The following is a 111406-nucleotide window of genomic DNA, read 5'->3' on the forward strand; positions in this document are numbered from 1 at the left end:
GCCGCGCCGAGGAACAGGCCGCCGCCACGCAGAAGATCGACCGCAGCGACCTCAAGCCCGGCGACCTGGTCTTTTTCAAGACCATGAAGCGCGCCTTCAGCCACGTCGGCATCTACGTCGGCGAAGGCAAGTTCATCCATGCGCCGAAGCCCGGCGCAGAGGTCCGGGTCGAGGACATGAGCGGCAGCTACTGGCAACGCCGCTTCAGTGGCGCCCGCCGGGTCGCAGCGGCCCAGGACGATCTGGTCAAGGTCTCGGGCGACTGACCCACGAGGTCACGGGCCGCTTCGCCGGCAGCCCGACACATGAAAAATCCCGCACTCGGCGGGATTTTTCATTGGGGCGCCGCCCGGGCGCTCAGCGCTTGACCGGCGGCAGGTCGGTGCAATGCCCGTGCACCGCCTCGGCCGCGAGGCCGATGCTCTCGCCGAGCGTCGGATGCGGATGGATGGTCTTGCCGATGTCGTAGGCATCCGCGCCCATTTCGATCGCCAGCGCGATCTCGCCGATCATGTCGCCGGCATGGGTGCCGACGATGCCACCGCCCACGATGCGATGCGACTCGGCATCGAACAGCAGCTTGGTGAAGCCCTCGTCACGGCCGTTGGCGATCGCCCGACCCGAGGCGGTCCACGGGAACAGGCCCTTCTCTACCTTCACGCCCTCGGCCTTCGCCTGATCCTCGGTGAGGCCGACCCAGGCCACTTCGGGATCGGTGTACGCCACGCTCGGGATCACGCGCGCATTGAAGGCCGCGCTCGCGAGTTCGCGGTCGCCCTTCTGCTCGCCCGCGATCACCTCGGCCGCCACGTGGGCCTCGTGCACCGCCTTGTGCTCGAGCATCGGCTGGCCGACGATGTCGCCGACCGCGAAGATGTGCGGCACGTTGGTGCGCATCTGGATGTCGACCGGGATGAAGCCGCGGTCGCTGACCGCGATGCCGGCCTTCTCGGCGCCGATCTTCTTGCCGTTGGGGCTGCGCCCCACCGCCTGCAGCACCAGGTCGTACAGCTGAGGCTCCTTGGGCGCCTGCTCGCCTTCGAAGCTCACGCGTATGCCTTCCTTGGTGGCCTCGGCGCCGACCGTCTTCGTCTTCAGCATGATGTTGTCGAAGCGCGGCGCGTTGAGCTTCTGCCAGACCTTGACCAGGTCGCGGTCGGCGCCCTGCATCAGGCCGTCGAGCATCTCGACCACGTCGAGCCGGGCGCCCAGCGTCGAATACACCGAGCCCATCTCGAGGCCGATGATGCCGCCGCCGAGGATCAGCATGCGCTTGGGCTCGATGCCGAGCTCGAGCGCGCCGGTGGAGTCGACCACGCGCGGATCGTCCTTGGGCATGAACGGCAGGTGCACGGCCTGCGAGCCCGCGGCGATCACGCAGTGGCGGAACTTGACGGTCTGCGCCTTGCCGGTGGTCGCCTGGCCGCTGCCGCTCGTTTCCTGCACCTTCACGTGGAAGGCGTCGATGAATTCGCCGACGCCGCGCACGGTCGTGACCTTGCGCATCTTGGCCATCGCGGCCAGGCCGCCGGTGAGCTTGGAGACCACCTTGTTCTTGCGGCCCAGCAGCTTGGCGCGGTCGATCGCCGGCGCCCCGTAGCTGACGCCGAGGTCGGCGAAGTGCTTGACCTCGTCGATCACGGCCGCCACGTGCAGCAGCGCCTTCGACGGGATGCAGCCGACGTTGAGGCAGACGCCGCCGAGCGTCGCGTAGCGCTCGACCAGGATCACCTTGAGGCCCAGGTCGGCAGCCCGGAACGCGGCCGAGTAGCCGCCCGGGCCGGCACCGAGCACCAGCAGGTCGCAGTCGAAGTCGACCGCGCCGGTGTAGCTGGAAGCCGCCGCAGGCGCGCTGACGGGTGCGGCGGCTGCGGATACTGGCTTGGCGGAAGGTGCTGCCGCCGCAGGAGCTGCAGCGGCGGGCGATGCCGCAGCCGGAGCCGGCGCAGGCGCCGCAGCGGCACCCTCGGCGGCGTCGAGCGTCAGCACGACCGAGCCTTCCTTGACCTTGTCTCCGACCTTGACCGCGAGCGACTTCACGACGCCCGCATGCGACGACGGGATTTCCATCGAGGCCTTGTCCGACTCCACCGTGATCAGCGACTGCTCGGCCTTCACCGTGTCGCCGACCTTGACCAGCACCTCGATCACCGCGACTTCGTCGAAATCGCCGATGTCCGGCACCTTGATTTGTAGTTCGCTCATTTGGACACCTTGAGTTTGAGTGAGAGTGTCTCGACCGGACCGGCCGAGTTGCGATCGAATTCGCAGGCCGCGGCCACGCCGGCCTCGGCCACCTCGCGCGCCGAGCGCGCCTTGTCATACACCGCATGCATGGCACCGAGCGCGAAGCTGCGTCCCGAGCCGATGCTCCAGAACTGCTTGAACTCGAACACCTCGCGGTAGCTGTAGATGCCGTAGATGCCGCTCGAATTGGCCAGCAGCATCGTGAACTGGCTCGACTCGTAGGGCTCGTGCTCGTCTTCCTTTGGCTGCAGGAAGAACGAATCCTTGAGCACCGGATGCAGCAGCGTGAAGGTGCGGAAGATCTCGTCCTTGCTGCCGAAGCGCAGCGCTTCCGCCGGCTGTGCCGCGAGCGCGTGCTGAAGCACCAGGAAGTGCGCCGCCGCGCCGGCCAGCGCGAAGATGCTCTGGCCCGCCGCGTCGTTCACCATGAACAGCTTCCTGTTCGCCTCGGCGCGGTGCGAGAGCCGCGTATCGCCGAAGGTCACGAGGGAGTCAGCCGACATCACGACCTGGCCGCCCTTGCGGACGGCCACGACAGTTGTCATAGGGGCTCGCGCCGGGCCGCCCCAGGCGAGCCGCCCCCTCGAGGGGCAAGCGCCGCAGGTGCTCCGGGGGTGTTCATAGCAGCACGCGTCGGAAGTCCGCGAGCACCTGGCCCAGGTAGGCGTTGAATCGCGCCGCCGAGGCGCCGTCGATCACGCGGTGGTCGTAGGACAGCGACAGCGGCAGCGTGAGGCGCGGCACGAACTGCTTGCCATCCCACACCGGCTTCATCTGCCCCTTCGAGAGGCCGAGGATCGCGACCTCGGGCGCGTTGATGATCGGCGTGAAGTGCGTGCCGCCGATGCCGCCCAGCGAGCTGATCGAGATGCAGCCGCCCTGCATGTCGGCCGAGCCGAGCTTGCCGTCGCGCGCCTTCTTGGCGAGCTCGCCCATCTCCTGGCTGATCTGCAGCACGCCCTTCTTGTCGGCGTCCTTGAGCACGGGCACCACCAGCCCGTTGGGCGTGTCCGCCGCGAAGCCGATGTTGTAGTAGTTCTTGTAGACCAGCTGGTCGCCGTCGAGGCTGGTGTTGAAGTCGGGGAACTTCTTGAGCGCCGAGACCATCGCCTTGATCACGAAGGCCAGCATCGTCACCTTGACGCCCGACTTCTCGTTCTCCTTGTTGGTGGAGACGCGGAAGGCCTCGAGCTCGGTGATGTCGGCCTCGTCGTTGTTGGTGACGTGCGGAATCATCACCCAGTTGCGGTGCAGGTTGGCACCACTGAGCTTCTTGATGCGCGACAGATCCTTGCGCTCGACGCTGCCGAACTTCGTGAAGTCGACCTTGGGCCATGGGATCAGGCCCAGCGCCTCTCCGCCACCGCCGCCGGCCGGCGCCGTGGCGCCCGCGGCCTTGGTGCTAGCGGCGCCGCTCATCACGGCCTTGGTGAAGGCCTGAACGTCTTCCTGGGTGATGCGGCCCTTGAGGCCGCTGCCCTTGACCTCCTCGAGCGGCACGCCGAGCTCGCGCGCGAACTTGCGCACCGAGGGCGAGGCGTGCGGCATCTTGCCGCTGGGCGCCACCGTCGGGTCGTGCGCCGGTGCCGCCGCAGCGGGTGCCGAGGCCGCAGCAGCAGGCGCCGGGGCGCTCGCCGATGCCGGCGCAGCAGCCGATGCAGCCGCGGCCGCCGGGGCAGGCGCCGGGGCCGGCGCCGCTGCGCCGCCACCGCTGCCTTCGACGATCGCGATCAGGTCGCCGATGTTGACCGTGTCGCCGACCTTGACCTTGAGCTCCTTGAGCACGCCCGCGGCCGAGGACGGAATTTCCATCGAGGCCTTGTCCGACTCGACCGTGATCAGCGACTGCTCGACCTTGATCGTGTCGCCGGGCTTGACCAGGACCTCGATCACCGCGACGTCCTTGAAGTCGCCGATGTCGGGCACCTTGACCTCGATCGGGCCGGCTGCAGCAGCCGGAGCCGCCGCAGCGGCAGCCGCCGGCGCGGGCGCAGCCGCCTGGGGTGCGGCCGCAGAAGCCGTGGCCGTGGCCGGGGCCGGCGCCGGGGCGGCGGTTGCGCCCGCGGCCTCGCCTTCGAGCACCAGCACCACCGAGCCCTCCTTGACCTTGCTGCCCACCTCGACCTTGAGCTCCTTGACCACGCCGGCCTGGCTCGACGGAATCTCCATCGAGGCCTTGTCCGACTCCACCGTGATCAGCGACTGCTCGGCCTTCACCGTGTCGCCGACCTTGACCAGCACCTCGATCACCGCGACCTCGTCGAAGTCGCCGATGTCCGGCACCTTGATTTCCACTGTTGCCATATCGTGTCTCCCGCCTTGCCGGCGCCGTTGATTGCTTTTATGCGTAGAGCGGGTTGATCTTCTCGGCGTCGATGCCGTACTTCTTGATCGCGTCTGCCACCTTCTGCGCCGGCAGCACGCCGTCCTCGGCCAGCGCCTTGAGCGCCGCCACGACGATGTAGTGGCGATTGATCTCGAAATGCTCGCGCAGCTTGGCGCGGAAATCGCTGCGGCCGAAGCCGTCGGTGCCGAGCACCTTGTAGTTGCGGCCCTTCGGGATGAAGGGACGGATCTGCTCGGCGTAGGCCTTCATGTAGTCGGTCGAAGCGACCACCGGGCCGCTGCTTGCGCCCAGCTGCTGGGACACGAAGGGCACGCGCGGCGTATCGGTCGGGTGCAGCAGGTTCCAGCGGTCGGCCTCCTGGCCGTCGCGCGTGAGCTCGTTGAAGCTGGGGCAGCTCCAGACCGAGGCGCTCACGCCCCAGTCCTTCTCGAGCAGCGCCTGGGCCTCGAAGCTCTCGCGCAGGATGGTGCCGCTGCCGAGCAGCTGCACGGTGGGCGCCTTGGCCTTGAGCGCCGGGCCCTGCTTGGCCAGGTACATGCCCTTGATGATCTGTTCCTCGGTGCCGGGCTGCAGGCCGGGCATCGGGTAGTTCTCGTTGAGCAGCGTGATGTAGTAGTAGACGTTGTCCTGGCGCTCGACCATCCGCTTCAGGCCGTGGTGCAGGATCACGCCGACCTCGTGCGAGAAGGTCGGGTCGTAGCTCACGCAGTTGGGAATGGTGTTGGCCAGGATGTGGCTGTGGCCGTCCTCGTGCTGCAGGCCTTCGCCGTTCAGCGTGGTGCGCCCGGAGGTGCCGCCGAGCAGGAAGCCGCGTGCCTGCATGTCGCCCGCCGCCCAGGCCAGATCGCCGATGCGCTGGAAGCCGAACATCGAGTAGTACACGTAGAACGGCACCATGATGCGGTTGTTGGTGCTGTAGGAGGTGGCCGCCGCGATCCAGCTCGACATGCCGCCGGCCTCGTTGATGCCTTCCTGCAGGATCTGGCCGGCCTTGTCCTCGCGGTAGTACATGACCTGGTCCTTGTCGACCGGCGTGTACTGCTGCCCCGCGGGGTTGTAGATGCCGATCTGGCGGAACAGGCCTTCCATGCCGAAGGTGCGCGCCTCGTCGACCAGGATCGGAACCACGCGCGGGCCCAGTGCCTGGTCGCGCAGCAGCTGCGTGAGAAAGCGCACGTAGGCCTGGGTGGTCGAGATCTCGCGTCCCTCGGCGGTCGGCTCGAGCACCGCCTTGAAGGTCTCGAGCGCCGGCACCGTGAAGCTCTCGTCGGCCTTGACGCGGCGATGCGGCAGGTAGCCGCCGAGGGCCTTGCGGCGCTCGTGCAGATACTTCATCTCGGGCGTGTCGTCGGCCGGCTTGTAGAACGGGAGGTCGGCGATCTGGCTGTCCGGAATCGGGATGTTGAAGCGGTCGCGGAAGGCGCGGATGTCGTCGTCGCCGAGCTTCTTGGTCTGGTGGACCGTGTTCTTGCCTTCACCGATCTTGCCCATGCCGAAGCCCTTGACGGTCTTCACGAGCAGCACCGTGGGCTGGCCCTTGTGCTTGACAGCGGCATCGAACGCGGCATAGACCTTCTGCGAGTCGTGGCCACCACGGCGCAGGTTCCAGATCTCGTCGTCGCTCATCTTGGCAACCATCTCGAGCGTGCGCGGATCGCGGCCGAAGAAGTGCTTGCGCACGTAGGCGCCGTCGTTGGCCTTGAACGACTGGTAATCGCCGTCATTGGTCTCCATCATGATCTTGCGCAGCGCACCGTCCTTGTCGCGCGCGAGCAGCGGATCCCAGCTGCTGCCCCAGATCAGCTTGATGACGTTCCAGCCGGAGCCGCGGAATTCGCCTTCGAGCTCCTGGATGATCTTGCCGTTGCCCCGCACCGGGCCGTCGAGGCGTTGCAGGTTGCAGTTGATCACGAACACCAGGTTGTCGAGGTTCTCGCGCGCCGCCAGGCTGATCGCGCCCAGCGATTCGACCTCGTCCATCTCGCCGTCGCCGCAGAAGACCCAGACCTTGCGGTTCTCGGTGTTGGCAATGCCGCGCGCATGCAGGTACTTGAGGAACCGCGCCTGGTAGATCGCCATCAGGGGGCCCAGGCCCATCGATACGGTCGGGAACTGCCAGAACTCGGGCATCAGCTTCGGATGCGGGTAGCTCGACAGGCCCTTGCCGTCGACTTCCTGGCGGAAGTTGAGCAGCTGCTCTTCGGTCAGGCGGCCCTCGAGATACGCGCGGGCATAGATGCCGGGCGAGACGTGGCCCTGGATGTAGAGGCAGTCGCCGCCGTGGTTCTCGCTCTCCGCGTGCCAGAAGTGGTTGAAGCCGGCGCCGAACATGCTGGCGAGCGACGCGAAGGAACCGATGTGGCCGCCGAGGTCGCCGCCTTCGGGCGGATGGTGGCGGTTGGCCTTGACCACCATCGCCATCGCGTTCCAGCGCATGTAGGAACGCAGGCGCTCCTCGATCTCGGCATTGCCCGGAGAACGCTCTTCCTGGTTGGTCTCGATGGTGTTGACGTAGGCCGTGTTGGCCGAGAACGGCTTGTCGATGCTGTTCTGGCGGGCATGTTCGAGCAATTGCTCGAGCAGGAAGTGGGCACGCTCCGGCCCCTCGCTCTCGATGACCGCCGACAGGGCGTCCATCCATTCACGCGTTTCCTGCGCGTCCAGGTCGTTCGCGGCGGCGCCGAACTGGTTCTCGGGAATTGCCGACATGCTTGTCTCCTTTTTTGAGGCGTTGTGGCAGTAATTTAGTGCCGGAAGTGGCAGCGCGCGGCAGTTTCTCACAGAATTCTGCCGATTTCAAATCGTGCTTGTTGATTTCTCTATATGAAATTCAAATGAAACCGGTTTGATCCCGCAGGCGGGGGAGTCATCGCGTCGCACCCGGCCCTGAGGCGGCACGGGGCACGTGTGCCTCCCTTCGCCCGGGCCCGTTCACCTAAACTTCGAGGATGCCCCTTTCCTCCCCGATCGCCGTTGCCCGCAACGCCGCGTCGCCGCTGTCCTGGCTGCGCCGCTGGTGGCGGCGCCAGACGCCGATGCTGCAGGATGCCGTCGCCATGCTGGCTCCGCTGGCGGCCGTGATGCTGTTCCTGGCGGCGATCGTCTCGGCCTTCTGGTACCTGCGCGCCGAGGAAGTGGAGCGCGTCCAGGAATCGGTCAAGCGCGACGTCGAATACGCCCAGCAGCGCGTGCGGCTGCGCCTGCTCGAGCGCCAGGAGCAGCTCATGCGCCTGGCGCGCGACGCCTCCAACCGGGAGATCGACGGCGCCGAGTTCAGCAGCCGCGCCGAATCGCTGGTGAGCCAGTTCCCCGAGCTGCAGTCGGTCAGCTGGATCGACGACCGCCGCCGCTTCAAGGCGAGCTATGCAGCGCCGAGCGTGCATCCGGCGCAGCAGCACGCGGTCGGCGAGGTGCTGCGGCCCGGCGAGATCGAGAGCAACTACGCGCTGGCGCGCGAGCTGCGCCAGCCGGTGTTCTCGCAGCCGCTGGCCGGTGGCGATCCGCCGCCGATGCTCCAGCTCTACATCCCGCTGTTCGACCAGGGCCTGTTCGCGGGCATGCTGCTCGGCGAATTCTCGATCGACGGCCTGCTGCGCTACGGCATGCCGTCCGAGGTCTCGGCGCGCTACGCGGTCTCGCTGCTCGATGCCAAGGGCGGACTGATCGCGGGCAACACCGTCGCCAGCCCGCGCACCCCGGCCAACCGGCTGCAGCCCTGGACCGCGCGAACCAACGAATACGAGGTGCCGGTGTCGCCCGTCGGCAATGCGCTGGTGCTGCGGGCCCAGGCCTACCGCACGTCGCAGGGCGTGGTCGGCAACGGACTGTTCTGGCTGGTCGGCGCGCTCAGCGTGCTCACGAGCTGGATGCTGATCGGCACTTGGCGCCACACGCGCCGGCGCCTGCAGGCGCAGCAGGCCCTGGTGGCCGAGACCAATTTCCGCCGCGCGATGGAGAACTCCATGCTCACCGGCATGCGGGTGCTCGACCTCGAAGGCCGCATCACCTACGTCAACGCGGCCTTCTGCGCCATGACCGGCTGGAGCGAGAACGAACTCGTCGGCCAGACGCCGCCCTTCCCCTACTGGCTCGAGTCCGACCGCGAGGTCATGAACGAGCGGCTCGAGGAGGAACTGCACGGCCGCGCCCTGCCCGGCGGCTTCCAGGTGCGCGTCAAGCGCCGCAACGGCAGCGTCTTCAACGCGCGCCTGTACGTCTCGCCCCTGATCGACGCCCGCGGCCACCAGACCGGCTGGATGACCTCGATGACGGACATCACCGAGCCGACGCGCATCCGCGAGCAGCTGTCCGCTTCGTACGAGCGCTTCACCACCGTGCTCGAGGCGCTCGATGCCTCGGTGTCGGTGGCCCCGCTCGGCAGCGAGGAGCTGCTGTTCGCCAACAAGCTCTACCGGCTCTGGTTCGGCTCGGACACGGTCGGCCATCTCGGCATGGTGGCGCAGGCCGGCGTGCCGGCCACCCAGGCGCGCGACGAGGAGCTCGACGACGTCGACTCCTTCGCCGGCCTGCCGATCGACCAGCTGACGACGGCCCAGCCGGCCAACAACGAGATCTTCGTGCCCGAGCTCGGCAAGTGGCTCGAGGTGCGCTCGCGCTATCTCACCTGGGTCGACGGCCGGCTCGCGCAGCTGGTGATCGCGACCGACATCACGCCGCGGCGCGATGCCGAGGATCTGGCGGCGGCCCAGGCCGACCGGGCCCATGCCGCCAGCCGGCTGATCACGATGGGCGAGATGGCGTCGAGCGTGGCACACGAGCTCAACCAGCCGCTGACCGCGATCACCAACTACTGCAACGGCATGGTCTCGCGCATCAAGGGCCAGAACATCGACACCGAAGCGCTGCTCTCTGCGCTCGAGAAGACCTCCAAGCAGGCGCAGCGCGCGGGCCAGATCATCCAGCGCATCCGCTCCTTCGTGAAGCGCAGCGAGCCGAACCGCACGCCGGCCGAGGTCTCGACCATGGTCGGCGAGGCGGTCGAGCTGGCCGGCATCGAGCTGCGGCGCCGCAACGTGCGGCTCAACCACTACGTGGCGGCGCGGCTGCCGGTGCTGCGGGTCGACCCGATCCTCATCGAGCAGGTGATGGTCAACCTGCTCAAGAACGCGGCCGAGTCGATCGACCTCGCCAACCGCCCGCTGGCGCGTCGGAGCGTCGAGCTGCGCGTGCTGCCCAAGCTGATCGACGGCCAGCCGGCGGTCGAGTTCTCGGTGCAGGACACCGGCATGGGCCTGGCGCCCGAAGTCATGGACCGGCTCTATGAAGCCTTCTTCTCGACCAAGCCCGAAGGCATGGGAATCGGGCTCAACCTGTGCCGCACCATCGTCGAGTCGCACCGGGGCCGGATGCAGGCGGAGAACATCTACAATGGCCCCGATATCGTCGGCTGCCGTTTCTCCTTCTGGATACCGGTGTTGGACGCTATTGATTCCATAGCAAGCAACGAGGCGAAAGTACCTGCATGAGTTTGATTCCCAAGAAGGGCACGGTCTACGTCGTCGACGACGACGAAGCGGTCCGCGATTCGTTGCAATGGCTGCTCGAAGGCAAGGACTACCGCGTCCGCTGCTTCGATTCGGCCGAGTCCTTCCTGTCGCGCTACGACCCGCGCGAGGTGGCCTGCCTGATCGTCGACATCCGCATGGGCGGCATGTCCGGCATCGAACTGCAGGACCGCCTGATCGAGCGCCGCTCGCCGCTGCCGATCGTGGTCATCACGGGCCACGGCGACGTGCCGATGGCGGTCGACTCGATGAAGAAGGGCGCGATGGATTTCATCCAGAAGCCCTTCAACGACGAAGCCCTCGTGACCCTGGTCGAGCGCATGCTCGAACACGCGCGCGGCGCCTTCGCCCAGCACCAGCAGTCGGCCAGCCGCGACGCGCTGCTGTCCAAGCTCACGGGCCGCGAGGCCCAGGTGCTCGAGCGAATCGTCGCCGGCCGCCTCAACAAGCAGATCGCCGACGACCTCGGCATCAGCATCAAGACGGTGGAGGCGCACCGCGCCAACATCATGGAAAAGCTCAACGCCAACACCGTGGCCGACCTGCTCAAGATCGCACTCGGACAGGCAGCGGCGGCAGCCAAGGCCTGATTGCCGGCCCTGCGGCTTCGCACCGGCCAGATTCAATCCACGCCTGCTGCCAAGCGGGCGTTTCCATTTCTGAAGATCCAAAACCCATGACAGCTCAACTGATAGACGGCAATGCGCTCTCCGCCCGGCTGCGCGCCGACGTCGCCTCGCGCGCCGCAGCGCTGAAGGCGCGCGGCGTGGTGCCGGGCCTGGCCGTGGTGCTGGTCGGCGAGAACCCGGCCAGCCAGGTCTACGTGCGCAACAAGGTCAAGGCCTGCAACGACAACGGACTGCATTCGGTGCTCGAGAAGCATCCGGCCGAGCTCAGCGAGGCCGCGCTGCTGGCGCGCGTCGAGGCGCTCAACGCCGATCCCGCCATCCACGGCATCCTGGTGCAGCTGCCGCTGCCGGCTCACATCGACGCCCAGAAGGTGATCGAGGCGATCGCGCCGGCCAAGGACGTCGACGGCTTCCACGTCGCCAGCGCCGGCGCCCTGATGACCGGCTCGTCGGGCTTCTGGCCCTGCACGCCCTACGGCTGCATGAAGATGCTCGAGTCGATCGGCTACGACCTGCGCGGCAAGCACGCGGTGGTCATCGGCCGCAGCAACATCGTCGGCAAGCCGATGGCGCTGATGCTGCTGGCCAAGAACGCCACGGTCACGATCTGCCACAGCGCCACGCCCGACCTCGGCGCCTTCACGCGCCAGGCCGACGTGGTGGTGGCCGCGGTCGGCAAGCGCAATGTGCTCACGGCCGACATGGTCAAGCCCGGCGCGGTGGTGATCGACGTCGGAATGAACCGCAACGACGAGGGCAAGCTCTGCGGCGACGTCGATTTCGCCGGCGTGCGAGAGGTCGCGGGCTGGATCACGCCGGTGCCCGGCGGCGTCGGCCCGATGACCATCACGATGCTGCTGGTCAACACCCTCGAGGCCGCCGAACGCGCGGCCGCCGCCAGCGCCACTTGAACTCGCGCTCCTTGTCCGCCATCTGAACCAGACCATGACCAATCCGCTCCTCGACTTCAACGACCTCCCGCTGTTCGACCAGATCAAGCCGGAGCATGTCGCGCCCGCGGTCGACGCCCTGCTGGCCGGTGCCGAAACCGCGCTGCAGCAGGTCACTGCGCCCGAATTCCCGGCCGACTGGACCGCAATCGCCCGGGTGCTGGACGTGGCCTCCGAGCGCTTCAGTCGCGCCTGGGGCGCGGTCGGCCACCTCAATGCCGTGGCGGACACACCCGAACTGCGCGCCGCCTACAACGAGGCCATGCCGCGCGTGACGGCCTTCTGGACCCGCCTGGGCTCCGACGAGCGGCTCTATGCCAAGTACAAGGCAATCGACCCCGCGGTGCTCAACCCCGAACAGCGCCAGGCACACCGCAATGCGATCCGCAACTTCGTGCTCGGTGGCGCCGAACTGCAGGGCGCGGCCAAGGCCCGCTTCGCCGAGATCCAGGAGCGCCAGGCCGAACTGAGCCAGAAGTTCAGCGAGAACGCGCTCGACGCCACCGACGCGTTTGCCTGGTTCGCGGTGCGCGATGACCTCGACGGCGTGCCGGAAGACGTCATCGGTGCCGCCCGCGCAGCCGCCGAGGCCGAGGGCAAGGAAGGCTACAAGCTCACGCTCAAGATGCCCTGCTACCTGCCGGTGATGCAGTTCGCCAGGAGCAGCGCGCTGCGCGAGCGGCTCTACCGCGCCTACGTCACGCGCGCCAGCGAGTTCGGCGATCCGGCCTTCGACAACACGGGCCTGATCCGCGAGATCCTCGCGCTGCGCCAGGAAGAGGCCAAGCTGCTCGGCTACCCCAACTTCGGCGAGCTCTCGATCGTGCCGAAGATGGCCGAATCGGCCGACCAGGTCATCAAGTTCCTGCGCGACCTCGCGTCCAAGGCCAGGCCCTACGGCCAGCGCGACCTGGCCGACCTGCGCGCCTTCGCGGCCGAGCACCTGGGCCTGGCCGATCCGCAGCCCTGGGACTGGACCTACGTCGGCGAGAAGCTCAAGGAAGCACGCTACGCCTTCAGCGAGCAGGAGGTGAAGCAGTACTTCACGGCACCCAAGGTGATGGCCGGCCTGTTCAAGATCGTCGAGACCCTGTTCGAGGTGCAGATCCGCCGCGACAGCGCGCCCGTGTGGCATCCGAGCGTCGAGTTCTACCGCATCGAGCGCGCCGGCCAGAAGGTCGGCCAGTTCTACCTCGACCCCTCGGCGCGCGCGGCCAAGCGAGGCGGCGCCTGGATGGACGACGTGCGTGCGCGCTGGCTGCGCCCCGACACCGGCACGCTGCAGACGCCGATCGCGCAACTGGTCTGCAACTTCGCCGACGGCGTCGATGGCAAGCCGCCGCTGCTCACGCACGACGATGTGACGACGCTGTTCCACGAATTCGGCCACGGGCTGCATCACATGCTCACGCGCGTCGACGAGCGCGATGTCTCGGGCATCAGCGGCGTCGAATGGGACGCGGTCGAGCTGCCGAGCCAGTTCATGGAGAACTTCTGCTGGGAGTGGGACGTGCTGGCCCACATGACCTCGCATGTCGACACCGGCGCGCCGCTGCCGCGCCCGCTGTTCGACAAGATGACCGCGGCCAAGAACTTCCAGAGCGGCCTGCAGACGCTGCGCCAGATCGAGTTCTCGCTGTTCGACATGCTGCTGCACACCGGCTACGACGCCGCCACGGCAGCGCCCCACGAGGTCATGGCCCTGCTCGCCAAGGTGCGCGAAGAGGTCGCCGTGATGCCCTCCCCGGCCTTCAGCCGCACGCCGAACACCTTCAGCCACATCTTCTCCGGCGGCTATGCGGCCGGCTACTACAGCTACAAGTGGGCCGAGGTGCTGAGCGCCGACGCCTACGCAGCCTTCGAGGAAACGGCAGGCGCCAACGGCGAGCCGAGCGTCGAGACCGGCCGCAAGTACCGCGAGGCCATCCTCGAGGCCGGCGGCAGCCGCAGCGCGATGGAGTCCTTCAAGGCCTTCCGCGGCCGCGAACCGGAGCTCGATGCCTTGCTGAGGCACCAGGGCATGTCGGAGGCGCAGCCGGCCTGAGCAGGTGCCGAGGCGCGACTTTCGCCGGCACCTTGAGTGATACTCCGCTGCATCCGATCTCTGGAAATCCAACGATGAAGCTGCACTCCGCCCTTCCGGTCCTCACCCTGCTGCTGGTCGCCGGGTCGGCGCTCGCGCAGCCGGTCTATCGCAACGTCGACAAGACCGGCAAGGTCACCTTCTCGGACCAGCCACCGAGCGCCAACGCACCGGCTGCACCGGCGCGCGATGCCGGCGGCGGCAGCACGGGGGTGGGCGGCGCCGCACTGCCTTTCGAACTGCGGCAGGTGGTGCAGCGCTATCCGGTGACGATCTACACCGGCGACGAGTGCGGCCCGTGCAACGCCGGCCGCTCTCTGCTGATCACGCGCGGCGTGCCCTTCGACGAACGCAGTGTCAAGACCGACGCCGACGTCGCGGCGCTGGAACGCCTGAGCAGCCAGAAATCGGTGCCGATGCTCAAGATCGGCAGCCACCAGATCAGCGGCTTCTCGGACGCCGAATGGTCGCAATACCTCGATGCCGCCGGCTATCCCAAGAGCACGCAGCTGCCGCCCGGCTATCGCAACGGGCCGGCCCAGCCGCTGGTGGCGCTGCAGCCTGCGGCAGCGGCCTCACCCGCGGCCGCTGCGCCTTCGGCGCCGGCGCCGGCCGCCGACGTGCCGCCTCCCAGCGGGCCGACGCCGAGCAATCCCGCAGGCATCAAGTTCTAGGCCCTGCCGATCGCAGCGCCCCCCGCGCGCGGTTCAGTCGAAGTTCATCGTCCGCACGCCCGACGAGGTCGCGAGCAGGCAGACATTCGCGCGCTGGTGCGCGAAGACGCCCACCGTGACCACGCCGGGCCACTGGTTGACCTCGTTCTCGAAGTCGAGCGGATCGGTGATGCGCAGGCCGGTCACGTCGACGATGTGCTGGCCGTTGTCCGTCACCAGCGGCAGGCCGTCCTTCTCGCGCACCTGCGCCAGGCCGCCAAGCCGCGCAAACTGGCGCATGACGCGCCGCGCTGCCATCGGCACCACCTCGACCGGCAGCGGGAAGGCGCCCAGGGTGTTGACGAGCTTGGAGGCATCGGCGATGCAGACGAAGCGCCGCGACTGCGCCGCGACGATCTTCTCGCGCGTGAGCGCCGCGCCACCGCCCTTGATCATGTAGCCCCGGCCGTCGATCTCGTCGGCACCGTCGATGTAGACCGCCAGCTCGTCGACCGCATTGCTGTCGAAGACCTCGATGCCGGCCGCGCGCAGCCGTTCGGTGGATGCCACCGAGCTCGATACGGCACCGCGGATGCGCGCCTTGACGCCGGCCAGCGCCTCGATGAACTTGTTCACCGTCGAACCGGTGCCGACGCCGATGATCTCGCCGTCCACGATGTAGTCGAGCGCAGCGCGGCCGACCTGGGCCTTGAGTTCGTCCTGGGTGAAGGCGGCAGCGGGAGCGGGGGAAGTCATCGGGGAGAATCCTGGGCTGATTAGAAGTCTGAAGTCGAGAATTATCCGATGCTCCTGCCGCTGCCCTCCTCCCTCTACGGGCTTGCCCGCACGTTCCTGTTCGGCGTCGACGCCGAACGCGCCCACGAGCTGACCCTCGACGCCCTCGCGCGGACCCAGAACACACCGCTGGCCTGCGCCTATGCCGCGCCGCGCGTGGCCGACCGCTCCACCATCGCCGGCCTCTCGTTCCCGAACCGCATCGGCCTGGCCGCCGGGCTCGACAAGAATGCGCGCTGCATCGACGCCTTCGGCGCCATGGGCTTCGGCTTCGTCGAGGTCGGCACCGTCACGCCGAAGCCGCAGCCAGGCAATGCCAAGCCGCGAATCTTCCGGTTGCCGCAGCGCGACGCCCTCATCAATCGCCTGGGCTTCAACAACGAGGGGCTCGACGCCTTCATCGCCAACGTGCAGCGCGCGCGCTTTCGACGCGACACCGGCCGGCCGCCCATGCTGCTGGGCCTCAACATCGGCAAGAACGCAGCGACTCCGATCGAGCGCGCGGTCGACGACTACCTGATCTGCCTCGACGGCGTCTACCCCCACGCCGACTACGTGACGATCAACATCTCGAGCCCCAACACCGCGAACCTGCGCTCGCTGCAGAGCGACGAGGCGCTGGACGCCCTGCTCGGTGCCGTGGCCGACAAGCGCGAGACGCTGGCCGCGCGCCAGGGCAAGCGGGTGCCGCTGTTCGTCAAGATCGCGCCCGACCTCGACCAGGCGCAGGTCGGGGTGATCGCCGCCACGCTGCTGCGCCACCGCATGGACGGCGTCATCGCGACCAACACCACGCTGGCGCGCGAGGCCGTGGCCGGATTGCCGCACGCCGAGGAGGCCGGCGGGCTCTCGGGCGCACCGGTGCGCGAAGCCAGCAACCGCGTGATCGGCCAGCTGCGCGCCGCGCTCGGGCCCGACTATCCGATCATCGGCGTAGGTGGTGTGCTGAGCGCGGCCGACGCCGAGGCCAAGATCGACGCCGGTGCCAACCTGGTCCAGATCTACACCGGCCTGATCTACCGCGGGCCGGCGCTGGTGCGCCAGGCGGCGCAGGCGCTGCGCGACCGCAAGGGCTGAGGCGCGCGAAGGCTGCTTCGGACCGGCGACAGCCCGACCCCGGCCGCCCGGCCGCCCGGCCGCCGGGTTACCGGGGTGGGTCGAGTGTCAGCCGCGCAGGCGCCAGATGATCGGCGCGATGATGGTCGCCCAGCGCGTCACGCGGCGCGGCCCGACGACCGCGATCACGGCGGCAGTCACGACGCCGGTGGCGATCGGGTGCTCGCGCGCGAGCCGCAGGCCGGTGTCGGAGATGCTTTCCTTCGGCAACGGCGCCTCGCCCTCACCGCTGGCCGCAGCCTGCAGCGTGTCGATGCGTTGACGCTGGCGATCGATGCGGGCGATCAGTTCGTCGGTGCCGAGCTGCGCCGGGGTCGGCAGCGGTGCGCCCTCTTCGTCGACGGGACCGAAGCGCGCGCGGAACCAGGCCAGGTCACGCTCGAAGGTCTGGCGAGCCGCCGCGAACCCGGAGGTCTTGTGCAGGGTACCCAGGAGCATCGTCACCGCGACGGCCCACAGGGCGGTCCAGACCAGCGCCAGCACCCAGGCCGCCGTCACGCGGTGCGGCGTGTCCCAGAAATGCACGATGACCGCGACCGAGAGCAGCGCGATCGCCACCGTGGTGAGGCCGACCACGGCAGTGCCGAGGGCCAGCATGCGGCGCAGGCGATGCTTCTCGTCCTCCCAGGCCAGCTTGAGCAGCAGCGCGCGATCTTCGGCCGCGAGCGCGCCTTCTCCGGCGAGGATGCGCACACGGCGCCAGCGGGTCTTGAGCCCGAAGATGGACGACAGCTTCATGCGCCGGCCTCCTGCCGACCACCGGGCTGGGCGTCAGCGACGGCCAAGCAGCAGGCCCACCAGCACGCCCACGGCCAGTGCCGCTCCGGCGATCTGCCACGGCTCGTCGTGCGCATAGGCGTTGGCCGTGCTGGCCGCTTCCTTGGCCTTCTTGGTGGCAATGCGGCTCTTCTCGGCCGCCAGCTCGCGCGCGATCGCGAGCTTGCTGTCGATGCGCTGGCGCAGGGCCTTGATGTGGGGGACGGAGTCGAGGTCCTTGCTGGCGAGCACGCCGCGAACGTCGCTTGCGATGTCTTCCGCCACGGCGTTGGCTGCGGCTTCGAGGTTGGTGGTTGCTGTCATTGAATCGGATCCTCCTCAGTCACTCGCCGGCACCGCGCCGGCGACATTCGATGGTACATGCCTGCGCAGCTCTATGACAGGAGTTCGACGGTCCGTCGAGCAATCGCAAGGCTGCTCGTGAGGCCCGGCGACTCGATGCCGAACAGGTTGACCAGCCCCGCGACGCCATGCGTCTCCGGACCCGCGATCAGGAAATCGGCCGCGGGCTCGCCCGGTCCGGAGACCTTCGGCCGCATGCCCGCATAACCCGGCAGCAGCGCGCCGTCGGGCAGCGCCGGCCAGTACTTGCGCACCTCGGCGTAGAAGGCGTCGCCGCGCGAGGGCTCGACGACGAGGTCGTCGGCCGAATCGACCCACTGGACGTCGGGGCCGAACTTGGCCTGGCCGCCGAGGTCGAGCGTCAGATGCACGCCGAGGCCCGCGGCCTCGGGCACCGGGTAGATCAGGCGCTCGAACGGCGCGCGTCCGGCCAGCGTGAAGTAGCTGCCCTTGGCGTAGCTGGCCTGCGGCACCGAGGCCGCAGGAAGCCCGTCGAAGCGGCGCGCCAGCAGCGGTGCGGCGAGGCCGGCCGAATTCACCACGCTGCGGCAGCGCAGCGCCGTGCCGTCCTCGGAATGCAGGACGATGCCCCCACTGCCGCACTCGGCGCCCGTCACCGCAGACCTGAGCGCGACCACGCCGCCGGCATTCTCGAGGTCGCCCTGAAGGGCCAGCATCAGCGCATGGCTGTCGACGATGCCGGTGCTCGGCGAATGCAGGGCGGCCAGGCATTCGAGCTGCGGCTCCATGGCGAGGGCCTGATCACGCGTCAGCAGCACCAGGTCGTCGACGCCGTTGGCGCGCGCCTTGGCGGCGATGGCTTCGAGCTGGGCCAGCTGCGCCGCACTGGTGGCGACGATCAGCTTGCCGCAGCGCCGATGCGCGACGCCGCGCTCCGCGGCATAGGCATAGAGCAGCGCCTTGCCCTCGACGCACAGGCGCGCCTTCAGCGAACCCGCGGGATAGTAGATGCCGGCATGGATCACCTCGCTGTTGCGCGAGCTGGTGCCGGTGCCGATCGCCCCCTCCGACTCCAGCACGATCACCTCGCGGCCTTGCAGTGCGAGCGCGCGCGCCACTGCCAGCCCGACCACTCCGGCGCCGATGACGGCGCAATCGAATTCTTCCATGGCACAAGCTTATCGTGCCGCGCGGGTGACCGAATGGACCGGGTTGGGGCTATGCGTGCCGGAAGACACCGAAGGCGAGGCCCGTGACCACGGTCGCCGCGACGACGACATCGACGGCGGCAGAGCCGGGAGCCAGGCGCCGGCGAAGCGCGAAGAACATGAGGCCGGCAATCAGGCCGGCTGCGAGGAAGGGGCAAAGCTGCGCGATCTGCATCGCTCGATTCTGCCGCACGCATGGCCGTTGGCGCAGCCGTGCGCCCGCCGCGGTGAACCGTCGATGGGGCTCGGAGGGTCCCTGGAATGCATTGCGCCGGGGACTGCACAGAACGTGACCGGCGAGGGGTGGCGGGGGAGGCGCCGGAGGAGCGACAGGCGCAAAAGGCCTCTAACCGAATGGTGGGCGGTGGAGGCTTCGAACCTCCGACCCCAGCAGTGTGAATGCTGTGCTCTACCCCTGAGCTAACCGCCCTCGTGCCGTACGGCGCGAAGCCTCGGATTATGCCACAGCTTTTTCGGCCATCGCGCGAAAGAGCGTGCGGCCGTTGCTGGACTTGTCGAGCTGAACCAGCACTTCCTCGTGGGCGTCGAGTTCGTGCTGCGTCGCGACCAGCACCGGCAGATCGAAGCTGCGCAGATCAATCACCACGACCTCGCCATGCGAAGGCTCGTTCGACGCGATGTCGATCAGCAGCGCATCCTGGCCGCGCGTGAGGTTGATGTAGACGTCGGCCAGCAACTGGGCATCGAGCTTGGCGCCGTGGAAGGTGCGGTTCGAGCGGTCGATGCCGAAGCGGTCGCACAGGGCATCGAGCGAATTGCGCTTGCCCGGATAGACCGCCTTCGCCATCGCGAGCGTGTCGGTCACGTCAGCCACGAAACTGCGCAGCGGCGGCAGGCCTGCGAGCTCGAGCTCGCGGTTGAGGAAGCCGACGTCGAAGGCCGCGTTGTGGATGATCAGTTCGGCATCGCGAAGGTAGTCGACGACGTCCTGCGCCAGGGTCGCGAACTTGGGCTTGTCGCGCAGGAAGTCGGTGGTCAGGCCGTGCACCTTGAGCGCGTCCTCGTGGCTCTCGCGCTCGGGGTTGAAGTAGATGTGCAGGTCGTTGCCCGTGAGCTTGCGGTTGTACAGCTCCACGCAGCCGAGCTCGATGACGCGGTCGCCGTTCTCGGCCGACAGGCCGGTGGTTTCGGTGTCGAGGACGATCAGTCTGGACATCAGTGGTTTTCTTTGGCGTGGTTGATCGTGTACTTGGGAATCTCGATCGTGAGATCGGCCTGGGCCAGTATCGCCTGACAGCTGAGCCGCGATTGCGGCTCCAGGCCCCAGGCCCGGTCGAGCAGGTCTTCCTCGCCCTCCTCGGCCTCGTTGAGCGACTCGATGCCGCGACGCACCACCACGTGGCAGGTGGTGCAGGCGCAGCTCATCTCGCAGGCATGCTCGATGTTGATGTGGTTCTCGAGCAGGGCCTCGCAGATGGAGGTACCGGCCGGCGCAGAGATCTCGGTGCCCTGCGGGCAGTACTCGGGATGGGGAAGGATCTTGATCGTGGGCATTGTTCTAGAGGGATTCGATCTGCCGGCCCGACAGCGCACGCGCGATGCCGGCGTTCATGCGCTCGGCCGCGAAGGCTTCGGTACCGTCGGCCAGCGCCTTGGTGGCGGCCTCGACGATCGCGGCATCCTCGGCCGCGCGGGCATCGCCCAGGGCCGCCATCAGCGCCTCGATCGCGGCGCGCTCGTCCTCCGACAGCAGCGCGGCGTCGGCATCGAGCGCGCTTCGGGTCGCCAGCAGCATGCGATCGGCGTCGACGCGGGCCTCGACCAGCGCGCGCGCCTGCATGTCCTGCTGCGCGGTGGAGAAACTGTCCTGCAGCATGGCGGCGATCTGGTCGTCCGACAGGCCGTAGGAGGGCTTGACCGTGACGCTGGCCTCGACGCCGCTGCCCTGCTCCCTGGCGCTCACGCTGAGCAGGCCGTCGGCATCGACCGTGAAGGTGACGCGGATGCGCGCCGCGCCCGCAGTCATCGGCGGGATGCCTCGCAGCTCGAAGCGCGCGAGGCTGCGGCAGTCGGCAACCAGGTCGCGCTCGCCCTGAACCACGTGCAGCGCCAACGCGGTCTGGCCGTCCTTGTAGGTGGTGAAGTCCTGCGCCATCGCGGTCGGGATGGTCTGGTTGCGCGGCACGATGCGCTCGACCAGCCCGCCCATGGTCTCCAGGCCCAGCGAGAGCGGAATCACGTCGAGCAGCAGCAGGTCGTCGGCACCACCGTTGCCGGCCAGCTGGTTGGCCTGGATCGCGGCGCCGAGCGCGACGACCTGGTCGGGATCGAGATTGACCAGCGGCTCGCGGCCGAAGCATTCGGCCACCGCGCGCCGGATCTGCGGCATGCGCGTGGCACCGCCGACCAGCACGATGCCCTGCAGTTCGCCGGTGGGCAGGCGCGCGTCGCGCAGCGCCCGGCGCACCGCGGCGATGGTGCGCGACGTCAGATGCGCCGTGGCGGCCTCGAACTGGTCGCGCGTGACGGGACGGCCGAAGTCGCGGCCCGCGAGGGTCGCGGCAAAGGTCGTGGTGTCGTCGTCCGACAGCGCTTCCTTCGCGGTCCGTGCCGCCCCAAGCAGCGCCGCGCGATCGGCATCGCTCTGCGCCTCGAGCCCCTGCTGCGCCAGCACCAGCGCGGCCAGCGCATGGTCGTAGTCGTCGCCGCCCAGGGCCGAGTCGCCGCCGGTCGCGATGACCTCGAACACGCCCTGCGTGAGCCGCAGGATCGATATGTCGAAGGTGCCACCGCCCAGGTCGTAGACCGCGTAGACGCCTTCGCTCGCGTTGTCGAGCCCATAGGCGATGGCGGCAGCGGTCGGCTCGCTGATGAGGCGCAGCACGTTGATGCCGGCGAGCTGTGCCGCATCCTTGGTGGCCTGGCGCTGGCCTTCGTCGAAGTAGGCCGGCACCGTGATCACGGCACCGTAGAGGTCGTCGTCGAAGGTGTCCTCGGCGCGATAGCGCAGGGTCGCGAGGATCTCGGCGCTGACCTCGATCGGCGACTTCTCGCCGGCCGCGGTCTGCACCTTCACCATGCCGCCTTCGCCGGCGAGCTTGTAGGCCATGGCGTCGCGGTTCGCGATGTCAGCCAGGCCACGGCCCATCAGCCGCTTGACCGAGGTGATGACGTTGGAGGGGTCGGTCGTGCGCGCCGCCAGCGCTTCATGGCCGATCTGGCGGCGCTCGGCGTCGATGTAGCGCACGGCCGAGGGCAGCAGCACGCGCCCCTCGGCATCCGGCAGGCATTCGGCCACGCCGTTGCGGACCGCTGCCACGAGCGAATGGGTGGTGCCGAGGTCGATGCCGACCGCGATGCGACGCTGATGCGGATCGGGGGCCTGGCCGGGTTCTGAGATCTGGAGCAATGCCATGGCTCTATTGTCCCTGCGCATCCAGCCGCGCCTCGACGTCGTCGGCAAAGCGCTCGATGAACATGAGGGCTCTCACCTGCCGTGCGGCCTCGGCGAAGTCGCCCTTCTCGTCGATCAGCCAGTCGAGCGAGGACAGCGCCTTCGCGCGGCCAGCGGCCACTTCGGCGTGCAGGCGCTCGATGGCGTCGGCATCGCCGGCATCGTCCAGCGCCTCGCGCCATTCCATCTGCTGCACCAGGAAGGCGGGCGGCATCGCGGTGTTGGTCTCGGCGTCGATCGGCGCGCCGTTGAGCTCGCACAGATAGGTGGCGCGACGGATCGGGTCCTTGAGCCGCTGATAGGCCTCGTTGATGCGCACCGACCACTGCATCGCGACGCGCTGCGCCGAAGCGCCCTGGGCCGCGAAGCGGTCGGGATGCGCCTCCCGCTGCAGTTCCTTCCAGCGTGCGTCGAGCGTCGCGCGGTCCTGGGCGAAGGTGGCCGGGACGGCAAAGAGCGCGAAGTCGGTGTCGTTGAGATTCATGGCATCAAAAAGCCGCCAGCACGTGACATGTTGGCGGCTCGGGAGAAAGGCCGAACGGGCTCAGATGCGAAAGCTCTCGCCGCAACCGCAACGGTCGCGCTCGTTCGGATTGATGAACTTGAAGCCCTCGTTGAGGCCTTCGCGCACGAAGTCGAGCTGCGTGCCGTCGATGTAGGCCAGGCTCTTGGGGTCGACCAGCACCTTCACGCCATGGTCTTCGAAGATCACGTCCTCGGGCGCGAACTCGTCGACGTACTCGAGCTTGTAGGCCAGGCCCGAGCAGCCCGTGGTCTTGACGCCCAGGCGCACACCCACGCCCTTGCCTCGCTTGCCGAGGTAGCGCGTCACGTGGCGCGCGGCCGATTCGGTCAGCGTAACGGCCATGTCAGTGCGCAGCTTCCGTCGCGGCAGCCACGCCGTGCTTGGCCTTGTAGTCGCTGACCGCAGCCTTGATCGCGTCCTCGGCCAGGATCGAGCAGTGGATCTTGACCGGCGGCAGCGCCAGTTCCTCGGCGATCTGCGCGTTCTTCAGCGCAGCGGCCTCGTCGAGCGTCTTGCCCTTGACCCATTCGGTCACGAGCGACGACGAGGCGATCGCCGAGCCGCAGCCGTAGGTCTTGAAGCGCGCGTCTTCGATCACGCCGGTTTCCGGGTTGACCTTGATCTGCAGCTTCATGACGTCGCCGCAGGCCGGGGCGCCGACCATGCCGGTGCCTACCGAATCGTCGCCCTTTTCGAAGGAGCCGACGTTGCGCGGGTTTTCGTAGTGGTCGATGACCTTGGATGAGTAAGCCATGGGGTACCTCTTTGAATTGGTTTCAGTGGGCCGACCACTGGATCGTGCTGATGTCGATGCCGTCCTGGAACATCTCCCACAGGGGGCTGAGTTCGCGCAGCTTGGCGACGTTGTGCTTGATGGTCGAGATTGCGTAGTCGATCTCTTCCTCGGTCGTGAATCGGCCGATGGTCATGCGAAGGCTGCTGTGGGCCAGCTCGTCGCTGCGGCCGAGCGCGCGCAGCACGTAGCTGGGCTCGAGGCTGGCCGAGGTGCAGGCCGAGCCACTGGACACCGCCAGACCCTTGATGCCCATGATCAGCGACTCGCCTTCGACGTAGTTGAAGCTGATGTTCAGGTTGTGCGGCACACGCTGTTCGAGGTCGCCGTTGATGAAGACCTGCTCGACATCCTTGAGGCCGTCGAGCAGCCGCTTCTGCAACGCCGCGGCCTTGGCGATGTCTTCCTTCATCTCGAGCCCGGCGATGCGGAAGGCTTCGCCCATGCCGACGATCTGGTGCGTGGGCAGCGTGCCCGAACGCATGCCGCGTTCGTGGCCACCGCCGTGCATCTGGGCCTCGAGCCGCACACGGGGCTTGCGGCGCACGTAAAGCGCGCCGATACCCTTGGGGCCGTAGGTCTTGTGCGATGCCAGGCTCATGAGGTCGATCGGCAGCGTCTTGACGTCGATCTCGACCTTGCCCGTGGCCTGCGCCGCGTCGACATGGAAGATCACGCCCTTCTCGCGGCAGATGTTGCCGAGTGCGACCACGTCCTGGATGACGCCGATCTCGTTGTTCACGAACATGACGCTCGCAAGGATTGTGTCGGGGCGGATCGCGGCCTTGAACGCTTCGAGATCGAGCAGGCCGTTCTCCTGCACGTCGAGATAAGTCACCTCGAAGCCCTGGCGTTCCAGCTCACGCATGGTGTCGAGCACGGCCTTGTGCTCGGTCTTGACCGTGATCAGATGCTTGCCCTTGCCCTTGTAGAACTGGGCCGCACCCTTGAGCGCGAGATTGTTCGACTCGGTGGCCCCGGAGGTCCAGACGATCTCGCGCGGATCGGCGCCGATCAGGTCGGCCACCTGGGTGCGCGCCTTCTCGACCGCTTCCTCGGCTTCCCAGCCCCAGGCGTGGCTGCGCGAAGCCGGGTTGCCGAAATGCTCGCGCAACCAGGGAATCATCGCGTCGACGACGCGCGGATCGACCGGCGTCGTGGCGCCGTAGTCGAGGTAGATCGGGAAATGGGGAGTGACGTCCATGGCTTGCTGCTCGGCTGGCGTGGGGTTGATCTTTTTCTGTGTTTCAGTAGACCGGGCGCCGCTCGGGGCGCCGCGGGCATCAGGACTTGGCGAAGACGTTGCCCAGTGCGAACACCGAGTTGGGTGCATTCACGCGGATCGGCTTGACCACCGGCTGGGCCGAGATGGCGCGCTTGACCGCCGGCTTGTTCTCGATCTGGACGCCCTTGGCGATCTGGTCGTCGACCAGCTTCTGCAAGGTCACGGAATCGAGGAACTCGACCATGCGCTGGTTCAGCGAGGCCCAGAGTTCGTGCGTCATGCAACGGCCGGCTTCGCCCAGGCAGTTTTCCTTGCCACCGCATTGGGTGGCATCGATCGGTTCGTCGACCGACACGATGATGTCGGCGACCGTGATGTCGGCCGCCTTGCGACCGAGCGAGTAACCGCCGCCGGGCCCGCGCGTCGACTCGACCAGCTCGTGGCGGCGCAACTTGCCGAACAGCTGCTCGAGGTAGGACAACGAGATCTGCTGCCGTTGGCTGATCGCGGCCAGCGTGACAGGACCGGTGTTCTGGCGCAGTGCCAGATCGATCATGGCCGTCACTGCAAATCGGCCTTTGGTAGTGAGACGCATCGCAAGCTCCTTGAGTGCTTACCGTTGAAATGACACCGTGTCCGGGGACCGCGGTGACGTCGTCTCCGCCCTGCCCGACCCCTGTTCCACTGGTGTACCAGCAGGTTGGAGTCGGCCCTTCATCGCGAAGTTCTTTGTTCTTGAGTATTTCGCTCAAGTATAGCAGAAGACCCTCGGTCTTGCTGGGGTAAACCCGATTGCGCAGCCCAAGGCCACGCCGCCCCAGGGGTCAGACGACGATGTTGTCGTGGCCCGAGCCGCCGAATGCCTGCTCGCGCAGTTCCGCGAGCTGGTCCCGCACGCGGGCCGCCTTCTCGAATTCGAGGTTGCGGGCGTGCTCGAGCATGAGCTTCTCGAGCCGCTTGATCTCTCGCGCGACGTCCTTCTCGGACATGTCCTCGACCTTGGCCCGCTCGAGCTCGCGCTTGGCGGCCTCCTTGCCGGACTTCTCGCTGTAGACGCCGTCGATCAGGTCGCGCACCTCCTTGAGGATGCTGCGCGGCGTGATGCCATGGGCCTCGTTGTGCGCGATCTGCCGCGCGCGCCGGCGTTCGGTCTCGTCGATCGCCTTCTTCATCGAGTCGGTCATGCGGTCGGCGTAGAGGATCGCCTTGCCGTTGAGGTTGCGCGCGGCGCGGCCGATGGTCTGGATCAGCGAGCGCTCGGCGCGCAGGAAGCCTTCCTTGTCGGCGTCGAGGATCGCCACCAGCGACACTTCGGGAATATCCAGGCCTTCGCGCAGCAGGTTGATGCCGACCAGCACGTCGAAGCTGCCCAGGCGCAGATCGCGCAGGATCTCGACCCGCTCCACGGTGTCGATGTCGCTGTGCAGGTAGCGCACCTTGACGCCGTTGTCGCTCAGGTAGTCGGTGAGCTGCTCGGCCATGCGCTTGGTCAGCGTGGTGATCAGCACGCGCTCGTTCTTGTCGACGCGCAGGCGGATCTCGCCCAGCACGTCGTCGACCTGGTGCGTGGCCGGTCGGATCTCGACCTCGGGGTCGATCAGCCCGGTCGGGCGCACCAACTGCTCGACCACGTTGCCGGCGTTGTCCTTCTCGTACTGCGCCGGCGTGGCCGAGACGAAGATGCACTGGCGCATGCGCGTCTCGAACTCCTCGAACTTGAGTGGCCGGTTGTCGAGCGCCGAAGGCAGGCGGAAGCCGTATTCGACCAGCGTGGTCTTGCGGGCCCGGTCGCCGCTGTACATGCCGTTGAGCTGGCCGATCATCTGGTGGCTCTCGTCGAGGAACATCAGCGCGTCCTTCGGCAGGTAGTCGGTCAGGGTGGCCGGCGGCTGGCCCGGGGCAGCGCCCGACAGGTGGCGCGTGTAGTTCTCGATGCCCTTGCAGTGGCCGATCTCGGCCAGCATCTCGAGGTCGAAGCGGGTGCGCTGCTCGATGCGCTGGGCTTCCACCAGCTTGCCTTCGCCGACGAAGAACTTGAGCCGCTCGTCGAGTTCGAGCTTGATGGTCTCGACGGCATTCAGCACCTTGTCGCGCGGCGTCACGTAGTGGCTCGACGGGTAGACGGTGAAGCGCGGGATCTTCTGCCGGATGCGGCCCGTGAGCGGGTCGAACAGCTGCAGCGTCTCGATCTCGTCGTCGAACAGCTCGATGCGGATCGCCAGCTCGCTGTGTTCCGCCGGGAAGACGTCGATGGTGTCGCCGCGCACGCGGAAGGTGCCGCGAGAGAAATCCTGCTCGTTGCGCGTGTACTGCATGCGGATCAGCCGGCCGATCACGTCGCGCTGCCCGATCTTGTCGCCCTGCCGCATGATGAAGCGCATCTGCGTGTAGTCCTCGGGCGTGCCGATGCCGTAGATGGCGCTCACCGTGGCGACGATGACCGTGTCGCGCCGCTCGAGCACGCTCTTGGTGGCCGACAGCCGCATCTGCTCGATGTGCTCGTTGATCGAGCTGTCCTTCTCGATGAACAGGTCACGCTGCGGCACGTAGGCTTCGGGCTGGTAGTAGTCGTAGTAGCTGACGAAATACTCGACCGCGTTCTTCGGGAAGAACTCGCGGAATTCGCTGTAGAGCTGCGCCGCGAGGGTCTTGTTGGGCGCAAAGACGATCGCGGGCCGGCCGAGCCGCGCGATCACGTTGGCCATGGTGAAGGTCTTGCCGGAGCCCGTGACGCCGAGCAGGGTCTGGAATACCTCGCCGTCCTGCACGCCCTCGACCAGGCCGTCGATCGCCTTGGGCTGGTCGCCGGCCGGCGGATAGGGCTGGAACAGCTCGAACGGCGACCCGGCAAACGTGACGAATTCACCCGCCTTGTGCGGGCCCACCGCGTCGGCGTGTTGCGGTTCCGGAATGACTTCTGAGATTTCTGGCATGGCGTGGACTCGGGCAGGTGACGGCGCGGCCGGTAAAATTCAAGCAACCGGGCAGCGTAACGCAGGACCCGGCTTCACGTGAACCGATCATCCAAAGGACTTTCCATGTCAATGTTCACCGCCGTCGAGATGGCGCCTCGCGATCCCATCCTGGGTCTCAACGAGCAATATGCCGCCGACGGCAACCCGAAAAAGGTCAACCTCGGCGTCGGCGTCTACTACGACGACAACGGCAAGCTGCCGCTGCTGAAGTGCGTGCAGGCGGCCGAGGCGGACATGATGAAGGCGCCCAGCGCGCGCGGCTACCTGCCGATCGACGGCATCGCGGCCTATGACGCCGCAGTCAAGGGCCTGGTGTTCGGCGCCGACAGCGAACCCGTCAAGTCGGGCCGCGTCGCCACCATCCAGGCCATCGGCGGCACTGGCGGCCTCAAGGTCGGCGCCGACTTCCTCAAGAAGCTGAGCCCCGGCGCCAAGGTGCTGATCAGCGACCCGAGCTGGGAAAACCACCGCGCGCTGTTCACCAATGCCGGCTTCCCGGTGGAAAGCTACCCCTATTACGACGCCGCCAAGCGCGGCATCGACTTCGCCGGAATGCTCGGCGCGCTCGAGTCGGCCGCCGCCGGCACCATCGTCGTGCTGCACGCCTGCTGCCACAACCCGACCGGCTACGACATCACGGCGGCCCAGTGGGACCAGGTCATCGCCACGGTCAAGAGCCGCAAGCTCACGCCCTTCCTCGACATGGCCTACCAGGGCTTCGGCCACGGCATCAAGGAAGACGGCGCCGTCATCGGCAAGTTCGTCGAAGCCGGTCTGACCTTCTTCGTCTCGACCTCGTTCTCGAAGAGCTTCAGCCTCTACGGCGAGCGCGTCGGCGCCCTGTCGGTGCTGTGCCAGGACAAGGACGAGGCGGCGCGCGTGCTGTCGCAGCTCAAGATCGCGATCCGCACCAACTACAGCAACCCGCCGATACACGGCGGCGCGGTGGTCGCGGCAGTGCTCAACGATCCGGCCCGTCGCGCGGTCTGGGAAGAAGAGCTGGCCGAGATGCGGGTGCGCATCAAGGCCATGCGGCAGAAGCTGGTCGACGGCCTCAAGGCGGCCGGCGTGAAGCAGGACATGAGCTTCATCACCTCGCAGATCGGCATGTTCAGCTACTCGGGCCTCACCAAGGACCAGATGGTGCGCCTGCGCGACGAATTCGGCGTCTACGGCACCGACACCGGCCGCATGTGCGTGGCCGCGCTCAACAGCAAGAACATCGACCACGTCTGCCAGAGCATCGCCAAGGTCCTTTGACCCCGGCTGGCGGGCTGCGCGAGCGCTTCGTCGCGGACGCGCTCGCCAACATGCACAACCGGGCCATCCTCGCGGGCCTGCCCGCGCTGGACCTGCCGGATGCCTGGCTGGTCGCCGGCTGCATGTTCCAGAGTCTGGAACCTGCGCTGCGGCCGGCCGGCCGAGGCCGGCATCCGCGACTACGACCTCTTCTACTTCGACGCCTCCGACCTCTCGGCCGAGGCCGAGCAGCGTGTCGACGACCGCGTGCAGCGGCATTTCGCGAACCTGCCGGTGCGCATCGAGACCAAGAACCAGGCCCGCGTCCACACCTGGTACGAAGGCTGGTTCGGCGCCAGCTATGCAGCTTCGACCTGCTCGCGCGACGGCATCGACCGCTTCCTCGTCGAGTGCACCTGCGTGGGGCTCCAGGCGCGCGCCGGGGCGCCTGTTCTGTACGCGCCCTTCGGGCTGGATGACCTGTATGGCGGGCTGCTGGTCCCCAACGCGCGCTGCCCGGCGCCCTTGCTCTATGCAGCGAAAGCTGCGGACTACCAGCATCGGTGGCCGTGGCTCACCGTGCTCAACAGGGTCTCGGTGCCAGCCTGAGCCAGCGCTGGGGCGAAATGTCACGCTGGCGTCTCGCGAATGGGGCGCATCCTCTACTGCCGCGCGAATCTCGCTGATATATTGCATTGCAACAACTTTTATCGGCCCCCGATGCTCTACCAACTCTACGAAGCGCAGCGTTCCCTGATGGAGCCCTTCGCCGACTTCGCCCAGGCCGCCTCCAAGCTCTACGGCCAGGGCGCAGCCCTCGGACAGACGCCGATGGCCCAGCGCATGGCCGCTGGCTACGACCTGCTCTATCGGCTCGGCAAGGACTACGAAAAGCCCGAGTTCGGCATCAAGACGGTCAAGGTCGATGGCCGCGAGGTCGTGATCCACGAGAGCGTCGAGATCGCGAAACCCTTCTGCCAGTTGCGCCGCTTCAAGCGCTTCACGGACGAGCCCGAGATCCTGCAGACGCTCAAGTCGCAACCGGTGGTGCTGATCGTCGCGCCGCTCTCGGGCCACTACGCGACGCTGCTGCGCGACACCGTGCGCACCATGCTGCAGGGCCACAAGGTCTACATCACGGACTGGACCAACGCCCGGCTGGTGCCGCTATCGGAAGGCAAGTTCACGCTCGACGATTACGTCAACTATGTCGAAGACTTCATCCGCCACCTGCAGGCCGAGTACGGCAACTGCCATGTGATCAGCGTCTGCCAGCCCACGGTGCCGGTGCTGGCGGCGGTGTCGCTGATGGCCAGCCGCGGCGAGCAGCTCCCGCTGTCGATGACCATGATGGGCGGACCGATCGATGCCCGCAAGTCGCCGACCGCGGTCAACAACCTGGCGATGAACAAGAGCTACGAGTGGTTCGAGAACAACGTGATCTACCGCGTCCCCGACAGCTTCCCGGGCGCCGGCCGCCGTGTGTACCCCGGCTTCCTGCAGCACACCGGGTTCGTCGCGATGAATCCCGAGAATCACGCCAGCAGCCACTACGACTACTTCAAGAACCTGATCAAGGGCGATGACGCCAGCACCGAGGCGCATCGCAAGTTCTACGATGAGTACAACGCCGTGCTCGACATGGACGCCGACTACTACCTCGACACCATCCGCACCGTGTTCCAGCAGTTCGATCTGGTGAACGGCACCTGGACGGTGAAGAACGCCGAAGGCGAACGCGAGCTCGTGCGTCCGCAGGACATCCACTCGATCGGCCTGCTGACCGTCGAAGGCGAACTGGACGACATCTCCGGCTCGGGCCAGACCCGCGCGGCCCACGCGCTGTGCACCGGCATCGTCGACAGCGAACAGCGGCACTACGAGGTCAAGGGCGCGGGCCACTACGGCATCTTCAGCGGCCGCCGCTGGCGCGAACTGGTCTATCCGGAAGTGCGTGATTTCATCGCCGCGCACGACAAGCCGCAAAAGCGTGCCGAACGCGCCGTGCTCGCCCAGGAAGACGCCAGACCGGCCGCATCGACCCGCAGCAGGAAGGCTGCGCCCGTTGCTGCGCGCAAGGCGGCCCCGGCGGCGACACGCAAAGCAGCGCCTGCGACGACCCGCAAGGCTGCACCGGCTCCGAAGGCGGCCGCAACGCCGCGCGGCAGCGCACGGCGCAAGGCTGCCTGAACGAGCACGAGAGGCGCGTGAACGCGACCGCCGCCAGCCTGCTGGACGCACTGCCCCAGACGCAGTGCACGCGCTGCGGCTACCCCGACTGCGAAGGCTATGCGCGGGCCATGGCCGCGCATGAGGCCGACATCAACCAGTGCCCGCCGGGCGGCGCCGAAGGGGTCCGGCGCCTGGCCGCCCTCACGGGCCGGCCGGTACGGGCGATCGATCCGCGCTTCGGCACCGAGGGCCCGCGCGCGCTCGCGGTGATCGACGAAGCCTGGTGCATCGGCTGCACGCTGTGCCTCGATGCGTGCCCCACCGATGCCATCGTCGGCATCCACAAGCGCATGCATACCGTGATCGATGACCATTGCACGGGTTGCGAGCTGTGCATTCCGGTCTGCCCGGTCGACTGCATCTCGCTCGAGGAAGTGACGCCAGGCCGCAGTGGCTGGCAGGCCTGGTCACAGGTGCAGGCCGACCATGCGCGCGCGCGCTTTCGGGTGCATGCCGAACGAAAGACGCACCGCGGGCCGGTCGAGGCTGTCGCACCCGCAACGCAGTCGGATGCGCCTGCCGCGTCGGACCGCAAGCGCGCAACCATCGAGGCCGTGCTCGCGCGGGCCCGCGCAGCGGCAGCGGCCAGGGATGCGGGCCCATGATGAGCCTCGAGACGCTCCTGCTCTTCGTGCTGGCGTCGATCGCGCTGGCCGTCACGCCCGGCCCCACCATGCTGCTCGCGCTGTCGAACGGCATCTCGGGCGGCATGCGCGCGGCGGCCTGGGGCATTGCGGGCGCGTCGATCGGCAGCAGCGTGGTGATCGCCACGGTGGCGCTCGGGCTGGGTTCGCTGCTCGCGGCTTCGGAGTGGCTGTTCGATGCGATCCGCGTGGTCGGCGTGCTGTACCTCGTATGGCTCGGCATCAAGCTGTGGCGCACGCCGCCGGCCGACATCGGCGCCGCGCTCGCGGCCGGTTCAGGCCAGCCGTTGCGCGGCCGGCTTGCACTGCTGCGCAGCCTGGCAGTCGCGCTGTCGAATCCCAAGTCGCTGCTGTTCTTCGCCGCCTTCCTGCCGCAGTTCGTCGTGACCTCGCAGCCGCAGGGACCGCAATACCTGGTGCTCGGCGCGATCTTCGTGGGCATCGACACGCTGGTGATGCTCGGCTACGCCACTGCCGGCACGCAGGCGGTGCGCTGGCTGTCGCGGCGCAGCCTGCGCGCGATCAATCGCGGCTGTGCGGCCGGCATGTGGCTGCTGGCCGCGACCCTCGCCTTCTGGCGCCGCCCTGGGGCCTGACGCTCCTCCGGCCGGTCAGGTGCCCGCCAAGGCGGCGAACGCCTTCACCACCTCGGGTGGCGCCTGCACCATCTCGACCAGCACGCCCTCGCCCGCGATCGGGAATTCGTCGCTCGCCTTGGGATGCAGGAAGCAGATGTCGAAGCCGGCCGCGCCCTTGCGGATGCCGCCCGGCGCGAAGCGCACGCCCTGGGCCGTGAGCCATTCGACCGCGCGGGGCAGGTCATCGATCCACAGGCCGACGTGATTGAGCGGCGTGGTGTGCACCGCGGGCTTCCTGTCCGGATCGAGCGGCTGCATCAGGTCGACCTCGACCTTGAAGGGACCGCTGCCGATGGCGCAGATGTCCTCGTCGACGTTCTCGCGCTCGCTCCTGAAGGTGCCCGTGACCTCGAGGCCGAGCATGTCGACCCACAGCTTCTGCAGCCGCGTCTTGTCGGGGCCGCCGATGGCGATCTGCTGGATGCCCAGCACCTTGAATGGACGCGTCATGCACATGCTCCTTGTTCGGAAGTCGAACGACCCCTGAGGCCCAGCCTGCGCAACAGGCTCACGTCGGCCTCGACGTCGGGATTGCCCGTGACCAGCAGCTTGTCGCCGTAGAAGATCGAATTGGCGCCGGCCAGGAAGCACAGCGCCTGCACCGCGTCGCCGAGCTGCTGGCGGCCGGCCGACAGGCGCACGCGCGCCTTCGGCATCGTGATGCGCGCGACCGCGATCATGCGCACGAAGTCCAGCGGATCGATCGGCTCCGAATCGGCCAGCGGCGTGCCCGGTACGCGCACCAGGCTGTTGATCGGCACCGACTCGGGATAGGGGTCGAGGTTGGCCAGTTGCGCGATCAGCCCCGCGCGATGCACCGGTGCCTCGCCCATGCCCACGATGCCGCCACAGCACACGCTGATGCCGGCGGCACGCACGTGGGCCAGCGTGTCGAGCCGGTCCTGGTAGCTGCGCGTGTCGACGATGTCGGTGTAGTACTCGGGCGCGGTGTCGAGGTTGTGGTTGTAGTAGTCGAGGCCCGCCGCCTTCAGTTGCACCGCGTGCTGCGGCTCGAGCATGCCGAGCGTGGCGCAGGTCTGAAGACCGAGGCCCTTGACTGCCTCGACCAGCACCGCGACCTTCTCGACGTCGCGATCCTTCGGTGCCCGCCAGGCGGCACCCATGCAGAAGCGCGTCGCACCGGCGTCCTTGGCGGCCTGCGCGGCGCGCACCACCTCGTCGACCTCCATCAGCTTCTGCGCCTTGACGCCGGTATCGAACTCGGCCGACTGCGGGCAGTAGCCACAGTTCTCGGGGCAGCCGCCGGTCTTGACCGACAGCAGCGTAGCGAGCTCGATGTCGCCGTCGGGGAAGTGCGCGCGATGCACCGTCTGCGCCTGGAACAGAAGATCGTTGAAGGGCTTGTCGAGCAGCGTCTGCACCGCCTCGACCGACCAGGGGCCGCGCGACACGGGGGGTGTCGCCGGACGATGCAGCGTGACGGGTCGGCTCGGCGCCGCGCCGAGATCGTTGGCGCCCACCTATGCGAACTCCATGATGATCTGGTCGACCGCGAGCGACTCACCCTTGCCGGCGGCGATGCGAGCGACCACGCCGTCCTGCGTCGCGAACAGCACGTTCTCCATCTTCATGGCCTCGATCACCGCGAGCTTCTCCCCGGCCTGCACCTGCTGGCCCGGCTGCACGGCCACCTCGACCAGAAGGCCCGGCATCGGCGACATCAGGAACTTACTGAGATCTGGTGGGGCCTTGAAGGGCATGAGTTCGAGCAGCTCCGCGCCGAGCGGCGACAGCACCACGGCCTCGATCTGCGTGCCGTCGTGCGCGACGCGCAGTGCGAGCGGGTTCTTGCCCGCGCCGCGCTCGACCTGGGCCGTGAAGACGCGGCCGTTGACGGTGCCGTCGACCCGGATGCTGCCCAGCGCCGACCTGCTGTCGATCTTGTAGTTGTTGCTGCCGACCGCGACCGCGCTGGATCCGCTCTGGCCATGGAAGTCGGTGACCGACACCGGCCTGTGCACGTGCTCGCCCTTGTCGTCGAGAACCACCACCACGAAGCGTTCGCCGACCTTCACGCCATGTCCCGTGAGCTGCCCGCTGATGCCCGAGGCGCGCGCGCGGTAGCGGCGGTGCATGTAGGCGGCCAGCGCGACCAGGAAGTCCGGATCGTCGTGCGGCACGTCCTCGGCATGGAAGCCGCGGCCGTAGTGCTCGGCGATGAAGCCGGTGTTGAACTCGCCGCTGACGAACTTCGGATGCGCCAGCAGCGCAGCCTGGAACGGGATGTTGCTGCTGATGCCGCGGATCACGAAGGCGTTGAGGGCCTCGCGCATCATCGCGATCGCATGGGCACGGTCGCGGCCGTGCACGATCAGCTTGGCGATCATCGAGTCGTAGAACATCGGGATCTCGCCGCCGTCATAGACGCCTGTGTCCACGCGCACGCCGTACAGGTGCGCGGTGTCGGCCGAGAACATGCTTTCCTTCGGCGGCTGGAAGCGCACCAGCCGGCCGGTCGACGGCAGGAAGTTGCGGAACGGGTCCTCGGCGTTGATGCGGCACTCGATCGCCCAGCCCTCGCGCTTCACTTCCGCTTGCGTCAACGGCAGCTTCTCGCCGGCCGCGACGCGGATCATGAGCTCGACCAGGTCGAGCCCGGTGATCGCCTCGGTCACGGGATGCTCGACCTGCAACCGCGTGTTCATCTCGAGGAAATAGAAGCCCTGGTCCTTGCCGACCACGAACTCGACCGTGCCGGCGCTCTGGTAGTTCACGGCCTTCGCCAGTTGCACCGCCTGTTCGCCCATGGCCTTGCGCGTGGCCTCGCTGATGAAGGGCGACGGCGCTTCCTCGATGACCTTCTGGTGGCGTCGCTGGATCGAGCATTCGCGCTCGTTGAGATAGATCACGTTGCCGTGCGCGTCGCCGAGCACCTGAATCTCGATATGGCGCGGCTCCTCGACGAACTTCTCGATGAAGACCCGGTCGTCGCCGAAGCTGTTGCGCGCCTCGTTGCGGCAGGAGGTGAAGCCCTCGAAGGCTTCCTTGTCGTCGAAGGCCACGCGCAGGCCCTTGCCGCCGCCGCCGGCCGAGGCCTTGATCATCACCGGATAGCCGACCTCGCGCGCGATCTCGACCGCGCGCTCGGCCGTCTCGATGGCGTCGTTCCAGCCCGGAATGGTGTTGACCCGGGCTTCGTTGGCAAGCTTCTTGGAGGCGATCTTGTCGCCCATCGCTGCGATCGAGGCGTGCTTGGGGCCGATGAAGACGATGCCCTCTTCCTCGACCTTGCGCGCGAAGGCCTCGTTCTCGGACAGGAAGCCGTAGCCCGGATGCACCGCCTCGGCGTCGGTCTTCTTGCAAGCCGCGATGATGCGGTCGGCCTGCAGATAGCTCTCACGGCTGGGGGAGCCGCCGATGTGCACCGCCTCGTCGGCGAGCTCCACGTGGCGGGCGTCCTTGTCGGCATCGGAGTAGACGGCGACCGTCTGGATGCCCATCTTCTTCGCGGTCTTGATCACTCGGCAAGCGATCTCCCCGCGATTCGCAATCAGGATCTTCTTGAACATGTTCTTCTTCCCGCTCTCACAGAGGAATGTTGCCGTGCTTGCGCCACGGGTTGTCGAGCTTCTTGTCGCGCAGCATGACCAGCGACCGGCAGATGCGCTTGCGCGTCTCGCTCGGCAGGATCACGTCGTCGATGTAGCCGCGGCTGCTGGCCACGTAGGGATTGGCGAAGCGGGCCTTGTATTCGGCCTCCCGCGCGGCGAGCTTCTCGGGGTCGTTCTTGTCTTCCCGGAAGATGATCTCGACCGCGCCCTTGGCGCCCATCACCGCGATCTCGGCGCGCGGCCAGGCGAGGTTGACGTCGCCGCGCAGGTGCTTGGAGGCCATCACGTCGTAGGCGCCGCCGTAGGCCTTGCGCGTGATCACCGTGATCTTGGGCACGGTGCACTCGGCATAGGCGTAGAGCAGCTTGGCGCCGTGCTTGATGATGCCGCCGTATTCCTGGCTGGTGCCGGGCATGAAGCCGGGCACGTCGACGAAGGTCACCACGGGAATGTTGAAGGCATCGCAGAAGCGCACGAAGCGCGCCGCCTTGATCGACGACTTGATGTCCAGGCAGCCGGCCAGCACCAGCGGCTGGTTGGCGACGATGCCCACGCTCTGGCCTTCCATTCGAGCGAAGCCGATCACGATGTTCTTCGCGTAGTCGGGCTGCAGCTCGAAGAAGTCGCCGTCGTCGACCACCTTCGAGATCAGCTCCTTCATGTCGTAGGGCTTGTTCGGGTTGTCGGGCACCAGCGTGTCGAGCGACAGGTCGGCGCGATCGGCCGGGTCGCCGCTGGGCCGCGCGGGCGGCTTCTCGCGGTTGTTGAGCGGCAGGTAGTTGTAGAGCCGGCGCAACATCATGAGCGCCTCGACGTCGTTCTCGAACGCCATGTCGGCGACGCCGCTCTTGGTCGTGTGGGTGGACGCGCCGCCCAGTTCCTCGGCCGTGACGTCTTCGTGCGTGACGGTCTTCACCACCTCGGGGCCGGTCACGAACATGTAGGAGCTGTCGCGGACCATGAAGATGAAATCGGTCATGGCCGGCGAATAAACGGCGCCGCCCGCGCACGGGCCCATGATCATGCTGATCTGCGGCACCACGCCCGAGGCCATCACGTTGCGCTGGAACACGTCGGCATAGCCGCCGAGCGAGGCCACGCCCTCCTGGATGCGCGCACCGCCGGAATCGTTGAGGCCGATCACCGGCGCCCCGACCTTCATCGCCTGGTCCATCACCTTGCAGATCTTCTCGGCGTGGGCTTCGCTGAGCGCGCCGCCGAAGACCGTGAAGTCCTGGCTGAAGACGAACACCAGCCGGCCGTTGATCATGCCGTAGCCGGTGACCACGCCATCGCCCGGGATCTTCTGCTCGGCCATGCCGAAGTCGCTCGAGCGGTGCTCGACGAACATGTCCCACTCCTCGAAGGTGTTGTCGTCGAGCAGCAGCGCGATGCGCTCGCGCGCGGTCAGCTTGCCCTTCTTGTGCTGGGCGTCGATGCGCTTCTGCCCACCGCCGAGGCGCGCCTGGGCGCGGCGTTTTTCGAGTTGTTCGAGGATTTCTTTCATGACGTTCCGTCGGAAGAGTTGATCTTGTTGAAAGTTTCGGTCGTGAGGCTACGCCGCTGCGGCCTGCGCTGCCAGCAATTGACGCGCCGCGGTCGATGCAGGCAGCGTGCCGGCCGCGACCTGTGCCAGCGCCTGCGGCAGCAGCTCGCGCACCTGCGGATGCGCGCGAAAGGCCTGCTTGAGGCCGGCGTCGACGCGCTCCCACATCCAGGCCAGCGCCTGCTTCTCGCGCCGCGCCTGAAAGCGTCCGTTGCCCGCCTGCAGCGCCTTGAACTGCAGCACCGAGGCCCAGAAGGCATCGACGCCGGTGCCCAGCAGCGCGCTGAGCTGCATCACGCGCGGCAGCCAGAAGCGCACTTCGGCCTCGGGCGTGCCGGGCGTTGCGTGGGCCGCCTGCATGGCCTGTGCATGGGCCGGATTGCCGTGGTGCCCGAAGAGCCGCAACGCAGAAGTGATCTGGGCCTGGGCCCGGGTGGCGGCGTCGGGGTCGATGTCGGCCTTGTTGATCACCACCAGGTCGGCCAGCTCCATCACGCCCTTCTTGATCGCCTGCAGGTCGTCGCCCGCGTTGGGCAGCTGCAGCAGCACGAACATGTCGGTCATGCCCGATACCGCGGTCTCGCTCTGCCCGACGCCGACGGTCTCGACGATCACGACGTCGTAGCCCGCGGCCTCGCAGACCAGCATTGCCTCGCGCGTCTTCTCGGCCACGCCGCCCAGCGTGCCGCTGGAGGGGCTGGGGCGGATGTAGGCCCGCTCGTGCACCGAGAGGCGCTCCATGCGCGTCTTGTCGCCGAGGATGGATCCGCCCGAGACCGTGGACGAGGGATCGATGGTCAGGACCGCGACGCGGTGACCCTGGTCGATGAGGAACAGGCCCAGCGTCTCGATGAAGGTCGACTTGCCGACGCCGGGCACGCCCGAGATGCCGAGACGGAACGAGCGGCCGGTGTGCGGCAGCAAGGCGGTCAGCAGTTCGTCGGCCTGCGCGCGATGGTCTGCGCGGGTCGATTCGAGCAGCGTGATGGTCTTGGCGATCGCACGACGCTGCTGCGGGCCCGCGCCGGCCAGCAGCGCTTCCACCGAGACCGGCGAATTCGCGAGCGGCATCTTCAGGCCGCGACCGCCGCGCGAATCTGCTCGAGCACGTCCTTGGCGCTGGCCGGGATCGGCGTGCCGGGGCCGTAGATGCCCTTGACGCCGGCCTCGTAGAGGAAGTCGTAGTCCTGGCGCGGGATCACGCCGCCGACGAAGACGATGATGTCGTCGGCGCCCTGCTTCCTGAGCTCGGCAATGATCGCGGGCACCAGCGTCTTGTGGCCGGCGGCCAGCGTGCTGACGCCGACCGCATGCACGTCGTTCTCGATCGCCTGGCGGGCGCACTCTTCCGGCGTCTGGAACAGCGGCCCCATGTCGACGTCGAAGCCGAGGTCGGCAAAGGCCGTCGCCACCACCTTGGCGCCGCGGTCGTGGCCGTCCTGGCCGAGCTTGGAGATCATCACGCGCGGACGACGACCCTGCGCTTCCGCGAAGGCCGCGATCTCGTGCTGCAGGGCCTCCCAGCCCTCGGCGGAGTCGTAGGCGGCGGCATACACGCCCGTGACCTTCTGCGTGTCGGCGCGATGGCGACCGTAGACCTTCTCGAGCGCGTCGCTGATCTCGCCCACCGTGGCGCGCAGGCGCACCGCATCGATGCTCAGCGCCAGCAGATTGCCCTCGCCGCTCTCGGCCGCGGCCGTGAGCGCGTCGAGCGCCGCCTGCACCGCGGCCGTGTCGCGCTTCGCGCGGATCGCCTCGAGCTTGGCGACCTGGCCGTCGCGCACCTTCATGTTGTCGATCGACAGGCTGTCGATCGCGTCTTCGGTCTTGAGCTTGTACTTGTTGACGCCGACGATGACGTCGCGGCCCGAATCGATGCGGGCCTGCTTGTCGGCCGCGGCGGCCTCGATCTTGAGCTTGGCCCAGCCGCTGTCGACGGCCTTGGTCATGCCGCCCATGGCCTCGACCTCCTCGATGATGGCCCAGGCCGCATCGGCCATGTCCTGCGTGAGCTTCTCCATCATGTAGCTGCCGGCCCAGGGATCGATCACGCTCGTGATGTGGGTCTCTTCCTGGATGATGAGCTGCGTGTTGCGCGCGATGCGCGAGCTGAACTCGGTCGGCAGCGCGATGGCTTCGTCGAGCGCGTTGGTGTGCAGGCTCTGGGTGCCACCGAAGACCGCGGCCATCGCCTCGATGGTGGTGCGCACCACGTTGTTGTACGGGTCCTGCTCGGTCAGCGACCATCCCGAGGTCTGGCAGTGGGTGCGCAGCATCAGGCTCTTGGGGTTCTTGGGCTCGAACTCCTTCATGATCCGGCACCACAGCAGGCGTGCCGCGCGCATCTTGGCCACTTCGAGATAGAAGTTCATGCCGATGGCCCAGAAGAAGCTCAGGCGCCCCGCGAAGACGTCGACGTCGAGGCCCTTGGCCAGCGCGGTCTTCACGTACTCCTTGCCGTCGGCCAGCGTGAAGGCCAGTTCGAGCGCCTGGTTGGCGCCGGCTTCCTGCATGTGGTAGCCGCTGATCGAGATCGAGTTGAACTTCGGCATCTTGTGGGCCGTGTACTCGATGATGTCGCCGATGATCCGCATGCTCGGCGCCGGCGGAAAGATGTAGGTGTTGCGAACCATGAACTCCTTGAGGATGTCGTTCTGGATGGTTCCGCTCAGTTGCTCCTGCGACACGCCCTGCTCCTCGGCCGCCACCACGTAGCCCGCGAGCACCGGCAGCACCGCGCCGTTCATGGTCATCGAGACGCTGACCTTGTCGAGCGGGATCTGGTCGAACAGGATCTTCATGTCCTCGACCGAATCGATCGCCACGCCGGCCTTGCCGACGTCGCCGGTCACGCGCGGATGGTCGCTGTCGTAGCCGCGGTGCGTGGCCAGGTCGAAGGCCACGCTGACGCCCTGCCCGCCCGCGGCCAGCGCCTTGCGGTAGAAGGCATTCGATTCCTCGGCGGTCGAGAAGCCCGCGTACTGGCGGATTGTCCAAGGCCGCACCGCGTACATCGTGGCCTGCGGCCCGCGCAGGTAGGGCTCGAAGCCGGGCAGCGTGTCGGTGTACCTGAGGCCCTGCAGGTCGGCCGCCGTGTACAGCGGCTTGACCGTGATGCCATCGGGCGTGACCCAGTTGAGCGCGTCGAGGTTGCCGCCGGGCGCTGACTTGGCGGCGGCCTTGGTCCAGGCCTCGAGGGTCGCAGACGAGAAGTTGTAGTCGAGTTTGCTCATGGCGCCGCTTTGCTGCTGAGGGGGGGCTGGTTCGTCGGTCGGGAATCGTCGAAGTGATCGAGTGTCCGCGCTGCCGCCGAACAGTCAACGGAGTCTAACCGATCCGTAATTATTAATTCAAACCGCCGGTTTGCGGTACATTCCAGCCATGTCCGCCGTCACCCTGACCCCGCGCGCCCTCTACGAAGAGGTGGCGGAGCTGTTGCGCCAGCGAATCTTCAATCGCGAGCTCGAGCCCGGCAGCTGGATCGACGAGCTCAAGCTGGCCGAGGAATGCGGCATCAGCCGCACGCCGCTGCGGGAAGCCCTCAAGGTGCTGGCCGCCGAAGGCCTGGTAACGATGAAGGTACGGCGCGGCGCCTACGTGACCGAGGTCTCGGAAAAGGACCTGGCCGACGTCTATCACCTACTGAGCCTGCTCGAGAGCGACGCCGCCGCCGTGGTAGCCGAGCACGCCACGGATGCCGAACTGGCCGAGCTCGAACGCCTGCATGCCGAGCTCGAGGCCGCGGCCCGGCCGGGCCATGTGGACCGCGCGCATTTCTTCGTGCTCAACGAGCGCTTCCACATGCGCCTGCTCGCCATCGCGAACAACCGTTGGCGCGACCAGATGGTGGCCGACCTGCGCAAGGTGATGAAGCTCAACCGTCACAACTCGCTGCTCAAGTCCGGGCGCATCGGCGAATCGCTCGCCGAGCACCGCGCCATCATGGCGGCCATCAAGGCACGCGATCCAGGCGCCGCCATGGCGCAGACGCAGGCGCATTTCAGGAACGGGCTGGAAGCGGCGATCTAGGGCCTGCGCCCTCCCGGGGCGCAGCGACTTCGCGAAAATGAAGGAGCGACGGAGCCCCGTCAGGCCGGTGCCGGGCTCAGCGATTCGTGCGCGATCGCCATCACCTCGTGCGGCGGCAGCGACTTGAGCTTGTGGTCGCTCCAGACCTGGCGCCAGCGGCGTGCGCCCGGCAGGCCGTTGCGCAGGCCGAGCATGTGGCGCGCCACGTTGGACCACGGCGTGCCGTGCGCGGCCGATTCGCGCGCCATGTAGTCGCACATCTGCCGCTCGACCTCTTCGCGCGTGAGCGTGGAAGGCGCGTCGCCGTAGAAGGCCGCATCCCACTCGCTCAGCCACCAGGGGTTGTGATAGGCCTCGCGCCCGACCATCACGCCATCCAGCAGCCGCAGGTGCGCATGTGCCTGGGCGTTGTCGGTGAAACCGCCGTTGATCGAGAAGTGCAGCGCCGGGAAATCGTGCTTGAGCCGGTGCACCAGCTCGTAGCGCAGCGGCGGCACTTCGCGGTTCTGCTTGGGCGACAGGCCCTTGAGCCAGGCGTTGCGCGCATGGACGATGAAGGTGCTGCAGCCGGCCTCGCTGACCTGGCCCACGAAGTCGCGCACGAACTCGTAGCGCTCGATCTTGTCGATGCCGATGCGGTGCTTGACCGTGACCGGGACATCGACCACGTCGACCATCGCCTTCACGCAATCGGCGACCAGCTGCGGCTCGTTCATGAGGCAGGCGCCGAAGGCCCCGCGCTGCACGCGCTCGCTGGGGCAGCCGCAGTTGATGTTGATCTCGTCGTAGCCCCATTGCTCGCCGAGCCTGGCGCAATGCGCGAGGTCCGCCGGCTCGCTGCCGCCGAGCTGGAGCGCAACCGGATGCTCCGTCTCGTCGAAGCGCAGATGCCGCGGCACGTCGCCGTGGATCAGCGCGCCGGTGGTCACCATCTCCGTGTAGAGCAAGGCGTGGCGCGTGAGCAGGCGATGGAAGTAGCGGCAGTGGCGGTCGGTCCAGTCCATCATGGGCGCGACGGACAGGATCTTTTCTGCTTTCGACAACGAGGGAATCCGGGAGGTGGCCAAGCGCCGGATTTTGCCATCGGGCGCCCTGCCCTCGAAGGCTCGCGCGCTATGCCCTCAGAACCCGCGCATCGAGCCTTCGCTGCGCCAGCAAAGCCTGCAGGCCTTTCGGCTGGTAGTCGGCCACGCGGTCCAGGTACGTTTGCACGCTCGGGTGGAACAGCGCGTCGGCGGGCAGCGCACGCGGCCGGTGCGGCAGGACGTCGAAGGGCGGACTCTCGTGGGGCGCGTGGACCGGTCCGAAGGCCGGCTCTTCCACCGGGCGATAGCCGCCACCGATGGCGACGCCGCAGTCGCGCAGCCGACCGACCATCCAGTCCAGCGCATAGCCCGACAGGTCCTGCGTCGGGTAGCCGCCGCCGACGTCGCCGTGGGCGCCGCAGAACCAGCGCTGCTCGACGCCGTCGCGCGCGTCCCACAGCGTGGGCACGAAGTCGCCGCGCTGCTCGTCGATCGCGATCGCGTGGAAGCCGCGGCGCACCTTCGGCGACAGCGCCAGGTCGGCGAACTCGAAGACGTCGACCTTGCTGGCATCGGCCGGGTTGTAGATCGGCACGCCCAGCGAGCCCACCGTGTCCCAGACGCCGATGGCCTCGATGTCGACATCGGGCACCAGGCGCGCGGGATCGATCTTGCGCGACTTGAATTCCTCGAGGTAGCCGAGCAGCGTGCTGTGCTTGCCCGCCGCGCGCCGGTAGGCGGCCCAGACATGGACACCGAGCGCGTAGGCCGCCTCGGCGTCGTAGCTGCCGTCGGCCGCGCGCAGGGCGTCGTGCGGCAGCAGGCCCATCTTCGCGATCATGCCGCCGAGCGCGCGCACCGTGTAGGCGCCGCGGCTGAAGCCGACCAGAAAGATGCGGTCGCCCGGCTGGTGGTGTCGCGACACGAAGGTGTAGCCGCGCACGATGCGCTCGATGAAGCCCTCGCCGAAGACGCCGCCCAGGAGCTTGCGCAGCAGGTTGCCCGAGTCGCCGACCCCGTGCAGGTACTTGGCCACCTGCAGCGCCTCGCCGTCGGGACCGATCTCGACCTTTTCCTGCTCGTCCTGCCGCCGCAGCGACTCGGGCGTCACGGTGCCGGCCAGTGCGGCGAACAGGCGCAGCACGTTGGTGGCGTCGGCGTGCAGTGCGTCGTCGTCGTTGCCGTCGTTGCGGGGACCGAGGCCCTTCCAGGTGCCGTCGGCGCAGAAGACGATGTTCTTGGGCATGGCGTCACCTTTCACGTGATTCGTCGAGCCTCAGTCTGTGCGCATCGGCGGCCGGATTCCATGCGACTTTCGCTGTATGCCTCCTCCCGTCCCGGGAGCGCGCAACGGGGCCGCGGCACGAAGGCCCTGCAGCGCCAGAGGCCCGCACGGTGCATCGTGAACGGCGGGACTTCTATCATCGTGCGCTACGCGGCTTCGAAAGAACATGTGCCCGATATCCTCAAGCGCGCCCATCTCGTCGGCGCACTCTCGCTGACGGTCGATGCGCTGGTGAACGCGGCTGTCGCCGCGGCTGCGCCCGCGAAAGCCACGGCGGCCGGCCCGCAGGACGGCCGTGCGGGCCCGTCGGCCGCGAAGGCTCCAGCCGCGGCCTACTTCCCCGCCAACGCCCATGCCCTGGGCCCCGGAGAGGATCTGCAGGCCGCGCTAGACCGCCACCGCGTGGTGCGACTGGGCGAAGGGACGTACCGCAATTGCACCTTGCGCAGCGGCCAGCATCTGCGCGGGTTCTCGGGCAAGACGCGCATCGAACGGCTGACCATCGAGCCGGGCGCGCGCGACTTCTCCGCCCTCGGCGTCAGCGGCAACGTGGTGTTCCCGCCCTCGCAGGCGGTCACGCGCGACGGCTTCGTGGGCGCCAGGTTCGGCGACGTCATCGGCCGCGGCGCCGCGCTGGAGCGCGTGATGTTCTTCGCCTGCGTCCAGGGCGGCTGCGATTTCCGAGACAGCCGGGTGAAGGACTGCACCTGGGTGCACGAGCAGAGCCATGACGGCGGCTGGCAGAAGGATCATCCGATCTTCGTGCTGAGCGGGCCGGGCAGCGGCAACACCATCGTGGCCTTCAACGCGCTTGGCGCGAAGCGCCTGCCGCTGTCGGTGGCCAATCAGCGCGGCTTCACGCTCGTCGGCTTCGACGAGGAAACCTACAAACCCCACGAGGACGGCGGCCCGAGCCTGCTGCTGCGCGACAGCCCCGGCGCGACGGTCGTGGGCATGGGCGGCCATCCGCATCAGTCCGACGGCCTGGACAGCGACAGCGCCGGCACGACGGTGGTGCTGAGCAACCAGAACTCGGACGCCGGCAGACGCCTGGCGCGGCTGCGCGCCGGCGGCAACATCGTGCGCAGCCCGCGCTATGCAGCTTCTGCCGGCCTGCCCGACCAGGTCGCTCCTCCGACTGGCGTGGCCCTGCTTGCCGAATGGCAACGACCGGTGCCGATCGTGCCGGCGCCCCGGCACACCGGTGCACTGGGCGACGACACGGCACATCTGCAGCGCCTGCTCGATGGCGGCGGAGCCGTGGTGCTGGAGCCCCGCGCCTACGGCGTGCGTGGCACCCTGCGCATCAAGCCTGGCGGCACGCTCGCGGGCACCTGGGGCAAGACCAGCCTGGTTGCCTCCGGCGATTTCCCGATCCTCATGATCGATGGCTCGGGTACCGCGGCGGTGGATCTCTACGACCTGCAGTTCCAGGGTGGCAGCGTGGGCCTTTACCTGACGGTTCCAGGCCTGCAGCTCACGACCTTCAACTGGATCGGGCTCACCTTCCGCGGCCAGACCCGGGGCGCGGTACACATCGACAACGCCTATGGCCTGGACAACGGCGGCATGGCGCGTTGCGCCTTCATCGACTGCGCTGCGGGCATCCTGCAGACGCCGGGCACGGGGCCGCTGAGCGACGCCAATGCCAGCCTGTGCTACATCGACAAGTTCCATAGTTGGCAATGCCTGTTCGAGAACTGCGGCCGGCCCCTGGACCTGCGCATCAGGCGGGCCGACAACATGGTGTCCTGGACCCAGTGCACCTTCCGCAACAACCGCGAGGCGCCCTTCGTCGGCAGCCATGCGAACTACCCGCTGTTCGTGGGCTGCCATTTCATCGGCCCGGGCACCCGGGGCGCCGCGATCGACAGCGCCTCGTCGACCACGGTCGTGGCCCGCTGCTTCTTCGAAGGTGCGCAAGGCCTGGGCGCCAACCTTGCATTGAACTGCGAGTTCAGCTGAACGCCGCCGCCGCGCTTCGGCGCCGGGTTTCGGCACGCGCAGCGCATCGGCACCGGAAGTGCTAAGGTCGCCCGCACAGGGTTAACCCTCAACTCACTCTTCGATCTCCCGTGCCCCTTCCCACAGCTCCAGTCCGTGTCGGACAGCCTGCCGCTGCCGTGCCCGCAGGCCTGTCGCCTGCCCTGACACTGCTGTTCGCGATCGCCTGCGGCCTCTGCGTCGCGAACATCTACTTCGCCCAGCCCCTGATCGGGCCGATCGCAGAGACGCTGCAGATGCATGCCGGGCTGGCCGGAACGATCATGACCCTGACCCAGCTCGGCTACGGCGCCGGGCTGCTGTTCCTGGTGCCGCTCGCCGACGTGGTCGAGAACCGCCGCCTGATCCTCGCGGCGATGGCCGGCGCGGTGCTCGGGCTCATCGGCATCGCACTGTCGAACTCGGCGGCAAGCTTCCTCGCGGCCTCGTTCCTGGTCGGCACCTGCGCGGTGGCCGCCCAGGTGCTGGTGCCGCTGGCCTCCCACATGGTGCCCGACGCGACCCGCGGCAAGGTGGTGGGCAACATCATGGCCGGGCTGCTGGCCGGCATCATGCTCGCGCGTCCGTTCTCGAGCCTGGTGGCCTCGGCCCTCGGCTGGCGTGCGGTGTTCGCGATCTCTGCCTTGCTGATGGCAGTGCTGGCACTGGTGCTGTGGCGGGCGCTGCCGCGACGCGTGCCGCACGGCTCCATCGGCTATGCGCGCACGCTGGCCTCGCTGCCGGGCATCGTCTGGCGCACGCCGATCCTGCGCCGACGGGCCGTCTACCAGGGCATGCTGTTCGCGGCATTCCAGGCCTTCTGGACCACGGTGCCGCTGGCGCTGGCCCAGCAGTTCGGCCTCGGCCAGGGCGGCATCGCGCTGTTCGCGCTGGCCGGCGCCGCGGGCGCGCTCGCCGCACCCTGGGCCGGCAGGCTCGCCGACAGCGGCCGAACCCAGCCGGCCACGGGCGCCGCGATCGCCGTGGCGCTGCTGTCCTTCGGCATTGCAGCGCTCGGCGTGCGTCATCACTCGCTGGCCGCGCTGGTGGTCGCCGCGGTGCTGCTCGACGGCGCGGTCCAGCTGTGCAACGTGCTGAGCCTGCGCAGCCTCTACATGCTGGCGCCGGAACTGCGCGGCCGGCTCAACGGCCTGTTCCTGACCTCGATCTTCCTGTGCGCCGCAGTGGCCTCGGGCCTGTCGGCGGCGCTCTACACCTTCCACGGCTGGGGCGCCCTGTGCCTCCTGGGCGCCGCCTTCGGCGCGGTCGCGCTGGCGTTCTATGCCACCGAGTTCCGACGCGGGGATGACCCGACACCGCCGCGGGCCAGTCCGGCGCCGCGATAATAAGGGTTAACCCTTAATTCCCTCTCCATGATCCCCTCGACCGGTTCCCCGGCCAGCGGCGCTGCGCGCATGCCGATGGCCCTGCTGGCGCTCGCCGCCGCCGCGTTTGCCATCGGCACCAGCGAATTCGTGGTGATGGGCCTGCTGCCCGAGATGGCGCTGGATCTCGGCGTCACGCTGTCGCAGGCCGGCCTGCTGGTCACGGGCTACGCGCTGGGCGTGGTGGTCGGTGCGCCGGTGTTCGCGGTCGCCACCGCGAGGCTGCCGCGCAAGGCCACGCTGGTGGCACTGGCCTGCCTGTTCGTGCTGGGCAACCTCTTGTGCGCCCTGGCGCCCGACTACCGCCTCCTGATGGCGGCGCGTGTGATCACCGCGCTCGCGCACGGCACCTTCTTCGGCATCGGTTCGGTGGTCGCGGCCGGCCTGGTGGCGCCGCAGCGTCGCTCGCAGGCCATCGCGCTGATGTTCACGGGCCTCACCCTGGCCAACGTGCTGGGGGTGCCGATGGGACGGATCATCGGCGAGCATTTCGGCTGGCGCATGACCTTCGCGGCGATCGTGGTGATCGCGCTGGCGGCCGTGGCCGCGCTGGTGCTGCTGCTGCCCCGCAGGATCGAGATGCAGAAGGGCAACATCCTGCGCGAATTCACCGTGCTGGCCGACCGCCGCGTGCTGCTCGCGCTGGCGACCAGCGCCCTGGCCTCGGCCAGCCTGTTCTGCGTCTTCACCTTCATCGCGCCGCTGCTGACGCAGGTCAGCGGCTTTGCCGAGTCGGCCGTGGCGCCGATCCTGCTGCTGCTCGGCATCGGCCTCACGATCGGCAGCACCGTGGGTGGTCGCCTCGGCGACCACCGCCTGATGCGCTCGCTGCTGGGCGTGCTGGGTCTGAATGCCCTGGTGCTGGGGCTGCTGCACTATGCGCTGCCCATGAAGGTGCCCACCGTCGTGCTGCTGCTGCTGTGGGCCACGCTGTCCTTCGCGGTGGTGCCGCTGCTGCAGACCCTGATCGTGCAGCAGGCCAGTGCTGCGCCCAACCTGGCATCGACGCTGAACCAGGGCGCCTTCAATCTCGGGAATGCAGCCGGTGCCTGGATCGGCAGCGGCATGCTGGCGGCCGGCGCACCGCTGGCCGGCCTGCCCTGGGCCGGCGCCGCCATCACGCTCGGCGCCCTTGCGCTGGCCGCATGGAGCAGTCGGCTGGTGGGCACGGAACCCGCGCTTCAGGCCGCCTGACCAGAGGCGCGGCGCGGGGCCGTCGCGGAAAGATCAGGGGCCGCCGAGCTGGCCGTACGAGGTGCGCAGGCCCGCGTAGTCCGTCGGGCCGCTGCTCTCGGGCGGATTGCCGGTCGCCGTCAGCCAGGCCGCGATGCTGGGCAGCCGGCGGTCGAAGTACACCTGCAGCTGAGCCCACTTGCCGGCCTCCGTGTGGCCCTCGGTAAGTTCGAGTGCCTCGACCGCAATGGTGCGCAGGCTGGTCACCATGGCGAGCGAGCGGCCGTCGAGCTGCTGCAGCGTGACCTCGCGGCCCTGCGCGAGGATTTCCTCGAGGATGCGGCGGTGCACCGCATAGTCGGCCCAGCTTCGCTTGATGCAGGCATCGCTGAGTTCGCGAAACACCCAGTGCATGTTGGTGGCGAAGATGGAAGCCACCTGCCCCGCCTGTCGCAGGCCCTGCCGGGAGTTCTCGAGCTGCAGCCGCACGCTCCAGAGGATGGCCGCCAGCACGCCCAGCGTCTGCAGCCAGGCCGCCCACTCGGCCGAACTGGCCGGGCGGTAGAACCAGATCACGAGGACCAGCACAAGGCTGCCCGACAGCACCGCCGCGGCGAGCCGGCCCATCGATTTGCCAGGAGGCGGGGTGGCGTTGTTCACGAGCGCGGCCCGTCCTTGCCGAACATCTTCCGGATGGCCGCGACGCCGGCCACCAATGCATTGGCATAGCTCGAATGCGGGTCGACCGCAGATTCGATCGGCAGGTAAGGCAGGGCTTCGTCCATCATGTAATCGGCGGCCTCCATCAATACCCAATAGAACTCGCCTTCTTCGAGTTCTTGGACGGTCAGCGCGATATTTCGCAGTTGCGACATGGAGTTAGGACGGGTTATGGATAGAACGAACGTATGCTATTCAGGCCCTCTGGAAACGCCTAGTCACAATTTCACGATTCGTTGCAAATGTGACCAACCGGTATTGAATTGGCAAGTGTCCATTGGCGGAATTGCCAAGTTTTAGGCGTTCCGCGCATTTCCGGCGGCCCCTGGCGGGCCGCTGCGCGGGAAAAACTCAGGCCTCGGCGAGCGCCCGAGCGAGCACGGTGCGGGCCATCGCCTGGGCCAGTTCCTGCTCCCCCAGGCAGACCGTGACCGCGTCCTGCTGGGTGAGCAGGCGCGCCTCGTCCTCGTTGTGGCTGCGGATCACGGTCTGGATGCCGGGATTCAGCGTGCGGGCCGCCTCGATCATCTGCCGCACGTTGATGGCGTCTGCCGTCGCGATCACGAGCACGCGGGCGCGGGCGATGTGGGCCTGGATCAGCACCGCCGGATCGGCCGCATCGCCCCACACCGCGGCCATGCCGTCGGCGCGGAGCTTCTCGACGATGGCGCGATTCTGTTCGGCCACCACGAACGGGATGTCGTGCGCGACCAGGGCCGCGGCGATGCGCCGGCCCACACGGCCATAGCCGACCAGCACGACCTGGCGCGACAGGAAGCGCGCCTCGGTGTGCATCGGCAGCTCGGCCAGCGGGTCGTCGCGCGATTCGAGCCCGCGCGCGAACGAGGAATGCGCATGCAGCCATGTCTGCAATGGCGCGATCAGGCTGAACCAGAGCGGATTGCTCGCGATCGAGATCAGGGCTCCGGCCAGCAGCAGGCTCTGGCCTTCGCGCGGCAACAGGCCCAGCGAGCCGCCGAGCGCGGCGAGGATGAACGAGAACTCGCCGATCTGCGCCAGGCTCGCGCTCACCGTGAGCGCCGTGCCCAGCGGATAGCGGAACAGCAGCACCAGCGCGCAGGCAGCGACCGACTTGCCGACCACGATGACTAGCACGACCGCGAGCACCTGCAGCGGGCGTTCGATCAGCACCGAGGGATCGAACAGCATGCCGACCGAGACGAAGAACAGCACCGCGAAGGCGTCGCGCAACGGCAGCGATTCCTGCGCCGCGCGATGGCTGAACTCGGATTCGCGCATCACGACGCCGGCGAAGAAGGCGCCGAGGGCGAACGAGACCCCGAACAGCGCGGCCGAGGCGAAGGCGATGCTGACCGCCGCCGCCACCACGCAGAGCGTGAAGAGCTCGCGCGAATTGGTGCGCGCCACCTGCCAGAGCATCCACGGAAACACGCGCCGCCCGACCACCAGCATCAGCGCCACGAAGCCGCCGACCTGCAGCAGCGTGAGGCCCAGGGTCTGCCAGATCGGCGTGTTCGATTCGGCGGCTTCGGCCTGGCCGCCCAGCGCGCCGGCCAGCGGCGGCAGCAGCACCAGCACCAGCACCATCGCGAGGTCCTCGACCACCAGCCAGCCGATCGCGATCCGGCCCGTGAAGGATTCGAGGATGCCGAGGTTCTCGAGCGCGCGCAGCAGCACGACCGTGCTGGCCACCGACAGCGCGAGCCCGAAGACCAGCGCACCGCCCAGATTCCAGCCCCACCAGCTCGCGAGGCCGACCCCGAGCAGCGTCGCCACCGTCATCTGAACCAGCGCGCCCGGCAACGCGATGCGCCGCACCGCGAGCAGGTCGTCGAGCGAGAAATGCAGGCCGACGCCGAACATCAGAAGCATGACGCCGATCTCGGCCAGTTGCGCCGCGATGCCGGCATCGGCCACGAAACCCGGCGTGAACGGGCCGATGATGACGCCCGCGAGCAGATACCCCACCAGCGCCGGCAGCCGCAGCCGCGTCGCCAGAAAGCCGAACACCAGCGCCAGCCCGAGGCCGGCGGCGATGGTGTTGATCAGGGAAACGCTGTGATGCATCGTTCCTGCATTCTGCAAGAACGACGCCCGGACTCGCTCAGCCCGCCATCTTGCTGGTGCGGGCGTTGACCAGTTCCTCGGGCTCGTTGGCCTCGACCCAGGTCTCGTTGTTGAGCCCCGCCTGCAGGCGGTCGGTGTCCAGCGCATCGGTCCACTTCGCCACCACGATGGTGGCCACGCCGTTGCCGATCAGGTTGGTGAGCGCGCGGGCCTCCGACATGAAGCGGTCGATGCCGAGGATCAGCGCCAGGCCGGCCACCGGCACGTGCCCCACTGCCGACAGCGTGGCCGCGAGCACGATGAAGCCGCTCCCCGTGACGCCCGCCGCACCCTTGGAGGTCAGCAGCAGCACGCCGAGCAGCGTGATCTCCTGCATCAGCGTCATCGGCGTGTTGGTGGCCTGGGCGATGAAGACCGCCGCCATCGTCAGGTAGATCGAGGTGCCATCGAGATTGAACGAGTAGCCCGTGGGAATCACGAGCCCGACCGTGGTCTTGTTGGCGCCCAGGTTCTCCATCTTCTCCATCATGCGCGGCAGCACCGATTCGGAAGACGAGGTGCCCAGCACGATCAGCAGTTCTTCCTTGATGTACTTGATGAACTTCCAGATGCTGAAGCCGTGGAAGCGCGCGATCAGCCCCAGCACCACGAAGATGAACAGCAGGCACGTGAGGTAGAAGGTGCCCATCAGCTTGCCGAGCGAGAACAGCGAGCCGATGCCGTACTTGCCGATCGTGAAGGCCATGGCGCCGAAGGCACCGATGGGCGCCAGCTTCATGATGTAGTTGACGATCACGAAGAGCACGTGCGAGCCCTTCTCGATGATGTCGAAGATCAGCGTGCCGCGGCCGCCGAAGCGGTGCAGCGCAAAGCCGAACAGCACCGCGATCAGCAGCACCTGCAGGATCTCGCCCTTGGCAAAGGCGTCGACGATCGTGTTCGGTATGACATGCAGCAGGAAGTCGACCGTGCCCTCCATCTTGCCCGGACCGGTGTAGGCGGCGAGCGCGCGGGTGTCGAGCGACGCCGGGTCGATGTTCATGCCGGCGCCGGGCTTGAACAGGTTCACGAGCACCAGACCGACGACCAGCGCGATCGTGCTCACGATCTCGAAGTACAGCAGCGCGAGGCCGCCGGTCTTGCCGACCTTCTTCATGTCCTCCATGCCGGCGATGCCCACCACCACGGTGCAGAAGATGATCGGCGCGATCATCATCTTGATCAGCTTGATGAACCCGTCGCCGAGCGGCTTCATCGATTCGCCGAGCGAGGGCTGGAAATGGCCCAGCAGCACGCCGATGATCACGGCGGTGATGACCTGCACGTAGAGCGATCGGTAGAGCGGCAGTTTTCTGGGCGGCACGTCCGGCGCGGCGGTGGTGCTTGGTGTCATGTGGATCTCCTGGATATGGAATGTTGGAATGGGAGACGGTCTTGTGGAACCCTGATTGCAATGCGCGCTGCCGACAAATGAAAAAACCCGCCAGGGCGGGTTTTCTCGATGCTGCTCTTCGCGTTCGGGGCCTCAGTGCATGTGAAGCCCGCCGTTGACCGAAAAGTCGGCCCCGGTGGAATAGCCGCCCTCGTCGGTCGCAAGCCACGAGATGATAGACGCGATCTCGCTGGGCTCGCCCAGGCGCTTGACCGGAATCGTGCCGACGATCTTGTCGAGCACTTCCTGGCGGATCGCCTTCACCATGTCGGTACCGATGTAGCCCGGGCTCACGGTGTTCACGGTCACGCCCTTGGCAGCCAGTTCCTGCGCCAGCGCCATCGTGAAGCCGTGCATGCCGGCCTTGGCGGCCGAATAGTTGGTCTGGCCGGCCTGCCCCTTGGCGCCGTTGACCGAACTGATGTTGATGATCCGGCCCCAGCCCTTCTCGACCATGTCGCCGACCACCTGCTTGGTGACGTTGAACATGCTGTTGAGGTTGGTCTCGATCACCGAGCTCCAGTCCTCGGGCGTCATCTTGAGGAACATGCGGTCGCGCGTGATGCCGGCGTTGTTGACCAGCACGTCGATGCTGCCGTGTTCGGCCTTGGCCTTGGTGAAGGCCTCGACGGTCGATTGCCAGTCGCCGACATTGCCGACCGATGCATGGAACTCGAAGCCCTCGGCCTTCTGCTCGGCCAGCCATTTGGCGTGATCCCGCGTCGGGCCGCAGCCCGCAATGACGGTGAAACCGTCCTTGGCCAGGCGCTGGCAGATAGCGGTTCCGATGCCACCCATCCCCCCGGTGACGTATGCGACTTTTTTGCTCATGGAAGTTCCTTGGTATGTGCGAGCCTGGAGAGGCGTCGATCACTGTACAGATATTTCCTGGCGGCTCCGGCTGAGGAAAACACTGACCCCTCAATGCAACCGTCTGTCACAAGCCGTCCATATACTCGTTCGATGTCTTCCATCGCCCTGAACGGGATCGCCAAGTCTTGGGGCGACAGCACCGCCTTGCATGCCGTGGACCTGCGCATCGACGCCGGTTCCTTTTGCGTGCTGCTCGGTCCGTCGGGCTGCGGCAAGTCGACCACGCTGCGCATCCTGGCCGGTCTCGAGACCGCTTCCGCAGGCCGTGTGCTGATCGACGGTCAGGACGTCACCGACCTGCCGCCGGCGCGCCGCGGCATTGCGATGGTGTTCCAGAACTACGCCCTCTTCCCGCACCTGAGCGTGGCCGACAACATCGGCTTCGGGCTCTCGGTACGGCGCACGCCCGCCGCCGAGAGCGCGCGCCGCCTGCGCGAGACCGCGTCGCTGCTCGGGCTCGAGACGCTGCTCGATCGCAAGCCGGGCCAGCTGTCGGGCGGCCAGCAGCAGCGCGTGGCGCTCGGCCGCGCACTGGTGGCGCAGGCCAAGGTGTGCCTGATGGACGAGCCGCTGTCGAACCTCGATGCCCAGTTGCGCCAGGACATGCGCCGCGAGCTTCGCGAGTTGCAGCAGCAGCTCGGCCTCACGGTGGTCTACGTCACGCACGACCAGACCGAGGCCATGAGTATGGCCGACCAGGTGGTGCTGCTGAACAAGGGCCGGGTCGAGCAGGCCGGCGCCCCGCGCGACCTGTACGCACGACCCGCCACCACCTTTGCGGCCCGCTTCATCGGCACGCCGCCGATGAACCTCGCGGCCCTGGAAGACGGGCGCATCGCGGGCAGCGAGGTCGCGGCCGGTGTCGCCGGCGGCACGCTGGGCGTCCGGCCCGAGGCGATCTCGCTGGCCGCCGACGGCATTCCCGCGACGGTCCAGAGCGTCGAGTACCTGGGTGCCGACCTGGTGCTGCGCTGCGCGATCGGCAGCCAGAACCTGCTCGTACGGATGGCGGGTCAGCACGTGGCGGCGCCGGGCGACCGGGTCCGCCTGCGCTGGGCCGCGGCGGACGCTCACGGATTCGATGCCGGCGGACGACGCCTGGCCTGACTTTCACCAACGAGGAGAAGCAACCACCATGCAACGCAAGACCTTCATCAAGACTCTGGCGCTGCCGCTGTTCGCAGCCGGCGGCCTGGTCGTCGGCAGTGCCGGCGCGCAGGCGCAGACGCCGGTCGAAGTCCAGTTCTACTACCCGGTGGCCGTGGGCGGCCCGATCGCCAAGACCATCGACGGCTTCGCGGCCGGCTTCATGAAGGAGAACCCCGGCATCAAGGTGACGCCGATCTACGCCGGCACCTACCAGGAAACCATCGTCAAGGCCCTGACGGCCCACAAGTCGGGCACGCCGCCGGTCACCTCGGTGCTGCTGTCGACCGACATGTTCACGCTGATCGACGAGGAGGCGATCGTGCCTTTCGACGACTTCGTCAAGACCGCCGAGGACAAGGCCTGGCTGGCCGGCTTCTACAAGGCCTTCATGATGAACAGCCAGACCGGCGGCAAGACCTGGGGCATTCCGTTCCAGCGCTCGACCGTCGTCATGTACTGGAACAAGGAGCTCTTCAAGGAGGCCGGCCTCAACCCCGACAAGGCACCCGCGAACTGGGCCGAACTCAAGGAAGCGGCGACCAAGCTCACGAAGAAGGATGCCGGCGGCAAGGTCACGCAATGGGGCGTGCAGATTCCGTCGAGCGGCTTCCCGTACTGGCTCTTCCAGACCATCACCACGCCCAACGACGCCATCCTCGCGAACGAGGCCGGCACGGCAGTCAAGCTGGACGACCCCAAGGTGATCGAGGCGCTGCAGTACTGGGTCGACCTCGGCAAGGCCGGCATCCAGCCGCCCGGCGTGGTCGAGTGGGGCACCACGCCGAAGGACTTCTTCGAGCGCAAGGCCGCGATCATCTACACCACCACCGGCAACCTGACCAACATCAAGGCCAACGCGAAGTTCGATTTCGGCGTCGGCATGATTCCGGCCAACCGGCGCAAGGGCTCGCCCACGGGCGGCGGCAACTTCTACATCTTCAAGAAGTCCACCCCGGCGCAGCAGGAAGCGTCGTTCAAGTTCATCAAGTGGATCACCCAGCCCGAGCGCGCCGCGCAATGGAGCATGGACACCGGCTACGTCGCGGTCTCTCCTGCCGCCTACGAGACCGACACGCTGCGCAAGTACGGTCGCGACTTCCCGCAGGCGCTGGTCGCGCGCGACCAGCTCCCGTTCTCGGTGGCCGAGTTCTCGACCCACGACAACCAGCGCGTGACCAAGGCACTCAACGACGGACTGCAGGCCGCACTGACCGGCACCAAGACGCCGGCCCAGGCCATGCAGGACGCACAGCGCGAAGCCGACCGCATCCTGAGACCTTTCAAGTGACCCTCGGAGTGCCCTGCCTCGCAGGTCTGCCACTCCTCTTTCAGGGAGCGCACCCAGCGGCCCGGCCGAGCCGGTTCCGCGGGTGCCCTGGAACCGCATGAGCCAGCGCAGCCTGCACGCCTGGCTGCTGCTGCTGCCCGCGCTGGTGCTGCTGGTGGCCTTCACGCACTGGCCCGCGGTCTCGACCCTGATCGACAGCTTCTACTCCACACCCAAGGGCAGCCGCCCGGGTGTATGGGTGGGCGTCGAGAACTACGCGGTCATGACCGCCGACCCGGTGTTCTGGAAGGCGGTGCGCAACAACCTGTGGTTCGCGGGCGCGACCATTCCGCTGTCGATCGCGCTCGCGCTCGTGATGGCGCTGTGGGTCAACGAGCGCATCGCGGGCCGGGCCTTCCTGCGCATGGCCTACTTCACGCCGACCGTGCTGCCGATGATCGCGGTGGCCAACATCTGGCTCTTCTTCTACACGCCGCAGTACGGCCTGCTCGAGCAGATCACCGGCGCACTCGGCCTGCCCTCGCACAACTGGCTCGGCAGCCCCTCCACCGCACTCGGCGCGGTCACGCTGGTGGCGATCTGGAAGGAAGCCGGCTTCTTCATGATCTTCTACCTGGCCGCGCTGCAGACGCTCAATCCAAGCCTGCGCGAGGCGGCCGCGATCGAAGGTGCATCGCGCTGGTACTTCTTTCGCCGCGTGCAGTGGCCGCTGCTCATGCCCACCACGCTGTTCGTGCTGGTCAACGCCTTCATCAACGCCTTCCGCATGGTCGACCACCTGTTCGTGCTGACCCGCGGCGGCCCCGACAACGCCTCGATCCTGCTGCTCTACCACCTGTACGAGGTGGGCTTCAGCTTCTGGGACACGGCCTATGCCTCGGCGATCACGGTGGTGCTCGTGGTGGTGCTGGCCGGCATCTCGCTGTTCCAGTTCTTCGTGCTCGACCGCAAGGTGCACTACAAATGACGCGCGCGCCGGCCGGTCGCCTGGCCTACAACGAGCCGACATGGCTCGACACGCTGGCCGCCTGGGTGCTGGCCCTGTTGTGGATCCTGCCGCTCGCCTACGCGGTATGGACCGCCTTCCACCCGGCCGAGTATTCGACCCGCTTCTCGTTGCTGGCGCCGCTCACGCTCGACAACTTCCGCCGCGCCTGGGAGGCCGCGCCCTTCGCGCGCTACTTTCTCAACACCACGCTGCTTGTGACGATGGTGCTCGCGGTGCAGCTGGTGCTGGGCACGCTCGCGGCGTATGCCTTCGCGCGCTTCGAGTTCCGCGGCCGCGGCATCGCCTTCGCGCTGGTGCTGGTCCAGCTCATGGTCATGCCGGACATCCTGCTGGTCGAGAACTACAAGACCATGGCCCGGCTCGGCCTGGTCGACACGCTGCTGGCCATCGGCCTGCCCTACTTCGCCTCGGCCTTCGCGATCTTCCTGCTGCGCCAGACCTTCATGGGCATTCCGAAGGAGCTCGACGAGGCCGCCCGCGTCGAGGGCGCGAGCGCCATGCAGATCCTGTGGCGGGTCTATGTGCCGCTCGCCCGGCCGGTCTACACCGCCTTCGCGCTGGTGTCGGTGAGCTTCCACTGGAATAATTTCCTCTGGCCGCTGATCATCACCAACAGCGTCAAGGCGCGGCCGCTCACGGTCGGGCTGCAGGTGTTCTCGTCGGTGGACCAGGGCGTCGACTGGTCGGTCATCACGGCCGCCACGCTGATGACCTCGGCGCCGCTGCTGATCGCGTTCCTGCTGTTCCAGCGCCAGTTCGTGCAGAGCTTCATGAGGGCCGGCATCAAGTGAAACTCGTGACCTGGAACACCCAGTGGTGCTGCGGCCTCGACGGCATCGCCAGCGCGCGCCGCATCGTCGAGGGCGCCCGCGCGATGGCCGACTTCGACGTCCTGTGCCTGCAGGAGATCGCCTCGGGCTTCGATGCCATGCCCGGCCAGCCGGGCGACCAGCCGGCCGAACTGCAGGCCCTGCTGCCGGGCTTTCGCCTCTTCTTCGGTGCCGCGGTCGACGAGTTCGATTCGGCGGGGCGGCCGATGCGCTTCGGCAACATGATCGCCACGCGGCTGCCGGTGGCCCGTGTCGCCCACCACGTGCTGCCCTGGCCGGCCGATCCCACCGTGACCAGCATGCCGCGCATGTGCACGGCAGTCACGCTCACGAGCCCCGAACTCGGTCCGGTGCGCGTCATGACCACCCATCTCGAGTACTACTCGCCGGCCCAGCGCCTGGCCCAGGCCCGCGCGCTGCGCGCCTTGCACATCGAGGCCTGCGAGCAGGCCGCGGCGCCGCCCGTCGACCCGATGAACGCCTCGCCCTTCCAGGCGAAGCGCCACACCGCGCAGGCGATCCTCTGCGGGGACTTCAACATGGCAGCCAGCGACCCGGCCTACGACGAGATCCTGCAGCCCTTCACCGACCCCGCACTGCCGAGCGGCGGCACGCCCGCGCGGCGCCTGCAGGACGCCTGGCCGCTCGCGAACCCGGGACGGCCGCACGACCCGACCTTCCGCCTCTTCGACCGCAAGTACGGCCCCGATCCGATCGCCTGCGATTTCGTCTTCGTGAGCGATGCGCTGGCGCCGCGCGTGCGCAAGGTCGAGGTGGACCTGCGGACGCAGGCGTCGGACCACCAGCCGGTGATGGTGGAGTTCGGAGACTGAAGGCGGTGCGGCCCGAACGGGGCCGCGCTACATCACGCCGAAGGTCGCCAGCGCCTCGCAGGCGCTCATGCCGCCGCGGATCGCGTCGGCCACCTTGTTCTCGGTGCGCACCTTGTCGAGCGCCTTGGCCACGGCCTCGGCCTCGACCGCGCGCGGGATCACGAGCACGCCCTCGCGGTCGCCGAACAGCAGGTCGCCGGGCGCGATGCGCACGCCGTCGATCTCGATCGTGCAGCGCCAGTCGATCACCTGGCCGCGCACGCCCTGGTCCTGCGCGTAGGTGCCGCGGCAGAAGACGTCGAAGCCCAGGCGCTCGATCTCGTTGGCGTCGCGCACGTAGCCGTCGAGGATGGCGCCGGCGGCCTTCAGGTGCTGTGCCCGGGTCGACATCAGGCCGCCCCATAAGGCGTAGCGCAGCGAGGCGCCGGTCGCGATGTAGATCTCGCCGGGCTTCAGGTCGTCGAGGGCCTCGAGCATCAGCCCGAAGGGCTTGCCCGACAGCGGCCCGGCCGAGCGCGTGCCGTCGTTGATGACGTCGGCCTCGAGCACCGGCATGGCACGTCCGAGGATGCGCATCGACTTTTCGAGCGGCGCGATGCCGGCCGGCAGGAACTGCCGCTGGTAGCCCATGGTGTCGAGCACGTCGCCGACGGCGGCGACGAAGAGTTCGTCGCGGATCTGCTGGAACAGGCTGGCATCGTTCATCTGGGAGCCCTCGGAGAACGGTGGAACAAAAAAAAGCCGCACCTCACGGCACGGCTTCGCTTCACGCTTCGCGTCGACGCTCAGCGTTCGATCGTCAGAGCCACGCCCATGCCGCCGCCGATGCACAGCGACGCGATGCCCTTCCTGGCATTCTGGCGCTGCATCTCGTGCAGCAGCGTGACCAGGATGCGGCAGCCCGACGCGCCGATCGGATGGCCGATGGCGATCGCGCCACCGTTCACGTTGACCTTGTTGACGTCCCAGCCCATCTCGCGGTTCACCGCGCAGGCCTGGGCCGCGAAGGCCTCGTTGATCTCGAGCAGGTCGAGGTCCTGCGGCTTCCAGCCGGCGCGCTGCAGCGCCTTCTGCGAGGCCGGAACCGGACCCATGCCCATGAAGGCCGGATCGAGTCCCGTGCTCGCATAGCTCGCGATGCGGCCGAGCGGCGTGAGGCCCAGCTCGGACGCCTTCTTGGCCGTCATGACCATCACGGCAGCGGCGCCGTCGTTGAGTCCCGAGGCATTGCCGGCCGTCACGCCGCCGGCCTTGTCGAAGGCGGGGCGCAGGCCTGCCAGGCCCTCGGCGCTGCTCTTGCGGTTGATGAACTCGTCCTTGTCGAAGACGATCGGATCGCCCTTCTTCTGCGGGATGTTGACCGCGACGATCTCGTCCTTGAACTTGCCCGCGTCCTGCGCGGCGGCGGCCTTGGTCTGGCTGCCCAGCGCGAGCTCGTCCTGCGCGGCGCGGCTGATGTCGTACTTCTTGGCCACGTTCTCGGCCGTGATGCCCATGTGGTACTGGTTGTAGACGTCCCAGAGGCCGTCGACGATCATCGTGTCGACCAGCTTCCAGTCGCCCATGCGCTGGCCGTTGCGCGAGTTCGGCAGCACGTGCGGCGCCAGGCTCATGCTTTCCTGGCCGCCCGCGATCACGATCTCGCTGTCGCCGGTGGCCACGGCCTGCGCGGCCAGCATCACCGCCTTGAGGCCCGAGCCGCACACCGCATTGATGGTGAGCGCCGGCGTTTCCTTCGCGAGGCCGCTCTTGAGCAGCGCCTGGCGCGCCGGGTTCTGGCCGCTGCCCGCCGTGAGCACCTGGCCCATGATCACTTCGCCGATCTGGTCGTTGCCGAGCTTGGCGCGCGCCAGCACTTCCTTGATGACGAGGGCGCCGAGCTCGGTCGCCGGAATGCCGGCGAGCGAGCCGCCGAACTTGCCCACCGCAGTGCGTGCGGCTGAAACGATGACGATGTCTTCCATGGTGTGCTCTCCGGTACGTGGATTGAAAAGTTTGAAAGAGAAATGAAACTCAGGCCTTGGCCTTGACGTAGCGGCCCGGCGCGGGCTCGCTCGCCTGGTAGGCGCTGCCCTTGCCGTAGGACTTGGGGGCAGGGATCTGCTTGCCCGCATGGGTCTTGAGCCAGTTCGACCAGTCGGTCCACCAGCTGCCGGGATGCTCGGTGGCGCCTGCCAGCCATTCGGGCTGGGTGCTGGGCAGCTTGCCGTCCTCGCGGATCCAGTGGCTGCGCTTCTTGTTGGCGGGAGGATTGATCACGCCCGCGATATGGCCCGAGGCGCCCATCACGAAACGCTTCTTGCCGCTCAGCAGTTGCGTCGAGCCGTAGGCGCCGCCGATCGGCACGATGTGGTCCTCGCGCGAGCCGTAGATGTAGACCGGTGCATCGATCGCGCCGAGGTCGACCTTCTCGCCCGCCACCGTGAGCGCACCGGGCTGGGCCAGCTTGTTCTCGTGGTAGGTATTGCGCAGGTACCAGGTGTACATCGGACCCGGCAGGTTGGTGGCGTCGCTGTTCCAGTAGAGCAGGTCGAAGGGCGGCGGTGTCTCGCCCTTCAGGTAGTTGCCCACGACGTAGTTCCAGACCAGGTCGTTGGGGCGCAGGAAGCTGAAGGTGGAGGCCAGTTCGCCGCCCTGCAGGAGGCCGCCCTTGGCCATCTGCATCTCGCGGAACTGCACGAAGTTCTCGTCGATGAAGATGTCGAGCACGCCGGTGTCGGTGAAGCTCAGCAGCGTGGTGAGCAGCGTCACCGACGCGGCCGGCTGTTCGCCGCGCGCGGCCAGCACGGCCAGTGCCGTGCTCAGGATCGTGCCGCCGACGCAGAAACCCAGGGTGTCGATCTTGCCGCCCTTCTTGTCCTGGCCCGAGATCTCCTGCACCACGTGGATCGCGCGGATCGCGGCGTCCTCGATGTACTGGTCCCAGGTGTAGTGCGCCATCGACTGGTCGGGGTTGCGCCAGCTCACGACGAACACGCGGTGCCCCTGCTCCACCGCATAGCGGATCAGCGAATTGGCGGGCTGCAGGTCGAGGATGTAGAACTTGTTGATGCACGGCGGTATCAGCAGCAGCGGCCGCTCGTAGACCTTGGCCGTGAGCGGCTTGTATTCGAGCAGCTGGAACAGCTCGTTCTCGAACACCACCGCGCCTTCGGTGGTGCCGACGTTGCGGCCGACCTCGAAGGCACTCTCGTCGGTCATGCTGACGTGGCCCTGCTGCACGTCGTGCAACAGGTTCTGGATGCCCTTGGCGATGCTCTCGCCCTGCGTGTCGAGGGCCTTCTTCTGCGCCTCGGCATTGAAGGCCAGGTAGTTGCTGGGCGCCGAGGCGGCCATCCATTGCTCGACCGCGAAGCGCAGCCGCGAGCGGGTCTTCTCGTCGGCTTCGACGGCATCGGCCATTCCCATGAGCGTGCGCGCGTTCAGCAGGTAGATGGCGGCCGAGAAGGACGAAACCGGATTGCTGCCCCAGGCATCGCCCGCGAAGCGCTTGTCGGCCAGGGCACGGGGGGCAAAGCCCTCGCGCCACAGGTCGGAGGCCTCGCTGAGGTATTGCTCCTGCAGACGCTGCAGCTTTTCGGGCGAGAGCGAGAAGCGCGGAAGCTGGCTTGCGGCACCGTGGGCATTGAACGGGCTTTGCGCGCCCAGCAACTGGAACGACTCGAGAGCCTTCTCCCAACCCTGCGTGAGCGCCTGCTGGAAGGGCGCAAAGGTGTCGGCGCCGGCGGCCTGGGTCTGTTTCATGGTGTCTCCTGCTGTCTCGTCGCATCGCAGCGGGTTTTGAGTATGCTGTATTCGATGCGGCCCCACCAGAGCGGCCCGCCATACCTGCCTGAAAACTTCATCCATGCACCTCGTCGTGATCGCCTGGCTCTACGTCGCACTGATGGCGGCGATCGCCGAGGCGACTAACACCACCGGCACCGTGCTCGGCGCGGTTTTTACCTTCCTACTGTACGGCCTCGGGCCGGTGGCGCTGGTGGTCTACCTGCTGGCCACGCCGGCCCGCAGACGGTCCCTCAAGGCACGCGAGATGGCCGAGCGCGAGGCTGCCGTCCGAGCGGCAGCGGCCCGTTCAGGTGAGCCAGATGCAGGCGGCAAGGCGTCCGCTGACCCGGTCGCGCCGATGCGAGAAAAAGCGTAACGGGTTGTGAACCGTGCACCACGGCTCGCTGCTGTCGTTGCCGTGGATGCTGGCCAGCCCTGCGCCCTGAAGCCGCCGGCGCGCAAGGCCCGCAAGATCTGCCAGCCATTTGCCTTCGTTGCCCGCAGGCCTGAAGAAGCGCGCGTCCTGCGATTCCGCATCGACGAACACTGCCCGCACCTCGTCGCCGACCTCGAAGGCGTCGGGGCCGATGCAGGGCCCGAGCCAGGCCAGCAGCCCGGGCGCGCCGCCTTCCCCTTCGAAGCTCGCCACCGTGCGTTCGAGCACACCGGCCGCCAGCCCGCGCCAGCCCGCGTGGGCCGCGGCCACGCGCCTGCCGTGCGCGTCGGCAAACAGCACCGGCAGGCAATCGGCGACCATGATGGTGCAGGCCAGGCCGCGCGCGGTTGTGCTGCAGGCATCGGCCCGCGTGCCGTCGGCGCTGGCGCCGTCGAGCGCCACGCACTCGGTGCCGTGCACCTGTTCGAGGAACACCGGCCGGGCGTCGCCGAGCCGCCCGCGCAGGCGATCGCGGTTGGCCTGCACGGCCAGCGGATCGTCGCCCACGTGGCCGCCCAGGTTGAGCGACGCGAAGCTGCCTGCAGACACGCCGCCCTCCCGCGTCGTGCACAGTGCATGCACGCCGGGCGGCGCCGGCCAGTCGGGCAGCAGCAGCGAGGGATCGCCGTTCACGCTTCGGCGTCGGGGCAGCGTGCCGGCTGGGCGCGCTGGAAGGCGTCGAGCTGCATGCAGGCCTCGAAGGCGCCCATGGTGCGTGGCAACCCGCTGAAATCGCAATCGAAGCGCTGGCCGTTGAAGACCTGCGGCACCAGGCAGCAATCGGCCAGCGTCGGCGTGTTGCCGTAGCAGTAGGTGCCGACCGGATGCTGGGCCAGCTGCCGCTCGAAGGACAGCATGCCCTCGCGCACCCAGTGGCGGTACCAGGCGTTCTTGGCCTCGTCGTCGAGCTTGAGCTCACGCACCAGGTACTTGAGCACGCGCAGGTTGTTCAGCGGATGGATCTCGCAAGCGATCGATTCGGCCAGCGCGCGGACGTGGGCGCGACCGACCGGGTCGTGCGGCAGCAGCGGCGGCTCGGGCTGGATCTCGTCGAGGTATTCCATGATCGCGAGCGACTGCGTGAAGCGCTCGCCATCGTCCTCGAGCAGGGGCACCAGCTGGTCGGGAGAGATCGCCGCGAACGGGCCGGTCTTGTGGTCCCCGCGGGCGATGTGCACCGGGATGTAGTCGTAGTCCAGGCCCTTGAGGTTGAGCGCGATGCGAACACGGAAGGAGGCCGACGAGCGGAAGTAGTTGTGCAGCTTCATGATCCGGCGAGCATAGCGGCCACGCCTGCCGAGGGCCACCGAGGGCAACCCTGCCGTGCCTCTGGCACACTGCCGTTTTCGCAGCAAAGGAAACCTTTCGCCATGGCCTCCGAGTTCGTTTTTGCCCCCCACCCGGTCGTGTCCGTCCCGGTCGTCGGCCAGACCGCACGCTTTCCCGTGCACCGCATCTATTGCGTCGGCCGCAACTACGAGGAACACGCGAAGGAAATGGGCTTCACCGGCCGCGAGCCGCCCTTCTTCTTCATGAAACCCGCCGACGCGGTCGTGGTGGTCGAAGCCGGCAGCACCGGCCGCATGGCCTACCCGACGCTGACGAAGAACCTGCACCACGAGATCGAACTGGTGGCGGCGATCGGCACCGGCGGCCGCAACATCGCTGCCGCCGACGCCCACAAGCACATCTACGGCTATGCAGTCGGGCTCGACATGACGCGCCGCGACCTGCAGAACGACATGAAGAAACAGGGCCGTCCCTGGGACATCGGCAAGAGCTTCGAACAGAGCGCCCCGATCGGCCCGATCGTGCCCGTGGAACAGGCCGGCGACGTCGAGCAGGCCGAGATCTCGCTGCAGGTGGGCGGCACCGACCGCCAGCGCAGCAACGTCTCCAAGCTGATCTGGAACATCGCCGAGACCATCGAGCACCTGTCGGCCGCCTGGGAACTGCAGCCCGGCGACCTGATCTTCACGGGCACGCCCGAAGGCGTCGCCGCCGTGGTGGCGGGCGACACGCTGGTCGGCGAGATCGCCGGACTGCCGAGCCTGACGGTCAGGATCGACTGAGCCGGCGGCCCGAAGCGCGTACCCGACGATGATCCTTCGCGTCCCCATCAAGCATTGCAAGAACTGCGGCACCGCGGTCGTCTACCGGCTGCCGGACGACGGCGACACCAAGGAGCGCGCGGTCTGCCCGGCCTGCAACACCGTCCACTACGAGAACCCGCTCAACGTGGTGGGCACCATCCCGGTCCTGGCCGACCGCGTGCTGCTGTGCAAGCGCAACATCGAGCCGCGCTGGGGCAAGTGGACCCTGCCGGCCGGCTTCATGGAGCTCGGCGAATCGACCTCCGAGGGCGCCGCGCGCGAGACCGACGAGGAAGCCGGCGCCGAATACGAGATGGAAGGCCTGTTCGCCGTCATGAGCGTGGTGCGGGTCGGCCAGGTGCACCTGTTCTACCGCGCGCGGCTGCTCAGCGAGCGCTTCGATCCGGGCCACGAGACGATCGAGGCGCGGCTGTTCACCGAGGACGAGATCCCTTGGGAAGAGATCGCCTTCCGCACGGTGCGCGAGGCACTCACCCGCTACTTCGAAGACCGGCGGCGCGGCAGCTTCGACCGCGTGCACACGCTGGATATCACGTGAGGCGCATGCGCATCGCGGCCCTGCTGCTCGGCCTCGGCACGGCAGTCGTCCTTGCGCAGGCCGAGCAGGTCGGCGAGGTCGACACCGCCTTCAAGCTCATCGGCCCCGACCACAAGATCGTGGTGGAAGCCTACGACGACCCCAAGGTGCAGGGCGTGACCTGCTATGTCTCGCGCGCCAAGACCGGTGGTGTCTCGGGCGCGCTCGGCCTGGCCGAGGACAAGTCCGAGGCTTCGATCGCCTGCCGCCAGGTCGGCCCCGTGAGCGTCACCCAGCCTCTGCCGGCGCGCGAGGAGGTCTACAGCGAACGGCTGTCGCTGCTCTTCAAGCGGCTGCGCGTGGTGCGCATGGTCGACCCGAAGCGCAACACGCTGGTATACCTGACCTACTCCGACCTGCTGGTGGACGGCTCGCCGAAGAACAGCATCACGGCCGTGCCGATCGACCGCGCAACGCCGATTCCCCGCAAGTAGCGCGCGCCCTCCGCATGAGCAGCAGCGACAGCAAGAGCAGCGACCCGGGCAACGCGATCCGCACGCTCTACAGCGCGCTGTGGCGCTACGCCGAAGGCGCGCGGCCGCAGTTCATCGCCGCCACGATCCTGCTGACCGGCTCGCAGTTGCTGCGGCTATTGATGCCCTGGCTCGCGGCGCAGGCGATCAACGCGCTGCAGACCGGCGACTTCGCGGTCTCGGGCCGCTGGATCGGGGCGCTCGCGGGCGTCTACATCGCTTCCTGGCTGGTGCACGGTCCGGGACGCATCCTCGAGCGCAACGTCGGCCTGCAGGTCCGCGAGCGCCTGGCCGACACGCTCTATGCGCGCGTCGCCGCGGCGCCGCTGGCCTGGCACGACAGCCATCACTCGGGCGAACTGCAGCATCGCGTTCACCAGGCGAGCAAGGCGCTGTCGGACTTCGCGCAGAACCAGTTCGTCTACCTCACGAACATCGTCAACTTCATCGGACCGCTGGTTGCGCTCACGCTGCTTTCGCGCGCCAGCGGCGCGATCGCGATCACCGGCTACATCGTGATCGCGCTCATGGTGCTGCGCTTCGACCGCGCGCTGATGCGGCTCGCGCGGGTCGAGAACGACGCCGACCGCCGCTACGTGGCGGCCCTGCTCGACTTCATCGGCAATGCCTCCACCGTGATCGGACTGCGGCTCTCGGCCGCCTCGCGCAAGCTGCTCGGCAAGCGCATGGCCGCGATCTCGCTGCCGCTCAAGCGCACCGTGGTGCTGAACGAGGGCAAGTGGTTCGCGGTCGACATCATGGGCCTGGGCCTCACCTGGGGCCTGGTGGTGGTCTACGTGTGGCAGTCGCGCACGCCCGGGCAGGCGGTGCTGCTGGGCGGCGTCTTCATGATCTACCAGTACGCGCAGCAGGCGGCCAGCGTGGTGTCCTCGATGGCAGCGAACTTCCAGTTCTTCGCCCGCATGCACACCGACTACGGCAGTGCGGCGCCCATATGGGAAGCTCCTGCGCGCGCGTCCGATCTGGTCCAGGAAGCGGTCGACCGCGATGCAAGCTGGCAGAGCCTGCGCATCGAAGGGCTTTCGTGGCACTACGATCCGCGCGCCGCGGTGCCGGGCGCCGAGACCGCCCGAAGCGGCCTTCACGACGTGGCGCTCACGCTGGTCCGCGGCCAGCGGGTCGCCCTCGTGGGCCCGAGCGGCGGTGGCAAGAGCACGCTGCTGCGGGTGCTGGCAGGCCTCTACGCACCGCGCGAAGGCACGCTCGCCATCGATGGCGAGCCGCAGCATTGGAAGCGCCTGCGCAATCTCGCCACGCTCATCCCGCAGGAAACCGAAGTGTTCGAGGCCAGCGTGCGCGAGAACCTCGGCTTCGGGCAGCCCGCGGAAGACGCCGACCTGATCGCCGCGATGCACACCAGCACCTTCGACGAGGTGCTGCGCGCAACCCATGGCGACCTCGACACGCCGCTGTCCGAGCGCGGCTTCAACCTGTCGGGCGGACAGCGCCAGCGGCTTTGCCTCGCGCGCGGCGTGCTGGCGGCCCGCGGCAGTTCGCTGCTGCTGCTCGACGAGCCGACCAGTGCGCTCGACGCGGCAACCGAGGCGCGCGTCCTCGAACGCATCGCGGCCGCGTACCCGGAGGCCTGCATCATCGCGTCGATCCACCGGCTGAGCCTGCTGGAGCGCTTCGAGACGGTGGTGCTGATGGAATCCGGCAGGGTCGTCGACGCCGGGCCGCGCGATGCGGTGCTCGCGCGCCAGCCCCTGCTGCAACGGATGGTCGCACCTGTGGCGCCGCCAGCGTGCTAAAACCGCGGTCCGGTCCCGCACCGGGGAACCCTTCGCAGCGACAACGTTCCAAAAAAGCCATGCCATTCCAGAACCTCCGACACGGCGCCACGCGCGCCATCCGCCAGCCGAAGTCACGCGCCGTCGCCTCGGGCCTCTCGATGCTCGCGCTCGGCATGCTTGCAGCCTGCACGACACCCGCCCCGCAAAGCGGCACGAGCGCCCCCTTCTATCCGTTGCCGCCCTCCGGCCAGCCGGCACCGCCGGTTGCGCAGCCACCGGCGCCACCCAAGCCGCAGGCCATCTTCGTGCGACCTGCATCGGGCCGCACCATCGCCGGCTTCGACGCCAACAAGAACAAGGGACTGGACATCGCCGGCAATCCCGGCGACCCGATCGTCGCGGCGGCCGATGGCCGCGTGGTCTATGTCGGCGGCGAACTGCGCGGCTACGGCAACATGGTGATCGTGCAGCACAACGACACCTTCCTCACGGCCTACGCGCACACCAGGACCATCCTCGTCAAGGAGAAGGACGTGGTGCGCCAGGGCCAGAAGATTGCCGAGATGGGCAACAGCGACGCCGACCGCGTGAAGCTGCATTTCGAGATCCGCAAGCAAGGCGTCGCGGTCGATCCCGAGCCCTACCTGAACGGCACGCTGCGCTGAGCGCTGCGGCAGTCGGCGCATGGCTGTAGGCCGCCGCCGTCTTCACGAAGCGAACTTCTCTTCGCATTCCTGACATCGTGCTCGCATCCAATATGCGACAAACGAAAAGGAATGCACCATGACCTGCGAAGCCATCCATTTTCCCGAGTCGGGCACCGTCCGGTTTGCGATCTATCCCGATGGTTTCGACGGTCCGCGCATCATGGCGCGCATCCAGGATCGCGCCTTGCGACAGTGCTTCGGTGCCAGCGCCGATGACGGCGAAAGCCTCATCGGTGCCTGCGAGTCCCACTTCGGCCTCATCGAATGTTGCGCGTTGGCTCGCTATGCCCTGGCGCCGCAGGTGCCGGTGCTGCTGGGTCCATCCGACTTCGATCTTCCGATCGAGCGCAGCTTCCAGAAGACCTTGCAGGCCGACGCCCAGTTTGCCTGACCGGACGTCGACGCGCGATGCGGACGATCAATGGGCCACGCCGCCGGTGATGCCCGCCATGCCGGTCGACTGTCCCACGACCTCGCTGCTCGTGCCATGTGCGGTGGCAACGGCTTCGCGATAGACGGCTTCGCGCGAGATTCCTTGCGAACTCACCATGGGTGCAGATGTCGACTGTCCTATGGGTTCGGTGCCGCTCGCATGTGAAGCGGCGATCGCGTCTGCGCTGGCCTGCGGATTCGCGTTCGAGTTCTGCATCTGCAGCGGGTGGTAGTCGGCGCCGTCCGACTGAGCATTGGCGGACAGCGCGCCGAGCGCGAGGACCGCGCCCGAAAGGCCGATGGCAAGCGCCTTGAACGAAACATGCATGGTGTGTTCTCCTGCACCCCTTCACCATGGCGACGATGCGGCGCCACGGAGGGATGGGCCGGACTCTAGGCGCCAAGAATGAGCCACGGATGAGGCTTGAATGAGGTGGGAGTGAGCATCGACGAACTCGCGTCAGCGGGCGCGCACCACCGTCGACGCTTCACCTCGGGCAGAATTCGCCGCAACTCCTCGTCTACTTCTCGAATGCCTCAAATCCAGGTCACGATCGTGAATCTCACCGGCCATGCGCAGATCGTGCATGTCTTCGACACCTTTCATGGCGGGACCCGACCCGTGGACGGCAACCCTTTCGAACTCGTGAAGGGGGAACGCTCGACCTCCTTCGGCGTCAACGCGGACGCGCGGGGCTGCGGCCAGCTTGCCTACCGGTCTCGCAGCGGAATGGTTCGCACGGGCATCGAGGTGTCGGAGGGCAGCAGCGTCGAGATCCGCTGAGCGACCGGCAGTGCGCCGGACTTCGACCAAGGAACCGGATGATGACCAACTACCTTGTCTCCTTTCCCGCAAGCGCAATGAAAGTCCCGGAAAGGGAGCTTGCCGCCGTGGGTGAAGCTGCGCGCCAAGTCATTCGCGAGGCGAAGGCTGCAGGCGTCTATGTGTTCGGTGGCGGCATCAACGCGGATGCCGCACCCCTCATGGTCGCTTCCGACGGCGCGGTGACGAAGGAAACCTATCCCCAGACCAAGGAGTTCGACGGCGGCTTGTGTGTTCTGCGCCTGCCGTCGCGCGAAGCCGCCATCCAGTGGGCAGCAAGAATCGCCAAGGCTTGCCGCTGCCCGCAGGAGCTCCGCGAGTTCGGGCATGACCCCGAGAGCTGAGGGCGGATTCGGAAGCCGTGCCGCGCGCGCTCGCCTGTTCTGCGGCGATCACATCGACGGGAACCGGACTGAGCAGCGAGTCTCGAAAACCCAAAGAGAAACGGGCTACGCCTTGTGAGCGTAACCCGTTGATCTGACTGACGTTTTTGGTCGGTGTGAAAGGATTCGAACCTTCGACCCCTTGCACCCCATGCAAGTGCGCTACCAGGCTGCGCCACACACCGAAGCTCTCGATTATAGCCGCCCGAAATCAGTGACTCGAGCCGAGCAGTTCACGAATTTCGGTGAGTTCACGACGAAGGTGCAGCAATTGCGACAGATCGACCGTGCGGCCGCCGGCTTCATCGGCCGGGTCCATTTCGTCCTGCACCGCGGCATCGAACTCTTCCTGGTCGATCTCGATCGCTTCCATCCCTTCGAGCGGCACCTCGCCGGCCTTGCGGCGGTCGCGTTCGGACTGCACCAGTTCCTGAAGCTTGTTGCGTGCACCGCTGATGGTGAAGCCCTGGTCGTAGAGCAGGTCGCGGATGCGGCGGATCATGAGCACCTCGTGGTGCTGGTAGTAGCGCCTGTTGCCGCGCCGCTTCATCGGCCGCAGCTGCGTGAACTCCTGTTCCCAGTAGCGCAGCACGTGCGGCTTGACGCCGCAGAGCTCGCCGACCTCACCGATCGTGAAGTAGCGTTTGACGGGAATCGGCGGGAGGGTTTTCTCCATTGAAATCAAGACGGTGCGAGCGAAACCTCATAGGTTACTCCACCGGCGCTCCGAGCACCAAGCTTATTCGGCACCCAGATTCCATTCGACCTCGAGCGGCGCCGATTCGTCGGCGCTTCCGTGGATTTGTTCCTTGAGCTTGGCGCTCGCGTGGAAGGTCGCGACGCGCCGCTCGCCGATCGGGATCGCCTCGCCGGTGCGAGGATTGCGGCCGGGTCGCGGCGCCTTCACGCGGATCTGGAAGTTGCCGAAGCCGGAGATCTTGACGTCCGTGCCCTCGATCAGGCTGGTGGCGATCAGGTCGAAGAAGGCCTCGACCATGTCCTTCGATTCGCGCTTGTTGAGACCGATCTGCTCGAACAGCAGGTCGGCCAGATGCGCCTTGGTGAGCGCAGGCGTTTCGAGGGCTTCGAGCGTGAAATCCATGGCGTTCATACCCGCAGTCGGGCGCCGAGCCGGGCGCCGAGTTGGTCGATGATCCGGCGCACCGCGGCTTCGATCTGCTCGTCGGTCAGCGCGCTGTCGCTGTTGAAACTCAGGCGCACGGCCATGCTCTTCTCGCCTGCCGCCAGGCCTGTGCCCGCGCTGCCACCTTCGCGCGCGGCCACGGGCCGGTAGATGTCGAACAGCGACACGTCGCGCAGCAGGCTCGCATCCGACGCGGCGCGGATGCCGTCCGTCAGCGACGCGAGCGTCACCGACTCGGCCACCACGAGCGCCAGGTCGCGTTCGACCGGCTGCTGCCTGGGCACGGGCTGCGCCACCGGCACCGGCTGCGCCGTGACCGCATCGAGGTCGAGCTCGAAGAGGAACGGCGCCTGCGCGAATTCCCACTGCTGGCGCCAGCGCGGATGCAGTTCGCCCACCACGCCGATCGCACGGCCGTCGAGCAGCACGCGCGCCGCGCGCCCGGGATGCAGCGCCGGATGCTCGGTGGCCTCGAAGGTGGGCACGCGCGGCGCAAGCAGCGCCTCGACATCGCCCTTGACGTCGAAGAAATCGACCCGCTCGGCCTTGCCTTCCCAGCGGCCCTCGGCGTCGTCGCCCCAGGCCAGGCCGGCGACGCGCATGGGCTGGTGAATGCCCTTCACCGTGCTGTCGGTGGTGGCCACCGAGGCATCGCGCAGGAACACGCGGCCGATCTCGAACACGCGCGCCTGCGGCGCCTTGCGGTCGAGGTTGAACTTGAGGACCTGCAGCAGCGACCCCAGCAGCGACGAGCGCATCACGCTCAGCTGGCTTGCGATCGGGTTCAGGAGCTTGATCGGATCGGCATTGCCGGCCAGATCGGACTCCCAGTGCGATTCGACGAAGCTGAAGTTGATCGTCTCCTGGTAACCCAGGTCGGCCAGCCGATGGCGCACCGCGAAGCGGCCAAGCCGAGCCTCGGGCCGCACGCGCGCGGTGATGGGCGCCAGCGGCGGCGTGGTCGGCAGGTTCTGGTAGCCGATCAGCCGTGCCACTTCCTCGATCAGGTCTTCCTCGAGCTGCAGGTCGAAGCGATGCGGCGGCGGCGTCACGACCAGCACGCCATCGCCCTCCTCGATCGGCAGCGAAAGCCGCCGCAGCGCGTCGGCACACTGAGCCTGCGTGAGCGGCATGCCGATCACGCGCGCCGCACGCGCCACGCGCAGCGTGACGGGCCGGGCCTCGGGCAGGCGCAGCGTCTGGTCGTCCATCGCGCCAGCCTGGCCGCCGCAGATGTCGATCACGAGTTGCGTGATGCGCTCGATGATCTCGACGGTGCGGCTGGGATCGACGCCGCGCTCGTAGCGATGGCCCGCATCGGTGGAGAAGTTGTAGCGCCGCGAACGGCCCTGAATGCTCTCGGCCCACCAGAAGGCAGCCTCGACATAGATGTTGCGCGTGCCGTCGGACACCGAGGTGGCGTCGCCGCCCATGATGCCGGCCAGCGACTCGACCTCGCGCTCGTCCGCGATCACGCCAACCTTCTCGTCGACCGTGACGGTGTTGCCGTTCAGCAGCTTGAGCTGCTCGCCCGCGCGGCCCCAGCGGACCGTGAGTCCGCCATGGATCTTGTCGAGGTCGAAGATGTGGCTCGGCTGGCCGTACTCGAACATCACATAGTTCGAGATGTCGACCAGCGCGGTGACACTGCGCTGCCCGCAGCGCGCCAGGCGGTCGACCATCCAGGCCGGCGTCTCGACCTGCGTATCGACGCCACGCACGATGCGGCCCGAGAAGCGCCCGCAGAGGTCGGGCGCCTCGACCTTGACGGCCAGCTTGTCGTCGAACGAAGGCTTGACGGGCGCGATCTTCGGCCTCTCGAGCGGAGCACCGGTGAGCGCGGCAAGTTCGCGCGCAATGCCGTAGACGCTCAGGCCGTGCGCCAGGTTCGGCGTCAGCTTGAGCGTCAACAGGGCGTCGTCGAGATCGAGCAGCTTTCGCACGTCCGCGCCCACCGGCGCATCGGCTGCAAGTTCGAGCAGGCCGCCATGGTCTTCGCTGAGCTTGAGCTCGCGTGCCGAGCACAGCATGCCCTGGCTCTCGACGCCGCGCAGCTTGCCGAGCTTGATCAGGAAGGGCTTGCCGTCCTCGCCCGGCGGCAGCTCGGCGCCGACCAGCGCCAGCGGCACCTTGATGCCCACGCGTGCGTTCGGCGCACCGCAGACGATGTTGAGCAGGGCGCCCTGCCCCGCATCGACCTGGCACACGCGCAGGCGGTCGGCGTTCGGGTGCTGCACGGCTTCCTTGATCTCGCCGACCACCACCTTGCTGAACGGCGGCGCCACGGGGCGGCGTTCCTCGACCTCGAAGCCGCCCATCGTGAGCGTCTCGGCCAGTTGTTCGCTGCTGATCGGCGGATTGCAGAATTCGCGCAACCAGGACTCGGGGAATTGCATCTCGTCGTTCTCGTTCTAGTCGTTTATTGGAATTGCGTGAGGAAGCGCAGGTCGCCGTCGAAGAAGAGGCGCAGGTCGTTCACCCCGTAGCGCAGCATCGTGAGCCGGTCCGGGCCCATGCCGAAGGCGAAGCCGATGTAGCGCTCGGGGTCCAGCCCCATGTTGCGCACCACGTTCGGATGCACCTGGCCGGAGCCCGCCACCTCGAGCCAGCGGCCGGCCAACGGGCCGCTCTGGAACTGGATGTCGATCTCGGCGCTCGGCTCGGTGAACGGAAAGAAGCTCGGCCGGAAGCGCAGCACCAGATCGTCGCTCTCGAAGAAGGTGCGGCAGAAATCCGTGAAGACCACCTTCAGGTCCTTGAAGCTCACGTTCTCGCCCAGCCACAGGCCTTCGCACTGGTGGAACATCGGCGAATGGGTGGCATCGCTGTCGACGCGGTAGGTGCGACCCGGCGCAATCACGCGGATCTCGGGCGCCTTGACCGCGCCGGTGACGTCGGCCGCAGCGGCCTCGAATTGCGCCGCGTATTTCTTGATGTGCTGATGCGCATAGCGCACCTGCATCGGGCTGGTGTGCGGGCGCAGGTTGTAGGGCACGCCGTCCTCGCCGTCGATGTCGACGTAGAAGGTGTCCTGCATCGAGCGCGCCGGATGGTTCGGCGGGTTGTTGAGCGAGGTGAAGCTGTGCCAGTCGCTCTCGATCTCGGGACCGTCCGCGACATCGAAGCCCATGCTGGAGAAGATCGCCTCGATGCGTTCCATCGTGCGGCTCACCGGGTGCAGCCCGCCGGCCACGCGTCGGCGGCCTGGCAGCGTGACGTCGAGCGCCTCGGCGCGCAACTGCACCGCGAGCTCGTCGTCGGCCAGTTGCTGGCGGCGTTCGCCGAGCGCGGCTTCGATGGCCTGCTTGACGACGTTGATGGCCGCACCGCGCGTCTTCTTCTCGTCGACGCTGAGCGCCGCCATGCCCTTCATCAGTTCGGTGATGCGGCCCGACTTGCCGAGAAACTGCGCCTTCGCGTTCTCGAGTTCGGCGGGAGCCTTCGCGGTGGCGAAGGCGGCGCGGGCGGTATCGACCAGGGAGTCCAGCTCGTTCATGGAGAAATTCTTCGGATCAAAGGAAAGCGGGCGGGCCGAAAGATGAAAAAAGGGCCGGAGCCCTTTCAGGCGCCAGCCCTTGACGTGGGCGCCGAGCCGCTGCCCGAGGGCAACTGCCGGCGATGCAGGATCAAGCGGCCAGCTTGGCCTTGACCTGCTCCACGATGCCGGCAAAAGCGGCCTTGTCGTGCACTGCGATATCGGCAAGCATCTTGCGGTCGATCTCGATGCCCGCCTTGCGGATGCCGTTGGCGAACTGGCTGTAGGTCAGGCCCAGTTCACGCGAGGCGGCGTTGATACGCGCGATCCACAGTTGACGGAACACGCGCTTCTTGGTGCGGCGGTCACGGTAGGCGTATTGGCCTGCCTTCATCACCGCCTGCTTGGCGATGCGGAAGACATTGCCGCGGCGACCGCGGAAACCCTTGGCGAGTGCGAGAACCTTCTTGTGGCGGGCGCGAGCCGTTACACCACGTTTGACGCGAGGCATGTGTGTACTCCTTGTTCGTCTAAGTTAAATGCCGCTGCCGGGCAACATGGCGGCCATCGAAACCATGTTGGTCTCGTGAACTGCCGTTGCACCACGCAGGTGACGCTTGTTCTTGGTGGTCTTCTTGGTCAGGATGTGACGCTTGAAGGCTTGACCGCGCTTGACGGTGCCACCGGGACGAACGCGGAAACGTTTCTTCGCGCTGCTCTTGGTCTTCATTTTGGGCATGTGAATGCTCCTTTAGTTTGTGCTCGTGAGGCGCCGCGGAAACTCCACGGACTTGTTGGCCCCGAGACACTTCTTCATCCCGCCCCTGCCGATCTCCTTGCGGAGACATTCAGGGGCGAAATCCCTGCAAATTTCTTCTGACTCAGGCCGCCGCTGGCGCCGCAGCCGGCGTCGCCGCCGCGTCGGCAGCCGGCTTGGCCGCCCCCGGCTTCTTGCGGCCCGGCGCGATCATCATGATCATCTGCCGGCCTTCGAGCTTGGGGAACTGCTCCACGAGGATCAGGTCGCCCAGTTCGTCGCGAATGCGCTGCAACAGAGCCAGACCGAGTTCCTGGTGGGTGATCTCACGACCGCGGAACCGCAGCGTGATCTTGCACTTGTCACCGTCTTCAAGGAAGCGCCGGATGTTGCGCATCTTGATGTTGTAGTCACCATCGTCGGTACCGGGACGGAACTTGATTTCCTTGACCTCGATGACCTTCTGCTTCGACTTCGCCTCGGCCGCCTTCTTCTGCTCGTGGTACTTGAACTTGCCGTACTCGATCAGGCGGCAGACCGGCGGATTGGCCGCGGCAACGACTTCGACGAGGTCCACGTCCTGTTCGCCGGCCAGGCGCAGGGCCTCGGACAAGCTCACGACGCCCAGTGGCTCGTTGTCGGGCCCGATCAGGCGGACTTCCGGGGCCATGATTTCCCGGTTCAGGCGGTGTTGGCGTTCCTCGCGGTGGCGGCGGTCGCGAAATGCAGTAGCGATGGTCAGAATCCTTCAAACAATATGCTACAAATCTTGTAGCGATCACCGTGAAGCCCACGCCCACAAGCCGCCTGTTCGATCAAACCGGCCTTTGAATCCATGCAAATTCAAAGCTTGTGTTGGATGTCGTGGGCGACCTTTTGGGAGAACGCTTCCACCGACATGGCACCGAGGTCAACATTGCCCCGGGCGCGCACTGCGACGGCACCAGCTTCCTTTTCCTTGTCGCCTACGACGACGATGTAGGGAAGCTTCTGCAACGAATGCTTCCGTATTTTATACGTAATCTTCTCGTTGTGCAGATCGAGCGAAACTCTAAGCCCTTGATTTTGCAGCGTTTTGGCAACTTCGCTCGCGTAATCGGCCTGGTTTTCGCTGATATTGAGCACCGCCACCTGCACCGGCGCGAGCCAGGCGGGCATGGCGCCGGCATGGTGTTCGATCAGCATGCCGATGAAGCGCTCGAGGCTGCCGACGATCGCGCGATGCAGCATCACGGGGTGGGCGCGGCCGCTCGTCTCCGTGACGTACTCGCCACCCAGGCGCTCGGCCATGTTGAAGTCGACCTGCATCGTGCCGCACTGCCACTGGCGGCCGATGGCATCGCGCAGCGTGTACTCGATCTTCGGGCCGTAGAAGGCGCCGTCGCCGGGCGCGATCACGAAGTCGACGCCGGAGCGGCGCAGCGCCTCCATGACCGCATGCTCGGCCTTGTCCCACAGCTCGTCCGAACCGATGCGGTTCTCGGGGCGCGTCGCGACCTTGTAGAGGATGTCCGTGAAGCCGAAGTCGGCATAGACCTTCTGCAGCTGCGTCGTATAGGCCACGCACTCCTCGAGGATCTGGTCTTCCGTGCAGAAGATGTGGCCGTCGTCCTGCGTGAAGCCGCGCACGCGCATGATGCCGTGCAGGCCGCCGCTGGGCTCGTTGCGATGGCACTGGCCGAATTCGCCGTAGCGCAGGGGCAGGTCGCGGTAGCTGCGCAGGTCCGACTTGAAGATCAGCACGTGCCCAGGGCAGTTCATCGGCTTCAACGCGTATTCGCGCTTCTCCGATTCCGTCGTGAACATGTTCTCGCGGTAGTTCTGCCAGTGGCCCGTCTTCTCCCACAGGCTCTTGTCGAGGATCTGCGGGCCCTTCACTTCCTGGTAGCCCGTCTCGCGGTAGATGCGGCGCATGTACTGCTCGACCTGCTGCCAGATGGCCCAGCCCTTGGGATGCCAGAAGACCAGGCCGGGCGCGGCCTCGTCGATGTGGAACAGGTCGAGTTCGCGTCCGAGGCGGCGGTGGTCGCGCTTCTCGGCCTCCTCGATGCGGCGGATGTAGTCCTCGAGCTGCTTCTTGTCGGCCCAGGCCGTGCCGTAGATGCGCTGCAGCTGCTCGTTCTTGGCGTCACCGCGCCAGTACGCGCCGGCCAGCTTCGTGAGCTTGAAGACCTTGAGGAAACGCGTGTTCGGCACGTGCGGGCCGCGGCACATGTCGACGTATTCCTGGTGGTAGTAGAGGCCCATGGCCTGCTCGTCGGGCATGTCCTCGACCAGCCGCAGCTTGTAGTCCTCGCCGCGCGACGTGAAGACGTCGATGACCTCGGCGCGCGGCGTCACCTTCTTGACCACGTCGTAGTCCTGCGCGATCAGCTCGCGCATGCGCTTCTCGATCGCCTCCATGTCCTCGGGCGTGAAGGGGCGCTCGTAGGAGATGTCGTAGTAGAAGCCCTCGTCGATCACCGGTCCGATCACCATCTTGGCCGTCGGGTAGAGCTGCTTCACCGCATGGCCGACCAGGTGGGCCGTGGAGTGGCGGATGATTTCCAGGCCCTCGTCGTCCTTGGGCGTGATGATCTGCAGCCTGGCAGAGTGGTCGATGATGTCGCTGGCATCGACCAGGCGACCGTCGACCTTGCCGGCAACCGTCATCTTGGCCAGGCCGGGGCCGATCGAGCGGGCGACGTCGGCCACCGAGACAGGGCCGGGGAACTCGCGCTGCGAGTTGTCGGGGAGCGTGATCTGGATCATGGGAAACCTCGTCGAGAAAACAAAAAAGCGCGGTCGTGGACCGCGCTTGGCTCTGGTTCGTGTACCGGAAATGTTCCGGCGTGCGCGGTCTACCGGCCTCTTCCTTCGGGGAAGCGGCCGTTCGTGGTGAACGGTGTAGTTCGCGGTGTCATAACCAGGGTGCCTTTCTCGCTCTTGTGGGTGCTGAGACTGAGCTCTCGATTGTATCGGACGAAAAAAATCCCCGCGCGTCATCACGCGCAGGGACATGAATCGAAGAAACCGAACCCGAAGGCTTAGTGGAACTGTTCTTCTTCGGTCGAACCGGTCAGTGCCTTGACGCTGGACGAGCCGCCCTGGATGACGGTGGTCACGTCGTCGAAGTAGCCGGCGCCGACTTCCTGCTGGTGCGACACGAAGGTGTAGCCCTTCTCGCGCGCCGCGAACTCGGGTTCCTGAACCATGTTCACGTAGTGCTTCATGCCTTCGCCGTTGGCATAGGCGTGGGCGAACTGGAAGGTGTTGAACCAGTTGATGTGAATGCCGGCCAGCGTGATGAACTGGTACTTGTAGCCGAGCGCCGACAAGTCTTCCTGGAACGAGGCGATCTGCTTGTCGTCGAGGTTCTTCTTCCAGTTGAAGGAAGGCGAGCAGTTGTACGACAGCAGCTTGCCCGGGCAGGCGGCATGCACGGCCTGCGCGAATTCACGCGCGAAGCCGATGTCCGGCACGCCGGTTTCGCACCACACGAGGTCGGCGTACGGCGCGTAGGCGACGCCGCGGCTGATCGCCTGCTCGAGGCCGTTCTTGACGCGGTAGAAGCCTTCCTGGGTGCGTTCGCCGGTGAGGAAGGGCTTGTCGTTGGCGTCGTGGTCCGACGTGATCAGGTTGGCCGCTTCGGCATCGGTGCGGGCCAGCACGATGGTCGAGACGCCCATGACGTCGGCCGCGAAGCGTGCCGAGATCAGCTTCTCGCAGGCTTCCTGCGTCGGCACCAGCACCTTGCCGCCCATGTGGCCGCACTTCTTGACGGCTGCGAGCTGGTCTTCGAAGTGAACGCCGGCAGCGCCCGAGGCGATCATGTTCTTCATCAGTTCGAAGGCGTTCAGCACGCCGCCGAAGCCGGCTTCTGCATCGGCCACGACCGGCAGGAAGTAGTCGATGAATTCCTTGTCGCCCGGGTTGATGCCGCGGCCCCACTGGATCTCATCGGCGCGCTTGAAGGTGTTGTTGATGCGACGGACCATGGTCGGCACCGAGTCGTAGGCGTAGAGCGACTGGTCGGGGTACATCGTTTCCGAGGTGTTGCCGTCGGCGGCGACCTGCCAGCCCGACAGGTACACGGCCTCGAGGCCCGCCTTGGCCTGCTGCATGGCCTGGCCGGCGCTGATGGCGCCGAAGGCGTTGACGTAGCCCTTCTTGGCGCCGCCGTTGATCTTTTCCCACAGCTTCTCGGCACCGCGGCGAGCCAGCGTGTGCTCGATCGGCAGCGAGCCGCGCAGGCGCACCACGTCGGCGGCGCTGTAGCCGCGCTTGACGCCCTTCCAGCGCGGATTGGTGGCCCAATCCTTTTCGAGGGCAGCAATCTGCTGTTCGCGGCTCAATTGTTCGGTGAGGGTCTGGGGCATGGTCACTCCGGGGGGTTGATTGAGGGGTGGCGCTGTCGCGTCGTGGAATCAACTGTAGCCGTCCGCGAGACTCTTATGTCTTATAGAAGACATATTTTTGCGCCAATGAAATCAACAAGTTAAGAGCGTTTTTCTCAATGCGAAATTATTTTTCTTGTATTGAGAAAAAATATTGCGGCGCAGCAGGGATTGATTTCACCATGTGAAGCGGCCTTTTCGCGCGTGAAACCGTGGCTCAGCGCCGTATCCAGTCCCCACCCGCGATCCGTTCGCGCCCTTCGATGCGATCGGCCTGTATCTCGTAGACCAGGCAGCGCATCCACTGGTGGCCGACGCGCAGGTCGACCTCGCGCTTGACGTATTCCCCCGTGTCGTCGGGCCGCACTTCCTCGAGCCGGTCGAGCTGGGCTTCGAGCAGCGGCCCGATGCGATAGACCTCGCCACGAACCCTGCCCTCGTCGCCGCCCAGCCGCGCACCCGGGTAGGCGCCGAGATCCCACAGCGTGCCGGCGACGTCGGACTCGCCGACGAACCGGGCAGCCGGCTCGAAGCGCGCGATGTCGTTGCTGCCGCCGCGGCGCAGCGTGCCGTAGACGAACACGTGGCGGTCGGCGAGCGAGGCAGGTTCGGCAGCATCGGCAGGGGCTTCGGGCATCATCGTCGAGTCGTCCTTCTGAAGCCCGAAGTCTATTGAACACCGCCAACCACGCACCGGGCCGCCTCGTGGCCTACGGTTGCCTTGCCCTCAGCATGTCGCTGGTCGGCAGCTACGTCGCCCTCTCGAAGCCGCTGGTGGCTGCCTTCCCGGTGCTGCTGCTGGCATGGATGCGCTTCGGCATCGCCGCGCTGGCCATGCCGCACTGGCTGCGGCGGCCGCCCGAGGAAGCACCGATGAGCAGCCGCACGCGCGGACTGGTGTTCCTCGAATCCTTTCTCGGCAACTTCCTGTTCTCGATCTGCATGCTGTTCGGCGTCAGCCTCACGAGCGCGGTCTCGGCCGGCGTGATCATGGCGTCGATCCCTGCGGTGGTCGCGATCGGCAGCCGGATCTTCCTGCGCGAGCGCATCACGCCGCGCGTCGGCATCGCGATCGGCTGCGCGGCGCTCGGCATCGGCCTGCTGGCACTCGCACCCGCGCAGTCCGCTGCGCACGCGGGAGCGGCTTCGGGAGGCGCCGGCACGGCTTCGCTGGCCTGGCTCGGCAACCTGCTGGTCTTCTGCGCGGTGCTCTGCGAGGCCGCCTACGCGGTGATCGGCAAGTCGCTCACCGGGCGTCTCGGGCCGAAGCGCATCTCGGCGCTGATCAACCTCTGGGGCTTCGTGCTGTCGACGCCCTTCGGCATCTGGTTCGCGCTGCGCTTCGACTTCGCAGCGGTCTCGATCGGCATCTGGGCCCTGCTGTTCGTCTATGCGATGGCGGCCAGCATCTGGACGGTATGGCTCTGGATGACCGGCCTGAAGAGCGTGGCCGCGTCGCAGGCCGGCGTGTTCACCGTGATGCTGCCGGTGAGCGCCGCGATGGTCGGCGTGCTGGTGCTCGGCGAGAGTCTTTCGAGCCTGCAGGTGGTCGCTTTCGCGCTCGCATTGCTCGGCGTGGTGCTCGCGACCTGGCCCCAACGGAACGCCGGAGCGGCTCGAAGCGCTGCGCCCGAGGGAAAACGCGATGATTTTCCCCTCTGAAAAAACAACAGCCTCCAATGAAAAAGTCTCTTTTTCCCTTGGAAACGCGTTTCTTCTCCTTTAGCATCCGCAATGCCGATGGAGACACTGCTTTTCATTGGTGAAAGTGTCCAACCAAAAAAGGAAATCAACCATGGCAACTGCAAAGAAGGCTCCGGCCAAGAAAGCTCCCGCGAAGAAGGCCGCTCCGGCCAAGAAGGCGGCTGCTCCGGCAAAGAAGGCTGCTCCGGCGAAGAAGGCCGCGCCCGCCAAGAAGGCTGCCGCTCCGGCCAAGAAGGCTGCGCCCGCGAAGAAGGCCGCTCCGGCCAAGAAGCGCACGCCGAATGCCGCGTTCATGAAGGCCCTGACCCCCAGCCCGGCACTCGCCGCCGTGGTCGGCTCGACGCCGCTGCCGCGCACCGCCGTCGTGAGCAAGCTGTGGGACTACATCAAGAAGAACAACCTTCAGGACAAGGCCAACAAGCGCAACATCAACGCCGACGCCAAGCTGAAGGAAATCTTCGGCAAGGCCCAGGTCTCGATGTTCGAACTGGCTTCGCTGATCGGCAAGCACGTCAAGTGAGCCTGCGGGCGCCTCGTGCGCCTGCCTCGAGAAAGCCGGCAGCCGCCGGCTTTTTTTTCGCCTTCAGCGGCCGCTGTCGCGTGCCGACCGCGTGATCGCGCTCAAGGTGCCACGCGTGGTGATGATCTCGGGGTCGAGCGGGATCTCGATCAGCGTGCCCGTTTCGGCCGCCAGCGCGCGCAGCAGCGCGGCCTCGAACTGCGCGGTCTCGGTCACCTTCTCGGCCGCATAGCCGTAGGCGCGCGCGAGCGCGCAGAAGTCCGGATTGCGAAGCGCCGTGCCGCTGACCTTGGTCGGGTATTCGCGCTCCTGGTGCATCCGGATGGTGCCGAACATGCCGTTGTTGAGCAGCACCACGATGCTCTTGCCGCCATGCTGCGCGGCGGTCGCGAGTTCCTGCCCGTTCATGAGGAAGTCGCCGTCGCCGGCGATCGTGAAGGCGATGCGGCCGGTCGCGAGGCTCGCCGCGATGCCGGCCGGCACGCCGTAGCCCATCGCGCCGCTGGTCGGCGCCAGCTGCGTCTTGTGGCCCTTGGCAAGGCCGTGGTAGCGGAAGTAGCGGTGTACCCAGCTCGCGAAGTTGCCGGCGCCGTTGGTGATTGCGGTCTCGGGCGGCAGGTGCTTTTGCAGCAGCGCCACCACGGCCTGCATGTCGACCGCGCCGCGCGGCGCTTCGGCCGGCAGGCCGGCCAGCGGCTGCGGCTCGAGGTTCGCAAGGTAGTCGGCATGCGCGGCCGCGGTCCAGTCCTCCCAGGGCAGTTCGGGTGGCGCGCTCAGCACCTCGAGGCTGCGCGCGGCCGAGGCCATGCCGGCGTTGATCGCCAGGTCGGCCTGGTAGACGCGGTTGAGTTCCTCGGCGCTCGCGTGGATGTGGACAAGGGTCTGCTTCGCCTTCGGCGCCTCGAGCAGCGTGTAGCCGCCCGTGGTCATCTCGCCGAGCCGCGGGCCGATCGCGAGGATCAGGTCGCTCTCGCGCACGCGCGCCGCGAGCTTCGGGTTGATGGCGATGCCGACGTCGCCGGCGTAGAGCGGATGGTGGTTGTCGAAGGTGTCCTGGAAGCGGAAGGCGTTGGCCACCGGCAGCTTCCAGTTTTCGGCGAAGCGCTGCAGCGCCTGCGCGGACTGCGGCGTCCAGCCGCCGCCGCCCGCGATGACCAGCGGCCGGCTCGACGCCAGCAGCAGCTCGCGCAGCGTGCGCAGCGAGCCCGGATCGCTCCAGGCGGCCACGGCCTCGACGCGCTTGAGCGGCCGAGCGGCCGTCGTGCTGCGCAGCATGTCCTCGGGCAGCACCAGCACCACCGGGCCCGGACGGCCATTCACGGCGGTCGCGAAGGCCCGCGCCACGTACTCGGGAATGCGGTCGGCGTCGTCGATGCGCTCGACGCGCTTGGCGAAGCCCTTGGTGCTCGGACCGAAGAAGCTCGCGTAGTCGACCTCCTGGAAGGCCTCGCGGTCGCGGAAGTCGCTGCCGACATCGCCGACGAAAAGCACCATCGGCGTCGAATCCTGGAACGCGTTGTGGATGCCGATCGATGCATTGGTGGCACCGGGCCCGCGCGTCACGAAGCAGACGCCGGGGCGGTTCGTGAGCTTGCCGTGGGCCTCGGCCATGAAGGCGGCACCGCCCTCCTGGCGGTTGACGATGAAGCGGATGCGGTCGCCGTGAGCATGGAAGCCGTCGAGCACCGCGAGAAAGCTCTCGCCCGGCACGCCGAAGGCCAGCTCGACGCCCTGCGCGATCAGGCACTCGACAATCAGATGGCCGGCCGGTTGGGATGGACTCATGGATGCGATCTCTCTGCTGCTTCGGATGGAGGCGGAATTATCCGCGCGCCCACGGTCGGCTTGCCTTAATTCACCAACCGGTTAAATTCACCCCTCATGAAAGCTCCCACCGCCGCGCCAGCGGAACCGCGCTCTCGCGACGCCGACCGCTCGCAACTCGCGATCCTCGCCTCGGCCCGCGTGGAGTTCTCGCAGCGCGGCCTGGCAGGCGCGCGCATGGACAGCATCGCCGAGCGCGCAGGGCTCAACAAGCGGCTCATCTACTACTATTTCGGAAGCAAGGACGACCTCTTCCTCGCGGTGCTCGAAGGCACCTATGCAGACATTCGCGCCGCCGAGCAACAGTTGCATCTCGACCAGGTCGAGCCGGTGGAGGCGATCCGGCGGCTGGTGTCCTTCACCTGGCACTACTACCTCGAGCATCCCGAGTTCATCACGCTGCTCAACAGCGAGAACCTGCACCGAGCCGTGCACCTGAAGCGCTCGGAGCGAATCCAGGAGATGAACTCGCCGCTCGTGAAGCTGCTCGACGGCGTGCTCGAGCGCGGCCGCGCCGACGACCTGTTCCGTGCCGGGATCGACCCGGTGCAGCTCTACATCTCGATCGCGTCGCTGTGCTACTTCTACCTGTCGAACAACGACACGCTGTCGGCGATCTTCGGGCGCAACCTACGCGCCCCCAAGGCCATGGCGCAGCGGCTGTCGCACATGACCGACCTGGTGCTCGGCTACGTGCTGCGCTGATAGGGGTATCTCCTAGGCAGCGGGTCGTTGACTGGAGGTCGGGCGGCTTCCTAGAATCGGTAATTCACTTTTTGGTGAATTGAAGCGCGCCAGCCCTCCCCCGCGCGCCAGCGGTTCCAAGGCTCCACCCAATCTCCACGTCGATGCTTCGCAACCTCCTGCTCGCGCCTGCGCTTCGGCCCTTCCTGCTCATCGTGATGCTGCTGGTGCTGTGGGATGTCGTGATCCGGCTCTTTCGCATCCCGCCCTACCTCATACCGACGCCGCTCGACGTGGTGAAGATGCTGATCGCCGAATGGCCGCGGCTGCTGTTCGAAGGCTGGAAGACCACGCTCGCCACGCTGGGCGGCTTCGGCCTGACCATCGTCTTCGGCATCCCGGTCGCGATGGTGATCGCCTACTCGCGCGTGGTCGAGTCCTTCGTCTACCCGCTGCTGGTGTTCTCGCAGAGCATCCCGAAGGTCGCGATCGCGCCGCTGTTCGTGGTGTGGTTCGGCTTCGGCATCTTTCCGAAGGTGATCTCGGCCTTCCTGCTGGGCTTCTTCCCGGTGGTGGTCTCGACCGTGATGGGTTTCAAGTCGGTCGAGCCCGACATGCTCGACCTGGCGCGCTCGATGGGTGCGAGCCGGCTGCAGACCTTCTTCAAGATCAGCCTGCCGCAGGCCCTGCCCGCGATCTTCAGCGGCCTCAAGGTGTCGGTCACGCTGGCCGTGGTCGGCGCGGTGGTGGGCGAGTTCGTCGGCTCCAACTCGGGCATCGGCTACGTGCTGCAGGTGGCCAACGGCAACTTCGACCTGCCGCTGATGTTCGCCGCGCTGGTGGTGCTGTCGAGCATCGGCGTGATCCTGTTCATGGTCGTCGACCTGGTCGAGCGGCTGATGATTCCGTGGCATGCCTCGCAGCGCCACGTCCAGTGAGTTCCGTCGCAACAACATTCCACAGGAGACAAGCATGAAGATGATTCGCTCGCTCATTGCCGGCTCGGCCGCCGCCCTGGTGCTCGCCATGGCACCCGCCCAGGCGCAGAACAAGCCGCAGGACAAGGTCACGCTGATGCTCAATTGGTATCTCTACAGCGAGCACGCGCCCTTCTTCCTCGGCAAGGAACGCGGCTTCTTCGCCGACGAAGGCATCGATCTCGACATCCAGGAAGGCCGCGGATCGGCCGTGACCGCGCAGGCGGTGGCCGCCAAGTCGGCGACCTTCGGCTACATCGACGTCACGACCATGATCAAGGCCGCCGCCAAGGGCGCGCCGCTGAAGTCCACCGGCGTGCTGTTCCAGGTCAGCCCGATGTCCGTCATGGGCTTCAGCGAGAAGAACATCAAGACCCCGAAGGACATCATCGGCAAGACGGTCGCGACCACGCCGGGCGATTCGATGTCGCAGATGTGGCCGCTGTTCCTCAAGGTCAACAACATCCAGCCGGACCAGGTCAAGATCGTCTCGGGCGACGGCCAGACCAAGCTCAACGCCGTGACCAACGGCCAGGCCGACCTGCTGCTGGGCTACGTGATGGACCAGGCCATCAAGCTTCAGGACGCCACCGGCAAGCCCGTGACGCCGATCCGCTTCGCCGACTCGGGTGTCAACCAGATCAGCTCCGGGATCATCACCAACAAGAACCTGCTGACCGAGAACCCGGACCTCGTGAAGCGTTTCATGCGCGCCGCGACGCGCTCCGCCGAAGCCGCCGAGAAGGACCCGGCGGCCGCGGTCGACGCGATGCTCAAGGCCAATCCGAAGGCCGGCGTGCGCGACACGCTGATCGTCGGCATGAAGCAGAGCACGGCGCTCTATCACACCAAGGACACGGCCAATCAGCGCCCGTTCCGCGTCGCGATGAAGAACGTCAACGACTCGCTCGACCTGCTGGTGCAGTACGGCGGCATGGATCCGGCCACGCGCGGCAAGGCCGAGGACTACGTGACGCTCGACTTCCTGCCAACGAACTGAGGCTCGCTGCTGCGCACGTCTCCAACTTCTCCTGCCCGCCATGTCCACTGATGATGTCCTGATCGAAGCGCGCGGCGTGTCGAAGACCTACCGGAGCAAGGACGGCCCGGTCGAATCGCTCAAGCCGCTCGACTTCTCGATCCGCGCCGGCGAGTTCGTCTCGGTGATCGGCCCTTCGGGCTGCGGCAAGAGCACGCTGCTCAAGATGGTGGCCGGCCTGCTGCCGATCAGCGGCGGCACGCTGTCGCTCGAGGGCCATCCGATCACGGGGCCGCAGAAGGATGTCGGCATCGTGTTCCAGAGCGCGGTGCTGCTGGCATGGCGCAGCGTCGAGGACAACATCCTGCTGCAGGCCGAGATCCGCCGCCTGCCCAAGGCCGCTGCGCGCGAGCGCGCCCGCGCCCTGATGAAGATGGCGGGCCTGGAGGGCTTCGAGAACAAGTATCCGTGGCAGCTCTCGGGCGGCATGCAGCAGCGCGCGTCGATCTGCCGCGCACTGCTGCACGACCCCGCGGTGCTGCTGATGGACGAGCCCTTCGGCGCGCTCGACGCGATGACGCGCGAGAAGATGAACCTCGAGCTGCAGCGCATCTGGCTGGCCTCGAAGAAGACCGTGATGCTGATCACGCACAGCATCCCGGAGGCGATCTTCCTTTCGGACCGCGTGATCGTGATGAGCGAGCGGCCGGGCTCGATCGCCGCCATCTACGACATCGACCTGCCGCGCCCGCGGGCGCTCGACGTCATGGGCAGCGAGCGTTTCGCCGCCTATGCGCGCACCCTGCGCGCCCATTTCTTCGCGCAGGGCCACCTCGACGCCCACTGAGCTCCTGCCCTTGACCACTGCTTCGTCCACCGCCGTGCCCGTGCGCGTTCGCGCCGTCGATTTCGGCGTGCGCGCGATGACGCTGCGGCTGCCGTTCAAGTTCGGCGCGGTGACGATCACGCGCTGCCCGCAGGTCTTCGTGCGCGCCACCGTGGATTGCGGCGCGCACGGCTCGGCGCAGGGCTGGGCGGCAGAACTGATGGTGCCGCGCTGGTTCGACAAGCGGCCGCAGCGGAGCCAGGCCGACAACGTGCAGCACCTGCAGTCGGCGCTGGAAGCCGCGGCAGATGCCTACGTCGACGACACACCGGCCGCGCCCTTCGCGCTGTTCGCGCGCCACTATCCGGCGTTGATGGCGCGCGGCGAGGCGCGCGGCGCCACCGCGCTGTCGACCGGCTTCGGCCAGGCGCTGCTCGACCGCGCGGTGCTCGATGCGCTGTGCCGCTGCCTCGGGCTGCCCATGCAGCTCGCGTTCCGCCGCAACCTGGTCGGGCTCGGCGACACGGCACTCGCGCCCGACCTGCACGGCTGGAACTGGAATGACTGGCTCGCGCAGATCGCGCCGGCCACTTCCGTGCAGGCTCGCCATACGGTCGGCATGCTCGACCTGCTCGTGGGCGGCAGCGACGACGCTGCGGGCCTGCCGGTGAGCCTGCCCTCGGTGGTGCGGCGCTACGGCCACCGCTACTTCAAGATCAAGCTCGGCGGCAATCCTGCGGCCGACCTGGCGCGGCTCGATGCGGTGCTGGCGGCGCTCGATGCGGTTGCGCCAGGCCACCGCTTCAGCCTCGACGGCAACGAGCAGTACGCCGACCTGCCGGCCCTGCAGGAACTGTTTGCCGGCCTGCGCGCGCTGCCGCGAATGGCGGCGCGGCCCGATGCCCTGCTCTACCTCGAGCAGCCGCTGCCGCGCGACGCCAGCATGGCACCGGCACTCGCGGCTCTGGCGCCCGAGGCGCCGGCACCGCTGCTGCTCGACGAAGCCGACGGCACGCTGGGCGCCTTCGTCGAAGGCCGCGTCCACGGCTGGCGGGGCGTCTCGAGCAAGGGCTGCAAGGGCCTCTACAAGGCCGTGATCAACCGCGCGCGCTGCGACCAGTGGAACCTCGCGCCGGCTCACGCGGCCGACCGCTGCTTCATGTCGGCGGAGGACCTGACCTGCCAGGCCGGCCTGGCCGTGCAGCAGGACCTCGCGCTGGCCGCGCTGCTGGGCATCGCCCACTGCGAGCGCAACGGCCACCACTACGTCGACGGCTTCGGCGATGCGCCGGCCGCCGAGCAGCAGGCCTTCGCCGCTGCGCACCCCGACCTCTACGAGACGAGCGCGGACCGGCCGCGGCTCGCGATCCGCGATGGCCGCATCGAACTCGGCACGCTGGACCGCCCCGGATTTGCGCACGCTGCCGAGCCCGATCTCGAGAGCCTGCAACCGCTCGCGCATGCGCCTTCACTGGTGTAGGCGCGGCTCCCCTTCTTCCACAACCCCAAGCGAGACAACCATGCCCATCCAACGCCGCTCCGCCCTGCTGGCCTTCATCGCCCTCGGTACCGCCTTCGGCGCCGCCGCCGAAGCCAACTACCCGACCAAGCCGATCCGCGTGATCGTGCCCTTCGCGGCCGGCAGCACGACCGACATCATTGCGCGCGCCATCGCCGACAAGATGAGCACGAGCATGGGCCAGACGCTGGTGATCGACAACCGCGCGGGCGCCAGCGGCACCATCGGCCAGCAGGCGGTGGCCACGGCGGCGCCGGACGGCTACACGATCATGATCCACTCGTCCTCGCACACGGTGAGCCCGTCGACCTTCGCCAAGCTGCCCTTCGACACCGTGGCCGATTTCGCCGGCGTGACCCCGATCTCGTCGCTGCCCAATGCGCTCGTGATCTCGCCGAGCAAGAACATCAAGACGCTGAAGGAACTGGTCGCCACCGCCAAGGCCAAGCCCGGCACCGTCAACTTCGCTTCCGCGGGCCAGGGCAGCGCCACCCACCTCAATGCCGAGAAGTTCAAGATGGCAGCCGGCATCGACGCCGTCAACATCCCGTTCAAGGGCTCGGCCGATGCGGTCACCGAGGTGCTCTCGGGCCGGGTGGACTACTACTTCTCGCCGATCGCACCGGTGATCGGGCAGATCAAGGAAGGCCAGCTGCTGGCGCTGGCCGTGGGTTCGCCCAAGCGCGCGGCCGCATTGCCCGACGTGCCGACCACCGCCGAAGCCGGTGTGCCCGGCTCCGAGTTCAATTTCTGGATCGGAATGATGGCGCCGGCCAAGACCCCGCGCGAGATCGTCGATCGCCTCAACGCCGAGGTGGTGAAGGCACTCGCCACGCCCGAGGTCAAGGAACGCTTCCTGAAGCTCGGCGCCGACGCCTGGACCCTCAAGCCCGCTCAGTTCGACGCCTACATCAAGGACGAGATCGCGAGCAACGCCACCCTGGTCAAGGCCGCCGGCCTTGCCCCCACCAACTGACAACACTTTCAGCGGAGAACTCTCATGGCCCAACAACGACTCGGAATCATCATGCACGGCGTCACCGGACGCATGGGCATGAACCAGCACCTGATCCGCTCGATCGTCGCGATCCGTGCACAGGGCGGCGTCACGCTCTCGAACGGCGACAAGGTGATGCCCGACCCGATCCTCATCGGCCGCAATGCCGAGAAGATCGAGGCGCTGGCCAAGGCCCACGGCATCGCGCGCTGGGGCACCGATGTCGACCTCGCGCTCGAGAACAAGGACGACACCATCTTCTTCGATGCCGGCACCACGCAGATGCGTCCGACGCTGCTGGCCAAGGCCATCCGCGCGGGCAAGCACGTCTACTGCGAGAAGCCGATCGCCACCAACCTCAACGAGGCGGTCGAGATCGCTCGGCTGGCCGAAGGATCGGGCCTCAAGCACGGCGCGGTGCAGGACAAGCTCTTCCTGCCCGGCCTGCGCAAGCTCGACATGCTGCGCCGCGCGGGCTTCTTCGGCCGCATGCTGTCGGTACGCCTCGAGTTCGGCTACTGGGTGTTCGAAGGCGACCTGCAGCCGATCCAGCGCCCCTCGTGGAACTACCGCAAGGAAGACGGCGGCGGCATGATCCTCGACATGATGTGCCACTGGCGCTACGTGCTCGACAACCTGTTCGGCGAGGTGCAGTCGGTGTCCTGCCTGGGCACCACCCACATTCCGAAGCGCTGGGACGAGGACGGCAAGCCCTACGAGGCCACGGCCGACGACGCCGCCTATGCCACCTGCGAACTCAAGGGCCACAACGGCGAGCCCGTGATCGCGCAGATCAACATGAGCTGGGTCACGCGCGTTCGGCGCGACGACCTCGTGACCTTCCATGTCGACGGCACCGACGGCTCGGCCGTTGCCGGCCTGTCGTCCTGCCGTGCGCAGTCGCGCGTCGCGACGCCGCGGCCGGTGTGGAATCCGGACGAGAAGCAGACCATGAACTTCTTCGACCAGTGGCAGGAGATCCCGGATTCGCAGGTCTACGACAACGGCTTCAAGATCCAGTGGGAACACTTCATCCGCCACGTGGTCGAGAACGCACCCTACAAGTGGACGCTGCCCGAAGGCGCCAAGGGCGTGCAGCTGGTCGAGACCGCGCTCGAGAGCTGGAAGGACCGGCGCTGGGTCGACGTGCCCGAGCTGAAGATCTGAGGGGACGACGATGGCGCTCTCGATCATCCTTCCCGTCGCCGGGGGCGCACTCGCGCCCTACACGCTGCGCGGCAGCATTCCCGTGCGGCCCGCGGCCGGCACCCGGTTCAACCGCATTGCCTACTCGGCCGCCCACGTGGTGGCCGACCCGCTGGCCGCGGTCGATCCCTGGCTGCAGTCCGCGGTCGACTGGGATGCCACCATCGGCTACCGCCGCCATCTCTGGTCGCTGGGCCTCGGCGTGGCCGAGGCCATGGACACGGCGCAGCGCGGCATGGGCCTCGACTGGCCGACCTCGCTCGAACTGATCCGCCGCTCGCTCGATGCCGCGAAGGACGTGCCCGGCGCGCTCGTGGCCTCGGGCTGCGGCACCGACCATCTCGACCTCGATGCGGTGAAGAACGTCGCCGACGTGATCCGCGGCTACGAGGAACAGATGGCCGCGATCGAGGCGCTCGGGGGCAAGCTGATCGTGATGGCCAGCCGTGCGCTGGCGCGCGTCGCCAAGGGCCCGTCCGACTACGAGCGGGTCTACGACCGCATCCTGAGCCAGGCCAGGCAGCCCGTGGTGCTGCACTGGCTGGGCGAGATGTTCGATCCCGCGCTCGCGGGCTACTGGGGCAGCGCCGATGTGGGCCGCGCGATGGACACCGCGCTCGGCGTCATCGCGGCGCATCCGGACAAGGTCGACGGCATCAAGATCTCGCTGCTCGACAAGGACCGCGAGATCGCGATGCGCCGCCGCCTGCCGCCGGGCGTGCGCATGTACACGGGCGACGATTTCAACTATGCCGAGCTGATCGCCGGCGACGGCCACGGCAGCGAGAAGACGCACGGCCAGAGCGATGCGCTGCTGGGCATCTTCGACGCCATCGCGCCAGCCGCGAGCGCCGCGCTGGGCGAACTCGCTCAGGGCAACGTCGACCGGTTCCACGCGATCCTCGGCCCGACCGTGCCGCTGTCGCGCCACATCTTTGCGGCGCCGACGCGCTTCTACAAGACCGGCGTGGTCTTCATGGCGTGGCTCAACGGCCACCAGAGCCATTTCACGATGGTCGGCGGCCAGCAGAGCACGCGTTCGCTGCAGCACCTGGCGGAGCTGTTCCGACTTGCCGATGCGGCGAATCTGCTCGAGCAGCCGGAACTCGCGCTCGCGCGCATGAAGACCCTGCTCGCCCTGCACGGCGTCGAAGGCTGAAGCCCGTCATGCGCGACTTCTCGCAGAACCACGACTGGCTGTCGATCAACACCGCGACGGTGCGCAAGCAACAGGGCGCCGAGGTGCCGCTGGACCGCATCATCGACCAGTGCGCCGAACGCGGCATCCGCGCCATCAGCCCGTGGCGCGACCAGGTCGCGGGCGTCGGCATCGAGCGCATCGCCAGGCAACTGAAGGCGCACGGCATCGGGCTCTCCGGCTATTGCCGTGGCGGCTTCTTTCCGGCACCCGACGCTGCCGGGCTCAAGGCCGCGCTGGAAGACAACCGGCGCGCGATCGACGAGGCGAAGACGCTCGACGCGCCCTGCCTGGTGCTGGTGGTCGGCGCCCTGCCGGGCGCGCTCGATGGCCGCGCCGCCTACAAGGACCTCGGCCGTGCGCGTGCCGAGGTGCATGACGGCATCGCGGCTTCGCTCGACTATGCGCGCGAAGTCGGCATGCCGCTCGCGATCGAGCCGCTGCACCCGATGCAGGCTGCCGACCGCGCCTGCATCAACACGCTCGAACAGGCGCTCGACCTGTGCGACGAGCTCGATCCGGCGCGCTCGGGCATGCTGGGCGTGGCGCTCGACGTCTATCACGTGTGGTGGGATCCGAAGCTCGAGCAGCAGATCGAGCGCGCCGGCCGCGAGCGCCTGCTGGCCTACCATGTCTGCGACTGGCTCACGCCCACGCGCGACCTGCTGTCGGACCGCGGAATGATGGGCGACGGCGTGGTCGAGCTGCGCAAGATCCGCGGCTGGGTCGAGGCTGCGGGCTTCCAGGGCTTCAGCGAGGTCGAGATCTTCTCGGTGCTGGACTGGTGGCAGCGCAGCGGGGAAGAGACGCTCGATACCTGCATCGAACGGCATCGCAGCGCCGTCTAGGCAGCAGGCCGCGGCGAGCCGAGGGAACACCACGCCGCGGCTTGCCGTCCGGCTGGCGCTCCGAGATACTCCGGCGATGCCGTCCCTCGTGCCGTCCCTCGTGCCGTCCGCTGCCGCCTCGCCCGCCGCCATGCGCAGCTGGACGACCGACGCGGTAGCACCTCGGCAGCGGCTCGACTACTGGGTCGATGCGATCTGCGAGGGCTTCCTCGAGATGTCCGCCACGCGTGCCGCCGAGCAGCCCTTCGAGTCGCGCCTCGACTCGGTGGCCTGGGGACCGGTGTCGGTCAATCGCGTGCGCGGCAGCGCCCAGCACGTCTACCGCACCCGCTCGGCCATCGCACGGGCCAACGCCCACTACCTCTACCTGCTGTGCAAGGCCGACAGTGCCTGGACGGCGGCACAGGAAGACACGGGTGCCCGCCTGCTGCCGGGCGACCTGGTGCTGGTCGATTCCCGGCAGCGCTACGAATTCCACTTTCCTCGCTGCGCCGATACCGTGTCGCTGCAACTGCATCCCGATTGGCTCGCGACCTGGTTGCCCGATGCCGGGTCGCTGCTCGGCCGGCGCATCGACGGCCAGTCGGGCTGGGGCGCGGCACTGGGTGCGTTCGCGCGCCAGCTCACGCCCGAGATGGCCGTGGCGCCGCCACTTCCGTGCGCCCTGCTGGTCGATCAGCTCGGCGCGCTGCTGGCGCTCGCGGCCGGCAACGCCGCTGCGCCCGCTTCCCGGGGAACACGATCTGCCGATGCCCTGCGAGCGCGCATCGTCGAGGCGGTGCGGGCCCGCCACGCCGAACCCGGCCTGACGGCCAGCGAGGTGGCGGATGGCCTCGGCGTTTCGCCGCGCACCTTGCACCGCTGCCTCGCAGCGGGCGCATCGAGCTTTGCGCAACTTCTGCTGGGCGCCCGGATGGAGGTCGCGCAGCGCCTGCTGTCCGACCCGCGCTTCGATCGGCTGAGCATCGCCGAGATCGGCCGGCGCGTGGGCCTCGGCGACCCCTCGCATTTCATCCGGCTGTGCCGTACGCGGCTCGGCAGTACGCCCGGCCGGCTGCGCCGACGATCCTGATCGCGAGCCTGGCAGCGGCCGGCCAGGGCGCTGGCGCGATCCGGCCATCCATGCGGCACGAAGCGTCCTAGAGTGCATGGACTTCAACGAGCACCCCAAGGAGACACCCATGTCCGACACCTACGTTCTGGTTCACGGCGCCTGGCACACGGGCGCAGAGATGGAAGCCACGGCCGCCTTTCTGCGCGAGGCGGGCCACGAGGTCCACTGCCCCACGCTGGCCGGCAACCGGCCCGGCGACGACCGCGCCGCCATCGGCCTCGCCGACGCCATCGCCTCGCTGGTCGAGTTAGTCGAGTCGAAGAAGCTCGAGTCGGTGCGCCTGGTCGGCCACAGCTACGGCGGCATGGTGATCTCGGGTGCGGCCGCACGGCTGGCTGCGCACATCCGGCGCCTGGTCTACGTCAACGCCTTCGTGCCGCTGGACGGCGACTGCCTCAACGACCTGGTGCCGCCGCCGTACGTGCAGATGTTCGACGCCATCGCCGCGCCCAACGGCAATGCCGTGATGCTGCCCTTCGATATCTGGCGCGAGGTCTTCATCAACGATGCCGACCTGGCGCTCGCCAAGCGCAGCTTCGAGGCCCTGAACCCGCATCCCTACCGCACCTTCACCGAGGCGATCCGGCTCGAGCAACCGCTGGCCGCGCTGGCGGTGGGCAAGTCCTATCTCAACTGCCGGCAGGACACGGCGATGCCGCACAGCCTGCCCTGGCATCCGCGGCTGTCCGAACGCCTCGGCCTCTTCAGGCTGGTCGAATGCGACGGCAGCCACGAGATGTGGTTCAGCAATCCGAAGGCGCTTGCGCAAGCCATCCTCGCGGCCGGGCGCGACTGATCCCGCCGAATCGGCCGCTGCTGCAGGCGGCGCCGCGCTGTGCTGCAATCCACGCATGCCCGCCGCCATCGACATCGACGCCCTGCGCCGCTACGCCGTGGCGCGCACGCTCTTCAAGCCCACCACGCTGCCGGGCGCGATCCGCCGGCTCGGCTTCGTGCAGGCCGATCCGATCCGCGCGCCCGCGCGCGCGCAGGACCTGACCCTGCGCCACCGCGTGGTCGACTACCGCGCGGGCGACCTGGAAGGCCGCTACAGCCGCCTCGCGGTCGAGGAGGACTGCCTGGTCAACTACGGCTTCCTGCCGCGCGAGCACCTGGCGCTCATGCATCCGCGCGAATCCGCGCGCGTCTGGGATGCCGAGACGCAACGCAAGGCCAACGACGTGCTGGCCTTCGTGCGCGAACGCGGCCCCGTGCATCCGCGCGAGGTCGAGCTGCACTTCGCGCATGGCCGCGTGAAGAACTACTGGGGCGGCTCGAGCAACGCCACCACGCAACTGCTCGACGGCCTGCACTACCGCGGCCTGTTGCGCGTCAAGCGTCGCGACAGCGGCACGCGCATCTACGAGGCGGTGGCGCATCCGCCGGCCGACGAAAGCCCCGAGGCCCGCGCCCGCCGCGCCGCCGCATTGATCGAGCTGGTGGTGCGCAAGTACGCACCGCTGCCGGCCGCCAGCCTCACCTACCTCGTGCGCCTGCTCGGCTACGGGGCACCGCACCTGTCGGCACAGACCCAGGCCGCGCTGCGGCTCGCGCGCGATGAGCTTGCGAATTGCAGCATCGACGGCACCACCTGGTACTGGCCGGCCGACGAGAACCCGGCCTCGCGCCGCCACGCGCCCGACGACGCGCTGCGGCTGCTGGCGCCCTTCGATCCCGTGGTCTGGGACCGCCGCCGATTCGCGCTGCTGTGGGGCTGGACGTACAAGTTCGAGGCCTACACGCCAGCACCGAAGCGCCAGTTCGGCTACTACGCGCTGCCGATGCTGTGGCACGACCGCGTGGTGGGCTGGGCCAACGTCACCGCGCCCGACGGACGACTGCGTCCGGGATTCGGCTTTGCCGAGCGCAAGCCCGCGGGCGCCGCCTTCCGCACCGCGCTCGACGACGAACTGCAGCGCCTGACGCAATTTCTCGCGCCGCGCTGAACCCCTGCTGCGGCGGCCCCGGGCCGGGCGGGGTCATGGCTCGTGCGTGACAGCCGGCGCGCGCCGACCTGCCTAGAATCGCGGCTGCTTCGGCCTCGGCCGGAGCGAAGCGTTCTCAGGGCGGGGCGAAACTCCCCACCGGCGGTGATGGCGGCGCAAGCCGCACGAGCCCGCGAGCGCCTGCGGCGGCCGCAAAGGCCACCGCAGGGTCAGCAGACCCGGTGCGATCCCGGGGCCGACGGTCACAGTCCGGATGAAAGAGAGCGCGGCCTCGTGGCCGATGCGGCGCCTTCGCTCGCCCGTCGGCCGCGGGTTCGTGCGCCCTGATTCAGGCAATCCTTGCAAAGGCAGACCATGAGTCAGATCAACGACCTTCCCCTCTCCGCCATCGCCACGCCGGACGCGGCGCGCGGCCGCCGCATCGCCTTCGTGCAGGCGCAATGGCATTCGGACATCGTCCACCAGGCGCGCGACGCCTTCCTGGCCGAGATGAAGCGCCAGGGCATTCCGCTCGACACCATCGACGTCTTCGACGTTCCCGGCGCCTTCGAGATCCCCCTGCATGCCCGGCGGCTCGCGAACTCGGGCCGCTACGCCGCGATCGTGGGCTGCGCGCTGGTGGTCGACGGCGGCATCTACCGCCACGACTTCGTCGCCGGCACCGTCGTCGATGCGCTGATGCGCGTGCAGCTCGAGACCGATGTGCCGGTGCTGTCGGCGGTGCTCACGCCGCACCACTTCCACGAGCACGTGGAGCATCGCAAGTACTTCCACCAGCATTTCGCGGTGAAGGGCACCGAGGTGGCCGAAGCCTGCGTGCGGACCATCGAGGGCCTGCGTCGCGTCGAAGCCCTGACCACGGCCTGAAGGCGCAGCCGCCATGTCGAAAGGCGAAGTCACGATCTTCCACAACCCGGGCTGCGGCACCTCGCGCAACACGCTGGCGCTTCTGCGCGAGCGCGGCATCGAGCCGGAGGTGGTCGAATACCTTAAGACGCCGCCCGGCGCGCAACGCCTGCGCGAACTTGCGGCCTCGATGGGAGTGCCGGTGCGCGCGCTTCTGCGCCAGCGCGGCACGCCCTACGACGAACTCGGCCTCGGCGAGGACCGGTGGACCGACGATGAGCTGCTCGATTTCATCGTCGCCCATCCGATCCTGCTGAACCGGCCGATCGTGGTCACGCCGCTCGGAACGCGCCTGTGCCGGCCGGTCGAGACGGTGCTGGAGATCCTGCCCGAGGCGTAGGTCGCCGGCCCGCCACGCGCGCGGCCGGCGCGGGCGACCCCTTTCACGCCGAAGCCGAAACCGGCACCAGCGCCTCGCGCCGAACGCGCCGCACGTTGAAGGCGCTGGCGATCAGCACACCCTGCACCACCGCCAGGCCGATGATGACGCTGGTGTATTGGCCATGGTCCATTAGGCGACCGAAGATCAGCGGGGCGATCGCCTGGCCGATGTCGAGACCCGCATACACCACGCCGTAGACGCGGCCCGTGGCGTTGGCGGGCGTCGAGCGCTTGACCAGCAGGTCGCGCGAAGGCCCCGCGATGCCCGATGCGAAGCCCATGGCGCCGAACAGCACGGGCACCATCACGGGCGCGAAGTCGGCCAGCGCAAGCACGAGGGCGAGCACGGCCGCGATGCCGAAGCCGGCACCCACGATGCGCTCGCAGCGCGCCGGGTCGGACGCCAGGAAGCCGCCCACCACCATGCCGGCCGCGCTCGCGACCATGTAGATCGTGAGACAGACCGCGACCAGCGCGAGCGGCACGTCGTGCAGCCGTCCCGCTGCCGAGGGTGCGAAGGTCTGCACCACGCTGAGCGCCATCGCATAGAAGAAGAAGAAGCCGAAGCACATCCAGACTGCCGGGATGCGCAGGAAGGCGAATTCGCCGCCGGTGCCGGCCCCGCTCCCGGTGGCCTTCTGCACCGCCTTGACGTCCAGCGACAGCACGCCGCGGTTGAGCCACAGCACGAGCAGCACCAGCAAGGCCACCGCGCCGCCCGCGGCCAGGGCCACGCGCCAGCCGTAGGCCATCGCGATCGGCACCACGAAGGCCGGCGCCAGTGCCCAGCCCAGGCTGCCCGTGATGCCGTGCACGCTGTAGGCGTGGCCGAGCCGCGTCGGCGCGACCTTGCGGTTGAACAGCGTGTAGTCGACCGGGTGGAACACGCCGTTGCCCACGCCGGCCACCACGGCCGCGCCCAGCAGCATCCAGTAGTTCTGCGCCATCGCATAGCCGAAGGCCGCGAGGCCCAGCAGGCCGAGGCCGACGAACAGCACCGGCCGGGGGCCGAGCTTGTCGACCACGAAGCCCGAGGCCGCCTGGACGATGCACGAGACGACGAAGAACACGGTCAGCACCGCGCCGAGCTCGGTGTAGCTGACGTTGAACGCGTCCTTGAGCCAGGGGAACAACGGCGCCAGCAGCAGCTGGCTGAAATGGCTCACGGCGTGCGCCAGGCCGACGAGGCCGATCAGCTTGACATCGGAGCGCACCGTCGCGGCGGCGCCGTCGGCATGGGGGATGGAGGACATGGATTGCAACAAGAATCTGGCGTGGAGACCGATCCTAAGCGGGCCCCTCGCGGCAGAATGGCGATACAGAGACAACATTTGTCGAATTCATGCCTGCACCCGCCGCCCCCCCGGCCCCCGCCATCAGCGTCGGCCCCCTGACGCCTCACCTCTACGCGCCCGATGCGCTTCGGCCGCTGCGCGCCAAGGAACACTTCCTCAAGGCCGACACCCTGGTCGAGCTGCATCGCCATCCCTGGCCGCAGCTGACCTTCTCGACCCGCGGCGTCATTCGCCTGAGCACCGCCGACGGCAGCTACATCGTGCCGCCCTCGCGCGCGCTCTGGGTGCCGGCCGACATGGCCCACAGCATCACGCTGATCGAGAACGCCGAGCTGCGCACCGTCTACCTGCACGGCTGGCTGGGTCCGACCTGGGAGCGCTGCGAAGTGCTCGAGATCAGTCCGCTGCTGCGCGCACTGATGCTGGCGCTCGACACCACGCCCGACGGCCTGCCGCCGGCCGATCCGCATGCGGCGCAGCGCGAGCGCTGGATCGCGCCACTGCTCGTGGACGAGCTCGAGCGCGCCACCCAGATCCGCATCGACGTGCCGCTGCCGGCCGACAAGCGCCTGCGCCAGCTGTGCGAGACGCTGCTGCGCAACCCGGCGAACCGGGCCACGCTGGCCGAGCGCGCCGAGCAGATCGGCGCCAGCGAACGCACCGTGGCGCGGCTGTTCCGCGACCAGCTCGGCATGAGCTGGCAGCAGTGGCGCCAGCAGGCGGTGCTCGCGCATGCGCTGCCGCTGCTCGCGCGCGGCATGGCCGTGAGCCTGGTGGCATCGGCCAGCGGGTATGCCACCGACAGCGCCTTCTGCGCGATGTTCAAGGCCGCCACTGGGCAGTCGCCGACCGCGTTCCAGCACAAGAAAAGGGCCTGAGGCGGCGACCCGGCGAGCGCACCCGCGGCCGCGCGCCGAGGCGCTTACGTATCATCGCCCGGTGCAATACATGCCCCTCCGCGCTCCTCGACCATGGCCCTGAGCCGCGCCCAGCTCACGCGCTGGCTACCCTTCCTCGACTGGCCGCGACCGGACCGCGGAATGCTCGCGAACGAGGCCATGGCCGGCATCACGGTGGCGCTGATGGTGATTCCGCAGGGCGTCGCCTACGCGGCACTGGCCGGCATGCCACTGGTCACGGGCATCTATGCGGCGCTCTTTCCGGCGCTGGTGGCGGTGCTGTTCAGTTCGTCGGCACGGCTCTCGGTCGGCCCCACGGCACTCACGAGCCTGCTGGTCGGTGCCTCGCTGGCGCCGCTGGCCATCCCGGGCAGCCGCGAATGGGTGGCCTACGCGGTCTGGCTCACGCTGCTGTCGGGGCTCATGCAACTGCTGCTCGGCGCGGCACGCTTCGGATGGCTGCTGCGGATGGTCAATTCGCCGGTGCTGATGGGCTTCACGCAAGGGGCCGCGGTCCTGATCACCCTGTCGCAGCTGCCGGCGCTGTTCGGCTATACCGGGCGCACGGTGGTCCAGCTGATGGAAGGCCCGCTGCCCGACCTGATCGCGATCGCCTTCGGCCTCGGCGGCATGGCAACGCTGTGGCTCGGCAAGCGTGTCGCGCCGAAATTCCCCACCACCATGGCACTGGTCGCTGCCGCGGCGGCGATCAGCGCCGCGCTCGGCTACGCGCTCGGCGGCGGCGCGGTGATCGGCAAGCTGCCGGCGGGGCTGCCGGGCTTCTACTGGCCCGGCGGCCTCTCGCTCGACGAACTGGGGGCGCTGCTGCTGCCGGCCTTCCTGATCACCTTGGTGAGCTTCCTCGAGACCGCCTCGAGCGCCAAGGTGGACAACGCGCGCGCGGGCAAGCTCTGGAACGAGAACCAGGACCTGATCGGCCAGGGCCTCGGCAAGATCGCCTCGGGCCTGAGCGGATCGTTCCCTACCAGTTCCTCGTTCTCGCGCTCGGCGATCACGCTCTATGCCGGCGCCAAGACCCAATGGGCCACGCTCTTCAGCGTCGCGGTGGTGGCCGCGGCGCTGCTGTGGGCGATGCCGCTGCTCTACCACGTGCCGCAGGCGGTGCTGGCGGCGATCGTCGCCACCGCCACCATCGGGCTGCTGCGGCCCTCGGCCTTCATCGCGCTGTGGCGGATCTCGCGCATCGAGGCCGCGATCGCCTTCGGCACCTTCGTGCTCACGATCGCCACCGCGCCTTCGATCTACTGGGGCGTGCTGGGCGGGCTGCTGGCCGCGCTCGCGCACTACATGTACCGCCACCTGCATCCGCGCATCATCGAGGTCGGCCTGCATGCCGACGGCAGCCTGCGCGACCGTCACCTGTGGCACCTGCCGCCGCTGGCGCCCGACCTGTATGCGCTGCGGATGGACGCCGAGCTCGACTTCGCGTCCGCCAGCACGCTGGAACGCGCGGTCACGGTGGCGCTGGCCGAACGGCCCGGCCTGACCGATGTCTGCCTCTTCGCCTACCCGATCAACCGCATCGACATCACGGGCGCCGAGGTCTTCGGCAGCATCCGCCGCCTGCTCGAGTCGCAGGGCGTGCGGCTGCACGTGGCGGGGCTCAAGCTGCCGGCGCAACAGGTGCTCGAACGCGCCGGGCTGCTGGCGCCCGGACCGCTGCTTTTCAGCTACCGCACGGATGCCGAGGCGCTGGTCGCGTTGCAGCAACGCGTGGCGGCAGATGCGTTGTCCAAGGCCGAGGCCGCCTGACGTTGCCCCTCAGTCGCGCACCGGCCCGCGCAGGCTCTTGATCTCCGAACGCTGACTCTTGCCGGCGAGACGGCGCTGTTTCGAGCCGTAGCTCGGCTTGGTGGCGCGCCGCACGGTGGGCGGCACCGCGACGCCATCGACCAGTTCCTGCAGCCGCGCGAGCGCATCGGCGCGGTTCATGTCCTGGCTGCGATGCTTCTGCGCCTTGAGCACCAGCACGCCTTCCTGCGTGATGCGGCTGTCGCGCAGCGCAAGCAGCCGGTCCTTGACGTCCTGTGGCAGCGAGCTGGCCGGGATGTCGAAGCGCAGGTGCACCGCGCTCGAGACCTTGTTGACGTTCTGGCCGCCCGCGCCCTGGGCCCGGATCGCGCTGAACTCGGTTTCGAGCGGATCGACGAGGACGGGTGGACGCGGCGCAGGCATCCGCTATTCTGACCTCGCGCGTGCCCTCTTGCGGATGACCGGCGCTGCGGTGGTCGGCGGCCGCTGCTGCACGCCGGCCATCAGCAGCGCGATCGCCTGGTCGGCGATCTGCTCGGGGTCGGAGCCGCCATCGGGCCGGTACCAGCGGCCGATCCAGCTCAGCGCACCGGCCAGCACGAAGGCGGCCATCTTGGGATCGCAGGGCGCCAGCGAGCCTTCGGCGATGCCGTCGGCGATCAGGCGGCGGAACTCGCCGTCGATGCCGGCCTTCAGGCGGCGCAGTTCCTTGCGCCGCGGCGCCGGCAGCGGGTCCTCGCCGATGCGGATCACGCACATGCCGAAGTCCATCGTGACGATGCGCGAATAGATGCGCATGCAGGCGATCAGCTGGTCGATCGCGCGACCGCCCGCCGCGCGCACCTCGGCAATGCCCGCCTGCATCATGCCGAGCGCCGTGCGCACGCATTGAAGCAGGATGTCGTCCTTGCTCTTCACGTAGTAGTAGAGCGTGGGCTTGCTGACGTTCAGCTGCTCTGCGATGTCGTCGAGCGAGGTGGCGTGGAAGCCGCGCTCGTTGAAGAGCCGGGCCGCCGTCTGCAGCACCGCATTGCGCTTGGCCTCGCGCTGCTGGGCCCGCGCGCCGGCCGGCTTCCAGGGCGAGGACGAAGTGCCGACGGTCTTGCGAGGGGTGCGGGTGGCCATGGATCGATGAGGCGCCCGGGAAAGTCCCGATGCCGCCCACGGGCCCTGCATCGAACATTACCGGCGAGTAGAAATTCTACGCACGAGTAGCCCTCGATTCTTTCGCGCAAACCCTGATCGATGCCTGACTCAACGACCGCTCCCGCCAGCGCCTCGCCCGCCCCCGGCCCCGTGCTGCAGGTCGACGCGCTCACGCTCGCCTTCGGCGGCGTGCGGGCGCTCAGCGGCGTCGGCTTCGAGGTCGCGCGCGGTTCGATCACGGCCGTGATCGGGCCCAACGGCGCAGGCAAGACTTCGCTCTTCAACACCATCTCGGGCTTCTACCGGCCCGCCGAGGGGCGCGTGCACTTCGAGGGCCGCGACATCACGACGCTGCCCGCGCCGCAGCGTGCGCGCCTGGGGCTTGCGCGCAGCTTCCAGAACATCGCGCTGTTCCGCGGGATGACGGTGCTGGACAACATCAAGCTCGGTCGCCATTCGCACCTCAGGTCGAACGTCTTCGATGCCCTCTTCTACCTCGGCCGCGCGCGCCGCGAAGAGGCCGAGCTGCGGCGCGACATCGAGGAGCGGATCATCGATTTCCTCGAGATCGATCACATCCGAAACGCGGCGGTCTCCGCCCTGCCCTACGGCCTGCAGAAGCGCGTCGAGATGGCGCGCGCGCTCGCGATGGAGCCGCGCGTGCTGATGCTCGACGAGCCCGTGGCCGGCATGAACCGCGAGGAGACCGAGGACATGGCGCGCTTCATCCTCGACGTACGCGACGAGTGGGGCGTCACGGTGCTGATGGTCGAGCACGACATGGGGCTCGTGATGGACCTGTCCGACCATGTGGTGGTGCTGAACTTCGGGCAGGTGATCGCGCAGGGCGCTCCGGCCGCGGTGCAGGCCGACCCCGAGGTGATCCGCGCCTACCTGGGCGCCGGCGACGTCGCCGCGCTGCGAGCGCGGCTGCGCGGCGACGCGTTGGTGCAACCCGCATGATCGACTGGGCCTACCTCTTCGAGATCGCGCTCAACGGCGTCGCGAGCGGCGGCCTCTATGCGCTCGCGGCGCTGGCCTTCGTGCTGGTCTACAAGGCGACGCGGGTGGTCAACATCGCGATCGGCGAGGTGCTCATGATCGGCGCCTACGTCTTCTTCGCCTTCGCCGCGACCTTCGCGCTGCCGATCTGGCTCGCGGTGCTCGGCGCGGTGCTGGGTGCCGGCCTGCTGGGTGCGCTGATCGAACGCACCATGATCCGGCCGCTGCTCGGCGAGCCGCCGATCTCGGTCTTCATGGTCACCGTGGGGCTGGCATCGATCCTGGTGGGGCTGGTCGAGATCATCTGGACCGCCGACCAGCGCCGGCTGCCCGAGTTCCTGCCCAAGACGCCGGTGATGATCGGCGATGCCTTCCTGGCGCCCAAGGTGGCCTATGGCTCGCTGGTGGCGCTGGTGCTGATCGTGCTCGTGCTGCTGGTGTTCCGCTTCTGGCGCGGCGGCGTCGCGCTGCGCGCCACGGCGTCCGATCAGGCGGCCGCGTACTCGATGGGCATCAACGTGCCGCGCGTGTTCTCGCTCGCCTGGGTGGCCTCGGCCATGATCGCGGCGGTAGCCGGCATCATCGTCGGCTCGATCGGCGGCATCTCGTCGTCGATGGGCGTGTTCGGGCTCTCGGTGCTCGTGGTGGTGATCGTCGGCGGCCTCGACAGCGTGCTCGGCGCGCTGGTCGGCGGCGTCTTCATCGGCCTGGTCGAGGCGCTCGCGGGCTCCTACCTGGGCGGCGAATACCGCATGCTCGCGACCTTCGTGGTGCTGATCGTCGTGCTGATGATCCGCCCCTACGGCCTGTTCGGCACCCACGAGATCGAGCGGCTCTAGACAGCCGGGACACTGATGCGCATCGGCACCCTCAAGCAAAGCTACGTCGCGGATGCCGCGCTGTTCGACTCGCGCACGCAGAAGACGTGGCTCGCGTTCGGCGCCGCACTGCTGGTGCTGTTTCCGTTCATGGCCAGCGACTACTGGCTCTACCTGGCCTGCCTGGTGGCGATCAACGTCGCGAGCGCCACCGGGCTCAACGTGCTGACCGGCTACACCGGGCTCGTGAGCCTGGGCCAGGCGGCATTCATGGGGCTCGGTGCCTACACGGTGGCGATCATGCAGACGCGCCTGGGCACACCCTTCCTGCTGAACCTGCTGGCCGGCGGCGTGGTCGCGATGCTCGGCGGCCTGCTGGTGGGCATCCCCTCGCTGCGGGTCAAGGGGCTCTACCTCGCGATCGCCACCATCGCGGCCTCGTTCATCACCCACTTCCTCTTCGCCAACCTCAAGCTCACGGGCGGGACCACGGGCATCTCGCTGCCGCCCGCGCAGTGGTTCGGCATCGCGCTCGACACCTCCTTCAAGCTCTATTGGGTGATCGTGCCGGTCATGCTGCTGATGGTGCTCGGTGCCGCCAACCTGTTCCGTACCCGCATCGGCCGCGCCTTCATCGCGATCCGCGACCGCGACATCTCGGCCGAGGTGCTCGGCATTCCGCTGCTGCGCTACAAGCTGCTGTCGTTCGGGCTGTCGTCGTTCTACGCCGGCGTGGCCGGCGGGCTGTGGGCCTACTTCTTCCGGGTCGTCACGCCCGAGAGCTTTCCGCTGCTGATGTCGATCTTCTTCCTGGCCGCCATCATCGTCGGCGGCATGGGCACGATCCTCGGCGGCATCCTGGGCGCCGTGTTCATGACCATGGTGCCGGAGCTGCTGAAGCTAGTCTTCGACCTGCTGCCCGGCGGCACCGAGGCGACGGTGTTCCTGTCGCCGGTGCGCACGGTGGTCTTCGGTCTGCTGATCGTCGGGTTTCTGGTGTTCGAGCCCCATGGGCTCGCCGAAGTGTGGCGGCGCATTCGCCGTTTTTTCCATCTGTGGCCCTTCCGGAACTAGGCCACGGCATTCCTTCAACGCAACGAGGAGACCTCATGAAAAAAGCGCAACCCGTCTCGGCACGCCGCCGCTCGCTCCTGCTGGCCGCATCGGCCGCCCTCGCCGCGCCGCTGGCAGTGCATGCCCAGGCCGGCGAGGACATCGTGATCGGCGGCTCGATCCCGATGACCGGCGTCTTCGCCTTCGCCGGGATCGGCATCAACGCCGGCATCGCCGACTACGTGAAGATCGTCAACGACGCCGGCGGCATCAAGGGCCGGAAGCTGCGCTACGTGCCCGAGGACACCGGCTACAAGGTCGATGCCTCTGTCGCGGCCTTCAAGAAGATCACGAGCCAGAACAAGGTCAACCTCTACTACGGCGATTCCACGGGCTTCGCGAAGACCATCAACCCCGAGCTCGACCGCAACGGCCAGATCCTGATGGCGGGCGCCTCCTTCGCGACCGAGCTCAACGACCCGGCCAAGTACCCGAACCAGTTCCTGGTCGGGCCCGACTACACCGAGATGTTCGGCATCCTGCTCAAGCACATCGCCAAGGAGAAGCCGGGTGCCAAGGTGGCCTTCGTGTATTCGGATTCCGAGTTCGGCCGCGATCCGATCGAGGCCAGCGAAGCGATGGCCAAGAAGCTCGGGCTCTCGGTGCCGGTCAAGCTCATGACGCCGCCCGGCAGCGTCGACGTCTCGACCGAGGTGATCAAGCTGCGCCGCGCCAATCCCGACTACACGATCTTCCACGGCTACATCCTGGCGCCGATCCCCGAGTTCGTGCAGCAGGGCAAGCAGATGGGCATGACCAGCCAGTGGATGGGCACCTTCTGGACCATGGACAGCTCGACCGTCATGAAGATGGGCGACGCCGGCGACGGCTTCATGGGCGTGATGCCCTATCGCTACTACTACGACACCTCGGCCAAGGCGCCGATGCTCGACAAGATCCGCCAGCTGCGCCCCGAATACCAGAGCACGGCCTACACGCAGGGCTTCCTCACCGCGATGCTGTTCACCGAAGCGGCAAAGCGCACGCTCGATGCCGGCAAGCCGCTCGACGGCAAGAACCTCAAGGCGGCGCTCAACAGCATCAAGAACTTCGACACCGGCGGCCTGATCGGCGTGCCGATCACCATCAAGGGCAACTCGATCCCCGTGGGCCGCGTCTACAAGGCCGACATGAAGGCGCAGAAGATGGTCGCGGCCTCGGACTGGATCTCATTGGAAAACTAGCCGATGCAAGCGAATGGCTCCTTCCAGGAACACCGCGGAGCCGGCTTTGCCGGGCCGCTGGTTGCCCCCCGTCGGGGGTGGGCGGCTACACGAAGCGAGCCAACCTGGGGGCGAGCCATGATCCTCGAGGTGAACAACATCGAGGTCGTCTACAACAAGGTGGTGCAGGTGCTGCGCGGCCTGTCGCTGGCCGTGCCGCGCGGGCAGATCGTGGCGCTGCTCGGCAGCAACGGGGCCGGCAAGTCCACCACGCTGAAGGCCATCTCGGGGCTGCTCGCGCTCGAGGACGGCGAGCTGCAGGCCGGGCGCATCCACTTCAACGGTGCGCCGACCGCCGAGCTGGCGCCGCAGGCGCTGGTGCGGCGCGGACTGAGCCATGTGATGGAAGGCCGGCGCGTGTTCGAGGACCTCACGGTCGAGGAGAACCTCGTGGCCGCCACCTACGCACTGACCGGCCGCGGCCCGGTGCCACGCAACTTCGATGCGGTCTATGCCTACTTCCCGCGGCTGCACGAACGCCGCCGCGGTCTGGCCGGCTACCTCTCGGGCGGCGAGCAGCAGATGCTCGCGATCGGCCGCGCGCTGGTGGCCGAGCCCGAGCTGATCCTGCTCGACGAGCCTTCGCTCGGTTTGTCGCCCAAGCTGGTAGAGGACATCTTCACGATCATCGCGCGCATCAACGCCGAGCGCGGCGTCTCGATGCTGCTGGTCGAGCAGAACGCCAGCGTCGCGCTCGCGGTGGCGCACGCGGGCTACATCATGGAGAACGGCAAGATCGTGATCGACGGCACGGCCGAGCGGCTGGCGGCCGACCCGGACGTGCGCGAGTTCTATCTCGGCGTCGGCGGCAGCGGCGAGGCACGCAGCTTCCGCGGCCTCAAGCACTACAAGCGCCGCAAGCGCTGGCTCTCGTGAAGGCCCCGGCATGAGTAGCGCCCTCCCTACCCTCACGCTGCCGCAGATGCTGCGCGAGCAGGCGCGCACGCAGCCCGACGCGATCGCGATCCGACAGAAGGACTTCGGCATCTGGCATCCGCTGCGATGGGCCGACTACCACCGCCGCGCGAGCCACTTCGGCCTCGGCCTGCGCGCACTCGGACTGCCGGCCGGCGGCCACCTGGGCATCCTTTCGGAGAACCGGGTCGAATGGGTGCTGGCGCAGATGGGCGCCGGCCTCGTGGGCGCGGTCACGGTCGGCGTCTACCCGACCAGCCCGAGCAGCGAGATCGCCTACGTGGTCGGCCACGCCGACATCGAGGTGATGGTCTGCGAGGACCAGGAGCAGACCGACAAGGTGATCGAGGCGCTGGATCGGCTGCCACGGCTGCTGCGCATCGTCGTCATCGAGACCAAGGGGCTGCGCAGCCTCGATCCGGCCCTGCGGGAACGCGTGTCGACCTTCGAGGAGGTCGAGCGGGCCGGCGCCGCGGCCGCCGCGCAGGGCGGCGAAGCCGTCATCGACGCCGCGCTCCAGGCCCAGACACTGTCCGACATCGGACTCATGATCTACACCTCGGGCTCCACCGGAAAGCCCAAGGGCGCCATGATCTCGTGGCGCAACATCCGCGGCGTGGTGCCCGGCATCGTCGATCGCCTCGGGCTCGACGGCAGCACCACGCACCTGTCTTACTTGCCGCTGTGCCACGTCGCCGAGCAGATGCTCAGCACCTTCGTGCCGCTCTACCTGGGTTCGCAGGTCAACTTCGGCGAATCGATACGCACCGTGCAGGAAGACCTGCGCGAGGTCGCACCCACCATGTTCCTCGGCGTGCCGCGCATCTGGGAGAAGCTGCACGCGGCCATCAGCATCAAGATGCAGGAAGCCGGTGCGCTGCAGCGTGCCCTCTACCGGCGTGCACTGGCGGCCGCCATGCCGCTGGCCGAGAAGCCGCGCGAGCGCTGGACGGCCGGCGAACGGCTGCGCTTCGCGCTCGCCTACTGGACCGTGCTGCGCGCGCTGCAGAACTTCATCGGCCTGCGCCGCGTGCGCGTGGCGCTCACCGGTGCGGCACCGATCCCGCCCGAGGTGGTGCGCTATTTCCGCGCGCTGGGGGTGCCGCTGGTCGAGGTCTACGGCCTGACCGAATCGAGCGGCATGATCACCGGCCATCGCGGCGAGGCGGTGCGCATCGGCACCGTGGGGCCGCCCACGCTCGGCACCTCGCATCGCGTCGGCGCCGATGGCGAGCTGCTGGTGCAGGGCGAGATGGTGTTCGAGGGCTACTACAGGAATCCCGAGGCCACCGCGGCATCGATCCGCGACGGCTGGCTGCACACCGGCGACGTGGTGCGCGAGGACGACGGCCAGCTGCGCATCGTCGACCGGCTCAAGGACATCATGATCACGGCGGGCGGCAAGAACCTGACGCCGTCGGAGATCGAGAACGCGATGAAGGGAAGCCCCTTCATCAAGGAATGCATCGTGGTGGCCGATGGGCGCAGGTTCGTCGGCGCGCTGGTGCAGGTCGACTACGAGACCGTCGGCAAATGGGCCGAGGCCGAGCGCATTCCGTTCACCCACTTCCGCTCGCTGGTCGAGCAGCCGCGCGTGCGCGAACTGATCGGCGCCGAGATCGAGCGCGGCAACGGCCAGCTCGCGCAGGTGTCGCAGGTGCGCCGCTTCCACCTGCTGACCAAGGAGCTGGACCACGACGACGGTGAAGTCACCGCGACCATGAAGGTGCGGCGCGCGAGCATCTACCAGAGCTACGCGAGCGAGATCGAGGCGCTGTACGCGGGCGGCAGCTGATTCAGCCGCCGTCGCGCGACACCGGGCGCGCCTGCACGTCGGTGACCACGCCAGGGTCGCGCAGCCGCACAGGGCTGTCGGCCTGCTGGCCCTGGGCCCGCGCACCGGCCACGTCGGCCGCGGTGGGCGCCGCCGGACGGCCCGCGGCGCGGAAGCGATCGAAGCCGCCGCGCGGATCGAAGCGCATGACCCAGGGTTGCACGGGCTTGCCGGTCAGGCGGGCCCAGCCGTAGCGCAGGCCCCAGACGGCAGCCAGCAGCAGCAGCGCCACCGCCAGGCTGGCCGCAAAGACCAGCCCCAGCATGAAGAAGACCAGGCGTAGGAAGAAGTTCAGCATCGTTCTTAGGATACGGCCTCGGCGCTTGGTTCCCGGTCATTGCTGAACGTGAACTGGCCCGGGGCCCGGATCGGGTCGGTGCCGACGCTGATCGTGTCCTTGGGACCGAAGCTGCCGTCGAGCAGCAGCTTCGACAGCGGATTCTCGATCCGCTGCTGGATCGCACGCTTGAGCGGCCGGGCACCGAACACCGGGTCGAACCCCACCTTGGCGATCTCGGCCAGCGCCGCCGGCGACACCTCGAGGCCCAGGTCCATCTTCGCGAGGCGCTCCTTGAGCACCTGCAGCTGGATCGCGGCGATGGCCTCGATGTTCTTCGCGTCGAGCGCATGGAACACCACGGTCTCGTCGATGCGGTTCAGGAACTCGGGCCGGAAGTAGTTCTTGAGCTCGTCCCAGACCGCTTCCTTGATCTCCTCGGTCGGCCTGCCGACCATCGACTGGATGATCGGCGAGCCGATGTTGCTGGTCATCACGATCACCGTGTTCTTGAAGTTCACGGTGCGGCCCTGGCCGTCGGTCAGCCGGCCGTCGTCGAGCACCTGCAGCAGCACGTTGAAGACGTCCGGATGCGCCTTCTCGACCTCGTCGAGCAGCAGCACGCTGTAGGGCTTGCGGCGCACGGCCTCGGTCAGGTAGCCGCCTTCCTCGTAGCCCACGTAGCCGGGCGGCGCGCCGATCAGGCGTGCCACCGAGTGCTTCTCCATGAACTCGCTCATGTCGACGCGGATCAGGTGATCCTCGCTGTCGAACAGGAAGCCCGCGAGCGCCTTGCAGAGCTCGGTCTTGCCCACGCCCGTCGGGCCGAGGAACAGGAACGAGCCGGTCGGACGATTCGGGTCCGAGAGGCCCGAGCGCGAGCGGCGGATCGCATTGGCGACCGCGCCGATGGCCTCGTCCTGGCCGACCACACGCTCGTGCAGCTTGCCTTCCATGAGCAGCAGCTTGTCGCGCTCGCCCTGCATCAGCTTGGACACCGGGATGCCGGTGGCGCGCGCCACCACTTCGGCGATCTCCTCGGCGCCGACCTGGGTGCGCAGCAGCGTGGGCTTGTTCGAGCCGCCCTTGCTGGCCTCGCTGGCCTCGGCTTCCTTCAGGCGCTTCTCGAGCGCCGGCAGCTGGCCGTACTGCAGCTCGGCGAGCTTGTTGAAGTCGCCCTTGCGCTCCCACTCCTTGATCTCGATCTTGAGCTTCTCGATCTCCTCGCGGATGTGCGCGCTGCCCTGGGCCTGGGCCTTCTCGGCCTGCCAGATCTCGTCGTAGTCGGCGATCTCCTTCTGCAGCTTGACGATCTCCTCCTCGATCAGGCCGAAGCGCTTCTGCGAGGCCTCGTCCTTTTCGCGGCGCACGGCTTCGCGCTCGATCTGCAGCTGGATCAGGCGGCGGTCGAGCCGGTCCATGACCTCGGGCTTGGAGTCCATCTCGATCTTGATCTTGGCCGCGGCCTCGTCGATCAGGTCGATGGCCTTGTCGGGCAGGAAGCGGTCGGTGATGTAGCGGTCAGACAGTTCGGCGGCGGCGACGATGGCCGGGTCGGTGATCTGCACGCCGTGGTGCACTTCGTACTTCTCTTGCAGGCCGCGAAGGATGGCGATGGTCGCCTCCACGCTCGGCTCGCCGACGATGATCTTCTGGAAGCGGCGCTCCAGCGCGGCGTCCTTCTCGATGTACTTGCGGTATTCGTCGAGCGTGGTGGCACCGACGCAGTGCAGTTCGCCGCGCGCCAGCGCGGGCTTCAGCA

The 111406-nt window shown here is 67.7% G+C and carries 106 protein-coding genes, 2 tRNA genes, 1 pseudogene and 1 riboswitch (2 of these 110 only partly in view); of the genes and pseudogenes, 54 read left to right on the forward strand and 55 right to left on the reverse strand.

What is annotated here, in order from left to right; all coding sequences use genetic code 11:
- Positions 1–266, forward strand: the end of a protein-coding gene (locus QTH87_RS14490; protein ID WP_286609959.1) for a C40 family peptidase. Its footprint begins 301 nt before the window's first position; the window shows 266 of its 567 coding nt (coding positions 302–567); its start codon lies off the left edge, out of view; its stop codon occupies positions 264–266.
- Between the two features lie 91 nt (positions 267–357).
- Here QTH87_RS14490 and lpdA read toward each other — a convergent pair whose 3' ends face one another.
- The 4 genes from lpdA to aceE form a co-directional block, all read right to left on the reverse strand.
- Entirely contained in the window at positions 358–2205 is a 1848-nt protein-coding gene (gene lpdA / locus QTH87_RS14495) for a dihydrolipoyl dehydrogenase (protein WP_286609961.1), read from the reverse strand.
- Positions 2202–2792 (reverse strand): MFS transporter, encoded by a 591-nt coding sequence (locus QTH87_RS14500; protein ID WP_286609963.1) that lies wholly within the window; start codon positions 2790–2792, stop codon positions 2202–2204. Before QTH87_RS14500 ends, lpdA begins: the two co-directional genes overlap by 4 nt.
- A 73-nt stretch (positions 2793–2865) precedes the next feature.
- Complete coding sequence (gene aceF, locus QTH87_RS14505; protein WP_286609964.1) at positions 2866–4551, reverse strand: dihydrolipoyllysine-residue acetyltransferase; 1686 nt, start codon at positions 4549–4551, stop codon at positions 2866–2868.
- A 37-nt stretch (positions 4552–4588) separates the two neighbouring features.
- Complete coding sequence (gene aceE / locus QTH87_RS14510) at positions 4589–7303, reverse strand: pyruvate dehydrogenase (acetyl-transferring), homodimeric type (protein ID WP_286609966.1); 2715 nt, start codon at positions 7301–7303, stop codon at positions 4589–4591.
- Between the two features lie 239 nt (positions 7304–7542).
- Between aceE and QTH87_RS14515 the strand changes: the two genes are divergently transcribed.
- The 5 genes from QTH87_RS14515 (at position 7543) to QTH87_RS14535 (ending at position 14455) form a co-directional block, all read left to right on the forward strand.
- Positions 7543–10080 (forward strand): PAS domain-containing sensor histidine kinase, encoded by a 2538-nt coding sequence (locus QTH87_RS14515; RefSeq protein ID WP_286609968.1) that lies wholly within the window; start codon positions 7543–7545, stop codon positions 10078–10080.
- A complete protein-coding gene (locus QTH87_RS14520) occupies positions 10077–10709 on the forward strand; it encodes a response regulator transcription factor (RefSeq protein ID WP_286609969.1) in 633 nt (210 codons plus the stop codon). Before QTH87_RS14515 ends, QTH87_RS14520 begins: the two co-directional genes overlap by 4 nt.
- Positions 10710–10795: 86 nt before the next feature.
- A complete protein-coding gene (folD, locus tag QTH87_RS14525) occupies positions 10796–11659 on the forward strand; it encodes a bifunctional methylenetetrahydrofolate dehydrogenase/methenyltetrahydrofolate cyclohydrolase FolD (protein WP_286609970.1) in 864 nt (287 codons plus the stop codon).
- A gap of 34 nt (positions 11660–11693) precedes the next feature.
- Positions 11694–13742, forward strand: a complete 2049-nt coding sequence (locus tag QTH87_RS14530; protein WP_286609972.1) for a M3 family metallopeptidase — start codon at positions 11694–11696, stop codon at positions 13740–13742.
- A 74-nt stretch (positions 13743–13816) separates the two neighbouring features.
- Entirely contained in the window at positions 13817–14455 is a 639-nt protein-coding gene (locus QTH87_RS14535) for a glutaredoxin family protein (protein ID WP_286609974.1), read from the forward strand.
- Between the two features lie 33 nt (positions 14456–14488).
- Here QTH87_RS14535 and rpiA read toward each other — a convergent pair whose 3' ends face one another.
- Complete coding sequence (rpiA, locus tag QTH87_RS14540; protein ID WP_286609976.1) at positions 14489–15190, reverse strand: ribose-5-phosphate isomerase RpiA; 702 nt, start codon at positions 15188–15190, stop codon at positions 14489–14491.
- A gap of 48 nt (positions 15191–15238) precedes the next feature.
- Between rpiA and QTH87_RS14545 the strand changes: the two genes are divergently transcribed.
- Positions 15239–16306, forward strand: coding sequence for a quinone-dependent dihydroorotate dehydrogenase (locus QTH87_RS14545; protein WP_286609978.1), 1068 nt, complete (start codon positions 15239–15241; stop codon positions 16304–16306).
- Between the two features lie 87 nt (positions 16307–16393).
- On the opposite strand, the gene QTH87_RS14550 is transcribed toward QTH87_RS14545, so the two are convergent.
- From QTH87_RS14550 to uvrB, 14 genes are all read right to left on the reverse strand, one after another.
- On the reverse strand, positions 16394–17083 hold the full coding sequence (locus QTH87_RS14550; protein WP_286609980.1) for a phage holin family protein: 690 nt from the start codon (positions 17081–17083) through the stop codon (positions 16394–16396).
- Positions 17084–17116: 33 nt separating this feature from the next.
- Positions 17117–17425 (reverse strand): glycine zipper domain-containing protein, encoded by a 309-nt coding sequence (locus QTH87_RS14555; protein WP_286609981.1) that lies wholly within the window; start codon positions 17423–17425, stop codon positions 17117–17119.
- Positions 17426–17496: 71 nt separating this feature from the next.
- Positions 17497–18594: an NAD(P)/FAD-dependent oxidoreductase gene (locus tag QTH87_RS14560; RefSeq protein WP_286609982.1), complete on the reverse strand. Its 1098-nt coding sequence runs from the start codon at positions 18592–18594 to the stop codon at positions 17497–17499.
- 49 nt (positions 18595–18643) lie between these two features.
- Entirely contained in the window at positions 18644–18808 is a 165-nt protein-coding gene (locus tag QTH87_RS14565) for a hypothetical protein (protein WP_286609983.1), read from the reverse strand.
- A 180-nt stretch (positions 18809–18988) separates the two neighbouring features.
- A tRNA-Val gene (locus QTH87_RS14570) sits at positions 18989–19063 on the reverse strand.
- A gap of 27 nt (positions 19064–19090) precedes the next feature.
- Entirely contained in the window at positions 19091–19810 is a 720-nt protein-coding gene (gene dnaQ, locus QTH87_RS14575) for a DNA polymerase III subunit epsilon (RefSeq protein ID WP_286609985.1), read from the reverse strand.
- Positions 19810–20148: an ISC system 2Fe-2S type ferredoxin gene (gene fdx, locus QTH87_RS14580; RefSeq protein ID WP_286609987.1), complete on the reverse strand. Its 339-nt coding sequence runs from the start codon at positions 20146–20148 to the stop codon at positions 19810–19812. Before fdx ends, dnaQ begins: the two co-directional genes overlap by 1 nt.
- Before the next feature lie 4 nt (positions 20149–20152).
- A complete protein-coding gene (hscA, locus tag QTH87_RS14585; protein WP_286609989.1) occupies positions 20153–22009 on the reverse strand; it encodes a Fe-S protein assembly chaperone HscA in 1857 nt (618 codons plus the stop codon).
- Between the two features lie 4 nt (positions 22010–22013).
- Positions 22014–22532 (reverse strand): Fe-S protein assembly co-chaperone HscB, encoded by a 519-nt coding sequence (gene hscB / locus QTH87_RS14590; RefSeq protein WP_286609991.1) that lies wholly within the window; start codon positions 22530–22532, stop codon positions 22014–22016.
- Positions 22533–22592: 60 nt separating this feature from the next.
- Positions 22593–22916, reverse strand: a complete 324-nt coding sequence (gene iscA, locus QTH87_RS14595; protein ID WP_286609993.1) for an iron-sulfur cluster assembly protein IscA — start codon at positions 22914–22916, stop codon at positions 22593–22595.
- Position 22917: 1 nt separating this feature from the next.
- Positions 22918–23328 carry a Fe-S cluster assembly scaffold IscU gene (gene iscU / locus QTH87_RS14600; protein ID WP_286609994.1) on the reverse strand — a complete coding sequence of 137 codons (411 nt, stop codon included), beginning with the start codon at positions 23326–23328 and terminating at the stop codon, positions 22918–22920.
- 22 nt (positions 23329–23350) lie between these two features.
- On the reverse strand, positions 23351–24571 hold the full coding sequence (locus QTH87_RS14605) for an IscS subfamily cysteine desulfurase (protein ID WP_286609996.1): 1221 nt from the start codon (positions 24569–24571) through the stop codon (positions 23351–23353).
- 79 nt (positions 24572–24650) lie between these two features.
- A complete protein-coding gene (iscR, locus tag QTH87_RS14610; RefSeq protein WP_286609998.1) occupies positions 24651–25187 on the reverse strand; it encodes a Fe-S cluster assembly transcriptional regulator IscR in 537 nt (178 codons plus the stop codon).
- 229 nt (positions 25188–25416) lie between these two features.
- On the reverse strand, positions 25417–27525 hold the full coding sequence (gene uvrB, locus QTH87_RS14615) for an excinuclease ABC subunit UvrB (RefSeq protein ID WP_286609999.1): 2109 nt from the start codon (positions 27523–27525) through the stop codon (positions 25417–25419).
- A 105-nt stretch (positions 27526–27630) separates the two neighbouring features.
- On the opposite strand from uvrB, the gene QTH87_RS14620 reads away from it, so the two are divergent.
- The 5 genes from QTH87_RS14620 to QTH87_RS14640 all read left to right on the forward strand — a co-directional run bounded on the left by QTH87_RS14620 (position 27631) and on the right by QTH87_RS14640 (position 32278).
- Positions 27631–28827 (forward strand): amino acid aminotransferase, encoded by a 1197-nt coding sequence (locus QTH87_RS14620; RefSeq protein ID WP_286610001.1) that lies wholly within the window; start codon positions 27631–27633, stop codon positions 28825–28827.
- Between the two features lie 99 nt (positions 28828–28926).
- Positions 28927–29415: a nucleotidyltransferase family protein gene (locus tag QTH87_RS14625; protein WP_353506149.1), complete on the forward strand. Its 489-nt coding sequence runs from the start codon at positions 28927–28929 to the stop codon at positions 29413–29415.
- Positions 29416–29526: 111 nt separating this feature from the next.
- Entirely contained in the window at positions 29527–30996 is a 1470-nt protein-coding gene (locus QTH87_RS14630) for a polyhydroxyalkanoate depolymerase (RefSeq protein WP_286610003.1), read from the forward strand.
- Positions 30997–31013: 17 nt separating this feature from the next.
- Entirely contained in the window at positions 31014–31643 is a 630-nt protein-coding gene (locus tag QTH87_RS14635; RefSeq protein WP_286610005.1) for an RnfABCDGE type electron transport complex subunit B, read from the forward strand.
- Positions 31640–32278 carry a LysE family translocator gene (locus QTH87_RS14640; RefSeq protein ID WP_286610007.1) on the forward strand — a complete coding sequence of 213 codons (639 nt, stop codon included), beginning with the start codon at positions 31640–31642 and terminating at the stop codon, positions 32276–32278. The genes QTH87_RS14635 and QTH87_RS14640 overlap by 4 nt, the downstream gene beginning before the upstream one ends.
- Before the next feature lie 15 nt (positions 32279–32293).
- Here QTH87_RS14640 and QTH87_RS14645 read toward each other — a convergent pair whose 3' ends face one another.
- Genes QTH87_RS14645 through scpA form a run of 6 tightly spaced genes read right to left on the reverse strand, consistent with a single transcriptional unit; the run spans position 32294 to position 40671 of the window.
- Positions 32294–32770, reverse strand: a complete 477-nt coding sequence (locus QTH87_RS14645; protein WP_286610009.1) for a VOC family protein — start codon at positions 32768–32770, stop codon at positions 32294–32296.
- On the reverse strand, positions 32767–33801 hold the full coding sequence (gene bioB / locus QTH87_RS14650) for a biotin synthase BioB (RefSeq protein ID WP_286610011.1): 1035 nt from the start codon (positions 33799–33801) through the stop codon (positions 32767–32769). Before bioB ends, QTH87_RS14645 begins: the two co-directional genes overlap by 4 nt.
- Positions 33802–35850, reverse strand: coding sequence for an acetyl-CoA carboxylase biotin carboxylase subunit (locus tag QTH87_RS14655; protein WP_286610013.1), 2049 nt, complete (start codon positions 35848–35850; stop codon positions 33802–33804).
- A 16-nt stretch (positions 35851–35866) separates the two neighbouring features.
- Complete coding sequence (locus QTH87_RS14660) at positions 35867–37399, reverse strand: acyl-CoA carboxylase subunit beta (protein WP_286610015.1); 1533 nt, start codon at positions 37397–37399, stop codon at positions 35867–35869.
- Between the two features lie 48 nt (positions 37400–37447).
- Positions 37448–38509 carry a methylmalonyl Co-A mutase-associated GTPase MeaB gene (gene meaB / locus QTH87_RS14665; protein WP_286610017.1) on the reverse strand — a complete coding sequence of 354 codons (1062 nt, stop codon included), beginning with the start codon at positions 38507–38509 and terminating at the stop codon, positions 37448–37450.
- Between the two features lie 2 nt (positions 38510–38511).
- A complete protein-coding gene (gene scpA / locus QTH87_RS14670; RefSeq protein ID WP_286610019.1) occupies positions 38512–40671 on the reverse strand; it encodes a methylmalonyl-CoA mutase in 2160 nt (719 codons plus the stop codon).
- 148 nt (positions 40672–40819) lie between these two features.
- Here scpA and QTH87_RS14675 point away from each other — a divergent pair, with 148 nt between their 5' ends.
- On the forward strand, positions 40820–41467 hold the full coding sequence (locus QTH87_RS14675) for a GntR family transcriptional regulator (protein WP_286610021.1): 648 nt from the start codon (positions 40820–40822) through the stop codon (positions 41465–41467).
- A gap of 59 nt (positions 41468–41526) precedes the next feature.
- On the opposite strand, the gene dusA is transcribed toward QTH87_RS14675, so the two are convergent.
- On the reverse strand, positions 41527–42510 hold the full coding sequence (gene dusA, locus QTH87_RS14680; protein ID WP_286610024.1) for a tRNA dihydrouridine(20/20a) synthase DusA: 984 nt from the start codon (positions 42508–42510) through the stop codon (positions 41527–41529).
- A gap of 70 nt (positions 42511–42580) precedes the next feature.
- Complete coding sequence (locus tag QTH87_RS14685; RefSeq protein ID WP_286610026.1) at positions 42581–43738, reverse strand: T6SS phospholipase effector Tle1-like catalytic domain-containing protein; 1158 nt, start codon at positions 43736–43738, stop codon at positions 42581–42583.
- A 207-nt stretch (positions 43739–43945) separates the two neighbouring features.
- Here QTH87_RS14685 and QTH87_RS14690 point away from each other — a divergent pair, with 207 nt between their 5' ends.
- From QTH87_RS14690 to QTH87_RS14700, 3 genes are all read left to right on the forward strand, one after another.
- Positions 43946–45742 carry a hypothetical protein gene (locus QTH87_RS14690; RefSeq protein WP_286610027.1) on the forward strand — a complete coding sequence of 599 codons (1797 nt, stop codon included), beginning with the start codon at positions 43946–43948 and terminating at the stop codon, positions 45740–45742.
- Between the two features lie 158 nt (positions 45743–45900).
- On the forward strand, positions 45901–47106 hold the full coding sequence (locus QTH87_RS14695) for an MFS transporter (RefSeq protein ID WP_286610028.1): 1206 nt from the start codon (positions 45901–45903) through the stop codon (positions 47104–47106).
- A gap of 69 nt (positions 47107–47175) precedes the next feature.
- Positions 47176–48339 carry an MFS transporter gene (locus tag QTH87_RS14700; protein WP_286610405.1) on the forward strand — a complete coding sequence of 388 codons (1164 nt, stop codon included), beginning with the start codon at positions 47176–47178 and terminating at the stop codon, positions 48337–48339.
- 33 nt (positions 48340–48372) lie between these two features.
- Here QTH87_RS14700 and QTH87_RS14705 read toward each other — a convergent pair whose 3' ends face one another.
- The 5 genes from QTH87_RS14705 to phbB form a co-directional block, all read right to left on the reverse strand.
- Entirely contained in the window at positions 48373–48978 is a 606-nt protein-coding gene (locus QTH87_RS14705; protein ID WP_286610029.1) for a hypothetical protein, read from the reverse strand.
- The gene (locus QTH87_RS14710; RefSeq protein WP_286610030.1) at positions 48975–49193 is read right to left on the reverse strand and encodes a hypothetical protein; all 219 of its coding nucleotides are present in this window, start codon (positions 49191–49193) and stop codon (positions 48975–48977) included. The genes QTH87_RS14705 and QTH87_RS14710 overlap by 4 nt, the downstream gene beginning before the upstream one ends.
- A 196-nt stretch (positions 49194–49389) precedes the next feature.
- Complete coding sequence (locus QTH87_RS14715; protein WP_286610032.1) at positions 49390–51087, reverse strand: cation:proton antiporter domain-containing protein; 1698 nt, start codon at positions 51085–51087, stop codon at positions 49390–49392.
- A 37-nt stretch (positions 51088–51124) separates the two neighbouring features.
- Positions 51125–52480, reverse strand: a complete 1356-nt coding sequence (locus QTH87_RS14720) for a dicarboxylate/amino acid:cation symporter (RefSeq protein WP_286610034.1) — start codon at positions 52478–52480, stop codon at positions 51125–51127.
- Positions 52481–52612: 132 nt separating this feature from the next.
- Positions 52613–53350, reverse strand: a complete 738-nt coding sequence (gene phbB / locus QTH87_RS14725) for an acetoacetyl-CoA reductase (protein ID WP_286610036.1) — start codon at positions 53348–53350, stop codon at positions 52613–52615.
- Between the two features lie 132 nt (positions 53351–53482).
- On the opposite strand from phbB, the gene QTH87_RS14730 reads away from it, so the two are divergent.
- The 5 genes from QTH87_RS14730 (at position 53483) to QTH87_RS14750 (ending at position 58501) form a co-directional block, all read left to right on the forward strand.
- Positions 53483–54499 (forward strand): ABC transporter ATP-binding protein, encoded by a 1017-nt coding sequence (locus tag QTH87_RS14730; protein WP_286610038.1) that lies wholly within the window; start codon positions 53483–53485, stop codon positions 54497–54499.
- A 28-nt stretch (positions 54500–54527) separates the two neighbouring features.
- Positions 54528–55829: an ABC transporter substrate-binding protein gene (locus QTH87_RS14735; RefSeq protein WP_286610039.1), complete on the forward strand. Its 1302-nt coding sequence runs from the start codon at positions 54528–54530 to the stop codon at positions 55827–55829.
- A 97-nt stretch (positions 55830–55926) separates the two neighbouring features.
- Positions 55927–56796 carry a carbohydrate ABC transporter permease gene (locus QTH87_RS14740; RefSeq protein WP_286610040.1) on the forward strand — a complete coding sequence of 290 codons (870 nt, stop codon included), beginning with the start codon at positions 55927–55929 and terminating at the stop codon, positions 56794–56796.
- Positions 56793–57629 (forward strand): carbohydrate ABC transporter permease, encoded by an 837-nt coding sequence (locus tag QTH87_RS14745; protein WP_286610042.1) that lies wholly within the window; start codon positions 56793–56795, stop codon positions 57627–57629. Before QTH87_RS14740 ends, QTH87_RS14745 begins: the two co-directional genes overlap by 4 nt.
- Positions 57626–58501 carry an endonuclease/exonuclease/phosphatase family protein gene (locus tag QTH87_RS14750; RefSeq protein ID WP_286610044.1) on the forward strand — a complete coding sequence of 292 codons (876 nt, stop codon included), beginning with the start codon at positions 57626–57628 and terminating at the stop codon, positions 58499–58501. The genes QTH87_RS14745 and QTH87_RS14750 overlap by 4 nt, the downstream gene beginning before the upstream one ends.
- Positions 58502–58528: 27 nt before the next feature.
- Here the strand turns inward: QTH87_RS14750 and QTH87_RS14755 are convergent, their stop codons facing one another.
- From QTH87_RS14755 to QTH87_RS14765, 3 genes are all read right to left on the reverse strand, one after another.
- Positions 58529–59206, reverse strand: a complete 678-nt coding sequence (locus QTH87_RS14755; protein ID WP_286610046.1) for an RraA family protein — start codon at positions 59204–59206, stop codon at positions 58529–58531.
- A gap of 80 nt (positions 59207–59286) precedes the next feature.
- On the reverse strand, positions 59287–60465 hold the full coding sequence (locus tag QTH87_RS14760; RefSeq protein ID WP_286610048.1) for an acetyl-CoA C-acetyltransferase: 1179 nt from the start codon (positions 60463–60465) through the stop codon (positions 59287–59289).
- 49 nt (positions 60466–60514) lie between these two features.
- On the reverse strand, positions 60515–62245 hold the full coding sequence (locus tag QTH87_RS14765) for a PHA/PHB synthase family protein (protein WP_286610049.1): 1731 nt from the start codon (positions 62243–62245) through the stop codon (positions 60515–60517).
- Between the two features lie 103 nt (positions 62246–62348).
- Between QTH87_RS14765 and QTH87_RS14770 the strand changes: the two genes are divergently transcribed.
- On the forward strand, positions 62349–62645 hold the full coding sequence (locus QTH87_RS14770) for a hypothetical protein (RefSeq protein ID WP_286610051.1): 297 nt from the start codon (positions 62349–62351) through the stop codon (positions 62643–62645).
- On the opposite strand, the gene pgeF is transcribed toward QTH87_RS14770, so the two are convergent.
- Together pgeF and maiA are read right to left on the reverse strand one after the other, a co-directional pair.
- A complete protein-coding gene (gene pgeF, locus QTH87_RS14775) occupies positions 62577–63338 on the reverse strand; it encodes a peptidoglycan editing factor PgeF (RefSeq protein ID WP_286610053.1) in 762 nt (253 codons plus the stop codon). The genes QTH87_RS14770 and pgeF overlap by 69 nt on opposite strands.
- Positions 63335–63973: a maleylacetoacetate isomerase gene (gene maiA / locus QTH87_RS14780; RefSeq protein WP_286610054.1), complete on the reverse strand. Its 639-nt coding sequence runs from the start codon at positions 63971–63973 to the stop codon at positions 63335–63337. Before maiA ends, pgeF begins: the two co-directional genes overlap by 4 nt.
- 102 nt (positions 63974–64075) lie before the next feature.
- Here maiA and QTH87_RS14785 point away from each other — a divergent pair, with 102 nt between their 5' ends.
- The 6 genes from QTH87_RS14785 (at position 64076) to QTH87_RS14810 (ending at position 68721) form a co-directional block, all read left to right on the forward strand.
- Positions 64076–64777: a fumarylacetoacetate hydrolase family protein gene (locus tag QTH87_RS14785; RefSeq protein ID WP_286610057.1), complete on the forward strand. Its 702-nt coding sequence runs from the start codon at positions 64076–64078 to the stop codon at positions 64775–64777.
- A 28-nt stretch (positions 64778–64805) separates the two neighbouring features.
- Positions 64806–65357 (forward strand): NUDIX hydrolase, encoded by a 552-nt coding sequence (locus QTH87_RS14790; RefSeq protein WP_286610058.1) that lies wholly within the window; start codon positions 64806–64808, stop codon positions 65355–65357.
- Between the two features lie 5 nt (positions 65358–65362).
- A complete protein-coding gene (locus tag QTH87_RS14795) occupies positions 65363–65830 on the forward strand; it encodes a CreA family protein (protein ID WP_286610060.1) in 468 nt (155 codons plus the stop codon).
- Positions 65831–65844: 14 nt separating this feature from the next.
- Positions 65845–67641, forward strand: a complete 1797-nt coding sequence (locus QTH87_RS14800) for an ABC transporter ATP-binding protein (RefSeq protein WP_286610062.1) — start codon at positions 65845–65847, stop codon at positions 67639–67641.
- Positions 67642–67700: 59 nt separating this feature from the next.
- Positions 67701–68288, forward strand: coding sequence for a murein hydrolase activator EnvC family protein (locus QTH87_RS14805; RefSeq protein WP_286610065.1), 588 nt, complete (start codon positions 67701–67703; stop codon positions 68286–68288).
- Positions 68289–68406: 118 nt separating this feature from the next.
- Positions 68407–68721 carry a hypothetical protein gene (locus tag QTH87_RS14810; RefSeq protein WP_286610066.1) on the forward strand — a complete coding sequence of 105 codons (315 nt, stop codon included), beginning with the start codon at positions 68407–68409 and terminating at the stop codon, positions 68719–68721.
- A gap of 27 nt (positions 68722–68748) precedes the next feature.
- On the opposite strand, the gene QTH87_RS14815 is transcribed toward QTH87_RS14810, so the two are convergent.
- The gene (locus tag QTH87_RS14815; RefSeq protein WP_286610067.1) at positions 68749–69090 is read right to left on the reverse strand and encodes a hypothetical protein; all 342 of its coding nucleotides are present in this window, start codon (positions 69088–69090) and stop codon (positions 68749–68751) included.
- A gap of 111 nt (positions 69091–69201) precedes the next feature.
- Here QTH87_RS14815 and QTH87_RS14820 point away from each other — a divergent pair, with 111 nt between their 5' ends.
- Both QTH87_RS14820 and QTH87_RS14825 read left to right on the forward strand, forming a co-directional pair.
- Positions 69202–69546, forward strand: a complete 345-nt coding sequence (locus QTH87_RS14820) for a hypothetical protein (RefSeq protein ID WP_286610069.1) — start codon at positions 69202–69204, stop codon at positions 69544–69546.
- Positions 69547–69587: 41 nt separating this feature from the next.
- Positions 69588–69929 (forward strand): YciI family protein, encoded by a 342-nt coding sequence (locus tag QTH87_RS14825; protein WP_286610407.1) that lies wholly within the window; start codon positions 69588–69590, stop codon positions 69927–69929.
- Between the two features lie 147 nt (positions 69930–70076).
- Here QTH87_RS14825 and QTH87_RS14830 read toward each other — a convergent pair.
- The 11 genes from QTH87_RS14830 to QTH87_RS14880 form a co-directional block, all read right to left on the reverse strand.
- Positions 70077–70153: transfer RNA gene (locus QTH87_RS14830), tRNA-Pro, on the reverse strand.
- Between the two features lie 26 nt (positions 70154–70179).
- Positions 70180–70644 (reverse strand): MerR family transcriptional regulator, encoded by a 465-nt coding sequence (locus tag QTH87_RS14835; protein ID WP_286610070.1) that lies wholly within the window; start codon positions 70642–70644, stop codon positions 70180–70182.
- Positions 70645–70707: 63 nt separating this feature from the next.
- Entirely contained in the window at positions 70708–71079 is a 372-nt protein-coding gene (locus QTH87_RS14840; RefSeq protein ID WP_286610072.1) for an integration host factor subunit alpha, read from the reverse strand.
- Positions 71076–73508 (reverse strand): phenylalanine--tRNA ligase subunit beta, encoded by a 2433-nt coding sequence (gene pheT, locus QTH87_RS14845; RefSeq protein WP_286610073.1) that lies wholly within the window; start codon positions 73506–73508, stop codon positions 71076–71078. Before pheT ends, QTH87_RS14840 begins: the two co-directional genes overlap by 4 nt.
- A gap of 23 nt (positions 73509–73531) precedes the next feature.
- Complete coding sequence (gene pheS / locus QTH87_RS14850) at positions 73532–74608, reverse strand: phenylalanine--tRNA ligase subunit alpha (protein WP_286610075.1); 1077 nt, start codon at positions 74606–74608, stop codon at positions 73532–73534.
- Positions 74609–74738: 130 nt separating this feature from the next.
- A complete protein-coding gene (gene rplT / locus QTH87_RS14855; protein WP_012747009.1) occupies positions 74739–75098 on the reverse strand; it encodes a 50S ribosomal protein L20 in 360 nt (119 codons plus the stop codon).
- Positions 75099–75122: 24 nt separating this feature from the next.
- Positions 75123–75326, reverse strand: coding sequence for a 50S ribosomal protein L35 (rpmI, locus tag QTH87_RS14860; protein WP_028253491.1), 204 nt, complete (start codon positions 75324–75326; stop codon positions 75123–75125).
- A gap of 142 nt (positions 75327–75468) precedes the next feature.
- Positions 75469–76089, reverse strand: coding sequence for a translation initiation factor IF-3 (gene infC, locus QTH87_RS14865; protein WP_286610408.1), 621 nt, complete (start codon positions 76087–76089; stop codon positions 75469–75471).
- Between the two features lie 98 nt (positions 76090–76187).
- The gene (thrS, locus tag QTH87_RS14870; protein ID WP_286610077.1) at positions 76188–78095 is read right to left on the reverse strand and encodes a threonine--tRNA ligase; all 1908 of its coding nucleotides are present in this window, start codon (positions 78093–78095) and stop codon (positions 76188–76190) included.
- A 275-nt stretch (positions 78096–78370) separates the two neighbouring features.
- On the reverse strand, positions 78371–79702 hold the full coding sequence (aceA, locus tag QTH87_RS14875; RefSeq protein ID WP_286610079.1) for an isocitrate lyase: 1332 nt from the start codon (positions 79700–79702) through the stop codon (positions 78371–78373).
- A 235-nt stretch (positions 79703–79937) separates the two neighbouring features.
- Positions 79938–80360, reverse strand: coding sequence for a gamma-glutamylcyclotransferase family protein (locus QTH87_RS14880; RefSeq protein ID WP_353506150.1), 423 nt, complete (start codon positions 80358–80360; stop codon positions 79938–79940).
- A gap of 32 nt (positions 80361–80392) precedes the next feature.
- On the opposite strand from QTH87_RS14880, the gene QTH87_RS14885 reads away from it, so the two are divergent.
- Positions 80393–81382 carry a DMT family transporter gene (locus tag QTH87_RS14885; RefSeq protein ID WP_286610080.1) on the forward strand — a complete coding sequence of 330 codons (990 nt, stop codon included), beginning with the start codon at positions 80393–80395 and terminating at the stop codon, positions 81380–81382.
- 133 nt (positions 81383–81515) lie between these two features.
- Positions 81516–81944 carry an SWIB/MDM2 domain-containing protein gene (locus QTH87_RS14890; RefSeq protein WP_286610083.1) on the forward strand — a complete coding sequence of 143 codons (429 nt, stop codon included), beginning with the start codon at positions 81516–81518 and terminating at the stop codon, positions 81942–81944.
- A gap of 63 nt (positions 81945–82007) precedes the next feature.
- Here the strand turns inward: QTH87_RS14890 and QTH87_RS14895 are convergent, their stop codons facing one another.
- Positions 82008–83729, reverse strand: a complete 1722-nt coding sequence (locus tag QTH87_RS14895) for a thiamine pyrophosphate-binding protein (protein WP_286610085.1) — start codon at positions 83727–83729, stop codon at positions 82008–82010.
- A gap of 96 nt (positions 83730–83825) precedes the next feature.
- Between QTH87_RS14895 and QTH87_RS14900 the strand changes: the two genes are divergently transcribed.
- From QTH87_RS14900 to arsC, 14 genes and pseudogenes are all read left to right on the forward strand, one after another.
- Positions 83826–84473: a TetR/AcrR family transcriptional regulator gene (locus tag QTH87_RS14900; protein ID WP_286610087.1), complete on the forward strand. Its 648-nt coding sequence runs from the start codon at positions 83826–83828 to the stop codon at positions 84471–84473.
- Positions 84474–84616: 143 nt separating this feature from the next.
- On the forward strand, positions 84617–85390 hold the full coding sequence (locus QTH87_RS14905; protein WP_286610089.1) for an ABC transporter permease: 774 nt from the start codon (positions 84617–84619) through the stop codon (positions 85388–85390).
- A gap of 34 nt (positions 85391–85424) precedes the next feature.
- The gene (locus QTH87_RS14910; RefSeq protein WP_286610091.1) at positions 85425–86429 is read left to right on the forward strand and encodes an ABC transporter substrate-binding protein; all 1005 of its coding nucleotides are present in this window, start codon (positions 85425–85427) and stop codon (positions 86427–86429) included.
- Between the two features lie 40 nt (positions 86430–86469).
- Positions 86470–87255, forward strand: coding sequence for an ABC transporter ATP-binding protein (locus tag QTH87_RS14915; RefSeq protein WP_286610092.1), 786 nt, complete (start codon positions 86470–86472; stop codon positions 87253–87255).
- Positions 87256–87265: 10 nt separating this feature from the next.
- Positions 87266–88714, forward strand: coding sequence for an enolase-like domain-containing protein (locus QTH87_RS14920; RefSeq protein WP_286610094.1), 1449 nt, complete (start codon positions 87266–87268; stop codon positions 88712–88714).
- Positions 88715–88754: 40 nt separating this feature from the next.
- The gene (locus QTH87_RS14925) at positions 88755–89729 is read left to right on the forward strand and encodes a tripartite tricarboxylate transporter substrate binding protein (RefSeq protein WP_286610096.1); all 975 of its coding nucleotides are present in this window, start codon (positions 88755–88757) and stop codon (positions 89727–89729) included.
- Between the two features lie 24 nt (positions 89730–89753).
- Entirely contained in the window at positions 89754–90917 is a 1164-nt protein-coding gene (locus tag QTH87_RS14930; protein WP_286610097.1) for a Gfo/Idh/MocA family protein, read from the forward strand.
- Between the two features lie 10 nt (positions 90918–90927).
- The gene (locus QTH87_RS14935) at positions 90928–92115 is read left to right on the forward strand and encodes a dihydrodipicolinate synthase family protein (RefSeq protein ID WP_286610099.1); all 1188 of its coding nucleotides are present in this window, start codon (positions 90928–90930) and stop codon (positions 92113–92115) included.
- Between the two features lie 8 nt (positions 92116–92123).
- Positions 92124–93002 (forward strand): sugar phosphate isomerase/epimerase family protein, encoded by an 879-nt coding sequence (locus tag QTH87_RS14940; RefSeq protein ID WP_286610101.1) that lies wholly within the window; start codon positions 92124–92126, stop codon positions 93000–93002.
- Positions 93003–93078: 76 nt separating this feature from the next.
- Positions 93079–94074: a helix-turn-helix domain-containing protein gene (locus QTH87_RS14945; protein ID WP_286610102.1), complete on the forward strand. Its 996-nt coding sequence runs from the start codon at positions 93079–93081 to the stop codon at positions 94072–94074.
- A gap of 109 nt (positions 94075–94183) precedes the next feature.
- The gene (locus QTH87_RS14950) at positions 94184–94912 is read left to right on the forward strand and encodes an alpha/beta fold hydrolase (protein ID WP_286610104.1); all 729 of its coding nucleotides are present in this window, start codon (positions 94184–94186) and stop codon (positions 94910–94912) included.
- Positions 94913–94967: 55 nt separating this feature from the next.
- A complete protein-coding gene (locus tag QTH87_RS14955; RefSeq protein ID WP_286610106.1) occupies positions 94968–96062 on the forward strand; it encodes a DNA glycosylase AlkZ-like family protein in 1095 nt (364 codons plus the stop codon).
- A 107-nt stretch (positions 96063–96169) separates the two neighbouring features.
- Positions 96170–96331, forward strand: a riboswitch (FMN riboswitch).
- An 85-nt stretch (positions 96332–96416) separates the two neighbouring features.
- Positions 96417–96929 (forward strand): 6,7-dimethyl-8-ribityllumazine synthase, encoded by a 513-nt coding sequence (locus QTH87_RS14960; protein ID WP_286610108.1) that lies wholly within the window; start codon positions 96417–96419, stop codon positions 96927–96929.
- Positions 96930–96942: 13 nt separating this feature from the next.
- Positions 96943–97302 (forward strand): annotated as a pseudogene (arsC, locus tag QTH87_RS14965) (arsenate reductase (glutaredoxin)); the annotation flags it as partial.
- Between the two features lie 49 nt (positions 97303–97351).
- Here arsC and QTH87_RS14970 read toward each other — a convergent pair.
- Complete coding sequence (locus tag QTH87_RS14970; RefSeq protein ID WP_286610110.1) at positions 97352–98602, reverse strand: MFS transporter; 1251 nt, start codon at positions 98600–98602, stop codon at positions 97352–97354.
- An 89-nt stretch (positions 98603–98691) separates the two neighbouring features.
- On the opposite strand from QTH87_RS14970, the gene QTH87_RS14975 reads away from it, so the two are divergent.
- Both QTH87_RS14975 and QTH87_RS14980 read left to right on the forward strand, forming a co-directional pair.
- Complete coding sequence (locus tag QTH87_RS14975) at positions 98692–99522, forward strand: AraC family transcriptional regulator (protein ID WP_286610112.1); 831 nt, start codon at positions 98692–98694, stop codon at positions 99520–99522.
- A 93-nt stretch (positions 99523–99615) separates the two neighbouring features.
- Entirely contained in the window at positions 99616–101316 is a 1701-nt protein-coding gene (locus tag QTH87_RS14980) for a SulP family inorganic anion transporter (RefSeq protein ID WP_286610114.1), read from the forward strand.
- Positions 101317–101325: 9 nt separating this feature from the next.
- On the opposite strand, the gene arfB is transcribed toward QTH87_RS14980, so the two are convergent.
- Together arfB and QTH87_RS14990 are read right to left on the reverse strand one after the other, a co-directional pair.
- Positions 101326–101739, reverse strand: coding sequence for an alternative ribosome rescue aminoacyl-tRNA hydrolase ArfB (gene arfB, locus QTH87_RS14985; protein ID WP_286610116.1), 414 nt, complete (start codon positions 101737–101739; stop codon positions 101326–101328).
- Between the two features lie 3 nt (positions 101740–101742).
- Positions 101743–102441: a TetR/AcrR family transcriptional regulator gene (locus QTH87_RS14990; RefSeq protein ID WP_286610119.1), complete on the reverse strand. Its 699-nt coding sequence runs from the start codon at positions 102439–102441 to the stop codon at positions 101743–101745.
- Positions 102442–102561: 120 nt separating this feature from the next.
- On the opposite strand from QTH87_RS14990, the gene QTH87_RS14995 reads away from it, so the two are divergent.
- The 6 genes from QTH87_RS14995 to QTH87_RS15020 all read left to right on the forward strand — a co-directional run bounded on the left by QTH87_RS14995 (position 102562) and on the right by QTH87_RS15020 (position 109328).
- Entirely contained in the window at positions 102562–103425 is an 864-nt protein-coding gene (locus tag QTH87_RS14995; protein WP_286610120.1) for an ABC transporter ATP-binding protein, read from the forward strand.
- Positions 103422–104303, forward strand: coding sequence for a branched-chain amino acid ABC transporter permease (locus QTH87_RS15000; RefSeq protein WP_286610122.1), 882 nt, complete (start codon positions 103422–103424; stop codon positions 104301–104303). The genes QTH87_RS14995 and QTH87_RS15000 overlap by 4 nt, the downstream gene beginning before the upstream one ends.
- A 15-nt stretch (positions 104304–104318) precedes the next feature.
- Entirely contained in the window at positions 104319–105356 is a 1038-nt protein-coding gene (locus QTH87_RS15005) for a branched-chain amino acid ABC transporter permease (protein ID WP_286610123.1), read from the forward strand.
- A gap of 35 nt (positions 105357–105391) precedes the next feature.
- Entirely contained in the window at positions 105392–106579 is a 1188-nt protein-coding gene (locus QTH87_RS15010) for an ABC transporter substrate-binding protein (RefSeq protein WP_286610126.1), read from the forward strand.
- A 117-nt stretch (positions 106580–106696) separates the two neighbouring features.
- Complete coding sequence (locus tag QTH87_RS15015; RefSeq protein WP_286610128.1) at positions 106697–107494, forward strand: ABC transporter ATP-binding protein; 798 nt, start codon at positions 106697–106699, stop codon at positions 107492–107494.
- Positions 107495–107504: 10 nt separating this feature from the next.
- Positions 107505–109328 carry an AMP-dependent synthetase/ligase gene (locus QTH87_RS15020; protein ID WP_286610129.1) on the forward strand — a complete coding sequence of 608 codons (1824 nt, stop codon included), beginning with the start codon at positions 107505–107507 and terminating at the stop codon, positions 109326–109328.
- Between the two features lies 1 nt (position 109329).
- Here QTH87_RS15020 and QTH87_RS15025 read toward each other — a convergent pair whose 3' ends face one another.
- Both QTH87_RS15025 and clpB read right to left on the reverse strand, forming a co-directional pair.
- Entirely contained in the window at positions 109330–109665 is a 336-nt protein-coding gene (locus QTH87_RS15025) for a hypothetical protein (protein ID WP_286610130.1), read from the reverse strand.
- 5 nt (positions 109666–109670) lie between these two features.
- Positions 109671–111406, reverse strand: the 3' portion of a protein-coding gene (clpB, locus tag QTH87_RS15030) for an ATP-dependent chaperone ClpB (protein WP_286610131.1). It continues 886 nt past the right edge of the window; the window shows 1736 of its 2622 coding nt (coding positions 887–2622); its start codon lies beyond the right edge, outside the window — the gene reads right to left on this strand; it ends in the stop codon at positions 109671–109673.

The organism is Variovorax jilinensis (genome assembly GCF_030316885.1).
In the GTDB taxonomy this organism is placed as follows: domain Bacteria; phylum Pseudomonadota; class Gammaproteobacteria; order Burkholderiales; family Burkholderiaceae_C; genus Variovorax; species Variovorax jilinensis.

What these genes read in the sequence shown, in the direction of transcription:
- lpdA (WP_286609961.1), bottom strand. Translation starts at nt 2,205, where the DNA reads ATGAGCGAACTACAAATCAAGGTGCCGGACATCGGCGATTTCGACGAA.
- QTH87_RS14500 (WP_286609963.1), bottom strand. Translation starts at nt 2,792, where the DNA reads ATGACAACTGTCGTGGCCGTCCGCAAGGGCGGCCAGGTCGTGATGTCG.
- aceF (WP_286609964.1), bottom strand. Translation starts at nt 4,551, where the DNA reads ATGGCAACAGTGGAAATCAAGGTGCCGGACATCGGCGACTTCGACGAG.
- aceE (WP_286609966.1), bottom strand. Translation starts at nt 7,303, where the DNA reads ATGTCGGCAATTCCCGAGAACCAGTTCGGCGCCGCCGCGAACGACCTG.
- QTH87_RS14515 (WP_286609968.1), top strand. Translation starts at nt 7,543, where the DNA reads ATGCCCCTTTCCTCCCCGATCGCCGTTGCCCGCAACGCCGCGTCGCCG.
- QTH87_RS14520 (WP_286609969.1), top strand. Translation starts at nt 10,077, where the DNA reads ATGAGTTTGATTCCCAAGAAGGGCACGGTCTACGTCGTCGACGACGAC.
- folD (WP_286609970.1), top strand. Translation starts at nt 10,796, where the DNA reads ATGACAGCTCAACTGATAGACGGCAATGCGCTCTCCGCCCGGCTGCGC.
- QTH87_RS14530 (WP_286609972.1), top strand. Translation starts at nt 11,694, where the DNA reads ATGACCAATCCGCTCCTCGACTTCAACGACCTCCCGCTGTTCGACCAG.
- QTH87_RS14535 (WP_286609974.1), top strand. Translation starts at nt 13,817, where the DNA reads ATGAAGCTGCACTCCGCCCTTCCGGTCCTCACCCTGCTGCTGGTCGCC.
- rpiA (WP_286609976.1), bottom strand. Translation starts at nt 15,190, where the DNA reads ATGACTTCCCCCGCTCCCGCTGCCGCCTTCACCCAGGACGAACTCAAG.
- QTH87_RS14545 (WP_286609978.1), top strand. Translation starts at nt 15,239, where the DNA reads ATGCTCCTGCCGCTGCCCTCCTCCCTCTACGGGCTTGCCCGCACGTTC.
- QTH87_RS14550 (WP_286609980.1), bottom strand. Translation starts at nt 17,083, where the DNA reads ATGAAGCTGTCGTCCATCTTCGGGCTCAAGACCCGCTGGCGCCGTGTG.
- QTH87_RS14555 (WP_286609981.1), bottom strand. Translation starts at nt 17,425, where the DNA reads ATGACAGCAACCACCAACCTCGAAGCCGCAGCCAACGCCGTGGCGGAA.
- QTH87_RS14560 (WP_286609982.1), bottom strand. Translation starts at nt 18,594, where the DNA reads ATGGAAGAATTCGATTGCGCCGTCATCGGCGCCGGAGTGGTCGGGCTG.
- QTH87_RS14565 (WP_286609983.1), bottom strand. Translation starts at nt 18,808, where the DNA reads ATGCAGATCGCGCAGCTTTGCCCCTTCCTCGCAGCCGGCCTGATTGCC.
- dnaQ (WP_286609985.1), bottom strand. Translation starts at nt 19,810, where the DNA reads ATGTCCAGACTGATCGTCCTCGACACCGAAACCACCGGCCTGTCGGCC.
- fdx (WP_286609987.1), bottom strand. Translation starts at nt 20,148, where the DNA reads ATGCCCACGATCAAGATCCTTCCCCATCCCGAGTACTGCCCGCAGGGC.
- hscA (WP_286609989.1), bottom strand. Translation starts at nt 22,009, where the DNA reads ATGGCATTGCTCCAGATCTCAGAACCCGGCCAGGCCCCCGATCCGCAT.
- hscB (WP_286609991.1), bottom strand. Translation starts at nt 22,532, where the DNA reads ATGAATCTCAACGACACCGACTTCGCGCTCTTTGCCGTCCCGGCCACC.
- iscA (WP_286609993.1), bottom strand. Translation starts at nt 22,916, where the DNA reads ATGGCCGTTACGCTGACCGAATCGGCCGCGCGCCACGTGACGCGCTAC.
- iscU (WP_286609994.1), bottom strand. Translation starts at nt 23,328, where the DNA reads ATGGCTTACTCATCCAAGGTCATCGACCACTACGAAAACCCGCGCAAC.
- QTH87_RS14605 (WP_286609996.1), bottom strand. Translation starts at nt 24,571, where the DNA reads ATGGACGTCACTCCCCATTTCCCGATCTACCTCGACTACGGCGCCACG.
- iscR (WP_286609998.1), bottom strand. Translation starts at nt 25,187, where the DNA reads ATGCGTCTCACTACCAAAGGCCGATTTGCAGTGACGGCCATGATCGAT.
- uvrB (WP_286609999.1), bottom strand. Translation starts at nt 27,525, where the DNA reads ATGCCAGAAATCTCAGAAGTCATTCCGGAACCGCAACACGCCGACGCG.
- QTH87_RS14620 (WP_286610001.1), top strand. Translation starts at nt 27,631, where the DNA reads ATGTCAATGTTCACCGCCGTCGAGATGGCGCCTCGCGATCCCATCCTG.
- QTH87_RS14625 (WP_353506149.1), top strand. Translation starts at nt 28,927, where the DNA reads ATGCCTGGCTGGTCGCCGGCTGCATGTTCCAGAGTCTGGAACCTGCGC.
- QTH87_RS14630 (WP_286610003.1), top strand. Translation starts at nt 29,527, where the DNA reads ATGCTCTACCAACTCTACGAAGCGCAGCGTTCCCTGATGGAGCCCTTC.
- QTH87_RS14640 (WP_286610007.1), top strand. Translation starts at nt 31,640, where the DNA reads ATGATGAGCCTCGAGACGCTCCTGCTCTTCGTGCTGGCGTCGATCGCG.
- QTH87_RS14645 (WP_286610009.1), bottom strand. Translation starts at nt 32,770, where the DNA reads ATGACGCGTCCATTCAAGGTGCTGGGCATCCAGCAGATCGCCATCGGC.
- QTH87_RS14655 (WP_286610013.1), bottom strand. Translation starts at nt 35,850, where the DNA reads ATGTTCAAGAAGATCCTGATTGCGAATCGCGGGGAGATCGCTTGCCGA.
- QTH87_RS14660 (WP_286610015.1), bottom strand. Translation starts at nt 37,399, where the DNA reads ATGAAAGAAATCCTCGAACAACTCGAAAAACGCCGCGCCCAGGCGCGC.
- meaB (WP_286610017.1), bottom strand. Translation starts at nt 38,509, where the DNA reads ATGCCGCTCGCGAATTCGCCGGTCTCGGTGGAAGCGCTGCTGGCCGGC.
- scpA (WP_286610019.1), bottom strand. Translation starts at nt 40,671, where the DNA reads ATGAGCAAACTCGACTACAACTTCTCGTCTGCGACCCTCGAGGCCTGG.
- QTH87_RS14675 (WP_286610021.1), top strand. Translation starts at nt 40,820, where the DNA reads ATGTCCGCCGTCACCCTGACCCCGCGCGCCCTCTACGAAGAGGTGGCG.
- QTH87_RS14685 (WP_286610026.1), bottom strand. Translation starts at nt 43,738, where the DNA reads ATGCCCAAGAACATCGTCTTCTGCGCCGACGGCACCTGGAAGGGCCTC.
- QTH87_RS14700 (WP_286610405.1), top strand. Translation starts at nt 47,176, where the DNA reads ATGCCGATGGCCCTGCTGGCGCTCGCCGCCGCCGCGTTTGCCATCGGC.
- QTH87_RS14710 (WP_286610030.1), bottom strand. Translation starts at nt 49,193, where the DNA reads ATGTCGCAACTGCGAAATATCGCGCTGACCGTCCAAGAACTCGAAGAA.
- QTH87_RS14715 (WP_286610032.1), bottom strand. Translation starts at nt 51,087, where the DNA reads ATGCATCACAGCGTTTCCCTGATCAACACCATCGCCGCCGGCCTCGGG.
- QTH87_RS14720 (WP_286610034.1), bottom strand. Translation starts at nt 52,480, where the DNA reads ATGACACCAAGCACCACCGCCGCGCCGGACGTGCCGCCCAGAAAACTG.
- phbB (WP_286610036.1), bottom strand. Translation starts at nt 53,350, where the DNA reads ATGAGCAAAAAAGTCGCATACGTCACCGGGGGGATGGGTGGCATCGGA.
- QTH87_RS14730 (WP_286610038.1), top strand. Translation starts at nt 53,483, where the DNA reads ATGTCTTCCATCGCCCTGAACGGGATCGCCAAGTCTTGGGGCGACAGC.
- QTH87_RS14735 (WP_286610039.1), top strand. Translation starts at nt 54,528, where the DNA reads ATGCAACGCAAGACCTTCATCAAGACTCTGGCGCTGCCGCTGTTCGCA.
- QTH87_RS14740 (WP_286610040.1), top strand. Translation starts at nt 55,927, where the DNA reads ATGAGCCAGCGCAGCCTGCACGCCTGGCTGCTGCTGCTGCCCGCGCTG.
- QTH87_RS14745 (WP_286610042.1), top strand. Translation starts at nt 56,793, where the DNA reads ATGACGCGCGCGCCGGCCGGTCGCCTGGCCTACAACGAGCCGACATGG.
- QTH87_RS14755 (WP_286610046.1), bottom strand. Translation starts at nt 59,206, where the DNA reads ATGAACGATGCCAGCCTGTTCCAGCAGATCCGCGACGAACTCTTCGTC.
- QTH87_RS14760 (WP_286610048.1), bottom strand. Translation starts at nt 60,465, where the DNA reads ATGGAAGACATCGTCATCGTTTCAGCCGCACGCACTGCGGTGGGCAAG.
- QTH87_RS14765 (WP_286610049.1), bottom strand. Translation starts at nt 62,245, where the DNA reads ATGAAACAGACCCAGGCCGCCGGCGCCGACACCTTTGCGCCCTTCCAG.
- QTH87_RS14770 (WP_286610051.1), top strand. Translation starts at nt 62,349, where the DNA reads ATGCACCTCGTCGTGATCGCCTGGCTCTACGTCGCACTGATGGCGGCG.
- maiA (WP_286610054.1), bottom strand. Translation starts at nt 63,973, where the DNA reads ATGAAGCTGCACAACTACTTCCGCTCGTCGGCCTCCTTCCGTGTTCGC.
- QTH87_RS14785 (WP_286610057.1), top strand. Translation starts at nt 64,076, where the DNA reads ATGGCCTCCGAGTTCGTTTTTGCCCCCCACCCGGTCGTGTCCGTCCCG.
- QTH87_RS14790 (WP_286610058.1), top strand. Translation starts at nt 64,806, where the DNA reads ATGATCCTTCGCGTCCCCATCAAGCATTGCAAGAACTGCGGCACCGCG.
- QTH87_RS14795 (WP_286610060.1), top strand. Translation starts at nt 65,363, where the DNA reads ATGCGCATCGCGGCCCTGCTGCTCGGCCTCGGCACGGCAGTCGTCCTT.
- QTH87_RS14800 (WP_286610062.1), top strand. Translation starts at nt 65,845, where the DNA reads ATGAGCAGCAGCGACAGCAAGAGCAGCGACCCGGGCAACGCGATCCGC.
- QTH87_RS14805 (WP_286610065.1), top strand. Translation starts at nt 67,701, where the DNA reads ATGCCATTCCAGAACCTCCGACACGGCGCCACGCGCGCCATCCGCCAG.
- QTH87_RS14810 (WP_286610066.1), top strand. Translation starts at nt 68,407, where the DNA reads ATGACCTGCGAAGCCATCCATTTTCCCGAGTCGGGCACCGTCCGGTTT.
- QTH87_RS14815 (WP_286610067.1), bottom strand. Translation starts at nt 69,090, where the DNA reads ATGCATGTTTCGTTCAAGGCGCTTGCCATCGGCCTTTCGGGCGCGGTC.
- QTH87_RS14825 (WP_286610407.1), top strand. Translation starts at nt 69,588, where the DNA reads ATGACCAACTACCTTGTCTCCTTTCCCGCAAGCGCAATGAAAGTCCCG.
- QTH87_RS14835 (WP_286610070.1), bottom strand. Translation starts at nt 70,644, where the DNA reads ATGGAGAAAACCCTCCCGCCGATTCCCGTCAAACGCTACTTCACGATC.
- QTH87_RS14840 (WP_286610072.1), bottom strand. Translation starts at nt 71,079, where the DNA reads ATGAACGCCATGGATTTCACGCTCGAAGCCCTCGAAACGCCTGCGCTC.
- pheT (WP_286610073.1), bottom strand. Translation starts at nt 73,508, where the DNA reads ATGCAATTCCCCGAGTCCTGGTTGCGCGAATTCTGCAATCCGCCGATC.
- pheS (WP_286610075.1), bottom strand. Translation starts at nt 74,608, where the DNA reads ATGAACGAGCTGGACTCCCTGGTCGATACCGCCCGCGCCGCCTTCGCC.
- rplT (WP_012747009.1), bottom strand. Translation starts at nt 75,098, where the DNA reads ATGCCTCGCGTCAAACGTGGTGTAACGGCTCGCGCCCGCCACAAGAAG.
- rpmI (WP_028253491.1), bottom strand. Translation starts at nt 75,326, where the DNA reads ATGCCCAAAATGAAGACCAAGAGCAGCGCGAAGAAACGTTTCCGCGTT.
- thrS (WP_286610077.1), bottom strand. Translation starts at nt 78,095, where the DNA reads ATGATCCAGATCACGCTCCCCGACAACTCGCAGCGCGAGTTCCCCGGC.
- aceA (WP_286610079.1), bottom strand. Translation starts at nt 79,702, where the DNA reads ATGCCCCAGACCCTCACCGAACAATTGAGCCGCGAACAGCAGATTGCT.
- QTH87_RS14880 (WP_353506150.1), bottom strand. Translation starts at nt 80,360, where the DNA reads ATGATGCCCGAAGCCCCTGCCGATGCTGCCGAACCTGCCTCGCTCGCC.
- QTH87_RS14890 (WP_286610083.1), top strand. Translation starts at nt 81,516, where the DNA reads ATGGCAACTGCAAAGAAGGCTCCGGCCAAGAAAGCTCCCGCGAAGAAG.
- QTH87_RS14895 (WP_286610085.1), bottom strand. Translation starts at nt 83,729, where the DNA reads ATGAGTCCATCCCAACCGGCCGGCCATCTGATTGTCGAGTGCCTGATC.
- QTH87_RS14900 (WP_286610087.1), top strand. Translation starts at nt 83,826, where the DNA reads ATGAAAGCTCCCACCGCCGCGCCAGCGGAACCGCGCTCTCGCGACGCC.
- QTH87_RS14905 (WP_286610089.1), top strand. Translation starts at nt 84,617, where the DNA reads ATGCTTCGCAACCTCCTGCTCGCGCCTGCGCTTCGGCCCTTCCTGCTC.
- QTH87_RS14910 (WP_286610091.1), top strand. Translation starts at nt 85,425, where the DNA reads ATGAAGATGATTCGCTCGCTCATTGCCGGCTCGGCCGCCGCCCTGGTG.
- QTH87_RS14915 (WP_286610092.1), top strand. Translation starts at nt 86,470, where the DNA reads ATGTCCACTGATGATGTCCTGATCGAAGCGCGCGGCGTGTCGAAGACC.
- QTH87_RS14925 (WP_286610096.1), top strand. Translation starts at nt 88,755, where the DNA reads ATGCCCATCCAACGCCGCTCCGCCCTGCTGGCCTTCATCGCCCTCGGT.
- QTH87_RS14930 (WP_286610097.1), top strand. Translation starts at nt 89,754, where the DNA reads ATGGCCCAACAACGACTCGGAATCATCATGCACGGCGTCACCGGACGC.
- QTH87_RS14935 (WP_286610099.1), top strand. Translation starts at nt 90,928, where the DNA reads ATGGCGCTCTCGATCATCCTTCCCGTCGCCGGGGGCGCACTCGCGCCC.
- QTH87_RS14940 (WP_286610101.1), top strand. Translation starts at nt 92,124, where the DNA reads ATGCGCGACTTCTCGCAGAACCACGACTGGCTGTCGATCAACACCGCG.
- QTH87_RS14945 (WP_286610102.1), top strand. Translation starts at nt 93,079, where the DNA reads ATGCCGTCCCTCGTGCCGTCCCTCGTGCCGTCCGCTGCCGCCTCGCCC.
- QTH87_RS14950 (WP_286610104.1), top strand. Translation starts at nt 94,184, where the DNA reads ATGTCCGACACCTACGTTCTGGTTCACGGCGCCTGGCACACGGGCGCA.
- QTH87_RS14955 (WP_286610106.1), top strand. Translation starts at nt 94,968, where the DNA reads ATGCCCGCCGCCATCGACATCGACGCCCTGCGCCGCTACGCCGTGGCG.
- QTH87_RS14960 (WP_286610108.1), top strand. Translation starts at nt 96,417, where the DNA reads ATGAGTCAGATCAACGACCTTCCCCTCTCCGCCATCGCCACGCCGGAC.
- QTH87_RS14970 (WP_286610110.1), bottom strand. Translation starts at nt 98,602, where the DNA reads ATGTCCTCCATCCCCCATGCCGACGGCGCCGCCGCGACGGTGCGCTCC.
- QTH87_RS14975 (WP_286610112.1), top strand. Translation starts at nt 98,692, where the DNA reads ATGCCTGCACCCGCCGCCCCCCCGGCCCCCGCCATCAGCGTCGGCCCC.
- QTH87_RS14980 (WP_286610114.1), top strand. Translation starts at nt 99,616, where the DNA reads ATGGCCCTGAGCCGCGCCCAGCTCACGCGCTGGCTACCCTTCCTCGAC.
- arfB (WP_286610116.1), bottom strand. Translation starts at nt 101,739, where the DNA reads ATGCCTGCGCCGCGTCCACCCGTCCTCGTCGATCCGCTCGAAACCGAG.
- QTH87_RS14990 (WP_286610119.1), bottom strand. Translation starts at nt 102,441, where the DNA reads ATGGCCACCCGCACCCCTCGCAAGACCGTCGGCACTTCGTCCTCGCCC.
- QTH87_RS14995 (WP_286610120.1), top strand. Translation starts at nt 102,562, where the DNA reads ATGCCTGACTCAACGACCGCTCCCGCCAGCGCCTCGCCCGCCCCCGGC.
- QTH87_RS15000 (WP_286610122.1), top strand. Translation starts at nt 103,422, where the DNA reads ATGATCGACTGGGCCTACCTCTTCGAGATCGCGCTCAACGGCGTCGCG.
- QTH87_RS15005 (WP_286610123.1), top strand. Translation starts at nt 104,319, where the DNA reads ATGCGCATCGGCACCCTCAAGCAAAGCTACGTCGCGGATGCCGCGCTG.
- QTH87_RS15010 (WP_286610126.1), top strand. Translation starts at nt 105,392, where the DNA reads ATGAAAAAAGCGCAACCCGTCTCGGCACGCCGCCGCTCGCTCCTGCTG.
- QTH87_RS15015 (WP_286610128.1), top strand. Translation starts at nt 106,697, where the DNA reads ATGATCCTCGAGGTGAACAACATCGAGGTCGTCTACAACAAGGTGGTG.
- QTH87_RS15020 (WP_286610129.1), top strand. Translation starts at nt 107,505, where the DNA reads ATGAGTAGCGCCCTCCCTACCCTCACGCTGCCGCAGATGCTGCGCGAG.
- QTH87_RS15025 (WP_286610130.1), bottom strand. Translation starts at nt 109,665, where the DNA reads ATGCTGAACTTCTTCCTACGCCTGGTCTTCTTCATGCTGGGGCTGGTC.